General features: G+C 56.0%; 101 protein-coding genes and 1 tRNA gene. 62 read left to right on the top strand and 40 right to left on the bottom strand.

Translation table 11 applies throughout. From position 1 onward, the window contains the following. Window positions 1-278, top strand: a 278-nt coding sequence (locus Pla100_RS31760) for a hypothetical protein (protein ID WP_231603264.1), incomplete at its 5' end; no start/stop codon positions are given. A gap of 139 nt (window positions 279-417) precedes the next feature. Here Pla100_RS31760 and Pla100_RS19715 read toward each other — a convergent pair. Then, a complete protein-coding gene (locus Pla100_RS19715) occupies window positions 418-1,095 on the bottom strand; it encodes a zinc ribbon domain-containing protein (protein ID WP_146579410.1) in 678 nt (225 codons plus the stop codon). Between the two features lie 311 nt (window positions 1,096-1,406). Between Pla100_RS19715 and Pla100_RS19710 the strand changes: the two genes are divergently transcribed. The 6 genes from Pla100_RS19710 (at window position 1,407) to Pla100_RS19685 (ending at window position 8,252) form a co-directional block, all read left to right on the top strand. Next, the gene (locus tag Pla100_RS19710) at window positions 1,407-2,975 is read left to right on the top strand and encodes a hypothetical protein (protein ID WP_146579409.1); all 1,569 of its coding nucleotides are present in this window, start codon (window positions 1,407-1,409) and stop codon (window positions 2,973-2,975) included. Continuing rightward, entirely contained in the window at window positions 2,968-3,591 is a 624-nt protein-coding gene (locus tag Pla100_RS19705) for a hypothetical protein (protein ID WP_146579408.1), read from the top strand. Before Pla100_RS19710 ends, Pla100_RS19705 begins: the two co-directional genes overlap by 8 nt. A gap of 81 nt (window positions 3,592-3,672) precedes the next feature. Continuing rightward, the gene (locus Pla100_RS19700; protein WP_146579407.1) at window positions 3,673-5,772 is read left to right on the top strand and encodes a secretin N-terminal domain-containing protein; all 2,100 of its coding nucleotides are present in this window, start codon (window positions 3,673-3,675) and stop codon (window positions 5,770-5,772) included. A gap of 13 nt (window positions 5,773-5,785) precedes the next feature. Then, complete coding sequence (locus Pla100_RS19695; RefSeq protein WP_146579406.1) at window positions 5,786-6,316, top strand: hypothetical protein; 531 nt, start codon at window positions 5,786-5,788, stop codon at window positions 6,314-6,316. Window positions 6,317-6,399: 83 nt separating this feature from the next. Continuing rightward, window positions 6,400-7,122 carry a 3-keto-disaccharide hydrolase gene (locus Pla100_RS19690; RefSeq protein WP_146579405.1) on the top strand — a complete coding sequence of 241 codons (723 nt, stop codon included), beginning with the start codon at window positions 6,400-6,402 and terminating at the stop codon, window positions 7,120-7,122. A gap of 44 nt (window positions 7,123-7,166) precedes the next feature. Further along, the gene (locus Pla100_RS19685) at window positions 7,167-8,252 is read left to right on the top strand and encodes a hypothetical protein (RefSeq protein ID WP_231603263.1); all 1,086 of its coding nucleotides are present in this window, start codon (window positions 7,167-7,169) and stop codon (window positions 8,250-8,252) included. Between the two features lie 335 nt (window positions 8,253-8,587). Here Pla100_RS19685 and Pla100_RS19680 read toward each other — a convergent pair whose 3' ends face one another. Beyond that, the gene (locus tag Pla100_RS19680) at window positions 8,588-10,282 is read right to left on the bottom strand and encodes an arylsulfatase (protein WP_146579403.1); all 1,695 of its coding nucleotides are present in this window, start codon (window positions 10,280-10,282) and stop codon (window positions 8,588-8,590) included. Between the two features lie 398 nt (window positions 10,283-10,680). Between Pla100_RS19680 and Pla100_RS19675 the strand changes: the two genes are divergently transcribed. Beyond that, complete coding sequence (locus Pla100_RS19675; RefSeq protein ID WP_197168098.1) at window positions 10,681-13,389, top strand: PSD1 and planctomycete cytochrome C domain-containing protein; 2,709 nt, start codon at window positions 10,681-10,683, stop codon at window positions 13,387-13,389. 7 nt (window positions 13,390-13,396) lie between these two features. Continuing rightward, window positions 13,397-14,839 carry a DUF1501 domain-containing protein gene (locus tag Pla100_RS19670; RefSeq protein ID WP_146579401.1) on the top strand — a complete coding sequence of 481 codons (1,443 nt, stop codon included), beginning with the start codon at window positions 13,397-13,399 and terminating at the stop codon, window positions 14,837-14,839. Between the two features lie 36 nt (window positions 14,840-14,875). Here the strand turns inward: Pla100_RS19670 and Pla100_RS19665 are convergent, their stop codons facing one another. Continuing rightward, window positions 14,876-15,841 carry a LysR family transcriptional regulator gene (locus Pla100_RS19665; RefSeq protein ID WP_146579400.1) on the bottom strand — a complete coding sequence of 322 codons (966 nt, stop codon included), beginning with the start codon at window positions 15,839-15,841 and terminating at the stop codon, window positions 14,876-14,878. Window positions 15,842-16,192: 351 nt separating this feature from the next. Here Pla100_RS19665 and Pla100_RS19655 point away from each other — a divergent pair, with 351 nt between their 5' ends. The 7 genes from Pla100_RS19655 to Pla100_RS19620 are packed head-to-tail and all read left to right on the top strand — an operon-like array spanning window position 16,193 to window position 25,255. Then, entirely contained in the window at window positions 16,193-17,482 is a 1,290-nt protein-coding gene (locus tag Pla100_RS19655; RefSeq protein WP_231603262.1) for an MFS transporter, read from the top strand. Beyond that, on the top strand, window positions 17,479-19,224 hold the full coding sequence (locus Pla100_RS31755; RefSeq protein WP_231603261.1) for a cyclase family protein: 1,746 nt from the start codon (window positions 17,479-17,481) through the stop codon (window positions 19,222-19,224). The genes Pla100_RS19655 and Pla100_RS31755 overlap by 4 nt, the downstream gene beginning before the upstream one ends. Next, complete coding sequence (gene otnK, locus Pla100_RS19640) at window positions 19,221-20,453, top strand: 3-oxo-tetronate kinase (protein ID WP_197168081.1); 1,233 nt, start codon at window positions 19,221-19,223, stop codon at window positions 20,451-20,453. Before Pla100_RS31755 ends, otnK begins: the two co-directional genes overlap by 4 nt. Continuing rightward, a complete protein-coding gene (otnC, locus tag Pla100_RS19635) occupies window positions 20,450-21,073 on the top strand; it encodes a 3-oxo-tetronate 4-phosphate decarboxylase (RefSeq protein WP_146579397.1) in 624 nt (207 codons plus the stop codon). The genes otnK and otnC overlap by 4 nt, the downstream gene beginning before the upstream one ends. A gap of 28 nt (window positions 21,074-21,101) precedes the next feature. After that, the gene (locus tag Pla100_RS19630) at window positions 21,102-21,404 is read left to right on the top strand and encodes a putative quinol monooxygenase (protein ID WP_146579396.1); all 303 of its coding nucleotides are present in this window, start codon (window positions 21,102-21,104) and stop codon (window positions 21,402-21,404) included. 3 nt (window positions 21,405-21,407) lie between these two features. Then, window positions 21,408-22,541: an isocitrate/isopropylmalate dehydrogenase family protein gene (locus tag Pla100_RS19625; protein WP_146579395.1), complete on the top strand. Its 1,134-nt coding sequence runs from the start codon at window positions 21,408-21,410 to the stop codon at window positions 22,539-22,541. Window positions 22,542-22,594: 53 nt separating this feature from the next. Then, window positions 22,595-25,255 (top strand): DUF5060 domain-containing protein, encoded by a 2,661-nt coding sequence (locus Pla100_RS19620; protein ID WP_197168080.1) that lies wholly within the window; start codon window positions 22,595-22,597, stop codon window positions 25,253-25,255. Between the two features lie 110 nt (window positions 25,256-25,365). On the opposite strand, the gene Pla100_RS19615 is transcribed toward Pla100_RS19620, so the two are convergent. From Pla100_RS19615 to Pla100_RS19605, 3 genes are all read right to left on the bottom strand, one after another. Beyond that, window positions 25,366-26,043, bottom strand: coding sequence for a hypothetical protein (locus Pla100_RS19615; RefSeq protein ID WP_231603260.1), 678 nt, complete (start codon window positions 26,041-26,043; stop codon window positions 25,366-25,368). Between the two features lie 61 nt (window positions 26,044-26,104). Continuing rightward, on the bottom strand, window positions 26,105-27,775 hold the full coding sequence (locus tag Pla100_RS19610) for an OprO/OprP family phosphate-selective porin (RefSeq protein WP_231603259.1): 1,671 nt from the start codon (window positions 27,773-27,775) through the stop codon (window positions 26,105-26,107). 244 nt (window positions 27,776-28,019) lie between these two features. After that, a complete protein-coding gene (locus tag Pla100_RS19605) occupies window positions 28,020-29,966 on the bottom strand; it encodes an arylsulfatase (protein ID WP_231603258.1) in 1,947 nt (648 codons plus the stop codon). Window positions 29,967-30,032: 66 nt separating this feature from the next. Between Pla100_RS19605 and Pla100_RS19600 the strand changes: the two genes are divergently transcribed. Further along, window positions 30,033-31,142 carry a pyridoxal phosphate-dependent aminotransferase gene (locus Pla100_RS19600; protein ID WP_146579597.1) on the top strand — a complete coding sequence of 370 codons (1,110 nt, stop codon included), beginning with the start codon at window positions 30,033-30,035 and terminating at the stop codon, window positions 31,140-31,142. 138 nt (window positions 31,143-31,280) lie between these two features. Here Pla100_RS19600 and Pla100_RS19595 read toward each other — a convergent pair whose 3' ends face one another. Beyond that, entirely contained in the window at window positions 31,281-31,973 is a 693-nt protein-coding gene (locus Pla100_RS19595; protein WP_146579393.1) for a hypothetical protein, read from the bottom strand. 44 nt (window positions 31,974-32,017) lie between these two features. Beyond that, the gene (locus Pla100_RS19590; protein WP_390620629.1) at window positions 32,018-32,494 is read right to left on the bottom strand and encodes an NINE protein; all 477 of its coding nucleotides are present in this window, start codon (window positions 32,492-32,494) and stop codon (window positions 32,018-32,020) included. A gap of 55 nt (window positions 32,495-32,549) precedes the next feature. Here Pla100_RS19590 and Pla100_RS19585 point away from each other — a divergent pair, with 55 nt between their 5' ends. Continuing rightward, window positions 32,550-35,687 carry an error-prone DNA polymerase gene (locus tag Pla100_RS19585; RefSeq protein WP_146579593.1) on the top strand — a complete coding sequence of 1,046 codons (3,138 nt, stop codon included), beginning with the start codon at window positions 32,550-32,552 and terminating at the stop codon, window positions 35,685-35,687. Between the two features lie 488 nt (window positions 35,688-36,175). Here Pla100_RS19585 and Pla100_RS19575 read toward each other — a convergent pair whose 3' ends face one another. Further along, a complete protein-coding gene (locus Pla100_RS19575) occupies window positions 36,176-37,525 on the bottom strand; it encodes a PQQ-binding-like beta-propeller repeat protein (RefSeq protein ID WP_231603257.1) in 1,350 nt (449 codons plus the stop codon). Window positions 37,526-37,657: 132 nt separating this feature from the next. Between Pla100_RS19575 and Pla100_RS19570 the strand changes: the two genes are divergently transcribed. Both Pla100_RS19570 and Pla100_RS19565 read left to right on the top strand, forming a co-directional pair. Next, window positions 37,658-38,155 (top strand): SixA phosphatase family protein, encoded by a 498-nt coding sequence (locus Pla100_RS19570; RefSeq protein WP_231603256.1) that lies wholly within the window; start codon window positions 37,658-37,660, stop codon window positions 38,153-38,155. After that, a complete protein-coding gene (locus Pla100_RS19565) occupies window positions 38,152-39,336 on the top strand; it encodes a metallophosphoesterase (RefSeq protein WP_197168100.1) in 1,185 nt (394 codons plus the stop codon). Before Pla100_RS19570 ends, Pla100_RS19565 begins: the two co-directional genes overlap by 4 nt. On the opposite strand, the gene hemG is transcribed toward Pla100_RS19565, so the two are convergent. Beyond that, window positions 39,325-40,839 (bottom strand): protoporphyrinogen oxidase, encoded by a 1,515-nt coding sequence (hemG, locus tag Pla100_RS19560; protein WP_146579389.1) that lies wholly within the window; start codon window positions 40,837-40,839, stop codon window positions 39,325-39,327. The two genes, Pla100_RS19565 and hemG, sit on opposite strands and share 12 nt — an antisense overlap. Then, window positions 40,836-42,161 carry a hypothetical protein gene (locus Pla100_RS19555; RefSeq protein ID WP_231603255.1) on the bottom strand — a complete coding sequence of 442 codons (1,326 nt, stop codon included), beginning with the start codon at window positions 42,159-42,161 and terminating at the stop codon, window positions 40,836-40,838. The genes hemG and Pla100_RS19555 overlap by 4 nt, the downstream gene beginning before the upstream one ends. Window positions 42,162-42,483: 322 nt before the next feature. Here Pla100_RS19555 and Pla100_RS19550 point away from each other — a divergent pair, with 322 nt between their 5' ends. Together Pla100_RS19550 and Pla100_RS19545 are read left to right on the top strand one after the other, a co-directional pair. Next, on the top strand, window positions 42,484-43,521 hold the full coding sequence (locus Pla100_RS19550) for a ferredoxin--NADP reductase (protein ID WP_231603254.1): 1,038 nt from the start codon (window positions 42,484-42,486) through the stop codon (window positions 43,519-43,521). Window positions 43,522-43,559: 38 nt separating this feature from the next. Further along, window positions 43,560-44,858: a glucose-1-phosphate adenylyltransferase gene (locus Pla100_RS19545; RefSeq protein ID WP_146579387.1), complete on the top strand. Its 1,299-nt coding sequence runs from the start codon at window positions 43,560-43,562 to the stop codon at window positions 44,856-44,858. A 592-nt stretch (window positions 44,859-45,450) separates the two neighbouring features. Here Pla100_RS19545 and Pla100_RS19540 read toward each other — a convergent pair. Genes Pla100_RS19540 through Pla100_RS19530 form a run of 3 tightly spaced genes read right to left on the bottom strand, consistent with a single transcriptional unit; the run spans window position 45,451 to window position 47,787 of the window. Further along, window positions 45,451-45,642, bottom strand: coding sequence for a hypothetical protein (locus tag Pla100_RS19540; RefSeq protein ID WP_146579386.1), 192 nt, complete (start codon window positions 45,640-45,642; stop codon window positions 45,451-45,453). Then, a complete protein-coding gene (locus tag Pla100_RS19535) occupies window positions 45,639-46,700 on the bottom strand; it encodes a D-2-hydroxyacid dehydrogenase (protein ID WP_146579385.1) in 1,062 nt (353 codons plus the stop codon). Before Pla100_RS19535 ends, Pla100_RS19540 begins: the two co-directional genes overlap by 4 nt. Beyond that, the gene (locus tag Pla100_RS19530) at window positions 46,687-47,787 is read right to left on the bottom strand and encodes a glucose 1-dehydrogenase (protein ID WP_146579384.1); all 1,101 of its coding nucleotides are present in this window, start codon (window positions 47,785-47,787) and stop codon (window positions 46,687-46,689) included. Before Pla100_RS19530 ends, Pla100_RS19535 begins: the two co-directional genes overlap by 14 nt. A gap of 325 nt (window positions 47,788-48,112) precedes the next feature. Here Pla100_RS19530 and Pla100_RS19525 point away from each other — a divergent pair, with 325 nt between their 5' ends. The 4 genes from Pla100_RS19525 to sufD all read left to right on the top strand — a co-directional run bounded on the left by Pla100_RS19525 (window position 48,113) and on the right by sufD (window position 52,539). Next, on the top strand, window positions 48,113-48,793 hold the full coding sequence (locus tag Pla100_RS19525) for a helix-turn-helix transcriptional regulator (RefSeq protein WP_390620630.1): 681 nt from the start codon (window positions 48,113-48,115) through the stop codon (window positions 48,791-48,793). A gap of 1 nt (window position 48,794) precedes the next feature. Next, window positions 48,795-49,610: a Fe-S cluster assembly ATPase SufC gene (gene sufC / locus Pla100_RS19520; RefSeq protein WP_146579382.1), complete on the top strand. Its 816-nt coding sequence runs from the start codon at window positions 48,795-48,797 to the stop codon at window positions 49,608-49,610. A 55-nt stretch (window positions 49,611-49,665) separates the two neighbouring features. Continuing rightward, on the top strand, window positions 49,666-51,072 hold the full coding sequence (gene sufB / locus Pla100_RS19515) for a Fe-S cluster assembly protein SufB (protein WP_146579381.1): 1,407 nt from the start codon (window positions 49,666-49,668) through the stop codon (window positions 51,070-51,072). A 153-nt stretch (window positions 51,073-51,225) separates the two neighbouring features. Then, window positions 51,226-52,539 carry a Fe-S cluster assembly protein SufD gene (gene sufD / locus Pla100_RS19510; protein WP_146579380.1) on the top strand — a complete coding sequence of 438 codons (1,314 nt, stop codon included), beginning with the start codon at window positions 51,226-51,228 and terminating at the stop codon, window positions 52,537-52,539. A gap of 37 nt (window positions 52,540-52,576) precedes the next feature. On the opposite strand, the gene Pla100_RS19505 is transcribed toward sufD, so the two are convergent. The 8 genes from Pla100_RS19505 to Pla100_RS19470 all read right to left on the bottom strand — a co-directional run bounded on the left by Pla100_RS19505 (window position 52,577) and on the right by Pla100_RS19470 (window position 57,659). Continuing rightward, window positions 52,577-53,056, bottom strand: a complete 480-nt coding sequence (locus Pla100_RS19505; protein ID WP_146579379.1) for a hypothetical protein — start codon at window positions 53,054-53,056, stop codon at window positions 52,577-52,579. Continuing rightward, window positions 53,046-54,056 (bottom strand): DUF1559 domain-containing protein, encoded by a 1,011-nt coding sequence (locus Pla100_RS19500; RefSeq protein ID WP_146579378.1) that lies wholly within the window; start codon window positions 54,054-54,056, stop codon window positions 53,046-53,048. Before Pla100_RS19500 ends, Pla100_RS19505 begins: the two co-directional genes overlap by 11 nt. A 555-nt stretch (window positions 54,057-54,611) precedes the next feature. Further along, window positions 54,612-54,908 carry a cysteine hydrolase family protein gene (locus Pla100_RS19495; RefSeq protein ID WP_231603253.1) on the bottom strand — a complete coding sequence of 99 codons (297 nt, stop codon included), beginning with the start codon at window positions 54,906-54,908 and terminating at the stop codon, window positions 54,612-54,614. After that, entirely contained in the window at window positions 54,895-55,074 is a 180-nt protein-coding gene (locus tag Pla100_RS19490) for a hypothetical protein (RefSeq protein ID WP_146579376.1), read from the bottom strand. Before Pla100_RS19490 ends, Pla100_RS19495 begins: the two co-directional genes overlap by 14 nt. A 136-nt stretch (window positions 55,075-55,210) precedes the next feature. Then, window positions 55,211-55,378 carry a DUF1328 domain-containing protein gene (locus Pla100_RS19485; RefSeq protein ID WP_146579375.1) on the bottom strand — a complete coding sequence of 56 codons (168 nt, stop codon included), beginning with the start codon at window positions 55,376-55,378 and terminating at the stop codon, window positions 55,211-55,213. Between the two features lie 121 nt (window positions 55,379-55,499). Beyond that, complete coding sequence (locus Pla100_RS19480; RefSeq protein ID WP_146579374.1) at window positions 55,500-56,678, bottom strand: diadenylate cyclase; 1,179 nt, start codon at window positions 56,676-56,678, stop codon at window positions 55,500-55,502. Between the two features lie 3 nt (window positions 56,679-56,681). After that, window positions 56,682-57,116, bottom strand: a complete 435-nt coding sequence (locus Pla100_RS19475) for an HAD family hydrolase (protein WP_146579373.1) — start codon at window positions 57,114-57,116, stop codon at window positions 56,682-56,684. Between the two features lie 165 nt (window positions 57,117-57,281). Beyond that, window positions 57,282-57,659: a hypothetical protein gene (locus Pla100_RS19470; RefSeq protein ID WP_146579372.1), complete on the bottom strand. Its 378-nt coding sequence runs from the start codon at window positions 57,657-57,659 to the stop codon at window positions 57,282-57,284. 249 nt (window positions 57,660-57,908) lie between these two features. On the opposite strand from Pla100_RS19470, the gene Pla100_RS19465 reads away from it, so the two are divergent. Beyond that, window positions 57,909-58,403, top strand: a complete 495-nt coding sequence (locus tag Pla100_RS19465) for a YciE/YciF ferroxidase family protein (RefSeq protein ID WP_146579371.1) — start codon at window positions 57,909-57,911, stop codon at window positions 58,401-58,403. 113 nt (window positions 58,404-58,516) lie between these two features. Here the strand turns inward: Pla100_RS19465 and Pla100_RS19460 are convergent, their stop codons facing one another. After that, window positions 58,517-58,840: an ArsR/SmtB family transcription factor gene (locus Pla100_RS19460; protein ID WP_146579370.1), complete on the bottom strand. Its 324-nt coding sequence runs from the start codon at window positions 58,838-58,840 to the stop codon at window positions 58,517-58,519. Between the two features lie 115 nt (window positions 58,841-58,955). Then, on the bottom strand, window positions 58,956-59,351 hold the full coding sequence (locus Pla100_RS19455; protein WP_146579369.1) for a hypothetical protein: 396 nt from the start codon (window positions 59,349-59,351) through the stop codon (window positions 58,956-58,958). Between the two features lie 350 nt (window positions 59,352-59,701). On the opposite strand from Pla100_RS19455, the gene Pla100_RS19450 reads away from it, so the two are divergent. The 4 genes from Pla100_RS19450 to Pla100_RS19435 are packed head-to-tail and all read left to right on the top strand — an operon-like array spanning window position 59,702 to window position 63,041. Then, window positions 59,702-60,562, top strand: coding sequence for a phosphate ABC transporter substrate-binding protein (locus Pla100_RS19450; RefSeq protein ID WP_146579368.1), 861 nt, complete (start codon window positions 59,702-59,704; stop codon window positions 60,560-60,562). Further along, a complete protein-coding gene (pstC, locus tag Pla100_RS19445; RefSeq protein ID WP_146579367.1) occupies window positions 60,540-61,400 on the top strand; it encodes a phosphate ABC transporter permease subunit PstC in 861 nt (286 codons plus the stop codon). Before Pla100_RS19450 ends, pstC begins: the two co-directional genes overlap by 23 nt. Next, window positions 61,387-62,286 carry a phosphate ABC transporter permease PstA gene (pstA, locus tag Pla100_RS19440; protein ID WP_146579366.1) on the top strand — a complete coding sequence of 300 codons (900 nt, stop codon included), beginning with the start codon at window positions 61,387-61,389 and terminating at the stop codon, window positions 62,284-62,286. The genes pstC and pstA overlap by 14 nt, the downstream gene beginning before the upstream one ends. Continuing rightward, window positions 62,283-63,041 carry a phosphate ABC transporter ATP-binding protein gene (locus Pla100_RS19435; RefSeq protein ID WP_146579365.1) on the top strand — a complete coding sequence of 253 codons (759 nt, stop codon included), beginning with the start codon at window positions 62,283-62,285 and terminating at the stop codon, window positions 63,039-63,041. The genes pstA and Pla100_RS19435 overlap by 4 nt, the downstream gene beginning before the upstream one ends. Window positions 63,042-63,082: 41 nt before the next feature. On the opposite strand, the gene Pla100_RS19430 is transcribed toward Pla100_RS19435, so the two are convergent. The 7 genes from Pla100_RS19430 to Pla100_RS19400 all read right to left on the bottom strand — a co-directional run bounded on the left by Pla100_RS19430 (window position 63,083) and on the right by Pla100_RS19400 (window position 71,200). Further along, window positions 63,083-63,502 (bottom strand): carboxypeptidase regulatory-like domain-containing protein, encoded by a 420-nt coding sequence (locus Pla100_RS19430; protein ID WP_231603252.1) that lies wholly within the window; start codon window positions 63,500-63,502, stop codon window positions 63,083-63,085. Then, on the bottom strand, window positions 63,499-64,521 hold the full coding sequence (locus Pla100_RS19425; protein WP_146579364.1) for a DUF1559 domain-containing protein: 1,023 nt from the start codon (window positions 64,519-64,521) through the stop codon (window positions 63,499-63,501). Before Pla100_RS19425 ends, Pla100_RS19430 begins: the two co-directional genes overlap by 4 nt. 189 nt (window positions 64,522-64,710) lie before the next feature. After that, a complete protein-coding gene (locus Pla100_RS19420; protein WP_146579363.1) occupies window positions 64,711-66,273 on the bottom strand; it encodes a permease in 1,563 nt (520 codons plus the stop codon). Next, window positions 66,270-66,728, bottom strand: a complete 459-nt coding sequence (locus Pla100_RS19415) for a hypothetical protein (protein WP_146579362.1) — start codon at window positions 66,726-66,728, stop codon at window positions 66,270-66,272. Before Pla100_RS19415 ends, Pla100_RS19420 begins: the two co-directional genes overlap by 4 nt. Next, the gene (locus Pla100_RS19410; RefSeq protein WP_146579361.1) at window positions 66,725-67,708 is read right to left on the bottom strand and encodes an AAA family ATPase; all 984 of its coding nucleotides are present in this window, start codon (window positions 67,706-67,708) and stop codon (window positions 66,725-66,727) included. The genes Pla100_RS19415 and Pla100_RS19410 overlap by 4 nt, the downstream gene beginning before the upstream one ends. Continuing rightward, window positions 67,705-70,002 carry a transglutaminase-like domain-containing protein gene (locus Pla100_RS19405; RefSeq protein WP_231603251.1) on the bottom strand — a complete coding sequence of 766 codons (2,298 nt, stop codon included), beginning with the start codon at window positions 70,000-70,002 and terminating at the stop codon, window positions 67,705-67,707. The genes Pla100_RS19410 and Pla100_RS19405 overlap by 4 nt, the downstream gene beginning before the upstream one ends. Further along, on the bottom strand, window positions 69,983-71,200 hold the full coding sequence (locus tag Pla100_RS19400; RefSeq protein ID WP_231603250.1) for a DUF58 domain-containing protein: 1,218 nt from the start codon (window positions 71,198-71,200) through the stop codon (window positions 69,983-69,985). Before Pla100_RS19400 ends, Pla100_RS19405 begins: the two co-directional genes overlap by 20 nt. Before the next feature lie 999 nt (window positions 71,201-72,199). Here Pla100_RS19400 and Pla100_RS19395 point away from each other — a divergent pair. From Pla100_RS19395 to Pla100_RS19325, 15 genes are all read left to right on the top strand, one after another. Then, the gene (locus Pla100_RS19395) at window positions 72,200-72,634 is read left to right on the top strand and encodes a DUF2946 domain-containing protein (protein WP_146579360.1); all 435 of its coding nucleotides are present in this window, start codon (window positions 72,200-72,202) and stop codon (window positions 72,632-72,634) included. Between the two features lie 350 nt (window positions 72,635-72,984). Next, window positions 72,985-73,293, top strand: coding sequence for a Flp family type IVb pilin (locus tag Pla100_RS19390; protein WP_231603249.1), 309 nt, complete (start codon window positions 72,985-72,987; stop codon window positions 73,291-73,293). Between the two features lie 132 nt (window positions 73,294-73,425). After that, the gene (locus Pla100_RS19385) at window positions 73,426-73,872 is read left to right on the top strand and encodes a prepilin peptidase (protein WP_146579359.1); all 447 of its coding nucleotides are present in this window, start codon (window positions 73,426-73,428) and stop codon (window positions 73,870-73,872) included. 64 nt (window positions 73,873-73,936) lie between these two features. Then, window positions 73,937-76,579 carry an RcpC/CpaB family pilus assembly protein gene (locus Pla100_RS19380; RefSeq protein ID WP_146579358.1) on the top strand — a complete coding sequence of 881 codons (2,643 nt, stop codon included), beginning with the start codon at window positions 73,937-73,939 and terminating at the stop codon, window positions 76,577-76,579. Continuing rightward, window positions 76,572-77,756, top strand: a complete 1,185-nt coding sequence (locus Pla100_RS19375) for an AAA family ATPase (protein ID WP_146579357.1) — start codon at window positions 76,572-76,574, stop codon at window positions 77,754-77,756. Before Pla100_RS19380 ends, Pla100_RS19375 begins: the two co-directional genes overlap by 8 nt. Continuing rightward, the gene (locus Pla100_RS19370; protein WP_146579356.1) at window positions 77,756-79,174 is read left to right on the top strand and encodes a CpaF family protein; all 1,419 of its coding nucleotides are present in this window, start codon (window positions 77,756-77,758) and stop codon (window positions 79,172-79,174) included. Before Pla100_RS19375 ends, Pla100_RS19370 begins: the two co-directional genes overlap by 1 nt. Before the next feature lie 2 nt (window positions 79,175-79,176). Next, window positions 79,177-80,067 carry a type II secretion system F family protein gene (locus tag Pla100_RS19365; RefSeq protein ID WP_146579355.1) on the top strand — a complete coding sequence of 297 codons (891 nt, stop codon included), beginning with the start codon at window positions 79,177-79,179 and terminating at the stop codon, window positions 80,065-80,067. Window positions 80,068-80,071: 4 nt separating this feature from the next. Beyond that, the gene (locus Pla100_RS19360; protein WP_146579354.1) at window positions 80,072-80,998 is read left to right on the top strand and encodes a type II secretion system F family protein; all 927 of its coding nucleotides are present in this window, start codon (window positions 80,072-80,074) and stop codon (window positions 80,996-80,998) included. A gap of 2 nt (window positions 80,999-81,000) precedes the next feature. Continuing rightward, complete coding sequence (locus Pla100_RS19355; protein ID WP_146579353.1) at window positions 81,001-81,417, top strand: DUF192 domain-containing protein; 417 nt, start codon at window positions 81,001-81,003, stop codon at window positions 81,415-81,417. Window positions 81,418-81,567: 150 nt separating this feature from the next. Continuing rightward, the gene (locus Pla100_RS19350) at window positions 81,568-83,649 is read left to right on the top strand and encodes a tetratricopeptide repeat protein (protein WP_197168078.1); all 2,082 of its coding nucleotides are present in this window, start codon (window positions 81,568-81,570) and stop codon (window positions 83,647-83,649) included. Window positions 83,650-83,855: 206 nt separating this feature from the next. Then, window positions 83,856-84,602, top strand: coding sequence for a glycosyltransferase family 2 protein (locus Pla100_RS19345; RefSeq protein ID WP_146579351.1), 747 nt, complete (start codon window positions 83,856-83,858; stop codon window positions 84,600-84,602). Beyond that, window positions 84,599-85,018, top strand: coding sequence for a DUF2304 domain-containing protein (locus Pla100_RS19340; protein ID WP_146579350.1), 420 nt, complete (start codon window positions 84,599-84,601; stop codon window positions 85,016-85,018). Before Pla100_RS19345 ends, Pla100_RS19340 begins: the two co-directional genes overlap by 4 nt. After that, complete coding sequence (locus Pla100_RS19335; protein WP_146579349.1) at window positions 85,015-86,073, top strand: glycosyltransferase; 1,059 nt, start codon at window positions 85,015-85,017, stop codon at window positions 86,071-86,073. Before Pla100_RS19340 ends, Pla100_RS19335 begins: the two co-directional genes overlap by 4 nt. 173 nt (window positions 86,074-86,246) lie before the next feature. Then, window positions 86,247-86,957 (top strand): FkbM family methyltransferase, encoded by a 711-nt coding sequence (locus Pla100_RS30955; RefSeq protein WP_197168077.1) that lies wholly within the window; start codon window positions 86,247-86,249, stop codon window positions 86,955-86,957. A 38-nt stretch (window positions 86,958-86,995) separates the two neighbouring features. Then, window positions 86,996-88,303 carry an MATE family efflux transporter gene (locus tag Pla100_RS19325; RefSeq protein WP_197168076.1) on the top strand — a complete coding sequence of 436 codons (1,308 nt, stop codon included), beginning with the start codon at window positions 86,996-86,998 and terminating at the stop codon, window positions 88,301-88,303. A 343-nt stretch (window positions 88,304-88,646) separates the two neighbouring features. Here the strand turns inward: Pla100_RS19325 and Pla100_RS19320 are convergent, their stop codons facing one another. The 7 genes from Pla100_RS19320 to Pla100_RS19295 all read right to left on the bottom strand — a co-directional run bounded on the left by Pla100_RS19320 (window position 88,647) and on the right by Pla100_RS19295 (window position 95,851). Further along, window positions 88,647-89,387: a cysteine hydrolase family protein gene (locus tag Pla100_RS19320; RefSeq protein ID WP_146579346.1), complete on the bottom strand. Its 741-nt coding sequence runs from the start codon at window positions 89,385-89,387 to the stop codon at window positions 88,647-88,649. 3 nt (window positions 89,388-89,390) lie between these two features. Beyond that, on the bottom strand, window positions 89,391-90,629 hold the full coding sequence (locus tag Pla100_RS19315) for a Zn-dependent hydrolase (RefSeq protein WP_146579345.1): 1,239 nt from the start codon (window positions 90,627-90,629) through the stop codon (window positions 89,391-89,393). 2 nt (window positions 90,630-90,631) lie between these two features. After that, window positions 90,632-92,551: an asparagine synthase (glutamine-hydrolyzing) gene (gene asnB / locus Pla100_RS19310; protein WP_146579344.1), complete on the bottom strand. Its 1,920-nt coding sequence runs from the start codon at window positions 92,549-92,551 to the stop codon at window positions 90,632-90,634. Between the two features lie 110 nt (window positions 92,552-92,661). After that, complete coding sequence (locus Pla100_RS19305; protein ID WP_146579583.1) at window positions 92,662-93,738, bottom strand: aspartate/ornithine carbamoyltransferase family protein; 1,077 nt, start codon at window positions 93,736-93,738, stop codon at window positions 92,662-92,664. Between the two features lie 135 nt (window positions 93,739-93,873). Next, the gene (locus Pla100_RS31750) at window positions 93,874-94,752 is read right to left on the bottom strand and encodes a sodium:solute symporter family transporter (protein ID WP_231603247.1); all 879 of its coding nucleotides are present in this window, start codon (window positions 94,750-94,752) and stop codon (window positions 93,874-93,876) included. Continuing rightward, window positions 94,749-95,318 (bottom strand): sodium:solute symporter family transporter, encoded by a 570-nt coding sequence (locus Pla100_RS31745; RefSeq protein WP_231603285.1) that lies wholly within the window; start codon window positions 95,316-95,318, stop codon window positions 94,749-94,751. The genes Pla100_RS31750 and Pla100_RS31745 overlap by 4 nt, the downstream gene beginning before the upstream one ends. A gap of 5 nt (window positions 95,319-95,323) precedes the next feature. Then, window positions 95,324-95,851, bottom strand: a complete 528-nt coding sequence (locus Pla100_RS19295) for a hypothetical protein (RefSeq protein ID WP_146579343.1) — start codon at window positions 95,849-95,851, stop codon at window positions 95,324-95,326. A 353-nt stretch (window positions 95,852-96,204) separates the two neighbouring features. On the opposite strand from Pla100_RS19295, the gene hemP reads away from it, so the two are divergent. The 4 genes from hemP to hisI all read left to right on the top strand — a co-directional run bounded on the left by hemP (window position 96,205) and on the right by hisI (window position 99,458). Next, on the top strand, window positions 96,205-96,477 hold the full coding sequence (hemP, locus tag Pla100_RS31740) for a hemin uptake protein HemP (protein ID WP_231603246.1): 273 nt from the start codon (window positions 96,205-96,207) through the stop codon (window positions 96,475-96,477). Continuing rightward, the gene (locus Pla100_RS19285; RefSeq protein ID WP_146579342.1) at window positions 96,474-96,965 is read left to right on the top strand and encodes a hypothetical protein; all 492 of its coding nucleotides are present in this window, start codon (window positions 96,474-96,476) and stop codon (window positions 96,963-96,965) included. The genes hemP and Pla100_RS19285 overlap by 4 nt, the downstream gene beginning before the upstream one ends. 484 nt (window positions 96,966-97,449) lie before the next feature. Further along, window positions 97,450-98,448, top strand: a complete 999-nt coding sequence (locus Pla100_RS19280; RefSeq protein WP_146579341.1) for an NADPH:quinone reductase — start codon at window positions 97,450-97,452, stop codon at window positions 98,446-98,448. 581 nt (window positions 98,449-99,029) lie between these two features. Beyond that, window positions 99,030-99,458: a phosphoribosyl-AMP cyclohydrolase gene (hisI, locus tag Pla100_RS19275; protein ID WP_146579340.1), complete on the top strand. Its 429-nt coding sequence runs from the start codon at window positions 99,030-99,032 to the stop codon at window positions 99,456-99,458. A 171-nt stretch (window positions 99,459-99,629) separates the two neighbouring features. Here the strand turns inward: hisI and Pla100_RS19270 are convergent, their stop codons facing one another. Next, window positions 99,630-101,867 carry an NADP-dependent isocitrate dehydrogenase gene (locus tag Pla100_RS19270; protein ID WP_146579339.1) on the bottom strand — a complete coding sequence of 746 codons (2,238 nt, stop codon included), beginning with the start codon at window positions 101,865-101,867 and terminating at the stop codon, window positions 99,630-99,632. A gap of 224 nt (window positions 101,868-102,091) precedes the next feature. Between Pla100_RS19270 and Pla100_RS19265 the strand changes: the two genes are divergently transcribed. From Pla100_RS19265 to Pla100_RS19240, 6 genes are all read left to right on the top strand, one after another. After that, window positions 102,092-102,715, top strand: coding sequence for a 50S ribosomal protein L25 (locus tag Pla100_RS19265; protein WP_146579338.1), 624 nt, complete (start codon window positions 102,092-102,094; stop codon window positions 102,713-102,715). Then, window positions 102,712-103,281, top strand: coding sequence for an aminoacyl-tRNA hydrolase (pth, locus tag Pla100_RS19260; RefSeq protein WP_146579337.1), 570 nt, complete (start codon window positions 102,712-102,714; stop codon window positions 103,279-103,281). Before Pla100_RS19265 ends, pth begins: the two co-directional genes overlap by 4 nt. A 92-nt stretch (window positions 103,282-103,373) precedes the next feature. After that, complete coding sequence (gene rpsF, locus Pla100_RS19255; protein WP_146579336.1) at window positions 103,374-103,802, top strand: 30S ribosomal protein S6; 429 nt, start codon at window positions 103,374-103,376, stop codon at window positions 103,800-103,802. Window positions 103,803-103,859: 57 nt separating this feature from the next. Next, window positions 103,860-104,372 (top strand): single-stranded DNA-binding protein, encoded by a 513-nt coding sequence (locus Pla100_RS19250; protein ID WP_146579335.1) that lies wholly within the window; start codon window positions 103,860-103,862, stop codon window positions 104,370-104,372. Window positions 104,373-104,447: 75 nt separating this feature from the next. Beyond that, window positions 104,448-104,990 carry a 50S ribosomal protein L9 gene (gene rplI / locus Pla100_RS19245; RefSeq protein WP_146579334.1) on the top strand — a complete coding sequence of 181 codons (543 nt, stop codon included), beginning with the start codon at window positions 104,448-104,450 and terminating at the stop codon, window positions 104,988-104,990. Between the two features lie 60 nt (window positions 104,991-105,050). After that, window positions 105,051-105,134 (top strand) — tRNA-Leu (locus tag Pla100_RS19240). A gap of 510 nt (window positions 105,135-105,644) precedes the next feature. Here the strand turns inward: Pla100_RS19240 and Pla100_RS32300 are convergent. Continuing rightward, a complete protein-coding gene (locus tag Pla100_RS32300) occupies window positions 105,645-107,204 on the bottom strand; it encodes an integron integrase (RefSeq protein ID WP_146579333.1) in 1,560 nt (519 codons plus the stop codon). A 470-nt stretch (window positions 107,205-107,674) separates the two neighbouring features. Between Pla100_RS32300 and Pla100_RS19230 the strand changes: the two genes are divergently transcribed. The 6 genes from Pla100_RS19230 to Pla100_RS19205 all read left to right on the top strand — a co-directional run bounded on the left by Pla100_RS19230 (window position 107,675) and on the right by Pla100_RS19205 (window position 113,304). Next, window positions 107,675-108,043, top strand: a complete 369-nt coding sequence (locus Pla100_RS19230; protein ID WP_146579332.1) for a hypothetical protein — start codon at window positions 107,675-107,677, stop codon at window positions 108,041-108,043. Between the two features lie 382 nt (window positions 108,044-108,425). Further along, complete coding sequence (locus tag Pla100_RS19225) at window positions 108,426-109,766, top strand: IS91 family transposase (protein ID WP_146579331.1); 1,341 nt, start codon at window positions 108,426-108,428, stop codon at window positions 109,764-109,766. A gap of 374 nt (window positions 109,767-110,140) precedes the next feature. Further along, complete coding sequence (locus tag Pla100_RS19220; RefSeq protein ID WP_146579330.1) at window positions 110,141-110,779, top strand: protein phosphatase 2C domain-containing protein; 639 nt, start codon at window positions 110,141-110,143, stop codon at window positions 110,777-110,779. Window positions 110,780-110,894: 115 nt separating this feature from the next. Next, complete coding sequence (locus Pla100_RS19215) at window positions 110,895-111,341, top strand: hypothetical protein (protein WP_146579329.1); 447 nt, start codon at window positions 110,895-110,897, stop codon at window positions 111,339-111,341. 109 nt (window positions 111,342-111,450) lie between these two features. Next, window positions 111,451-111,951 carry a hypothetical protein gene (locus Pla100_RS19210; RefSeq protein ID WP_146579328.1) on the top strand — a complete coding sequence of 167 codons (501 nt, stop codon included), beginning with the start codon at window positions 111,451-111,453 and terminating at the stop codon, window positions 111,949-111,951. An 873-nt stretch (window positions 111,952-112,824) separates the two neighbouring features. After that, window positions 112,825-113,304 (top strand): hypothetical protein, encoded by a 480-nt coding sequence (locus Pla100_RS19205; RefSeq protein WP_146579327.1) that lies wholly within the window; start codon window positions 112,825-112,827, stop codon window positions 113,302-113,304. Window positions 113,305-113,923 lie beyond the last annotated feature (619 nt).

Raw genomic sequence — 113,923 nt, 5'->3', positions numbered from 1 at the left:
CAAATTTGGCGTTGCATCATTCGACGCTGACCGACAAAAGAAAAGCCTCCCCCAAGCGATTCTCCACTAAAACTTCAAGCTGCTCTCACCGACTTGTGTGGTACAGTGAGCTGCGTAAGCGAGGGATAATTGATATTGACTCATCCCTCGCTTACGCTTCGGGTTACGATAAACCAATGCCACAGGCAAAAACGCAACTTCAAAACGCGCAAGCGAGGGAATTCGTTCCAAACTTTTTGATACCAGCAATTCCACTCGCTTGCCGGTCTGTTGACTGAATCGTTTAACGGCAAGCCGCAGGCGACAGAATTTGAAAACGCAGGCGCCTGCGGCTTGCCGTTAAACGAAAACGCCCAAACGCGTCCTAAATCAACACGCCGTTGCGAGTCGGGCTTGTGCGTTTGCGGCTTAGCCGCCTTAAGGTGATGGGGTACCGTCAATTCGTTTGCCATTTCGGTAGGCTCGGCTGCGGCCGGACGGGTCCCAATTCTTGAGGTCACCTTCGGTAACGATGTCGCGGACATCTTGTTCGGACACGTCGTGCAGCGCAGCGAGTTGTTTGATCGAATATTCGGAGGTGTCTTCGAGCATGCCTTCGACGCTGGTTCGCACGCGACCGTCGGGAAGCATCAAAGGTTTTTCAGTCGTGATTTTGGCGGTTGCCCGCATTTCGTCGTAGATCCGTCGGCGTCGGTCTTCGGGAATTTTAACGATCGTGAGCGAAGCCAACTCTTCTTCGGTTGGCTCCCGCAGCACCGGTTGCGTCGCTTCGGCTGTCGATTCCGTTTCCACTGGTGACCGAGTCGGAGCGAACAAAAGCACGCCCGCCACGCCCGCGATCATCAACAACAGTAACGCTCCGCCGACCGATGCATAAATCATGATCGGATCGCTGGACTTGCCCCCGGCTTGATTTTCTTGGGAATCGTTAGCCTGTTTGAGTGCGTCCGAATGAGAACCGGAAGGTGTAGGATTTGAACCGCCCGCACTCGTTGCGAAGACCTTGCCGCATGCCGGACAACGTGCGGTTTGCATCGCAGCGGGGATGTTGATCGATGTTTTGCACTGAGGGCAGCTAAGAGAACGAACGGTCATAACGGGATTTCCAAATAGGAACACGGATTCATCGGTAAAATCGTCGCATCAGGTTTCAGGCGATCCAATCCATCAAGAAGGGCCATGTATTGGATTCCGAACAATCGTTTAAACGCGCTGACAATGCGTTCATAGTATGCGGTCTGCCGAAATGAAAGATAGACGGTTCCGTGTCGGACGACTTAGCGGTTCGGCGTCATTGTAGGCAATTTTCCTCGATCTCAAACCTTTGGTTTGCTTTCTGAATGTTTGTTCCGCTTTCTTCCTCCCTAGCTGTGGTCAAGTCGTCAGCGGCGGCGAGGGATGAGGATATGGTAGCCTGTCTGGTACCGAGAGTATCGGCGGACGGGCTGGTCACGAAAAAATTTGCTTTTCGGGTCGAACACGATCGCATTGTGCTGGCGGTCGCAGAGATTGCCACGGGGGTTCCCGCTCGCATCGTGATTGATCACGAATCGTTGGTTGCGACTGAAGAACACGGCGAAGTACCGGCAGATTGGCTTGAAGGAGAGGGAAACGAGCGACTGCGGCAAGCGATTAAATCGCTCGCTATGCGTCATCAGCTCAATTCGGACCCGGTCGCCGTTTCTCTTAGCGGTGACTTTTGTGTCACGAGAATTTCGACCGGTACGATCGAACACGTCGACCAAGAACTCAGTGCTTTGGCGAGTCGTATTCCTCGCTACTTGCAATTGGGACCCGGTGAGAAATTGACCGGTCAGGTTCGCGAATCACTGCAACCGGGAATCGAACATGCGTTGACTTCGGTGGGTAACCATACCCGTTTGCAATCGCTATATCGAGCGTTCGCCGACAACGATGTGAACGTCGCGTGGATCGAACCATCCTTGGTCAGTCTCGCGCGACTGGTCGGGATGTTGGGAATCGATCAAGACAAACCGATCTTGATTGCCGACTCGTTCGGACGTTCTTGGGAAGTGGGGATCGCTCACCAAGGACGTTTGCTGTTGGACTATCGCCCTGCCGCAGCTCACGATTCAGAAACATTTGCCAAGGCGATCGACCATCACTTGGCGAGATTGCGACGTTTCTGCTTGCGCCACCGCAGGATGGTGCAGAGCGAACTCAGTGATTTGTACCTGGGCGGTCCACCGCAAAAGATCACGCCCGTGCTGGAACACTTTGCTGTTCAAGATGAACACAACCCTCAAAAACTCCGTGCCGTTGAGCTGAAGTTACCCGCTGCTTTTATGATCGTGGAAGTGGCCCCCGAAATCGAATCGGACAGCATTGTGGGCGTCGCGGCGATTTTGCCCTTGCTTCACACGGCAATTCAGCAAGAACCTCCGGACCTTCTGCAGTCGATCCGTCGTGACGTCAAAATATCCAAATGGCGATCGTTGGCATTGACATGGTGGCCGGCGGTCACAGCAGCAATTGTCCTGGTTGGGCTTTCATTGTGGGTCGGCGGATTGCAACGACAAGCTCAACAGAAGCGGGAACAACGAGGACTTGTCGAAACGCAAATGCGGCAAACTCGTGTCCGGATGGCGTCTTTGCAAAGCGATCAGCGATGGGTCGAACACCTTCAAACGATCCAAGGCAAAACTCGCCCAGTCCCGATGGCGATCTTGGTCAAACAAATCACACAGTGTTTACCGCCGCGTTCGTCGTTGCAGTCGATCCGGCTGGAGGGGGAACGGTCGATTCAGTTGACCGGAAAGACTCCGCACGAGTCCGAAATCTACGAAATCGTGAATTACTTGCGTCGCATTCCCGGCGTCACCCAGGTCGCCTTGCTGGGAACCATGCTCGGGTCGGAAGAAAACGAGTCTCAGTTCAACATTCGTCTGTCGTGGACCGCTTTAAGCACCAGCGAACAAACCACTCAACCGGACCAGGAGTTTCAAGATGATTAAGCCGAACGATCGGGTAATCCGAGCGACTGTTGCTGGCGTCAGTTTGATCGCATTGGTGGTGATCGGCTACCCAAAGGTCGATGAAGGTTTTCGTTTGAGGGACGAGAATCGAGAACTGAGGGAACTCGAGCAAGAATTTACCGACACTCAACAGCGAAGTGAAAGGTTGCAACGGATCGAGAACGCATTAGAGAAGCAGAAACGAGAATTGATCGGTCAAAACGTCACCCCAACCAAGATCGGTTCGGTACGTGATGAAGTCATTCGCATCGTTCGCGATCACGCCGGCAGTCTACGTTCGTTGGAAATTCAAGACGGACAGCGACGAGCATGGGCCGAACAAGACGACGATCCTCGCAACCGAGATATCTATGAACTAGGAGCCGAATCCGAATTCGAACTACACTCTCATGCGTTGACATTATCCGTGACGGGAAAATTCGACAACGTTCTTTCGATGGTTGAATCGCTGACTGATCACCATTGGTTGATGAGCCTGGAAACGATGGACCTGAAACCCTACGGAGGCACCGGCGACGATGTCATCCTTGAAGTCAACCTGACGCTTTACGGACTCGAACTCGCCCCTGAACCTATTGAAGAGACATTCACTTAGAGCCAATCCAAAGAGTGGTCTTCTCCTCATTGGATAGGCCATCAACTTAATGAGAATCGACTCGCTTTTACCGGAACACTCATGGCCACGGACGGCAAACGGGACTTTCAAGTCCCCCACGATCGAAAGCGACGAAGTCCCAACTGGGTTCGTTTGCGGACGCTCGTTTGGGGCGCGTCCATCTGCTGGTTGATAGTTGGCGGATCCGACATCATGGGTCAAGATCCGACTCCCCAAGCGTCTTTCATCCAGCCCAACGCTCGTCCCGACGAGGAGACATCGCTGCGTTCGTCGCTCGTCACGATCGATGAGGCCTTGAACCAACGTGGCAGCATCACGTTTCGCAAGACCTCGCTGCAAGAGGTGGTTTTCTTGTTGTCGGATCTGTGGCGGATCAACATCGTCGCTGGTGAGAAAGTCGAAGGCACCGTATCGGGCGTATTCAACGACGCTCCCCTGCGTGATGTCTTGTCGGCAATCTTGACTTCGTCTGGATACGGATATACCGCAGCGGGCAACAGTTTAATCGTCATGCCGATCGAAGAAGTCGGCACGAGCAGTCCGGAGTTTCGTTCTCGTACTCTGCCACTGATGATTGCCGATGATACCCAGCGGTCCTCGACGATCGATGCCGCCAAAATGTTGCTCAGCGATCGAGGGCGGATCCAATCGTTCGGTCGCGACCGTGTGCTGGTGATCGACACCCCCGATCGGATCGATCAGGTCGAGCAAATGTTCGCGAGTATCGGAGCGAGCGGACGCGTGTCACCGATGGCGACCTCGAGCTCTGACTCACAGGGCACGATTGACACCAACGTGTCCGCGCTGGCGGGCAACGGAGGTGTTTGGGCACCACTGCGAATCGCGTATTTCACACCACAGTACACCGAAGCCTCCGAGATGGCGGTGGCGCTGACTCAAGCTCTCGGCAACGGACAACTTGCCGGCGCTCCTGCGGACGGCGGTGCATCGGCGGGCGGCGGTAGCTCGCCGATCGAAGGCCCGATCGTGGCGGTTTATAAAGAAGAAAACCGGATCATGGTGAAGGGCACGCCCGAAGAACTGAGCCTTGCCGCCGAAGCGTTTCAGCAACTCGACCTGCCCCGCGCTCAGGTGCGAATCACCACCATGATCTACGACGTCGGTTTGAAAGAACTCGAGGCGTTAGGCGTGGATTGGTCACGGAATTTTCGTTTGAATACGGTCGATGGTACGCCGCTCTCAGAGTTTGCAGGCAACGTGAGCGAGGCCGTCGGGTTCTCCACCGGCGGCGCCAGCGGGGCCGCGTCGATCGGATTGCGGACGCTGAGCGATAACTTTGACGCGAGGGCTTTCTTGAACGCGCTCGATTCGACGTCCGAAGCCAAACTGTTGGCTGACCCTTCCATCACGACCGCCGACCGACGGGAAGCGTCGATCAAAATCGTTCAACGAATCCCCGTAATTGCCGCCTCGCCGGTGCAGCAATCCAACGTTGTTTTCGCCCAAGTCGAGTTCGAAGACGCCGGGATCATCCTTAAAGTCACTCCCCGGATCAGCAACGACGACACGATCGAGATGAAGGTTCAACCGGAATACAGCGTCGTGACTGACTTTATCAACGACAATCCCGTCATCGATAGTCGAACGGCGGAAACAACGGTTCGGGTTCGCAACGGTCACATGTTCGTCCTCGGTGGATTGAGGCAAAAAACGATCAACGAAACCGTCGGTGGCGTGCCTTGGCTGCGAGACATCAAGTATGTCGGCAAGTTGTTTCAAAACCATACGACGGAGGTTCGTGAAAGCGAGTTGATCGTGTTCCTCAAGCCGGAACTGATTTGCCCCACCTACCATGGCACACCACGGGAACAGATTGCGTATCGGGTCGCCGGCAATCAACTCGATTCGATTCCATACGCGAGTTGCTGTCCGCAATCCCCGAAGTGCTGCGATCCCAAGTGCCCCAATCACCATCCTCGCTGCCGGATCAATGAGGGCTCTCATGGAATGCAGTTAATCGGTGACGTGGGCATCACTCCGTTCGAGCTGGCGTACCCGAATGAACAACCCCAAATCTTTGCCGAGGAAGGGACGATCGAACCGTTTGAACTTTACGTCGAACCCTACGATTTAGCCGAACCGGCAACGATCGATCGGTTCGAAAACCTCCCCTCCGAATTGCCTTATCCGGCTCCATGAAAAGGTGAATTCGATGATTCCTGATACGAAGATCGACTTCTCATTCGATGCCATTATCGGCCAACGCTTGTTCATGCTTGGGGTGGGATTGGTACTCGCCACGATCGCCGGTTGCGGTATCGACGCGGATTCGCTCGCCACGCTCGAGCAAGCCGCCCGGCAACACGTTCAGATGAGTCAAGGGATCGATGGGCCAGCGACGTCGCCGGTCAGCCTCTCGCCGAGTGGGGAATTGTCTTTCCAACCGGCATTCCCCGAACGTCGTGATCCATTCCGGGTCGACCAAACCGAAGTCGAACGCGACGAAATGGTCAACGTCTCGTCGGACATTCGGGTTATCGGGTTTGCCAAACTGGGCCAACAACAAGCGATCCTGAAGATCGGCGACGAGTCCAAATTTGTGATCGTCGGCGATCGTATCGGAGATGTGGAAATCTTGGGCATTTCGCCGCCACGCGTGAGGTTGCGAAGCGGCAATCTGACCTGGGATGCGAGTATGTTCCAAAACTCCATGCCGGCCTTGAGCGGCGCTGTCGAGAATTGATTAGAATGCTGGCCCGCCTTGATCATCGATCCCAGCGGTTCCCATCTCAATTCTCAAGTCGACTCCACCTGGATTGCACACCTATGAAGAAAAACCTGACACGTTCGCTCGCGCTGCTGATTTGCCTAGCGGGCTGGACTGCCACCCACATCCAACCGTCCAACGCCTTGGATTCCGGCCAAACCGCATCGACGTCTGACGGCCAATGGATCACCCTGTTCGACGGCCAATCGCTTGATGCGTGGCGTGAATACAACCACGATTCGATCACGACAGGCTGGAAAGTGGACGACGGCGCGTTGACTTGCATTGCCAAGAAAGACCAAGGCGAAAAGGCTCGCAACGAAGACATCATCACGAAAGAAAAGTTCGACGCGTTCGAATTGGAACTCGAGTTCAAGGTCACCGAAGCGGCCAATAGCGGCGTGATGTTTCATGTTCTTGAAACCGACAAACCGCCCTATTTCACTGGCCCTGAAATTCAGATCCAGGACCACAAGGGCGGCCACGATCCACAAAAATGCGGCTGGCTGTATCAGCTCTATCCCGCCGAGACCGACGCCACCAAACCGGTCGGTCAGTGGAATAAGTTACGCGTGTTGATCACGCCCGAGAAATGCCAGATCGCCGTCAACGGTGTTCTCTACAGCGAATTCGTCAAGGGCAGCGAGGATTGGAACAAACGCGTCGCGGCATCGAAGTTCGGCAAGTGGGACGGGTTCGGTGAAGCCACTTCGGGCCATATCTGTTTGCAAGATCACAACGACGAAGTTTCCTACCGAAACATCCGCATTCGCAAACTGTAGTGCCGTCTCGGAACTGGCCATTTCTTTTTTCGCCGAAGGTCGACTTGCTCACCTTCGGCGGCAGCGCGGTCGTCGCATTGGCCTTGCTGCCCGTCGGGGCGGCATTGGGAATTCTGCACGACAAGACGCCCGGTTGGACCTGGGTGACGACGATTCTGCTGATCGACGTGGCGCACGTGTACGCGACCGGGTTTCGTGTTTATTTCGATATCGGTGAACTGAAAAAACGTCCCTGGCTGTATACGCTCACGCCCGCTTTGGCATTCGGGCTTGGCGTGGCGGTCTACAGCGAAAGCGTCGGTCGGTTTTGGACAATCCTTGCCTACTTAGCCGTCTTTCACTTCATCCGCCAACAATACGGTTGGGTGGCGTTGTACCGGGCTCGCGAACGGGAATGCTATAGCCGATCTCATGACGATCAGGCTTTCATCGATCCAGACGTGGCCGAGGACGGCCGGGCCGAACGATTGGGATGGTGGATCGACGCGTCGGCGATCTACTTGGCCACGATTTACCCGCTCGTCGTTTGGCACGCATCGTCGCCTCGCCAGTTTCACTGGTTCGTTGAGGGGGACTTCTTTCAGGTTCCGGCCGTCTGCGCGGATATACTTCGGCCCATCTATTGGTGCGCGATGGCGGCTTACGTCATCGGTTCGCTGCATCGAGGTTGGACCGACGGACACTGGAATCCGGGCAAGGACTTGGTCGTGTTGACGACGGCGGTTTGTTGGTATGTTGGTATCATCACGTTCAACTCGGACTACGCTTTCACCGTCACCAACGTGATCATCCACGGCGTGCCGTACATGGTTTTGATTTATTGGTATCGCTGGCATCGCGTGATCACGCCATCGGACAACGCGGTCCATGATGGCAACCATCTGCGGAATCGTCGGTGGACGAACGCCCGCCGTTTGACGGCGTTCCTGGGCATAGTTTGGATGCTTGCCTATGCCGAGGAATTGTTATGGGACGCGGGCACCGGCGAGCGTCATGCTTGGTTATTCGGTTGGTTCCCGATGGGCGAATCAATCGATCCATGGACAACCTGGTTAGCACCGGCGCTCGCCGTTCCCCAAATCACCCACTACATCCTCGACGGATTCATCTGGCGTCGATCCGCAAGATAAGTAGGCTGGGTCGCAGCGATAGCGAAGACCCGGCAGGTTATTGGTTATTGGTTATTGGTTATTGGTTATTGGTTGTTGGTTGTTGGTTGTTGGTTGTTGGTTGTTGGTTGTTGGTTATTGGTTGTTGGTTATTGGTTATTGGTTATTGGTTATTGGTTGGGCGATTCAAGATCGAACCGATCAGTCAGATCCTTGCCACTCTTCACTCTTCACTCTTCACTCTTCACTCGCCACTCGCCACTCGCCACTCGCCACTCGCTTCTCGCTTCCCGCCGGGTGTTCGTCGTCAAAGCCCTCCTCCACCCAGCCTACAAGATCGAGCCTACGAGACCCAGCTACTTTTTGTTGCTTGGGTTGAGCGGCAAGACGTTGGCCCGTTCGGCGTAGGCTTGCCATTTTGCGATGAGCTGTTTCTTGAGTTTGGGTTGCTCGGCACTGAGGTCGTTCTGCTCACTGCGGTCAACGGACAGGTCGTAAAGCTCCCACGGCCCCTTGGCTCCTTTGGCGACCAACTTCATGTCACCGACGCGGACGGCCCGGTTGCCTTCGTGTTCCCAGTAGATCGCATCGCGTTGCAAAGGCTCACCTCGGAACACCGGAGCCAAACTTCGGCCTTCCATCGGTTTGATTTTTTGGCCGTTGTGAAACGTGTCGGGGTAGGTCGCGCCGCTGACGTCGACGGCCGTGGCCATCAGGTCGATCAAGTGCCCTGGCGTGGTTTCCAAATCGCCGCGACGTGAAAACCCCTTGGGCCAATGAACGACGAGCGGTGTCGAGATGCCACCTTCGTGGACATAATGCTTGTATTCACGAAAAGGCGTGTTCGAGACGCTCGCCCAAGCCTCGCCGTAACCGATGGCGGTGTCCGCCGGTCCGGCCATGGAACCTTTGCCCGTTCGCATCGGGAACCCGTCGCGAGATTGCTTGGGCGTCATATGAGGTTGCAAATAATCGTCCGCAAGAGCGGGCAGACTGGGCGCGTCGGCACGAGGACCGCCCATTCCGCCGCGTCCGTATCCCTCGGCACAACCACCGTTGTCTTGCAGAAAACAAATCAACGTGTTGTCGAGTTGACCGGTCGCCTTGAGCGATTCGACGAGCCGACCGATGCCCTGATCCATGCTGTCGATCATCGCCGCGTAGACTTCCATGTTCCGCTTATCCCAATCCCAGTGCTTAGTTTCTTTGGCGTTGGACGGAATCGGGAAGTTGACCGTATTGTCACGTCGGATCAAACCGAGGTCGATCATCCGTTGATAGCGGGCGTCGCGGATCGCGTCATAACCGGCGTCATATTTTCCCTCGTGTTTAGCGATGTCCTTTTCCAAGGCATGCATCGGCCAGTGTGCGGCGGTGAAGGCGACGTACATGAAGAACGGCTGGTCACCGCTGTTTTCGTGGTGTTCTTTTACAAAACGTGACGCGTGATCGGCGATCGCATCGGTGTAGTAGTACGTGCCATTGGCCATGTCGGCGGGCGTATACAATGGGTCAGCGTAAGGCGAGACGTATTCGTTATCACGAGTCAGCGTGTTGGGATCAAAGAAACTGCCCGCGCCGTGAATCGTTCCGTAAAAACGGTCGAATCCCCGTTGCAACGGCCAGTTGGCTTTGTCGGCTTCGGTCTTCGGATCGACCGCTTTGGTGACGTGCCATTTCCCCGCCATGTAGGTGCGATATCCCGCCGGTTTGAGGGCCTCAGCAATTGTGACGCAGTGGCGGCTCAATTCACCACGATAGCCGTCGTGGCCGCGGTCATCCATCATGTGACCGATGCCTGCTTGGTGCGGATACAATCCGGTCAGCAAGCTTGCCCGAGTCGGACAGCAACGACCGGTGTTGTAAAACTGAGTGAACCTCAAACCACTCTCGGCCAACGAGTCCAAATTCGGTGTGGGAATTTCACTGCCGTAACAGCCGATGTCCGAAAAACCCATGTCATCCGAAAGGATGTAGATCACGTTCGGTTTCTCGGTCGCGACCACCGGTGAAATGACACAGAAAAGCACAAGCCAAAAACAAAGTCGCATCAAAAAGCCTTCTTCAGGGGATGGTTTGGTGGGGAAATCGCCATCATAGTCGCTCAAGAGGAAGTATTGGGGTGGCGGCGACTTTCAGTCGCCGTTTCAGGACTTGGCGACTGAAAGTCGCCACCACTTAATGTTCCCGCGATGCTGCGGCGAGCGGCAGCAATTTTTCGGCCGTAGCGAAAGTCACCAAGACTTTCGGTGATCGACGTGTGTTTTCGAAACTCTTGGCGAGTTTCGCTACCCTAAAAAGAAGCTGTATTCAGGAGACTCGCCTGAGCGACTACAATGAACCAGTGCGTTTCGGTCTCGTGGATTTTTTCGACTTCGATATTCCTCGCGACTCCCTCCCGATCGCCTCCCGCCTTCGACCTCCCTCCCCCCGTTTGTGACCTATGCGAATGTTTCGCAACGCTTGGATCCTTGGATGGTTCCTGATTGCTTTGACTGCTCTGCTTGGCCATCAAACCGCTTGGGTTCATGCCGATGCGCCGCCGGCGGAGTTGGACAAAACCGACGTTGCTTTTTTTGAAACGCACATTCGTCCGCTATTGATCCGACGATGTTACGAGTGCCATTCCACCGAATCGGGTGACTCGAGTGGCGAGTTGCGGTTGGATTCCGCACCCGCGATGCAGCGTGGGGGAACTCGCGGTGCGGTCTTGGTTCCCGGAAAACCGGAGGCGAGTCATCTGATTCGCGCCGTCGAGTACAACGATACCGACATGCAAATGCCGCCCGACGGCAAGCTACCCGACGCAGAGATCGAATTGCTCAAGGCGTGGGTCCGCGAAGGTGCGACCGACCCGCGTACCGAGGACACGGCCGAGGAGATCACGAAACCTGGTTCGCCGATGGAGCGAGACGTTGAAAGTCATTGGGCGTTCGTGGGGCCCGAGCGGATCGACGCGAACGACTGGAAAGAACTGCCGGCTGGCAACGTCGACGCAAAATCTCAAGACGCCATCGACGAGTACGCGGCCAGGCATGCGGCCGCACAAGACATCCCGATCGCCGCCCCCGCCGATCGCCACACACTGCACCGGAGACTGCGTTACGATCTACACGGGATGCCTTCCTCGTGGGAATCGCGTCAATCATTTGAACAGGATCGTCGCCCCGATGCGGCCACCCGACAAATCAATCGGATGTTGGCCGATCCGATGTACGGCGAACGCATGGGCCGTCATTGGCTTGACGTGGCACGCTATGCCGATACCCGCGGTTACGCGTTGGCGGGCAAGGACCGCAACCTTCTCGGTTCCCATCGGTTTCGGGACTGGACGATCGACGCGTTTGCCGAGGACATGCCGTACGACGAAATGATTCGGCACCAATTGGCGGGCGACGTTACCGATCCCGAGAACCAAACCGGCAACGCCGACGCGATGGGGTTCTTGACGCTGGGGAGGCACTTTCTCAGCGGTGACGATACGCTGGACGATCGCATTGACGTGATCGGTCGTGGTCTACTCGGATTGACGCTCGCTTGCGCCCGATGTCACGATCACAAGTTTGATCCGATTCCGACGGTGGACTATTACTCGTTGTACAACGTCTTGGATAACAGCGTCCCGCCGGCTGATTTGAACACGGCCGCGAGTCCCCTGATGTTGGTCGACCGGGACAAACTGCGTCAGGCCCGCATTTATATCAGAGGCAATCGCGGGAACCGCGGTGACATCGCTCCGCGACGTTACTTGACCGCCTTTCGTGCCGACGACGAGCCGGAATTTAAAACCGGCAGCGGCCGTTTTGATTTGGCCGAACGAATCGCCACGTCCACCAACCCACTGACCGCCCGAGTGATGGCCAATCGAATTTGGGGGTATTGGATGGGGCGAGGAATTGTCGATTCGGCCAGCGATTTTGGTTTTCAAACGCCGAGTCCTGAATTGCAGCCGGTACTGGATGAACTTGCCGCCGATTTCGCCGATCACTGGAGCGTGCAACGATTGGTGCGCCGTCTGGTTCAAACTCGCATCTATCAACAATCCACCCAAGCTTCCGCACTGGCCGCCGAACTCGATCCCGACAACCGGTTGTGGACTCATGCCCAACGCAAGCGCAGAGATTTCGAATCGATGCGAGATGCGATCTTGGTCGGATGCGATTTTCTGGACACGCAAATCGGTGGCGTTTCCGTGGAAATCACCGAACCTCGACTGATACCCAGGCGAACCTTGTACGCTCGCATCGATCGTCAGAATCTTCCCGGACTGTTTCGCACATTTGACTTTGCCAGCCCTGATATGCATTCGCCGGAGCGGTATTACACGACCGTTCCCCAGCAATCGCTGTTCTTGTTGAATCATCCGCAACTCAGTGACGCGGCGGATCGTGCGGCGGCCGCTGCAGTTGATTCGGCGAAATCAACGCCGACCTCCGACATTGAAACATCATCGATCAACCAACTGTTCATCTCGATCCTCGGCCGCCCGCCGGCACCTGCGGAACTGGCCGACGCCGAAGCATTTTTGCGATCGCCGGCTCAAGAATCGGTCTTGGCTTACGACCCGCGCGACCTTTGGAAGTATGGAACCGGCCCGTGGATCGAGAACCGTTTGCAGAGTTTCGAGCCGTTGCCGGTCTTCAAGGATAATCGATGGCAAGCCGAATCCGAATTCCCCAGTAAAGGACCTTTAGGTTACGCAAGTTTATCACGCGAGGATGGGCATGCCGCACGGGGAAACATCGCGTTGGTACGGCGGTGGACCAGCCCGATTGACGGCGACGTCAAGGTATCCGGGATGGTCGGCCACCGAAGCGAGCAGGGCGACGGGATCGAAGCGGTCATCCAAGTCAGCGGCGAAACCATTTTTCGTGAGCGTCAAAAATCCAGCAACCGGCCGCTCCCCTCCTTGGAACGAAAGATTCAAAAAGGAGAGTCGGTCGACCTCATTGTATTGAGCGGCGAATCGGACAGCTTTGATAGCTTCTTTTGGGGGGCCAAAGTCAGCGTCGTTGCCGCCGACGGGAGCCGCGTTGAATCCGATTCGGTGAACGACTTCAGCGGACCTTACACGAGCCAAGCAAGCGGATCGTTGGATCGGCTGGCACAACTGGCGCAGGTTTTGTACCTGTCCAACGAGTTTGCCTTCATTGATTGAAATTCCCATGAAACCCAATGCACTTTCGTTTAGTCGACGTCAAGCACTCCTGCGGACCGGTGCCGGTATCGGCGGACTCGCCTTGTCCGACCTGTTGTCGCGTCACTCATTGGCCGGTTCCAACACAACTGCGGGATCTCAAGCCGTCGCCGGATCGGGCGAGGTGGCTGTTCATTTTCCCGCCAAGGCGAAGCGGGTGATTCACCTGTTCATGAACGGCGGACCGAGCCAAGTCGACACGTTCGATTACAAGCCCGCACTGGAAGACTTCGACGGCAAGACCGCGCCGATGGAGAACTTGAAAACCGAACGGCCGACCGGCAACGTGATGCGATCGCCGTTCAAGTTTGAACCCTACGGCCAGTCCGGCAAGATGGTCAGCGAACTGTTTTCGCAAACCGCCAAACATGTCGACGACATCTGCTTCATTCATTCGATGCACGCCGACGTTCCCAATCATGAACCCTCGTTGTTGTTGATGAACACGGGCGAAGCCAGATTGATTCGACCGGCGATGGGTTCGTGGGTTACCTACGGACTGGGCAGTGAGAACGAGAACCTTCCCTCGTTCATCGCGATGTGTCCGGGAGGCTATCCGATCAAGGAATCGCAGAACTGGCAAAACGGATTCCTACCCGGCAAGTATCAAGGCACTTACATCGACAGCAGTTACGCGACGGTGGATCGGTTGATCGAAAACATTCGCGGTCGCAGTGTCACGCCGAACGATCAACGTGACCAGCTGGACCTGCTGATGAAATGGAACCAACAGCATCTTGAAGTTCGCAATCACGACCCAAGATTGGAGTCGAGAATCGAGTCGTTTGAACTCGCCTATCGAATGCAGAGCGAAGCATCGGAGGCTTTCGACGTTTCCGACGAAACTCAGGAGACGCTCGATCTCTACGGACCAGGAGATTTCGCCCGGCAGACGCTGATTGCACGTCGGTTGGTCCAGCGTGGGGTGCGGTTCGTGCAACTTTATACCGGTGCGGGACAACCTTGGGACAGTCACGACGACCTACCGACGGCGCACCGTCGCGTGGCCAAAACCGTCGACCAAGCGATCTCGGCGCTGCTAACGGATCTTAAGCGAACCGGTCTGCTCGACGAAACGCTGGTGATCTGGGGCGGCGAATTCGGCCGTACCCCCGTCGTCGAAATGCCGCGTGAAGGCGTCAATCAAGGCAAAATGAACGGCCGCGATCACAACCATTATGGCTTCACGATGTGGATGGCGGGTGGCGGTGTCGCCGCCGGAACGAGCGTCGGGGCCAGCGATGAGATTGGATTCAAAGCGGTCGAGAATCGGATTCACGTTCACGACTTGCATGCGACGATTTTACGTTTGCTCGGTTATGATCACAAACGCCTGACGTACCGCTACGCCGGTCGCGACTTCCGGCTCACCGACGTCCACGGCCGCGTGATCGACGAGATCATGGCTTGAGAAAAACGACTAAGCATCGCGTGAACAATAAGTGGCTTAGGCTCTGATTCGATCGATTAAGGTCAGCAGGGCATCTGTCAAAAGACGCCCCTTGCGATAAGCCGCAACGACGCGGACGTGCCCGACTTCATCGGCAATCGATCGAGTCTTGATCGACGTGGTCAAATGGCCGCGCGGATGACCGGCGATCATGCCAACACCCAATCCCGCTCGCACGCACGCGAGCGTGACGGCACTGTTATCAGTTTCGACGACGACATTGAGTGGCTCCGAAATGCCCAAGCGAAAATACGCCTGTTCGATCTGACGACGTCCGATCGAGTGGGAACTCCCGATGATTAAGGGTTCCTCAATCAAATCGACCAGATGAACCTTGGTTTGACGACTCAATCGATGTCGTGACGGCAAGGCGACAAGGTATTCGAGCGGATAGAGCGACTCATAATGGATCTTCGTATCGCGTGCTTGGCGAGGCGGTTCGATCATCAAGGCCAAATCAACTTGGTCTTCGAGAATCCATTGTTGGGCGATGACATTATCGGCGTTACGAATCCGTATTTTCGCCTTTGGATAGGCTTGCTGGAATCGTCGCAGCGGCGCGGCGAGTTCTTCGAGCATCATGCGCACGCCGGTGACGATCCGCAGTTCGGTATCCAGACGATCGTTCCTTTCCGCCATCCGGTCGAACGTCGATGCCACGCCGGTGAGCAGCGGACGTAGCATTTCGTACAACTCGTTTCCGTTGGACGTGGGAACGATGTTCCGACCGGCACGATCAAATAACTTGGTTTGATAAAGTCGTTCGAGCGTTTTGACGTGTTCCCAAATCGTCGGCCCGGCCATACCCAACGCCTCGGCGGCTCCGGCGTATCCGCCGTGCTCGTAAACGTGGCAGAACGTGCTGATCTGTTGAAACGTCAGCGATTCGATAGAAATATGCTTAGAAATCGACAACGAGTTGACTCGGCTATTATTAGGAATTCCCGAATGAATGATCGACATTATACAATGGATTCGAGGATTGATGACGCTACCTTGGACAACCAATCTGAGATCTGGATTAGCCGACGGGCGTTAGCCCCGGTTTGGGTGGTGAGAACCGCAGCTAACGCCGTGCGGCGATTGGTTTGCGGGTAGGTTCTCAGTCCAAGATCGATGAAACTCGAACCTAGCGGCCTGTTGATTTAGTCCAAATAGAAACCCGATGCGTAAGCGAGGGATACCTAAATGAGAATGAATGGCGTTCAATCCCTCGCTTACGCGTCGGATTACGATTGAATCAACAAGTGGCTAGTGCTTTTACGATTCCAAATTCTGTTCTGATGATGAGACAACCTCTTCATGCCGATTCCCATGCGATCGTTCCTCGTCGCGGCGACGTTTTTGTTGTCGGTGCTGTTGTACGTTGATCGCGTTTGCATCTCAGCGGCTAAGAACGAGGTCGCGAGTGATCTCTCTTTAAGCGACCAACAGATGGGTTGGGTGTTCGCAGCGTTTTCGCTCGGTTACGCATTGTTCCAAACACCCAGCGGGCTATTGGCGGATCGCTTGGGTCCGCGTCGTGTGCTGGCGGGGATCGTCGCGGTGTGGTCGGTGTTCACCGGGTTGACTGCGGCGGTGGGATCGTTCGCCACGATGTTATTGGTCCGGTTTTGTTTCGGCGCGGGCGAAGCGGGCGCGTTTCCGGGAATGGCGCGAGCGATGTACTCGTGGATCCCGATGCAAGAACGTGGGATCGTTCAGGGGATCAACTTCTCCGGTTCACGTATCGGTGCCGCCTTGACGCTGCCGCTGATTACCGGCTTGATCGATCAATTGGGATGGCGTCCCACGTTTGTCATCTTGATGTTGATTGGATGCGTGTGGTCGGTCGTGTGGTTGGTCTTCTTTCGTGATGATCCGATCGACACGCCGTGGATCGGCGAGTCGGAAAAGGAATACATCTTGGCTAATCGCCAGACACAGACGAGTGATCGCACGTCGGACGAAAATCATTCTCTGCTTTCGTTGATCGTGCGTTCGGGCAATGTTCGGGCCTTGAGTGCTCAGTACTTCGCGTCCAACTTCATCTTCTTTTTTGGTTTGACGTGGTTCTTTCCTCAGTTGATGACGCGTTACGGATTAACCGGCATGCAAGCGAGCCTTTTCACAGCCATGCCGATGGTTTGTGGGGCGATCGGCAACTGGGTCGCCGGGTGGTGGGTCGATCGTCTGTATTCAAGACAACGGCGATCAAGCGGCCGGTGGGGATGGTCACGTCGGGTTCCGGCCATCACCGGGTTCTTGTTGGCGGCGGTCGGGATCGTCGGCAGTGCCTACGCCGACACGCCGCTCGCGTCATCGCTCTGGTTTTGTTTGTGTATCTTCGGAGCCGACATGACGTTATCGCCTTCATGGAGCACGTGCGTTGATATCGGTCGCACGCACGCGGGCGTGGTCTCGGGCACGATGAACATGGCCGGAAACATCGGATCGTTCACGACATCATTGGCGTTTCCTTATCTTCTGGATTGGACGGGGTCGTCGATCGCGTTTTTCTATATCGCGGCGGCCCTGAACATCGCGGCGATCGGGTTGTGGTTTCGCATCGACCCTATGCAGCCTTTGCAGCCCGACGAATCCCTGCAAGGGGCGAAATCATGAATCGTTCAGGACAGCGCAACGGCTTACTAATCGGTGCGGGATATTTTAGCGAGTTTCATCTCGACGCTTGGCGGCGACTCGAAGGTGCGAACATCATCGCCGTTTGCGATCTCGATCGCGAGAAAGCCGAAAAGATGGCGGTGAAATTCGGGATCGATCGGGTTCATGACGACGTTGCCGAGGCGTTGCGATCGAGCGATCTGGACTTTGTCGATATCGCGACCGGACCAGGTGGCCGGGCGGAACTTGTGCTGGAGGTGCTCGAGCGAGGCCTACCGATCATTTGCCAAAAACCGCTGGCGAACGAATACGCTACCGCCGAGCGGATCATGAAAGCGGCCGAAGCCCACGACCAAGTTTTCATGGTCCACGAGAACTTTCGTTTTCAACCATGGCATCGAGAGATTAAACGTTTGCTGACCGAAGGCGTGATCGGCCGTCGGTTGCACAGCCTCACGATGCGGACGCGGATGGGCGACGGTTGGAGTGAAGACGCTTACTCGGCGCGGCAGCCTTACTTTCGCACAATGCCGAGGCTCTTGGTCCATGAAACCGGCGTTCATTTCATTGACACGTTTCGGTATCTCGGCGGCGAAGTGACGCAGTGCTTCGCACAATTGAAACGACTCAATCCCGCCATCGTTGGGGAAGACGCCGGAGTCATTCAATTGACCCTGCAATCCGGAGCGACCGCGATTTGGGACGCGAACCGTTACAACGAATCGGGCAGCGACGATCCCCGATACACGTTCGGTGAAATGTGGGTGGAAGCCGACGGCGGAACCATCTCGCTCGCCGGGGACGGGACGATCACGGTTGATCCGATCGGCAAGCCCGTCTACGTCCACGATTATGTTCACTCTCGCGATGGGTTTGCGGGTGATTGTGTCGCCGCCTGCCAGCAGCATTTTCTTGATGTGCTCGATGGCAAATCCAAATGCGAGACGGCTCCGCAAGAGTATCGCAAGACATTGCAAGCGGTCGAAGCGGTTTATGAATCGGCACGTCGCAATCACCCCGTAATTTTACGATCACTTGAAAGTCGATTGCAGATTTCAACCTCCCTCCGGGAGGGTCGAGCGAAGCGAGGGGAGGGCCGGCGGGTCATTGACTTAAGTTTGCCGATGACCGATTCGATGCCGGGGTTCGGCATTGCGATTGCCAAGTCGATAGAAAACGAAGGCTGGAACGCGACAACGCTCACGATGTATTCGCACACCGGGACTCACATGGATGCTCCCCGGCATTTTGTGCCCGACGGCGACACGCTCGATCAACAAGTCCTCTCGGCGTGTTGTGGGCCCGCTCGATTGGTCAATCTCGCCGATTCGGCTCCCCGCCGATCGATCGGGATCGAAGATGTCACCGCCGCCATCGGGCAAGTCTATCCCGGTGACCGGTTGTTGTTTCGAACCGATTGGCATCGGCGATTCGGGACGCCCGCCTACCGCAATGAGTTGCCACGCATTTCACTGGAACTGGCCCGATGGTTGGTCCAGCACGAAGTGGCCCTGATCGGTGTCGAACCGCCTTCGGTAGCCGACGTCAACAACCTTGCCGAATTGACCGACGTGCATCAAACCTTGTTCGTAGGTGGCGTAGTGATCGTTGAGGGGCTGGCACATTTAGATTCGATCGATGTGGATGAATTCGAATTCGTTGCCCTGCCGTTGAACGTGGTGGGCGGCGACGGATGCCCGGTTCGCGCGATCGCCATCGTGGATTCAAGGAGGCACTCATGAACGAGTTGCGACTCGGGTGCATCGCCGACGACTACACTGGCGCGACGGATCTGTCGGCGATGTTGGTTCGGGAAGGCTTTCGCGTGATTCAATGTTTTGGAATCCCGACTGCGGACGAATGCGACGCGTTGCTTGATGCCGATGCGATCGTGATCGCGTTGAAGTCGCGATCGATTGCCGCGAACGAGGCGGTCGAGCAATCACTCGCCGCGTTAAGGTTGCTTCGATCGCAGGGAGTCACACGTTTTTTCTTCAAGTATTGTTCGACGTTCGATTCCACCCGACACGGTAACATTGGTCCGGTTGCTGACGCGTTGGCCGATGAATTGAACCAGGAAATCGTCTTCTTTTGTCCCGCGTTTCCGGAGAATGGGCGAACGGTCTATTGCGGTCATTTGTTCGTCGATGGCGTACCACTGCATGAAAGCGGAATGCGACATCACCCGCTCAATCCGATGAACGACAGCAATCTCGTTCGCGTTTTGCAGTGGCAATCCTATCGCCGGGTTCTTTCGCTCCCGCTATCCGATGAGCTGCCCCCGAGCTCTCCGGTTCACTACGTGGTGGACGCCATCAATGACGAAGATCTGAAGCGCGTGGCAGAGCGGGCGAAATCACACACGATGATGACGGGCGGTTCGGCCATCGCGGGGCGTTGGGCAAGCGAGATCGGAGTACGGCGGTCGGGTGCTTATCCGATCACCAGCTTACCAGGACAAACAAATCCCCCTCGCGTCGATCGCCCCGGCGTCATCTTGGCGGGGAGTTGTTCGGATGCCACGGCACGGCAAATGACTGAGTTCGAGAGCCGGTATCCGGTCTTGCGAATTGAAATCGAAGAAGGATTCGACGTTCCCGACATGATCGAGTCGACCGTGGATTGGTGCCAACAAAATTGGCAACACGCCGGACAACCGATTGCCGTCAGTTCCGGGACCAAGACTGCGATTCGAACGAATGAAACGGCGACCAAAATCGAATCTTTCTTTGCCGGTTTGGCCGTCGCGTTGCGTGACGAAGGTGTCACCCAATTCATCGTCGCTGGTGGAGAGACTTCCGGTGCCGTCGTCAATGCTCTGGCCATTCGCGCGGTGCGGATCGGTCCCGAGATTTCGCCGGGGGTTCCTTGGGTGACCTCGGTCGGTCCGAATCCCATGTTGCTGGCGTTGAAGTCGGGCAACTTTGGCGGAGATCGATTTTTTCTTGACGCATTGGAGAGTCGATCATGAGCGAACGCGAACTACGCGAGCAGATCGTCGAGCATGGCCGATCGCTTTACGCACGTGGATTGACGGCGGGCAGTTCGGGAAACATCAGCGTTCGTTTACCAGACGGCATGTTGGTCACGCCGACCAATTCTTGTTTAGGTCGTTTGGAACCGGATGAAATTACCAAGCTCGATTCGATCGGGAATGTGATCTCGGGCCGACCGCCGTCCAAGGAAGCGTTCTTGCACCAGGCCTACTATCAATCACGGCAGTCTGAACGAGCCGTCGTGCATTTGCATTCGACTTGGTCGGTCGCCGTCAGTTGTCTCACCGACATCAACCCGAACGACGTGTTGCCGCCGATCACCGCGTATTTTGTGATGCGTGTCGGGAGATTGCCGTTGATTCCGTACTTCCCGCCCGGGGACGAACAACTCGCCGACGCCGTCGCGCGGGTCGCCCGCGTGTCGCGTGGTGCCCTGCTCGCCAATCACGGTCCCGTGATCGGGGCGGTCGATTTGGATCAAGCGGTCTATGCGATCGAGGAACTCGAAGAGACGGCGAAACTGTTTATGATCCTGCGTGGCCTGCCGACACGTTTTTTAACCGCGTCCCAAGCCGAGAAACTGAACCCATCATGAAACTCAATCAAAACAAGGTCGAAACCAAATGATTCAACCCACCTTCGCCGTTGCCGTGACGTTCCGCATCCATTCTCAATGGATCGATGCGTTCACGAAACGAGTCATTCAACAAGCCCAAGATTCGGTCGAACGAGAACCGGGATGTTGCCAGTTCGATGTGCTCGTCGATGAATCCGATCCGAACGTCATCTTTCTGTACGAAACTTACTTGGACGCCGACGCTTTCGCGGAACATCGCGAGACCGATCATTTCCATGACTTTGATCAACAGGTCACGCCTTGGATCGAGTTAAAGTCGGTCCGACGACTCAATCTGATGAAAGGATAATCCGTGAAAACTTATGAAATCGCTGCTTTACCGGGTGACGGAATCGGCCCGGAATGCATGGACGCCACCCGCATCGTGCTCGATCGTCTGTGCGAGCTGACAGCCGGGTTGAACTTAAGGTTGACGTCCTATCGGGCTGGTGCGGAACTGTATCGCGAAACCGGGCAGACTCTGCCCGACGGCGTGATGTCGGCTTGCCTGGAGGCGGACGCGGTTTTGCTAACGGCGATCGGATTACCCGACGTGCGATATCCTGACGGCACGGAGGTTCAACCCACGATGATGGTGGGGTTGCGCCGCGCGTTGGACGTGTATGCTGCTGTTCGACCGGTGAAGTTGTATCCGGGTGCCCCGTGTGCGTTGAGGGACACCGGCCCGGGAATCGATTTCATTGTGATTCGTGAAAACCTCGAAGGTCTGTTCGCTTCATTCGGTGGCGGAGCGAAGGTCGGCAACGAAGTCGCGACCGACACGCTCGTGGTGACGCGAAAGGGAACGTCCAAAGTCAGTGATTATGCGTTTCGATTAGCCCAACGTCGTGGCGGCCGCCCTCGCGACGGTCGCAGGATGGTGACCTGTGTCGACAAGGCCAACGTATTTCGCAGCATGGCGTTCTTTCGAGAGGTGTTCATGGATGTTGCGGAGTTTTATCCGGAAATCGAACACAATGCCGTGTATGTCGACGCGATGAGTCTATACATGGTGCAAAACCCGTGGGACTTTGACGTGCTCGTCATGGAAAACCAGTTCGGTGACATCTTGTCCGACTTGGGTGCCGGATTGGTCGGCGGACTCGGCTTGGGGCCGTCAGCGGAAATCGGCGATGAGCACGGATTGTTTCAACCGTCGCACGGAACCGCTCCTCAACTCGCCGGGCGGAACGTCGCCAATCCGATGGCCACGATCCTGTCCGCCGCCATGATGCTGGATTGGCTCGGCGATCGGCATCAGGATGAAATCTGCATCCGTGCCGGTCGAACGATCGAGAACGCGGTCGCTGCGGTCTTGAAAGAAGGGCACGTTCGAACCCCTGATCTGGGCGGCTCGTCGTCGACCCTTGATGTTGCCGGTGCCGTGGCAACCGCTCTTGAGTCTGTGCCCGATGGTTCTCACACCGATACCGTCGGCGTGACGTGAAGTCTTTGCAAATGAAACTCCCCAGTCTCCCCACTCCTTTGTCTGGAAGCATTATGTTCCGTCCCGTTCTCCTTGCGTTATCGGTGATACTAGGCTCGTCCTCGTTCATCGTCGCACAAAGTCCCGTTGCCGAGGAATCACTCGTGTTCGCGGAACAAGATGGTATCGTCGCCGTTGAAGCCGAACACTTCGTCCGCCAAACCGCCACGGATACCCGCGCGTTCTACTTGACACATCAAGACAGGACCCCTGACGTGGGTGCCGATGGCGATCCGAATCACGTGGGCGGTGCGAGTTGTGGAGCCTATCTTGAAGTATTGCCCGATACTCGGCGGACTCACGGTGACAAACTCATTAAAGGAACGAACTTCTCGCCCGAGCCCGGCAAGATGGCGATCGTCTCCTACAGGGTCCATTTTCAAACACCCGGTCGTTACTACGTTTGGGTGCGTGCTTACTCCAGCGGACCGGAAGACAACGGCCTGCACGTCGGTATCGACGGCCAGTGGCCCGAAAGCGGCCAGCGGTTGCAGTGGTGTGAAGGCAAGAACCAATGGCGATGGGAAAGTAAGCAACGCACCGAATCGGAACACTGCGGTGAGCCACATAAGATCTATCTGGACATTCCATCAACCGGCTTGCACACGATCGAGTTCTCGATGCGTGAAGATGGTTTCGAGTTTGACAAGTGGCTGATGACCACCGATCGGGATTTCAAAAGGCCGACCGACGAGGGCCCCGATTCGGTCATTCACGCGGGGGAGCAACCACCGACCTTCACCGCCGTTGCAGCACCGACAATGGACGGCAACACGAAAGCCAACCCGACGACGGGTAGCCCAACGAAACCGGTCAGCGACGCACCGTTACAGACCCCACGTCAAAGCGACGGGGACGGTAACGTTACGGTGCATGGTGAAACCAAAGTATGGCACAAGGTCACCTTGGATCTGCACGGGCCGTACGCGCATGAAAAGGACAACGCACCCAATCCCTTCACGGACTACCGCATGAACGCCACGTTCACCCACGCGGGCGATTCGATCGAGTACACCGTGCCCGGCTACTTCGCCGCCGATGGCAACGCCGTCAACACTTCGGCCGAATCGGGGATGGTATGGCGGGTTCATTTCGTCCCCGACCGACCGGGACGTTGGGATTACAAGATCTCGTTCGCGAAAGGCCAACATGTGGCTCTCGATGCCGATGCGTCGGCCGAGCCCTTACCCGACTTCGATGGTCGTTCGGGGACGATCGAGATCGCCGCGTCGGATAAGACCGGTCGAGACCTGCGAGCGCATGGCCGATTGCGATATGTCGGAAAGCACTACCTGCAGTTCGCCGGATCGGGAAAGTATTTCTTGAAGGCGGGCGCCGACGCCCCCGAAACGTTGCTCGGTTATGTCGACTTTGACAACACGATCGCGGGCAACCCCAAGAAGGCACCGCTGAAAACCTGGGCATCTCACGTGCAAGACTGGAACCCCGGCGATCCGACTTGGAAAGACGGACAAGGCAAGGGTTTGATCGGTGCGATCAACTATCTATCCGGCAAAGGCTGCAACGCCTTTTCATTCCTGACCTACAACGCCGGCGGCGACGGGGACAACGTGTGGCCGTTCATCCACCGCGATGACAAGCTGCACTATGATTGCAGCAAACTGGATCAATGGGGCACCGTATTTGATCACGGCACGGCACGCGGCATGTACCTGCATTTCAAGATGCAAGAGACCGAAAACGATGACCACGACAAAGGCACCAAGCGAGGCGGCGGTCGTGTGAACGAAAGCCTCGACGGCGGCGATCTCGGTGTTCAACGAAAGTTGTATTGTCGGGAACTGATCGCGCGGTTCGGTCACAACTTGGCGTTGAACTGGAACCTCGGTGAAGAGAACACCCAAACGACCGAGCAGGTCAAAGCGATGATCGATTACATCGCGCAGTTGGATGCTTACGATCATAATATCGTGATCCACACGTTCCCAAATCAACAAGACCAAGTCTACGACCCCTTGTTGGGTGACCGATCCGGATTGACCGGCGTGTCGTTGCAAAACAGCAGCTTGGAAACGACTCACTCCGACACGGTCCGCTGGGTTGAAAAGTCGGCTCGGGCGGGCAAGCCATGGATCGTGGCGTTTGATGAATCGGGATCGGCCGCCCACGCCCAATGCCCGGACCTTGGGTACAACGGCTTCGACGGTCACGACCGCACCGGCAAGATGGTTTACACCGAACACAAAGTCCGCAAGCAAACCTTGTGGGCGACGTTGATGGGCGGTGGTGCCGGATGCGAATATTACTTCGGCTATCAATTCGACCAAAACGATATCGTGTGCGAAGATTGGCGCAGTCGCGATCGCAGTTGGGACTATTGCCGGATCGCGATCGGATTCTTTCACGATCATTCGATCCCGTTCTGGGAGATGACCAACGCGGACGCCTTGGTGGGCAACCCGGATCACGAACCGGCGACGTTCTGTTTCGCAAAACCGGATGAACTCTACTTGGTTTACATTCCCGATGGCGACGAAACGAAGCTTGATTTAACCGGGGTTGCGGGAACGCTGAACGTTCGTTGGTTCAACCCACGCGTCGGTGGCAATTTGCAATCCGGTTCGGTGGATCAAGTCTCCGGCGGTGGCCGGGTTTCCCTCGGATCCCCGCCCGAAGACGCGGGCGAGGATTGGCTGGCTGTCATTCGGAAGTAAGTAGTGCACAAAGAATCGGTGGTGGCGACTTTCAGTCGCCAATCCCAGGTACATCGACTGAAAGTCGACGCCACCTAGGGGATGGAGAGCTACATGCGGCTTGGCGAGTTCTACTCGATCAACTCGCCTGCCGCCGAAAGGGAACCGGACGCGAGGTTGGTCACTCGGACCCAACCGTCCGCGTCCGGGGTGGCTTGGCCGATTGCGTGAACCAACGCCACGGTCACCTCGGGTGCGGCAACGTCCGCGATCTCGGCAATGATGACTTCGGTGACTTCCGAAGACTCGAGACCATTTCCGGAAGGACGTTGAGCCAACGACGCGGTCGCCGGTGTTGAATCATCAGCACAGCATCCGACTGAATCACAGATCGGCATACTGGGCGAATCGCATCCTTGGTTGTCGCAACAGGTTCCGTTATCGCAAGACGAACCACACTGATGCAATTTCGATCGGCACTCGGGGCAGCAGACAACGGCTTCCCAGTCGTACGTGCAAATCTTCGCCGTCCGCTTATCACTAACGAGTTTCTTCACGCAGCGAATCTTGCCGCATTTTTTCAGTGGCCCGCACTCCCAAGGGTATCGCAGCGGTGGGATGCAGATGGCTTCGCATTCGACGTCAAAGCCTTTGATCTCGACCTCTTCGACGTCGACGTCGACGTTGCAACGTCCTTTCTGGCAAAACAGGCAACACGGGCCGGCGGCCGATGCCGTGACGGTCGCAATCATCAGTCCGACCAGCATGCCGATCGCCGGCGCGATCGGGATTAGTTGATATCGTTTCATGACTCAATCCTTCAGTTATGAATTTCGCTTTTGGTAATGATAAAAAGGTTTTGTTGATTGATCAGAAATCGATCATGAAGCGACTTCCGAAGATCAGGAAGTCCCCCGCATCGACGGCGGTACCACCGGTCAAGTTAGCGAGCCCGGAATCATCAATGCTGCCATAGACCAAGTTGTTTTGTACTTTCGAGTACGGTGTCCAGTGCCAGTTGAGGCCGGCGGTGAACATGTGCCCGACGCCACCATTGACGCCGCCATCGGTTAGATCAAGGAAGTCATAACGGGCGGCCACTTGCCAGGCTCCCCAGCCCAAACCACGTCCACCTCGCATCCGATCGACCAAGAAAAAGTTCTCATGCGGTTTCACACGATCGAGCGTTCCCGAGGATCGTTGGTAAGGCATGTGCTCACCTGTCAAGAAGTACGAGGCATAGATATAGCCGCCGTGAAAGAACATGTTTCGCGACAAGTTCGCATCGAAGGCGTATCCAGGTAGATCATCTGGGTCCGCTGGAATGGCTGCCCCCGGTGTGGCTTCGCGTTGCAACGGCGTCATGATGTATTCGCCGGTGATCTGCAACGAACCCAAGTTCAAGATCGATTCAAACGCGATGTGCTGGTACCAATCGGCACCGGGAATCCGGGTCGTATTGAGCCAACGCTGATCGCTGCGGGCGAGCGGGCGTGTTCGGAATCGGCCTTCGTTGCTGTTGGTTTCGTCGTCACCCACATCGCCGTCAGGTTTGGCAACCGCTCCCGCGATGGCCAAGTGCAGGTAGCCGCGTCCGCCACTGGTTTCGTCGTACCATGGCGATGACCACAGTCGCGAGTAACCGCCCATTTGATATGAGTCGCCGATGAAGCGACCGTCGGTGCTAATGTTCTCGAGATTGTAAATGCCATACGCCCAACCGACGGACTCATCGTCGTTGTGTCCATACATGCATAAACCAAAACGACGGGCGTCTTCATTGAACGCTTCGACCGCCAGTGGACGTTCAGTGAACACGTTGTAGCGGCTACTGTTGAGATGGTCCAAACCGAGCGGTCGCTTTTGGTGACCAAGTATCAACGTTTGGTTATTGGGAAGGTTGGTCCAACCTAGATAAGCATCCTTGATTTCCGCGCTCGCCGGATTGTTGAAGTCGACTTGGATGCGATACAGCATGTTTTGCGGCACTTCGCCGGCAAGTTCCAACCGGATACGACGGAACAACCAACGATTCTCCGGGCTGAAATCCGGGTCCTCGTTCTCAATGACATTGATGCCTTCGTCGCTTTCGGAGAAGGTCCATTGATCGATGTGAACTCGGCCACCGAGTTTGTAATTGGATTTTTTCTTTTTCGCGGCCGCTTCGGCTTTGAGTTCGCCTTGGTACTCGTCCCAATCTTCTTGCAGTGCGGCGAGTTTCTCGCTGAGTTTTTCGATATCGGTGGCTTCGTCTGCGTCAGCGTCTTCTTCAGCGTTCTCGATCATTCCCGCAGGAACCGATTCCACGGCGTCAGGCACGAACCCATCAACGTTCGGAGTTTCGTTCACGTTCGGGACCGCCGAACCGGTGCCGATCCCTGTGGGGGCTTCCGCCTGAAACGCGCTCGCGGCGGTGAGAAACCCGTCGAAGTCACCGGTGTCGGCGAATGAGACGTTTCCGAAAATAGCCGAGCCGACCAGCGTGACGCCGATCCAACGATGAAGCATCCGCCTACGGATACATCTTTGATCCAAACTCATGGGATCCATCCCTTCGATTAGTCATGATTGCGGGGTTCTTGCAAACCTGGAAGAATCCGTTCTTCCCGCAACTCTCATCGGTTCGTCGGTGTCCCGAAGCGCAGCACGCGATCTTAATAATCTTCATAATTGCCCCACCTCGCTCGGCGAACTGGAATAATCGTTTAGCTTGCGATGTTTTTCATGTGGCTTTTATGAAGATTGGTTCACTTGCGAAAAATTAATCGAGTTGAAGGCGTCGCGTTTAACCGCCAACCCGTTCCACGGTGCAATAAAATGTTCCGATTGTACCGATCTTGCCAGAGAAAACCGGCGATAGTTGGTGCGAGCCAGCGGTGACTTTGGCAGTGAACGAAACCGAATCGGTTGCCTCAGAGATTGGTTTTTGACCCACGGTTTGACCATCAATGATCAGTTCCGCGTGATCGACGTCCAATGCCACGCCGGGACGGGCACGGAAAGCCAAGTCGGCACCGGGAACATTCGGTTCGGCGGGTAACGAATCGGTGATGCCGGTGGCGGCAACTTCGGGCCAACGTCGCAACGTGAACTGATAGCGCCCATCGCGTTCAAACTTAACCGCCCAGTGCCCTTGGTGAGTCGATGCGGCAACGGGTTGTTTGCCGCGCCGGCGAGGTAGACCGCCTTCTCGAATCTGGCCTTGGTTCCATGGCGGTAACGCTTCTTGAATCCAATCGTGTGCGGTGAGTTCCACGCGGGGATGATCGGGATGTCCGATGACGATCTCAGTCGTTCGCGCAAAGGTCGGCTCGAGTTCCGCCCACCAGTCTTCGTAGAACGCTCGTAGCTCGGCGACCTTTTCGGGATGTTCACCATGGATCGAGGTTTGCTGGCCGGGATCGGATTGTATGTCGTATAGCTCCGTTCCGTTGATCAATCGCCACTTCGATTGCATGACCGACGATTGACGCCATTTGATCGGATCGCGAACACGCTGCGAATCGGTGACGAGTATCCGTTCGTTCCAGCTAGTTGTCGCGGCAACCGATTCGTCACGTGATGCGGTCAGTAAGTCACGAATCGAAACGCCGTCAAACTTCACTGCGTCGGGCGACGCGACGCCGCACAAATCGATCAACGTGGGCACAACGTCCACGGCGTGGCACAACGTGTCGGACACGTGAGCTTGATCCATTCCGCCGGCGGGCCAGTGCATCATGAACGGCACCCGGTGGCCGCCTTCGTAAGGACTGCCTTTCTTGCCACGCATCGACGCGTTGAACACGTCGTCGCCACTGGCAGTTCCGTTGTCGGTTGTAAAGACAAAGATCGTGTTGTCGGCGATCCCGAGTTCGTCGAGCATCTCGCGAGTCCGGCCGACGTTCTCGTCGATGTTGGTGATCATGCCAAAGAACGCCGCGATTCGGTCCGGCTGGCCGGCGTACTTTTGCATGTCCTCAGGTTTACAGTGCAGCGGTCCGTGCGGCGCGTTGGTGGAAATGTAAGCCAGGAACGGAACCTGCCGTGCGGCCGAATCGCGAATGAAGTCGTTGGCTTTCTCGAAAAACACGTCCGTGCAGAAACCCTCGGCCGGTTCCACGTTGCCGTTGTGAAAGTACGAGCCGTCGAAATACGAGTTGTTCCAATAGTCCGGCGTCTGTCCGACGCCGCCGCCGCCGTGACGATAGACTTCATCAAAACCGCGGTCCTCGGCGCGGTAAGGATAGTTGTCACCCAAATGCCACTTGCCGAACATGCCGGTGCGGTAACCGTCGTCATGAAAGATTTGGCCGATGGTGACTTCGTCGGCCCGCAGCATCGAACGCCCGTTGATCGTATGCCAAACGCCCGTGCGGTTGGTCCAGTGCCCCGTCAACAGGGCCGATCGGGTCGGCGAGCAGGTCGGTGCGACGTGATAATCGCTCAGCGTCGAAGATTCCCGGGCCAACGTGTCGATGTTCGGGGTTTGAATGATCGGATTGCCCGTGCAACCGAGATCGCCATAACCTTGATCGTCGGCGATCACAATGACCACATTAGGTCTCTCGGCCGCCACAATGATTCCGGTCGGGATCACCGTGATGGCAACTGCGAAGAAAAGCAAAACCGCACAGCGGCCGTATGGAGGAAGTACAGACATTGCCAACACGTCAAACAATAAGGTGGGAATGACGACGGTCGATGACCGCCATCGCGAGAGATCGGATTGGAGATTATAGTCGACATCCATCGTTCATGGTTCTTCAGCGTGAAGAACTCGACCACGCCATCGTTTCCCTGCAACCCGTCTTTTCTCATGCACCCTTGGATCGCTGATCGGACCGCTTCGTTTGACAGCAGCGGCATTCGCCGGGTATTCGACCTGGCCGCGAAAATGAAGGATCCGATCAATTTGTCGATCGGACAGCCCGATTTTGATGTCCCCGATGAAATCAAAGAAGCCACCATCGAGGCGATCCGCGCGGGTAAGAACGCGTACTCACCGACCCAGGGCATTGCACCGCTGAGGGAGGCTATCTTGGCCGACGTGCGGTCGAAGTATCCCGGGCAAGATCGCGACGTGTTCATCAGCAGCGGTACGAGCGGCGGATTGATGCTGTCGATGTTGTCGATGGTCAATCCCGGCGACGAAGTGATTTTTACCGATCCTTACTTCGTCATGTATCCCGCTTTGGTCCGGTTGTGCGGCGGTGTCCCCGTGATGGTCGATACCTACCCCGACTTCCGGCTCGATCCCGCCAAGATCGAAGCGGCCATCACGCCCAGAACCAAGATGATCTTGATCAACAGTCCCGGCAATCCGACCGGCGTCGTCGCCAGCGAAGAGGATCAACGGGCGGTCGCGCAGATCGCGGCGGACAAGAAAATCGCCTTGCTGTCCGACGAGATCTACAGTCGATTCTTTTACGACGGCACGTTTTATTCACCCGCCGCCGACAACCCGGATACGATCGTGATCGACGGATTCAGTAAATCGCATGCGATGACGGGGTGGCGAGTGGGTTACGTTCACGGACCGCCGGCGATCATCGCGACGATGTTGAAGATCCAACAATACTCGTTCGTCTGTTCCCCTCAACCGGCCCAGTGGGGCGCGCTGCGGGCGATGGACGTGTCGCTGCAAGCCAACTTCGACGATTACCGACGTAAACGCGATTACCTCGTCAACGAACTGTCCCCGCACTACGAACTCACCTCACCCGGTGGTGCGTTCTATCTGTTCCCGAAAGCGCCCGGGCAAGCCGGCGGGGAGGCGTTCGTCGAACGAGCCATCTCACAAGGTTTGCTGATCATCCCAGGGAAAATCTTCAGCCAGCGTGACTCACATTTCCGGATCAGTTTCGCCGCGAGCGATGCCATGCTCCAACGTGGTGTGGAGAAACTCATCCAATTGGCGAAAAGTTGAGTTTGGGCAGGTAATTGAATCGAAGGAGGTAATTCAAAAGTGAGCCGAAGGCCGTCAGACCTCGGGCAACGGAGCAACGCCCGGCCGCTCACGCGACTCGGCTCACTCGGTCCACACGAGTTAACGGTCTACCGCTGGTCACCAGTTGTTGGCTTGAACGCGTTTGAGAATCTCAACGCGAAGTTCGCCTTCGGCAACCCTTAACGCGTTTTGATAGTTCGCGCGAGCCATTCGCAGGTTGCCGTCTTGTTCCGCTTTCAAACCACGTTGAAAAGATTGGTAAGCGGTTTTTTGTCGAGCGTCGTGATTGGCCTGTTGACGCTGTTGAACTTCCGCGAGTTGTTGCTGGGCAACGCTGGCGAGATTTTGTTGGCCGGTGGACGTAACCGGTGGGATGTCTTGGATGAAACCAACCGGCGCCCCTCCGACGATCGGCACCACTCCGGTCACAAACGGACGCACCGTTTGACTGGTGATGCTGCCCGGGTAACCGTCGGTCGTCGTCAATGACGCGGTCGTCGATTGGTTCGACCGACTGCTGCCTTGGTTGAGTGTTAAGCCCAAGTGACCGGACCAGGGTCCGTTGCGAAATCCGACCCCGGTGCGTAGGCCCGCGTTGGGATCGAAATTGCCAAACGGAGCAACGGCACCGTTACCGTTGAAATTGGCAAAAAAACCAGGACCGTTGACACCCCAGGTCAGCCCGGTGGCGTCGTAGTACGAGTTTCCGGCCGACTGGAACGGGACCTGTTGTACCACAAGCTGCGCTTGGGAGGAATTCAAACCGGTTAACGATGCGACGGCAAGGCAAGCGAACAGGCGAAACAACATGGTGGCCTCGATCGAGAGTGGTTCGTGACGAAAGTCCGCCCTGATTAGAACCCGCCGCCCTCGGTCTCGTCAATTTGTTCGTTGAGCGTGCAGATATCGTAGACGTAACCGATCCCCAGCAAGCCGCCGGTCAACAGGTATATTAAACCGGTGACGAACTTGCCCATGTAGAACCGGTGGACGCCGAACACCCCCAAGAAGACCAGCAGAATCCACGCGACGCTGTAGTCGATCGAATTGGGGCGATAACGCCGCTCGGCCTGTTCCGCCATCGCCGGAATCAGGAACAAGTCGACGATCCACCCGATCAAAAGAAGCCCACCGGTGAAGAACCACAGGGCTCCCGTGAGTGGCTTGCCAAAGTAAAAACGATGGGCGCCAGTGAACCCGATCACCCAAAACAGGTATCCAATCAGAACCGGGTGAGTCGGCTGGACCGCATCGAAATGATCTTGAGCGGAAAAACCCGCGTTCGGGTGGTCCATTTGGGCGTCGCTGCGGTAGGCTTGGTAAGTATTCATGACTGGTTCATTCGTGGCGGACGGGGAATTCTTGGCAATCGTGCGGCAAAAAAAGATGCGTTATGTGGAACTTCAATGCCGGAGCAATTTCACGTTCCTCGAAGGGGCGTCGCACGCTGACGAATTGGTGCAACGAGCGGCGGAATTGGGATACGAAGGTCTGGCCATCACTGACCGTGAGTCCATCGCCGGGGTCGTGCGGGGGCACGGACCGGCCAAGGAACTCGGATTGAAATACATCGTCGGTGCGGAGGTTCACTGCACCGATGCACCTCCGATGGTCCTGTGGCCGACCGATCGGGCGGCTTACGGTCGGTTGTGTCGGCTACTCTCGTTGGGCCGGATGCGATGCGAAAAAGGGCGCTGCGAACTCTCGTTTTCTGACGTCGCCGACTTTTCCGAAGGCATCCTCGCCGGTGCCGTTTTGACCGACGACGGCTCCGGCCGGGCAAACGATGCAAACCAAGGGCCAAAGGATCGGACTCGGTCGTTTCTTCGTGGCCGATTCCGGGATGTCTTTGGCGACGGCCGTTACTTGCTCGTTTCGTTCCATCGCGGCGTCGATGATGCCGGACGGGCGGAATGGTTTCGCGACACGTCGATCGCGTGCGACGTGCCGATGTTGGCCTGTGGCGACGTCCGCTATCACCATCCCGAGCGGATGTTGCTGCACGATTGCATCACGGCGATCAAGCATGGAACGACGATCGACCAAGTGCCCGGCCAACGAATGCGCAATAGCCAACATCATTTGCGGACCCTTGACGAGATCGCGGCGCTGTACCGGGACGTCCCCGACGCGGTCGCGCGAACGGTGGAGGTCGCCGATCGGTGTCGATTCAGCCTCGATGATCTTCGCTACGAATATCCCGTCGAACTGGCACCCGAAGGCATGACGCCGATCGAGCATCTCAAACGATTGACTTGGGAAGGCGCCAAACAACGTTGGCCCGAAGGCGTTTCCGAACGCGTGATCGAAATGCTGCGTCATGAGACGACGTTAATCGCGGACTTGAATTACGAAGCCTATTTCTTAACGGTGTGGGATTTGGTTCGATTCGCCCGGTCGCGTGGGATCTTGTGCCAAGGTCGCGGTTCGGCGGCGAACTCGGCGGTTTGTTATTGCCTCGGAATCACGGCCGTCGACCCGACCCAGACGGATTTGTTGTTCGAACGATTCATCAGCCGCGAACGCAACGAGGCTCCCGACATCGACGTGGATTTTGAACACCAACGTCGTGAAGAGGTGTTGCAGTACTTATACGACAAGTACGGCCGCGATCGAGCCGGGATGACGGCAACGGTGACGTGTTACCGCGCCAAGAGTGCGATCCGCGAGGTCGGCAAGTCGTTGGGGATCTCGCCGGATTTGATCGATTCGATCGCCAAGCTTGCCGGAAGTTACCAGAACAACCCTGATCTCCCCGAACGATGCCGAGACGTCGGCTTGGATCCGGAAACACCACTGGGCAAACGATTCATCTATTTTACCGAAACGTTGATCGGCTTTCCGCGGCACCTTTCGCAACACGTCGGCGGGATGGTGATGACGGCGGGCAATCTGTGCGAGTTGTGCGTGACCGAAAACGCGGCCATGCCTGGTCGCAGCGTGATCCAGTGGAACAAAGACGACTTGGACGAGCTGGGCATTTTGAAAGTCGACGTATTGGCCCTTGGGATGTTGTCGGCAATCCGGCGTTGTTTTGAATTGGTGCGTGAACATCATGACCGCGAATTGACCCTGTCGACGATCCCGCCGGACGACGTGCCGACATACGAAATGATCTGCCAAGCCGACACGATGGGTGTTTTTCAGATCGAAAGCCGGGCTCAAATGAGCATGTTGCCTCGATTGAAGCCGCGTTGTTTTTACGATCTCGTGATTGAAGTGGCGATCGTTCGGCCAGGCCCGATCCAAGGCAACATGGTGCATCCGTTCTTGGCGGCCCGAGAGAATCCGGAGGCGGCCGTTTATCCCAACGAAGCGGTCAAGCGAGTGCTCGAGAAAACGCTCGGCGTGCCGATCTTTCAAGAGCAAGCGATGCGTTTAGCCGTCGTCGCGGCGGGCTTCACACCAGGCGAAGCGGACCAACTCCGCCGCGCGATGGCGGCGTGGCGGCGTCCGGGCGTGATCGACCAATTTCGCATCAAACTCCTCGAAGGAATGCGTGCGAACGGTTTAACCGGCGAGTTCGCCGAACAGGTCTTTCACCAAATTCGCGGTTTCGGTGAGTATGGGTTCCCTGAATCTCACGCGGCCAGTTTTGCGTTGTTGGTGTACGCGTCGTGTTATTTAAAACGCCACTATCCGTCCGCGTTCTGCGCGGCATTGTTGGACAGCCAACCGATGGGGTTCTACGCACCGGCTCAGTTGGTCGCTGACGCTCGGGCCCACGGCGTCCGCGTTCATCCGGCGGACGTCAATCACAGCGACTACCAAACAAGATTGATCGACGATCCAAACCGTCCCCAACCGGCGATCCGCTTGGGGTTGCAGATGATTCGGGGTTTGCCGATGTCGGTGGCTTACCGGATCGCCGAATGCCGCCAAAGCGACGGACCGTTTGCCGATTTGACCGACCTGACGCAGCGAGCGGGTTTGACTCGCGGTTGCATCGCGACGCTTGCCGATGCCGATGCGTTGGCGTCGATGGCCAACGATCGACGGGCCGCCGTGTGGCAATCGCTCGCCACCGAAGACGCGTCGATCGACATGCCGTTGTTGTCGTCGCTGGAACCGGACCGTAGCGTGCCGGACGAGTTGATCGCGATGTCCCCGATGGAAGAGGTTCACCGCGACTACCAAACGACCGGCTTAAGCCTCAAGGCACACCCGGTTTCTTTCATGCGACGTCAACTGGATCAGCTTCGTTGCCGACGGGCAAACGAATTGCCGGAACTTCGCGACGGGCAACACGTCCGCGTAGCAGGTTTGGTGTTGATGCGTCAACGACCCTCGACGGCCAAAGGCATCACGTTCGTAACCATCGAAGACGAAACCGGCAGCATGAACTTGGTCCTGTTCGCGGCGGTCTGGAAACGATTCTTCAAGATCGCCCGAGCGAGCAATGCGTGGATCGTCGACGGCAAACTAGAAAACCGCAAAGGGATCATTCACGTGATCGTCGGCCGGGTCGATGACATGACCGAAATGACCGAAGGTCTGGTGATGAAGACCAGGGATTTTCGCTGAGCGGCTCGTAACGACACAGTGCACAAGTCAATCCATCAAACACGCAGGCGGCTACGCCGCAAACATACAAGCCCGACGCGTAACGGCGTGTTGATTTAATTAGCCGTACCGCGTTAGCGGCGGTTTCCACGGCCGTTAACCGGGGCTAACGCCCATCGGCTAATGGTTGTCATTCGGTGTACAACTAAATCAACAGCCCGGCAAGCGAGTGGAGTCGCTGTTATTGCGAGGTTTGGAGTTGATTCTCTCGCTCGCCGGGCTGTTGATTGAGTGCACGATTGGGCGTTTTCGTTTAACGGCAAGCCGCAGGCGTCTGCGTTCTCAAGCTCTGTCGCCTGCGGCTTGCCGTTAAACGACTAAATCAACAGACCGTCGCGCGACGGGCTTGTATCAATTGCCTTTAAAAAAACCGAATGCTACGAGCGTTGAGCCCAAAAACCTATGTTCGAGCGCTTGCCATTTGTCGAAGCTTTCATAATCGGAACTCTTTATTTCGCCAGACTCACCGCGACGACTTCTTGATCGTTTCGAATGTACGCGGTTCGATTTGCGTACGCGGGATGGCTCCAAACGACCTCTCGCCCGAACGCTTCGCCGGTCGGTTCGATCACGTGCATTCGGCCTAATTCCTGGTAACCCGAACGGGTCAACTCGGCCATCACAAGGTCACCGATTTCACTGAACAGAAAATAGCGGTCGGTGTCACCGATACGAGTGATGAATGCGGTGCCGTGTTTGACGAATCGTTCTTCCTCGGGCCGTGTGGCGGCGAATGTGCTCCATAGTCGCTCGCCGTTACTCGAATCGACCGCGATCAAACTTCCTTCGTTGCAGTCGGTTCCATAGATCACGCCGTCGACAAACAATGGTGTGCTGTTGGAACAGAAAACCGAATGATCTCGTTCACCACGCCAGACGTCGGTAGCTGAGGGCGAATCGGTTCCCAACTTCATCAACACCGATTCGGTTCGGATTCCGCTGACGTACAACAAGTTGCCGTCTTTCATCGGACGCGTGATCGACATCTCGTACAACGGTTCGATATCGATGTGCCAAAGCGGTGTTCCGATTTGTGGGTCGAGGGCGTCGACTCCCGAAGGACTGTAGACGATTAACTGACGCACGCCAGCCGCTTCGATGATCGAGGGCGGACAATAGCCGGCCACGGTGTCGAGTTGTTTCCAACGAACTTGTCCCGTTTTTTTGTCAAACGCGACGATGCCTTGCCCTCGACCGCCGACCATCGTGTAAAGCAGGTCGCCGTCAACCAATGGATGCGCCGCGAACCCCCAAATCGGCACGTCGGCGTTGAGGTCTTTTTTCAATGAAAGGTGCCAAACAACCCGCCCGTTCGCGGCTTCCAAACAATGCAAATCGCCTTCACTGCCGAGCGTGTAGACGTGGTCGCCGTCGATCGTCGGCGTGCAACGAGGGCCCGCCGGATAGGAGATGCTGTAAGGGCATTCGTAGTCGTGGACCCAAATCGGTGCTCCTGTTTTCTCGTCCAAACAGGTCACCCTTTCTTGTCCAGTTAAATTGGCACGTTGGTCGGGAGAGTTGAAGGCGTCACCGGCTTGTCGAACGTAGTCGAAAACATAAACGCGACCATCTGCGACCGAGGGACCTGCATAACCGCCTCCGATCGGTGTTCGCCACAAAATCGGCAAACCCGAATCATCAATGCGATCGACGATGCCCGATTCGCGGTACACGCCGTCGCGTGCGTTGCCCATCCAACCGGTCCAGTCGTCGGCGTGAAGCAAGACACCGAACGACCCCGTGCTCATCATGATGACGGCGACAATTCCACCCGAGGCAATCTTTAACGAGGTCAACATTCCAAGTTCCATTCATACGTGCGAGATGACGAGAAAAGTATGGTAGTGTTCAGCCTACTTCAATTGTGACCACGATCCAATGAGCCAATGACGTCAACCCAAACCCCCGCTAGTGGTAGCCGATTAATCTTGATGCGACACGCCAAAAGTGATTGGAGTCGAGATGGTTTATCCGATCATGACCGACCGCTCAATGATCGAGGTCGACGCGATGCGCCGGAAATCGCCCAATGGATCGACGAAAACGGACTACGGCCTGACCTGATTCTATGCTCATCCGCCGTTCGCACCCGCCAGACGGCCGAATTGATGTTGGAACAATGGGGTGAGCAGACCCCCATTTTTGTGAGCAAACGACTGTATCTGGCCACGCCACAACAGATATTCAACGTCGTGCGGGAGGATTCGATCCTGCCTGATGAAGATTCGTTGAAAATTCCTCGGACCGTGCTCTTGTTGGCGCATAATCCGGGAATCAGCGAAGCGGTCGGATGGTTGACCCGACAGATGATCGCGATGCCGACGGCGGCGTTGGCGGTGATGAACCGCGACCTCGCGGATTGGACGATCCCGATCGAGCCCGACCAAATGAAGTGCCTCGCGATCATCAAACCGAAAGAACTTTCGTGAATGCGGTTGCCGCCGGGATCATCATCGCCGCGTTCTTGTCGCATTTCGGATTGCGGTTGGCGATCTACAATCGAGTCAATGCTCTGGGTTGGCGGCGGCGAACGATCAAACGGATCGTCAAGGCGACGTTCGCTGAAACGTGGGTAACGGCTGCATCGGTCGCGTGGATCGAATTCGATTCCTTGTCGCGAATCGTCCACGGTGAAGCGTCCTTCGGCGTGTTGCCGTGGTCGTTGCTTCTCTACGGGATCGTTTGTTTGGCGGTTGGTTCGGTATTGGGAACGCTTTGGCTTCTTTGGCGTCCTCTGTGGGGATTGCAGCAAGTTCACGTTGATCGGAAAGTTCAAGTCATTCGAGGCGATGCTCGGCGGGTGCATGCGTTTGCCCGAACTCGCCAATGCCGTTTGGCCGCTCACATACCCGGTAATCAGATTTTCGACCTCGCCGTCGAACGGATCGAACTGCCGATCGCGTCATTGCCGAATTCACTTGATGGGTATCGCATCGCTCATCTTTCCGATGTTCATTTCACCGGGCATTTTCATCCCGATTATATCGCGGACGTCTTGGATCACGCCAACGCGTTCGAACCGGACATGATGGCGTTGACAGGGGACATTGCGGATGTTCCCGAGTGCATCGATTGGTTACCGGATTTGTTTTCCGACTCGAGTTCGAAAGACGGATGTCATTTCATCCTTGGCAACCATGACACCCGGATCTCCGACCCCGATGACGTGCGACGTGCGATGCAAAAGGCCGGATGGAACGATCTGGGCGGGCGTTGCGAGAGCCGCCGGCTCCGTGGCACCCGAGTGCTGTTGATCGGCAACGAAACACCCTGGTTTGATCGCCCCAGCGATGAGGAGTTAGCGGCCGGAAAAGACGACGATGAAGAGACGGATGTGTTTCGATTGTGTTTAAGTCACAGTCCCGACCAGTTCGATTGGGGACGCCGCCATCGGATCGACTTGATGTTATGCGGACACACCCACGGCGGGCAGGGTCGCTTGCCGTTGGCCGGGCCGATCTTGAGCCCGAGTTGGCACGGCAGTCGATGGGCGTCCGGCGATTTTTATCGGGCCCCTACCACGATGCACGTCTCTCGCGGTTTAGGAGGCGTGCATCTACTGAGGTGGAATTGCCGACCGGAGTTGTCACTGATCACGTTACGCAAGTAACTTTTCGGCCATCCGTCGGGCCGCGCCGATCACGGGCGCGATGCCGACTCCGCCGATCGCGTTGGTGCGCAATTCAATGCCCGGAATCTTGGCCATCGCCGACTCGATGGCGTTGGTCTTTTCCAGATGGCCGATTTCGTATTGCGGCATCGCCCGGTTCCACCGCACGACGCGGACGAACGCGGCTTCATCGATGACACGGTCGGGCGATTGCAGTCCGATCAAGTCGCCGAGTTCCCGGGCGACGATCCGAACGATTTCATCGTCACTATTTTCAAGAATTTGTGGATTCAACACGCCGCCGACGAAAGCCCGAATGATGACGTGGTCGTCCGGTGCCCGCTGCGGAAACTTCTCGCTCGCGAAACTGCCCGCCAATACCGAGCGTTGCTCTTTGGGAGGCACCACGAACCCGAACGTCTTGGGCATCCGCGCGATGCAATTGCGGGGTACCGCCATCACCACGATCGCCGTCGATGCATAGGGAATCGCCGACAGCCCAGCAACGACTTGATCGATCGCCGATGAGACGTCGGCCGAAACGGACGACTGCATCGATTGCAATAATCGACACGAAACCGACGCCGGTGTGCTCAGGACGACGTGATCAAAGAGTTCATCGCCCTCGCTGACGCGATCCCCTTGAACGCGAATGCCCTGATCAGTTTTCGAGATCGATTCGATCGGACAATTCAAATGGATGTGGGACGAACCGATCTGTCCGGCCAATAGTTTGATGAATTCGATCATGCCGCCGGGGAAGGCGCGAAAGTTTTCGTAACGTGCACCGCTGCTGCCTTGTTCGGTGGAATCTTCACCGCTTTTGATTCGCCGCAACGTGGCCCGGGCAAGCGAACCGTCGGACGACTCCATGTCCCAGATCGGTTTCATCGTCGCCGCCATGCTGAGTCGTTCCACGTCGGCGGTGTAAATCCCGGCCACCAAGGGCGCGACAATGTTGTCCAAACATTCTTGGCCCAAGCGACGTCGAACGAACGAACCGACGCCTTCGTCGGTTAAGTCCGTCGCTCGCCGAGGAACAAACCGTTCGGCCAACAGACGAGTCTTTCCCGCAACCGACAACAAAGGTGTGGTCATCATCGACCAAACCTTCGTCGGCCGCATCAACACGAATCCTTCGGGGATGGGAATTAGCCCATCGCCGCGGGCGATCATCGCTCCACGTCCGTCGGGTTTGGGAAACAACAAGTCATCGGCCACGCCCAATCGTTGACACAAGTCCAAGGCAAAAGGTGGATTGGTGGCGAACATGTCCGCGCCGTGATCGACCGTGAACTCACCGGCCGGAGTGGAAATCCGTTCGGTATGAATCACCCCGCCGACGCGTTCGGACGATTCGAACAGCGAAAGCTCCACCTCGCGAGGCGATTCAGGCGTGTTTCTTGATTGCTCAGCCAATTCGGCCGCGCGAAGACGCAAATGGGTTCCCGTGGCGAGTCCGGAAAGCCCGCCGCCGATGATCGCGATTCGTAGTGGTTTCATGAACCAAACATATCGGCCAAAGCCGCAAGCGGCGAGACAAGTTGTTCCATCGCAGCATGAAACATCGAGGCATCGGAGGCGGATTCGAGCGGCCCGGCCATGCCACCAAGCACGCCGATCGATTGCAGGACGGTTCCGATCGTCTCGGCGTCCACCGGTGCCGGTGCGAACTCGGCTGCCTTGCCTTGAGGAACGGCGGAATAACCCGAACTGCCATCGCTCGAACTCTCTGAGCCCGACGTGCTCATTTCCATCTCCATCCGCATTTGTTCTTCGGCCATTTGTCGAGCGTAGTCGGCTTCGTCCGAACCCGAAAATTCGCCACTCATTGACGAGTCGAATGCATCACTCGTGTTATTCGAGGCACTCGCTAAAGAACTCATACCGACGGCTTGCCCACCGAGCCATGCGGATACGCTCATCGAGCCATCCTCGTATTTTTCCAAGGCAACGGTTTGTTCCTTGACCCAGTCCGAAAACCCATCGGCGAGGCTTGCCGGAATCCAGTAGCCGTCGACTTTCTTCATCTCGATCGATAGCATTCCTGCACCCTCTTTGGACGATGCCGGACCTTGCGCTTGCAAGATGACTTGGTCTTTGCCGCCTTCGCCCAACATCCAATTCGGTGCACTGGTGCCGTATTGGCTAATCAACACTGCAAGATAAGGTGCGGACGCCTGATCGCGTTGCCGCAACCAATCGCCGAATGATGAAGCACCGATTGCGACCGTCGTGGTTTGATCGGGGGCCAACGCGGCACGCAGATAACTGGCCACCGGAAGCACCATATTCTGAAAAACTTCACCAACCGCGTTGGGGTTGTTGTTTTCGCTTTCCGGTCCGGTCAAACGAGGATAGGAGCGGATCCAATTTTGGCGTGTAACAATCAATTCAGCCACACGGTGCGTTTGCGCCATCGAATCATCCCACGAGGTCGGTTCTAGCTTTCGCATCACCAACTTCACGAGCGAATCGAATTCGTTGCGATACGAAAGCGGCATTGCGTCATAGATCGCGATTAAATGTCCCGCGCGGAGCTGTTCTTGAATCTGGGCGAACGCTTGGTCGGGCGGCAGGTTGGGTTGCACTGGAGCGTAGGTGTTCGTCGCCGGAGGTTCCGGGAGCGGATCGGGTGCCGGCGCGGCTTCGGCTTGGGCGGCGGTTTGCAGTTCGCTGCTCAGCGATTGACGAGCTTGAGCGAGCCCCGCGGCCACTTGTTTGGCTTGGATACGACTTTCCGCGTTCAGGCCGTCCAATGGGACACTGACCCGACGCCCAGACGTCAATCGCAACACGACACTCCCGTCCCACATGCCGATCATTGTCGCCTCGACCGTGCTGTTGCCCCGAAGACTAGTCCATTGCTCAGCGCTGACAGACGGAAAACTCCCGATCAAAACAATAGCCAGTGAGGCCGCAATCAGGCGGGGTGAGGAAAAGATCATGAGACTAATGGGAGTGTAGGAAAACAACGACGCGAAACTTGGCGAATTCGCTGCCGGAAACGACTGAATTGATCGTCCGCGAGTCCCCCGGCGGTCAACGAACTCCAGTATAGTAGTTCCGGAGTGCTTGTGCCCGAAAAGTCGCAAAACGCTATCCCGAGCCTACCCATCTCATTGGAATTTGAAAGGATCGTCAACCGTGAGTGTCCCCAATCGTGCCGCAGATCCCTCCTCGGACATGCCCGGCCCCGCTGAAATGGTCGATGCGGGGGCGAGTGTGGAGTCTTACGAACTGCCCGACGCAGAAGAATGCCAACAACTTCGCGACCAATTTTACAACGCCACGATTATCGATCGCATCGACGCGACCGAGGATCTTGCCAAATTCCGAATCCGTCCGGATGCACCGATTCCCGCTTTTGAGCCTGGCCAATATGTCGCGATCGGATTGGGCTATTGGGAACCACGTTTGCTGGGCACGCAACCCGAAGACGTCCCGGCCAAGAAAATTCGGAAAATCGTTCGGCGGGCGTACTCGATTTCATGTCCCGTCCTCGACGAACACGGCGAGTTGGCTCCGGTCGACGAAATCGACTACCTGGAGTTTTATATCACGCTTGTTCGAAAAGGAGCCACTGCGGTCAGCAAGCCACCAGCTTTGACGCCGCGACTGTTCGGAAAACAGGTCGGCGACCGGATCGTCCTCGAACGAAAAATCACCGGCAAGTATGTTCTCGGTCAGTACGCCCCCGATGAAACGATGTTGTTCATGGGCACCGGAACCGGCGAAGCCCCGCACAACGCGATGGTCACGCGGTTGTTGCGGCAAGGCCACCGGGGGCGGATCATCGTCGCCACCAGTATCCGATACCATCACGATGCGGCGTATCATCGCGAGCACGAAATTTTAATGCGGCGGTTCCCCAATTATCTGTATCTTCCTCTGACGACGCGAGAACCAGAGAACATCCAATGCGATCATCCCAACTTCATCGGCAAACAATATCTTCAAACGATGTTCACATCCGGTAAGTTGGCCGAATTGGCCGAAGATTCGCTCTCGCCCCAAAACACTCACGTTTACCTATGCGGAAACCCCGACATGATCGGATACATCCCACCGGGATCCGACCCTCCTGAAAATCCAGGCATGTTACCACTGTTACGACAAGCCGGTTTTCGCGACGATGTGACGGACCATCAAGCCGGAACCATTCGATTCGAAAAGTATTGGTAACCCACCCCATCAAGACATCCCACAGGATCTCCCTCATCATGAACCAAAGCAACAGTGACCTGAGCAACACGATCGCCTTGATCCTCGGTGGAGGCCGCGGTACGCGTTTGTTTCCGTTGACCAAAATTCGGGCCAAACCCGCCGTGCCGCTCGCGGCCAAGTACCGCTTGATCGACATCCCGATCAGCAACTGCATCAACAGCGGGCTCAATCGTGCGTATGTGCTCACACAGTTCCTCTCGGAGAGCTTGCACCGTCACCTGCGTCAAACGTACACGTTCGATCATTTCAGTGGCGGGTTTGTCGAATTGCTGGCCGCTCAACAAACGGTCAACTCGGGCACCGACTGGTACCAAGGCACCGCCGACGCGGTCCGCAAGAACCTCGTTCACTTGCGGGAAAGTTGGATCAAGCACGTTTTGATTCTCTCGGGCGATCAGCTCTACCGGATGGACTTCCGCGACATGATGCGGACGCACATCGAATCCGGTGCCGCCGCCACGATCGCCGGCATCCCCGTCACTCGCAAAGACGCATCGTCGCTGGGCATCATGCAGGTCGATGACAACGGCCAAGTCCGCGGCTTCGTCGAAAAACCACAAACCGAAGAAGAGATCGCCAAGGTGCGGATGGAACCGAGCTGGATCGATGCTCGTGGCATCCCCAGCCAAGGACGCGATCTGCTCGCCAGCATGGGCTTATACATCTTCGACAAAGACTTGATGGTCGATCTGCTCGAAAACAGCCTCCACAGCGATTTCGGTAAAGAGGTCTTTCCCGAAGCGATCAACACACACAAGGTCCAATTGCACCTATTCGATGGTTATTGGGAAGACATCGGAACGATCCGCAGTTTCTACGAAGCCAACCTGTCGCTTGCCGGCAAGAACCCGCCCTTCGACATCCGTAACCGGCATTCGCCGATCTACAGCCGCCCGCGGTTTTTACCTCCGACGATCATGGGTGATGCGAGAATCTCGAGCAGCCTGATCGCCGACGGATGCCATATCGGAGACAATGTCACGATCGAAAACAGCGTGATCGGTTTGCGAACCGTGATCGGAGATAACGTGACGATCAAAGACAGCGTCGTGATGGGAGCCGACTTCATCGAAATGCGGCAATCACAACGCGACGGAAAATTACCCTTGGGCGTCGGAGCGAACAGCTATATCAGCGGCGCGATCTTGGATAAGAATTGCCGCATCGGAAGCAACGTTCGAATCACCAACGCCGCCGGCGTCGATCACGAAGGCGAAGACAGCGACTTGCAAATCCGTGACGGCATTTCCATCGTGATTAAAGAAGGCCAAATCAACGACGGGCATCAAAGCTAAGCATCGAGTGAACAACAAGTGGCATAGGCTTCCAGCCTTTTTATACCCCACAAGTCCTCATCTATTGCTCCCCTGCCAGCTCGTCTGGCAGGAAGCCGAGGTTGTCTAGTGCTTTGTCAAAATATAAAATTAGGGTTAGTGAAGTGAGCCGACGGCGCTAGCGGGCTGTTGATTTAGTCCTCATCGAAACCCGAAGCGTGAGCGAGGGATACATACAAAGGACTTAATGGTGATGAATCCCTCGCTCACGCTTCGGGTTACGATTAAATCAACACGCCGCTAGCCGCGGGCATTGCTCGACGCACGACGCTAGCGGTCTGTTGATTTAGTCGTTTAACGGCAAGCCGAAGGCGTCGGCGATGCCCCCAATTGACGCCTACGGCTTGCCGTTAAACGAAAAGGGGTCGCGATACCACTAAATCAACAGCCCGCTAGCGCGTTCTCACCCTAAAATTAAATCTTGACGAAGCACTAGCTTGCGAACCTTATTCACCCACGAGACGAGCTCGTGGGGGTCAAAAAAGATGTGGGGTATAAAAAGGCTGGAAACCTATGCCACTTTTATAATGCGGCAGTCAATGTTCACGCGATGCTAAGTTGAGAATTCGCGCTGCGTGAAGACTTGGCCGGTGACCGAGATTCTCAATCCGATCGAAGCGTAAGTTCGGTTGAATTCTTCGACGAAGGATTCCGAATCGACAATCGGCAACAACATCGCCCCCACCGGGCGGTCCTGTCGGACGATGACCGCGTCACAAGGCATGGTGGGGCGATGACTGCTCATGATTGCGAGGCGACGCGGTAAGAGTCGTTCGGATGCGGAAAACCAAGCCGTTTATCAACGCGATTGTACAGCCGTTGATCGGTAAAGTAACGTCGCAAGTTGATGCAAACTAAATCCGTGGTGTCGTCGACGCGTCGCGAAGACTGAGCACCCACGTGAGGCGTGATCAAAACATTCGGATCGGCCCACAACGGACTTTCCTCCGGCAGCGGTTCGATCTCGGTCACGTCGACGCCCGCGCCCGCGAGATGTCCGGACTGCAAAGCGTCGACCAAGTCCGTTTCGCGAACGACCTGGCCGCGGGCGACGTTGATCAGGTACCCGCCCGGCTTCATCTTGGAAAATTGCCGTGCCCCGACGGCGTGGTGAGTCGACGCGTTGAGCGGCATCGTCAAGATCACGATATCCGATGCGGCGAACAGCTCGTCGAGCTGGTCGGCCGGCCAAAGCGTTTCGACTTCGTCCAGTTTTTGTTCGGGATAGTAGTCCGTTGCCAAAATTCGAACATCCCAGGCAGCGAGCCGCTTGGTGATTTCCCGACCGTTGCCACCCAAACCGACGATGCCGACCGTCTTGCCACGCAAGTCATCGGTCGGGCGGCGGATGAACTCGGTCACCGCGCGAGCCCGTTCAAACAAGCCGATCCGGCGGAGCACACCGAACATCAGTGCGAACGTTTGCTCGGCGACTTGAGGAGCGAACAAGCCTGACGCGCTGCTGACCACGATCCGTGGTTCATCGATCACACCGGGAACGAGACAATGATCCAACCCCGCCGCTGATGATTGGATCCATTGCAATCGACCGGCAGCGAGAACGCGGTCCCAATCCACCGGCACCTTCGCGTGACCGATGAAAATGTCCGCGGTCGGCAACAACTCGTCGATGCGTTCTTGGCCGGCGTCGACGAGTTCAATGTCATGGTTCAACCGAACCGAAGGATCGCTCTTGAGTTCGTCGAGCGTCCGCGTCAACTGTTCGAGGTGACGCGTCTCGACCGGGTAACACAAGACGATTCGACGGATGTGTTCGAACGAGGACGTTTCACTCGGCGACATTCACGTACACCTTCAGTGCATTGTCGTCTTCGATCAACAGTCGCATCATTTCGGCATGGTTCTCCATGCCGTCGACCGGATTGGTGAGGATCTTGGACAACACGCCTGGGTACATCACATCGCCGAGTGCCAAGTCGCGGATGCCCATTTCGAAGTGCGTTCGGTTCGCATTGACGCTCCCGAGCAGCAACTTGTTACCGAGTACCCATTCGATGTTGATCTTGTCCGATGGCACCTGAGTTGTTCGATCGCCGCCGGTGATACTCGTCCAAACGACAACTCCGTTGTGTCCGACACACTCCATCGCTTCAAACGCGATCGGGCTGAAACCGGTCGCATCGATGATCAAGTCGGGCTTGCCGGTTTGTTTGACGAGCTCCTTCATCGGTGTGACCTTGGTACTGACGTAGGTCGCTTCGAGTCCCTCGACGATGCTGGCTTTCAGGTTCGGAGCCTCGCTGCGTGAGAGCGTGAAGACTTCTAAACCGCGAAGCTTCAAACTCAACGTCGCGAGCAAACCGATCTGGCCGGACCCCAAAACGTAGGCGACCTTCGGCGACCAAACCTTCATCCGTCGTTGGGCCTCGTAAGCTTGATGGATCGCTTTGGCGGCGCAGCTCATCGGTTCTTGCAAAACGTGCAGGTGCGACAATCCTTCGGGAACTCGGACGATGTACTCCTGGTCATCGACGAAGTACTCGGTCATGAACCCGTGGCGCAGGTTGATCCCGCGTTCGTAGTAAGTTTCTTCGCTCGTCATGTCGTTGGTGCCGATCAGGTCGTAGATCGACCCGCCCGGCCGCCGAACCGTAGCGGTCACGAAATCACCCGGTTTGAGCCGTTTGACGTTCGCGCCGACCTCTTCGACGACGCCGAAGCATTCATGGCCGATGATCAGATAATCATCTCCCTCGGGCGCGTTGCCGTAGAGGGCGTCGGCGATCTCGCGGTCGGTCGCATCAACGCCGACTTTAAGCACCTTGACGAGGACGCCGTTGCCGCCCTCGATTTCATTGATCGACGGACGGGGAATTTCTTGCAGGTGAACACTATTGGGCGTTCCAGGCCGGATGGCGACGGCTTTCATCAACCGAATCTCAATCTTGAAGGGTAAAACAGTTTTTTGGACGGGAGATCACCGACGGCAAAAAGGCACCAAGGAGGCAATTCGACTCACAAGTCCTTCGAAATCGCCGGTTTCCCCGACCACACGCACCAAATCGTAGCGGGACTCGCCAAAAAGAGTGAGTGGGGGGGAAATCTATTTTTCGCAGCGCAGCTTGTCAAAAATACCAAAACGTGAATACTACCGGCGTATGAGCACTTCTCTGTCGACGACCGATCCAATTCCCAAGATGACTTCTCTGCTTAACGGGACGAAGCTCGACGGAACCCATTCAGCTGAACCAGCGATGCTTGGACCCTCCAGCGTCCGCAGCGTCGACCGGGAGTTGCTGCTGTGTTTGCGTAGTGGCGAGCCGAAAACGATCGGTGAGTTGACCGAGATGCTTGGTGTGACCGCCACGGCGGTCCGTCAACGGGTCGAACGGTTGCTCGAGACCGGTTTGATCGATCGCGAAAAAGTCGTCGCCGGACGGGGACGCCCGACGTTTCGATACTTGTTGACGGTGGCGGGCTACCGACGGGCCGGAGCGGATACGACGGAACTCGCCGAGGCGATGTGGCAAGAGATTTTGAACCTTCCCGACGGCGAAGTCCGCGAAGGTTTGGTTTCGGCAATCGCCAAGCGAATGGGGCGGCAATACGCGATGGCAATGAAGACCGGCGAAACACCCGACGGTCCATTGGCGATGCGAATGCAACAGCTTTCGGCGATGTTACAACGCCGCGAAATACCCGCCGTCGTGTCCTCGTCGCATTCTCGCTCCGGTGAGGCAGACTTGCCGGTCTTGGACATTGAGGCATGCCCATATCCAAGCCTTACGGACGCATCGGGTGATCGAACGATGTGTCGTCTCGAAGAAAAAATGCTCTCCGAAGCCCTCGGAAAGCAAGTCCACCTCAGCAGTTGTCGCCTCGACGGTGATGCCTGTTGTCAATTTTCCTCCAATGAATCTGAATCCGAAACCTAACATGTCCCACGTCCTCAAAATCGAAAATCTGCACGTTTCCGTCGGCGACAAGCCGATCTTGCGAGGCGTCAACCTGACCATTAACCATGGCGAAACCCACGCTCTGATGGGACCCAACGGCAGCGGTAAGAGTACGCTCGGGTTGGCCATCATGGGTCACCCCGGATATGAAGTGACCGAAGGTTCGATCACGCTCGACGGACAAGATGTTTTGGAGATGGAACCCGACCGACGAGCCCGCGCCGGACTGTTCATGGCGTTCCAACGCCCAATGGCAATTCCCGGTGTGAAGATGGCCGACTTCCTGCGGCACGCCACCACCAACGTTCGCAACCCCGATCGCAAGGAAGGGGAAGAATTGATCCCGATGCGTGAATTCCGCAAAGAACTGAAAGAGAAAATGGCTCACCTGCGGATGGACGTTGAGTTCGCTCGCCGTTATGTCAACGACGGTTTTTCCGGTGGTGAAATGAAGCGAGCCGAGATCTTGCAACTGGCCATGTTGCAACCGAAGTTCGCGATCCTCGATGAAACCGACTCGGGCCTCGACGCCGATGCGGTGCGGTTGGCCAGCGAATCGATCGCCGACATCGGACGCGAAAAAATGGGTCTGTTGATCATCACTCACCACGACAAATTGCTCGTTCACAATCCGCCCGAATACACCCACGTGATGCTAGGTGGCAAGTTGGTTGAAACCGGCGGCAAGGAGTTGGCCGAGGAACTGCACGAGAGCGGTTACGACCGCATCCGCCAGGCCTACCCCGACGCCGAGGCGGCCAATCAGGAAATGCTCGCCGAAGAAGCGGCCGTCTAAATCAGTCGGGCCTCAAGCTTCGCTACTCGCACACATATCACACAGGAACACCATCATGGCGACCGACGTCACCGAAAAACCGCAATTCGAAGAAATCAACAAATACAACTTTCGCACCGAGACGACCGGCATCTTCAAAGCCGAAAAAGGTCTCAACGAGAAAGTCGTCAATCAGATTTCGGACATCAAGAATGAGCCCGACTGGATGCGGCAATTCCGGTTGAAGTCGCTCGCCGAGTTCGAAGCCCGACCGATGCCGAAGTGGGGCGGTGCGTTGGATCTCGATTTTCAAGACATCTACTACTACCTCAAGCCGACCAATAGCCAAGAAAAGTCTTGGGACGACGTGCCGCAAGAGATCAAGGACACGTTCGATAAGTTGGGCATTCCCGAAGCAGAAAAGAAATTTCTCGCCGGTGTGAAGGCGCAGTTCGAAAGCGAAGTCGTCTACGGATCGCTGCAAGAAGATCTGCACAACCAAGGCGTGATCTTCACCGACACCGACACCGCCGTGCGTGAGCATTCCGATCTGCTGCGTGAATACTTCGGCACGATCATCCCGCCGACGGACAATAAGTTTGCGGCCTTGAACAGCGCCGTATGGTCGGGCGGTTCGTTCATCTACGTACCCAAAGGCGTCCATATCGAATTCCCGCTGCAGGCATACTTCCGCATCAACGCCGAAAGCATGGGCCAGTTCGAACGAACCTTGATCATCGTCGATGAAGGGGCGTCGATTCATTACGTCGAAGGCTGCACGGCTCCGATGTACACGACCGAAAGTCTGCACAGCGCCGTCGTCGAAGTCGTCGTCAAACGCAACGCCCGTTGCCGTTACACGACGATCCAAAACTGGGCCAATAACATCTACAACTTGGTCACCAAACGCGCTTACGCGTACGGCGACGCGACGATGGAATGGGTCGACGGCAACCTGGGTAGCAAGTTGACGATGAAATACCCCGCCGTCCACATGATGGAACCGGGTGCCCGCGGCGAAATCCTGTCGATCGCGTTCAGCAGCGCCGGTCAACACCAAGACGCCGGTGCCAAACTCGTTCACTGCGCCCCCAACACGACCGGGCAAATCGTCAGCAAGAGCATCAGCAAGAACGGCGGACGCGGTAGCTACCGCGGACTCGTGCGTGTCGAACCCGGGGCCTACAACAGCAAGAACAGCGTTGTTTGCGACGCATTGATTCTCGACGACAAGAGCCGCAGTGACACGTACCCATACATCGAAGTGCTCGAACAAGACGTTCAAATCGGACACGAAGCGAGCGTATCGCGAATCGGCGAAGAGCAGATGTTCTATCTGTTGTCCCGAGGGCTGACCGAAGCGGAAGCCTCGACGATGATCGTCAATGGTTTTATCGAGCCGCTCGTCAAAGAGTTGCCGATGGAATACGCCGTCGAAATGAACCGCCTGATCCAATTGCAAATGGAAGGCAGCGTCGGGTAGTGGATGGCGGTTAGCGATTAGCTTTTGGCGGTTGGCTCTTGGCGGTTGGCTGCCGGGTCTACGCCGAAGCGGCTTCGACCCAGCCTACTCTTCAATCTTCAATCTTCAATCTTCAATCTTCAATCTTCAATCTTCAATCTTCAATCTTCAATCATGTCCCTGACTGCCTCCGCCACCTTCGACGCTTCGGGCTTTGAAGGATTCCTCGAAGCCCGATCCAGCGAACCGCAATGGCTGACGCTGCTCCGTCGCGAATCGTTCTCGCATGCCGAAGCGATGGATTGGCCCAGTCGCCGCAGCGAGGAGTGGATTCGCACCGACAATCGAATCTTCCAGCTCCACAAGTATGCCCCACCTCAAGTCCCCGGCGGTGAGCTTGAGATTCCCGATGTCGCGCAGCTTCGCGAAGGCATCGATCCGGGCGGCACGATGCTTACCGTCGACAGCCAACTTGCGGTTGAGACGTTGGACGAATCCTTAGCGGCCATGGGTGTGCTGTTCGGTAGTTTGGAACGGTTTTGCAACGAAGCACCCGACAAGGTTCGCCCTTTTCTGTATACCGTCGTCGACCCCGACTACGACAAGTTCGCCGCCCTGCATGCGGCGTTTTGGTCCGGTGGTCAATTTCTGTATGTGCCCAAGGGTGTCGTGATCGAAAAACCGCTCTATATCGGTTCGGTCATGAGCGACGGGGGCATCGATACCAGCCACACGTTGATCGTGCTCGAGGAAGGAGCCGAAGCGACCGTGATTCATGAATCCAACAGCGTCGATCCGGCCGCCGGTGGGTTGCACATGGGCGCGATCGAGATCATCCAAAAGCCGAACTCGCATCTGCGTTACGTCAACGTCCAAGAATGGGGCCACAAGACGTACCACTTCGCACACCAGAAAGCCACCGTCGACCGCGACGCGACGTTGCAGTGGACCGTCGCCGCGATGGGCGCGGGATTGGCCAAGGTCAACCAATCGGTCGACTTGATCGGACCGGGGGCTGATTCACAAGTCAACGGCGTGCTATTCACCGAAGGCCGCCAACACATCGCTTACCACACCCAACAACATCACAAAGCCCCAAGCTGCCACAGCGACTTCCTTTACAAGTCCGCCCAGCAGGACAAGAGCCGGACCGTTTGGCGTGGCATGATCAAGGTCGACAAGAAAGCTCAGAAGACCGACGGCTACCAACGCAATGACAACTTGGTGCTGTCAAATCATTCCCGAGCCGATTCGATTCCCGGCTTGGAAATCGAAGCCGACGACGTTCGTTGCACCCACGGCAGCACGACGGCGAAGGTCGATGAAGAGCAGATTTTCTATGCACTGTGTCGCGGCTTCACTCGCAAAGAAGCCGTGCGGATGATCGTCAGTGGTTTTTTTCAGCAGATCTTCGACCGAATCACGATCGAGAGCGTTCGCGATGCCCTCGCCCTCGCCATCGCTCGCCAAGTCCGCGAATACGAGTGACCGTCGTTTTTGGAACGGCCATCGAAAAACTTTCGTTTCAACGATTCGACTTCAATTCAATCGTTCCAGCCTGGAACGTTTGATCGGGTTCGATTTCCCATACAATCCCCGAATCTTTGGCGACCTCGTACCGTCCACCCAGCCGATCGTCGGTCATCGATCGCGATACCGGATCGAACTCGCCCCAAGTGAATGAGACTTGGTAAGTACCCGAGACCGCTCCGTCACCCAAGTCGTAAGTCGATACGACGAGATTCCCTTGGTCGTCGGTCGTGCCGTTCGCGTAAACACCTTGGTTGTCGACCGGATGCAACGTCAACGTGACCCCGGAGGCGGGAGTGTCGTCGACCAGCACGGTGCCGTTGATCGCGACCAAGCCCGATCGAGTCGGTTCACGATGGCACGCCGTCACAGTGACGAGTGAAAGGATCAATCCCAGCGTCAAGAGAGTTGGCACGCCCCTGCTCGCTTGGAATCTGTACGGTGAACTGACCGGTTCTTCTGATTCAGTACGCATCGTGATCAACTCGTTCTCCGCCACGACGTGTGATCATCGATGCGAACGCCGTCGCATTCACGCTAGCGGTCACGAAACGGACCGATCCATCGCCGAGAATGAACTGGGATCCGCCTTCATGAAAACTGTGAAAACCAAACCCGCGAGCGTTGGTGCAGTTGATCGCGCAGGGGCCGCCCAACGGTGGCCACGACAAACCACTACGGAGCGAACCTTGCAACCAATGGTCACCTCCGAGCAAGTCTCCCCAACCGCCGCCTTCGAGCCCGATTAGATTGGCCGTTGCCACCGGATCCTCGCGACCGGCACTATAAACGACCGGCCCGCCGGTCCGCTCGCCGATGAAGATCGTGTTGGACAAACCGTCGAGCACCCCGGCGAAGTTTCCATCCTCGCTCCCGCCGAACAATTCGCTGACGACTTGCATCGCGCCTTCGCGGTTGGAAAGCAAGTTCGGTCCGAACGCGTGGACCGCGTACGTTCCACGGACGCCTGCGGCGGGGGTGAAATCACACGCGGCGATGTCCGTGGCCGTGAACGGCAACCCCGCGGGCGTCGAGTTGAACGTGTAGCGTCGTTGATCGGGACCGCCCGGGGATGAAGGACATAGGTAGCTAGTGATCGATTGCTGAATCACGGCCACGTTCGTCGGGCTGAGTTGGTCAACCGAGAGTGTATTGTGATTGAGTTGTTCGTAGGTCGCTTGCTCTTCCAAGAACGGCAAAATATCAACCGTCCAAACGCGCCCGTTGAACGCTTTGGGTTGCGTGTCCAACGGAGTTTCCAACCACCAAGCCCGTGGCAAACGTTTGTAGGCCGAATGGTAGTTGTGAATCGCGAGTCCGATCTGCTTCATTCGGTTCGAACAATCCATCCGCCGCGCCGCCGCCCGAGCCGCTTGAACCGCCGGAAGCAACAATCCGACCAAGACGCCGATGATGGCGATCACGACAAGCAATTCGATCAGGGTAAAAGCAGACCGCTTCTTAGGTTTCATCATGGCTTTTCGATGGGGGATTGAATTCTCAATCTTTTCATTCGTCGTCAGTGTCGCTGTTTCTCGGCACATGAATCATCATGCAACGGCAATGGTCCACCTTTTTGTGAATTCGGTCGGCACGTTGATGAATCAGCAGAACCTCATGCCTCAGACCCTCATGCCTCGGCGAAGACACTCCGTGAACGCCACGAACGACCGATCATCCGGGGAAAGGACCTCGGAGTTGGTAATGCCCGAGATCACCGATTTCGAAGGTGTGGGCGAAATCGACGAATCGAGCCGTTAATTTGAAAGCGTCCAACCCGTTTGTAACCCAGGCCACCACATTGTCGGTTCTCAGCACCCCCTGACAACCGCTTTGTCTATCCAGCAAACAAAACTTAATATTTGTGACGGATTCACTTCGCTCAGCCACTTTATCAGTCCGAACTGATGATCGGCTCTCGTTTTGGCATAGTGTAACCGAGGGCGGCGTTGATGACGATTAAGGGTGGACGAGTCCTTGGTAGCGTTGCATGGCGCCAACGGAAGTTCCGTCCTGGTTGACGTCGTTTGCTAGGATGCGACTGATGTCTTTGAACCTTGTCGCATCAGGTGAGTCCAAGCCCGGATGTCCGCCCTGAGCACTCTTTGCATTAGGTACAGGGCTGCGTCGGATTGCTCTTTCGTGTTCGCCGCGACGCAGTCGGACGGGATCGCGATCTGGTAGTCTCGCATGTAGGCGTCGTTGCAGGTAAAGAGCACGCAAATGTCCGTTGCCACCCCCGTGACGATGGGTCGTTTTACCAGCAAGTGCTTTAGCAAAACGTCTAATGTGGTGGCATAGAATGCCGAATGCTTATTCATCGACATCAACGGAGATACTTCCATCATCAATATCACGCTCGACCGAGACGCCACCATCGGGCGTGTCGACGTCCAGTACCGTCTCCTTGCGATCGCATCCAAACAACATTAGCCCGACCGCAAAGGCAGCCGAGAGCAGAAAGGCGTTAACCAAGTCTTTGGCAAAATACATTTCGATGGGCTTTCAATTGATTGTAGGGGTTGCTCTGTTTACTTAGCCGAAAAGGGGCTGGCCCTCTCCGGGGATGCTAAAAAGACGAGACGGATTGACTCAACTCGAAAAGGTTAGAGCCATTCCCTAATAGGTTTTAGACCGTCGGTCCACGACGACCCATGATCAATCCGATCACGAACAAAACCAAGAACACGACGAAGAGTATCTTCGCGATCGAGGCAGCGGTGCCGGCGATGAAGCCGAAACCGAGTACGCCAGCAATCAACGCGATGACTAGAAAAGTTAAAGCCCAGCCCAACATGGCAATCTCACAAGGTGAAAGGTGTTTCCGCCGCGTGGGGTGAACGTCACTTTCACGCAGATCAAACTGGTTAAAGCGATTGCCGTGCCAAAATGAGTTGCTTTGCTGTCAATCGAGAAAGTTACGGGGCAATCTCACCAGACGGCTGAAGCGAGATCAGGATTGTTTCAGGAACGACCGCCTCGGTCGTCAGCTCACGCGGGATGTTCGTCAAGTGGTTCGCGGTATGCCAAGTGGTGACCGATGGTCGATCAGTGCCTCGCAGGTCCAAGGAGACCGTCATTTCGACAGGGTCGAGCAAAGTGAACGCATTCTCAGGCCCCGACAATGTCAATTCCGCATAAGTGGGTTTGGGATCGGCAACTTGAAACCCTTCAGGCAGATTTCGAAACTCGATCGGCACGACGAACGTCCGCTGCACGGTATCGGTTTGAAAAGCAAAGAGCCACCAAGAGAGCGTAGCCAAAGCGATCGCGACCAGCTTCAATCCCCAGTTGGGATCGCGTCTGGTTCGATTGCTTTGATCGACGTCGTTCTGGTCGTGATAGTACTTTCCTAAACGCGATGCGAGCTCGGCGGGCTCGATCACTTTCAACTGTCCATCTTGGGCCAACGTAATCGTTCCGCGCTCTTCCGAAACGGCGACGACCAAGGCGTCGCTGCATTCGGCGAGGCCCGCTGCGGCGGCGTGCCTCGTCCCGCCATCGGGCACTTGGTCGAATCGTGTGGTCAGTGGTAAATGCAGCCCCAAGCTGACAATCCGGTGTCCTTGAATGAGCACCGCGCCGTCATGGCCGGGGGATTTCGGGTGAAAGATGCTCTTTAACAATGGCTCGCTTATCTGGGCATCGACCTCGACACCGCCTTGCAGATGAAGATCGAGAGGTTGCCGGTTCGGAAACACCAACAATGCTCCGATTCGGTCTTTGGCCAAGTCGGTCACCGTCTGAGTGATCGTGTCAACAGTACGGTGTGATGGCCGTGCATCCGAAACACCGCGAAACCATCTCGTCGACGTCAAGCGTTCGAATCCGTGGCGAATGTCTTGTTGAAACACCACGACCATCGCCAACAGCAAGCCAACGATGCCGTAGCGAAACGCCATGATTGTTAAGAAGAGATCGAGCCAACGAGCGATTAGGAATAGCACGCCGAGCGACACCACGATAACCGCAAGTGATCGAGACGCACGGTCCCGCAACCACACGAGCAGGATGTAAATCAGTACGGCTACCACCGCAATGTCCAGCCCGTCGGCAAGCCGTACATGGTCAATCAACGGTCTCGCGAATGAGTCCATTGGTCACCACCGTGGCAACAACATCACGGCGTCTTTGTTGAAAATGATATGCAAGTCGATTGCAAACTCACGAATCACTTCGAGCGAAATCGTCTCGAACGGCTGCCACGTCGCCACGATGCACCGCCCCGTCTCCAATCGATTCACACCACGCCGTTGCAGCTCTGCAGCGAACTCCGGCGGCGGAGGTTCAGCGAGCAAGGTTTCTTCGCCGGTGGTCGGGTCAAAGAGCAAAGCCCCATTCTCGGCCACGATGCGATCAAACAACGACACGTCGGGAAACAGATCCAAGATCGGTTCGAGCCGTCGGCCGGTCACCATTAATAGTTTGCGGCCTGAGTCTCGCAATCGACGCAGCGCGTCGACCGTCGAGGTTTCGACATGACCGTCCTTCGCCAGGGTGCCGTCGTAGTCGGCGGCAAGCACGTGATAACGCATACCCTAAAGGTTCCGTCCTGAGTGAAAAATAGACACGAGCACTTCATTCAAATCCGAATGATGCGTAAGTCCGTAGCGAAAGCCAACTAACATTACATGAGAAATGCTTGACAGCGAATGAACTGCCAAGCACACAGAGTGATCTTCTCGTCTCGAGCCGAACGCTTATTCGACTTCAATCTCTTCTACCGCATCGGCTTTCTCTTCGCCCGCTTCTTCAAGGGCGTCCGCTTTTTGTTCACCAACCTCTTCCTTACGATCGGCTTTCATTTCACCGCGTTCTTCCAACATATCGGCCTTGTCTTCCGCAGTATCCTGGACGGGCTCGGACGACTCATCGGTACGATTCCTTAGAGATTCAGCCGCGTTTTGTGACTGGTCGCGGATGGCTTCAGCGGCCGACTTAGATTGGTCGCGAATCTCTTCGGCAGTTTGCTGAGTCGTATCACGGATCGCATCGGCTTCGCGATCCATTGCGGACTCGTCGCAGCCGACCGTGGCGAATGTAGCAAGGGCCAAAGCACAGGTGGCTAACGTCTTCATCGTGTTGTTCCTTCAGAGGGGAGTAGTGGTCACCCGCGAACTTGCGGGGACTGATCTCCGTTACGGAAGCATTCCGTGTGCCAATCCAGAAAGCGTCTATACAGTATCGAGTCCCCGAAACAAGAGGTGCATCAACGATTCGATTTCGCGAGGCGGTTGGTCCGCCAGTTGCTTTCTCGACGGCGACAAGTCCGATTGGCTGTTTCAGCGTCGACTCCAAATCCTTCCCCTTCAATAGGAAACCATAAGATGTCCATGAAAACACTCGCCGATGCCTTCTACGACGAACTGCGTGACGCGTTGAGTGCTGAGAAACAATTGGTTAAAGCCCTTCCAAAGATGATCAAGAAAGCGTCATCTGAAAAGCTGGCGGCCGCTTTGCAAGAACACCTCGACGAGACCGAAAAACAGGTCGAGCGAGTCGAGAGCGCTTTTGAGGAAACCGGCAAGAAAGCCCGAGCCAAAACCTGCGAAGCCATGAAAGGGTTGGTCACCGAAGCGGAAGAGATGCTCAAAGAGGACGCCGAACCGGCGGTCAAGGACGCAGTCATCATCGCGTGCGCTCAAAAGGTCGAGCATTATGAAATCGCAACCTACGGGACGCTGTGTACCTGGGCCGAAGCACTCGGATACGACCAAGCATTGAAGTTGCTTAAGCAAAACATTGATGAAGAAGAAACCGCCGACAAGAAGCTCAGTGAGCTTGCCAAGACCATCAATCAAGATGCCTTAGCGGACGCCTAAATCTCGCTCCTCAAGTTCCGTCTCGCTCCAATTGCGTTGAATACCGAGGCCGGTCGTTTTGAGATCGGCTATCAAAACGCAATTGGGGCGAGTCGTTTTGTGCCACGCTTTTCTCAACTAACATCCAACCGACAGCAGCCGAAATCGAGCACGGAATCATCCTTCTTTCGCTTCGGGTGAAAGACCTCAGAGTCGAGCGAGTAATAGATGAACTTGCCCTCCCTCCGCGTTTGTACGATCCCGGCGTGGTAGAGCACTCGAAGGTGATGCGAAACCGTCCCGATTTCAAGCTCGAGAAGCTCGGCGACGTCGCCTACGCTCAGCGGCCCCATTTGCAGTGCGCGGATCACCTTCAAGCGTATCGGATCCCCGACCGCTTTGAGATAAGTGGCGCACCGTTCATCTTTTTCTTGTTCGCGATTAGCCGGTCTAGCCACTGCCGAGTTTACCTATTCGAGTTTCGCATCAGTACTTACTTGGATCCTATCCAAAACGGCTCTGCCCCTTTAGAGGCGATCGCCGGAGAGGGTCAGACCCCTTTTCAGATAGGCACTAAAGACGTTTCATCCGCACCGAGCCCTGATCGCCGACCGCTTGAAAACGACCGTTCATCCTGTGCGAACTGAACTGAGCCTGCATCTTGTAGCTACCCAGTAGCGGGCCCAATCGTTTGTCGGCGACATAGCCGGAGGAACCATCTCGGGCAGGAACCAAGTCGACGCGATACGCAAACGGGATGATCTTGAAGAACCGCCCTGCGAACAGAGCGGAGTAAGTGCCATTGCTGTTAGGCCGGATGTTAGCCCGCATCGGCCCTTGATGGCCGCTTGACGGACTCGACCACTCGCCCTTCCAACGCCCCGCCGGCGAAGCGGCTTGGCACCAACCGGCAAACATCATCCAGAACGAAAAGACAAATGCAAATTTCATCGCTCGCGGGGTATTCATAGATCATTCGCAAAAAGTAATGGATTTGGTTCGGATGAAAGGTCATCTGACGCGATTTTGTTAAACGTTCATCCTGATTGCGCGAAGCAGACCGGTCAAGAGATGGCCAAAGGTGCGTTCGGAGTTCCCGGTTTCGACGGCGAAGCCAATCGCAGAATTGAGTGAATCGAGCGAAGCGGGGCAAACGTGTCGGGTCGCGTTGCCGTGAAGCTCGCCAGACACTATGATAATCAAACAAACGTTAGATTGTTTATGGTTTTGATTTATCTCCCTTCCCGTCATTCGGAGCTGCCGAAATCGATGCGTTCATGTGGAACCGATCATGATGTGCCGGCGTGGGATTACGACCGATGAAGAATCCGCGAGCTTTATTTCCCCTTTTACTCATGTGCTGGACGCTCGTGGGTTGCAGCTCCGCTTCGTTGCCGAATCGCGACTCGGACGGATTTTCCGGGCAACTCACCATCACTGGTTCCAGCACCGTGGCTCCGCTTGTCACCGAGATCGCTAAACGGTTCGAGAAACAACATCCCAGCGTGCGGATCGATGTACAGACCGGCGGCAGCGGAAAGGGGATCGCGGACGTGCGTTTGTCAGTGGCCGATATCGGCATGGCGAGTCGAGCCCTTGGCTCCGATGAGTCCGACTTGACCGCTCATCGGCTTGCAGCCGATGGCGTCGGATTGATCGTTCACGCATCCAATCCGATTGTCGAGTTGACCCAGGAACAGATCATCGCGATCTATACCGATCAAACGAACGATTGGGGCGACGTCGGTGGTGACAACGATAAGATCATCGTCGTTCATAAAGCCGAAGGTCGAGCAACGCTGGAAGTCTTTTTAGAACATTTCGGCATCGAGAATCCGGCGGTCAAGAGCGATGTCATCGTCGGTGAGAACGAACACGCGATTAAAACGGTCGCGGGTGCCCCGGGTGCGATCGGCTATGTTTCGATCGGAACCGCGGAAGCCGATCGGGAACTCGGAGTACCGATCAAACTGCTGCGGCTCGGCGGAGTTGAGGCGAGCACCGCGACCGTGGCCAGCGGTGCGTTTCCGATGAGCCGCCCGCTCAATTTAATAACCACGGATTCGCCGATACCTCTGGCGAGCGAATTCATTCGTTTCTGCCAATCGCCGGATGTTCATGACTTAGTTCGATCGCAATATTTCGTTCCGATCGAGAATGAGCCGGACCGTGCGAAGTGATTGGATACTGACCGTTCTCACGCGGTCGCTAGCGATCGTTTCGGCGGCGATCATTCTGCTGATACTCAGCTTTTTGCTTCGCGAGTCCCTCCCGGCTCTACGGCAACTTGGGATCGTGCGGTTCGTTACCGATGTGAGTTGGCATCCGCTATCGGGACAATTCAACTTCATGCCGATGGTCGTGGCGACTCTGGTCACAAGTTTGGGTGCGATCGTGATCGCCGCACCTTTGGGAATCGCCTCGGCCGTGTTCACTCACTTTTACGCACCATCGAAACTGGCGGTATGGTATCGTCGGCTGATCGAACTGTTGGCGGGAATCCCGTCGGTCGTGTTCGGCCTTTGGGGACTCGTCGTGCTGGCACCCATCGTTGCGAACCTAGGCGGCAGCGGTCAAAACCTATTCACGGCTACCGTTGTTCTGGGATTGATGGTGTTACCAACCGTTGCGCTGTTGTCCGATTCGGCAATCGCATCGGTGCCGCGAGAGTGGATTCAAGGGGCGGCGGCATTGGGGATGCAGCGTTCGGCCATCGTGGGGCAGATCGTGTTGCCCGGCGCCAAACGCGGGATCGGCAGCGGAATCATTCTGGCGCTGACACGCGCGTTGGGAGAAACGATGGCGGTGCTGATGCTGGCCGGCAACATCGTCGAAATGCCAACGTCGCTGCTTTCGCCAGGACGAACTTTGAATGCCAACATTGCCTTGGAATTGGGCTACGCGTCGTCAGCACATCGTTCGGTGCTATTCGTTAGTGGTTTGATGTTGATGCTCGTCGTCGCAACCATCGTCATCGCGGTTTCACGTCGTCAGAGGACAACTCATGACGGAGAATAGAATCACGGCATCATCAAGAAGGTTCATCGCACGCCACGTTATTCGCGAGTTCGTCGTGACCACGATCGTGTGGGTTGCCGCCGCGATGGTGCTCGTGACTGTCGCTTGGATTTTGTTCGATGTGGCGGCACGCGGATTCGCCCACGTGACGCCTTCGTTTCTTATCGAAGACGTTCAGAATGCCGGTCGTGAGGGCGGCATCGGTCCCATCTTTCTTGCGACCGGACTGATTCTGCTGGTTTGCATGACGGTTGCGATTCCTTTGTCACTGGGAACGGCGATCGCACTGACCGAACAGGTTGGTCGAGAGAATTTTTTCTCACGCAACGTTCGCCGCTCACTCGACGTTCTGGCGGGCGTGCCGTCGATCGTGTTTGGATTGTTCGGCAACGCGTTTTTTACGATCACGTTAGGATTGGGCTATTCGATTCTCTCGGGAGGGTTGACGCTCGCCTGTATGGTGCTGCCGATCTTGATCCGCACTTCAGAGCAAGCGATCATGGCGGTTCCGTCGGACTACCGTTACGCCGCCGCCGCGTTGGGATTGCGACGAACCTCGATTTTGTTCCGTGTTGTTTTGCCATCGGCCGCGCCGGCGATCGTCGCGGGGGTGGTGTTGAGTATCGGTCGAGCGTTGGCGGAAACGGCGGCGTTAATCTTCACGTCGGGCTATGTCGCCCGCACGCCCCGATCGCTTTTGGATTCCGGTCGATCGATGAGCGTTCATATCTATGACTTGGCCATGAACGTGCCCGGCGGCGGATCGCGTGCTTATGCCACCGCATGTGCGCTGGTCTTGATGTTGCTGTTGATCAACGTTGCGACCGGTTGGTTGTTGCGTGTTGCCGGGTTATCCGACCGGCCCAAATCGATAGGTTTCCGATGATCGTCACCGAAGAACTTTCCGTGGCCTATCATGGTCGTACCGTCTTGCGAGACGTCAGTATCAACGCCGTGCCCGGGACCATCCTGGCATTGGTCGGCCCGTCGGGATGCGGCAAGAGCAGTTTTCTGGCCGCGTTGAATCGCTTAACCGATATGATCCCTGGTGCGAGTGTCGGCGGTCGCATTCGATTCGGTGGTATTGATCTTGACGAAGCCTTTTCGTCGTCGGCGGAATTGCGTCGCCATGTCGGGATGATCTTTCAAAAGCCCAATCCGTTCGCGATGTCCATTGCCCGCAATATCGAGCTGCCGCTGAGGGAACACGGTTGCCGGGACCGCAGTGAACTGCAACGCGTTACGGAGAACGTCCTGCGAGATGTCGGACTGTGGGACGAGGTCCGCGATCGGCTCGATCAATCGGCCTTGGAACTTTCCGGTGGTCAACAGCAGCGGCTTTGCATCGCCCGAGCGTTCGCGCTGAAGCCACAGGTTTTGTTAATGGACGAGCCTTGCAGTTCGCTCGACCCGGTTTCGGCCGAGCGGGTTGAACGTTTGATTGCGTCGATGCGAGGCCGGTACACGGTATTGATCGTCACCCACAACCTTGCCCAAGCAAGGCGCCTGGCAGATCAAGTGGCGGTCTTTTGGACTCACGACGGCGTCGGCGAGATCATCGAACAAGGTCAGACAGAAACGGTGTTCACTGAACCAAGCAACAGCATCGTTGCGTCGTATCTTTCAGGCCGGCAGGGGTAGTCATCGTTAGGCACTGACCCAGACGGTTCGTTTGGATATGTCTACGGCTCGAGAACGATCATCACGGGATCGGTTCGATCGTCCGCGATCTCGACGGTCAGACCGCTGGTGTAATAGTCGGCGTATCGACGCGGTACCGTGTTTCCGTGTGCATGGGCTTCCTTGGCCAAGTCTTCGGTTAGAACGATTTGGACCACGACGACTTCATAAGCCCCCGACGGCAAACCGACGTTGCCGTCTTGATCGGCGGGATGGAAGGTGCCTTCGGAACTGATGCGACTGGCGAAACGTGCTTTGTCGCTGGTCCGTCGAAACTCGATGCTTCCGGACATGACCGGCGTTCCGTCCACGAACCGGACGGTGCCCGAAGTCGGGCCGACGACGTTACTGCAGCCACCCAAAGAAACGACCAAGACAATGCCCGCCCCGAATGAAATTGCTCTCAACGTATTGCGAATCACGGGACCAACTCGACCACCCGAGCGTCACGTCGATTCGCCAACGCCCCGAGCACTTTCGTATCGGTGTCGGGGTTGAAGAATCGAACGCTGCCGTCAACGAGTGCGAAGTGTACGCCACCGGGGTGCCAGCTGCCGAACGAAAACATATCCGCCAAAACGTCGTCGGGACCATTGGCCAGTCGCAGTCCTGGTCCAGCCAACCGGCACGACGCGGGCAAGTGGTCGCCGTCGTAAGCGGGCGAGTCAAACGGGAATTGTTCAAGTTGTGAGATCGGCACGAACTTTTCGCCGAACAGAAACGTGTTGGAAGTTCCGTCGCTGACCGACGCCATCCGAATACGATCGGACGGGCTAACCGCTATGCCGTTTTGACAATTAGGCCGAACGCTAATGATCACCCCCGTGCCGTTGCCGCCGAAGTAGAAATCCGTCGGGTCGCCCGTCGCACCGGGAGTCAAGTCGCCATGATTTCCGGCGTAGTCGCACAGAGCCCCCGGCACGTCGAGAGAGACACTCGTCGGACGTGGCGGAATGGGACATCCACACGGCAGTCGACCACCTCCTCCCATAACCGTCGTGCGCAATTCACGGGTGCCGATCGGACGCGTGCCGCTACGCCGTGACGGACATAGAAAAATATCGGGGACGACGGTACGAACGTTTTCTTCGTGCTCGTGCCAAGGCTTTGAGAAATCCCATTGATCCCCAAGCGAAGCCTGCTCGATGAAGGGCATGATCCGGGCAAGCCAAGTCGGCGTCTCGAGTCCGCACTGATCCGAGGGATCGGCGTCGGGGCGGGATTCATAACGGGCCGGCGGAAAATAACCAACAGCATCGTGATGCATGTGGGTCGCCAGAGCCAACTGCCGCACCCGATTGGCGCAATCGGTGCGTCGGGCCGCCTCGCGTGCAGCCTGCACCCCAGGCAACAACAAGGCAACCAAAATCCCAATGATTCCGATGACGACCAGCAGCTCGATGAGCGTAAAGGCACGCTGCGGATAGTTCTTTGTATTCAACTGAATGGATCATCCGCTTGAAAAGGTGAAGGCAACTCAGTCCGACCGCCGTTTATCTTAATTTAACTAGGTAAGAGTTGCCACTATGACCGTGAGCCACCTGTCAAATTCGCCCACACGTTACCCAAACCTTTCAGTTTATGGTCAAAAACACACGTCTTTCTTGATATGTGCGACAATCAAGCTGATTCATTCATTTTGAAACGATCGTACCCAGCGTGAGTTGGTCGCAAAAATATCCTGCACGACCGCGCGGACTTCTTCCGGCTCGTACGGATCGTGTTCCAATTCGTGCTCGAGCAATTCCAGCTTCTTGCGGATCAAGTATCCCTGCATGCTCTGGTAACGCCGCAGTTCTCCGCGTCGCAGAAACGCCCCCACTTCCAAACGACGGCTCCATTCTTCCCAGACCGGCAACCAAAACAACGCATGGTCTTTGTCGCCGCTCAATGCCGCCGACAAGCATTCACCGCGAGCTAAGGCGATCTCGTCCAAACATTCCTTTGGCGACGGATAGTAGGCGTAACAGGCGACGACACTCAATGCGACCAATCCAGCCAACATCGTCGCCCCGATGACACCGCGTGGGACGATGACATCGAATCCCCGTCGCCCGGTCGCATCGGTCGACTGCGGCGCCGCCACTGCCAAGCGTGACTCGTCGATCGCCAAGGCGCGCAGTATCAAACCGATCACCACGAAGAACGCCAAGGCGGCCAAGGAAATCAATCCTGCGATGTCGGCCTGTTTCAACACCGCCTCACGCGCCGTCAACCAGAAGTTCTGATGCAGCGACGAAAGCGGATTGGCATAGATGTCAAACGCGTGCGTATGCCCGGCCGGATGCACCCCCGGTGGCACGAGTGGTTTGTTGATCGCATATGAAATCGCCATCACGATCACCAACAATCCGGCCAACCAAGTCGCCGCCGCTTTCCAACCAAAATGCCTGCCGAACCAAAACGGTGTGGCGAGGTTCATCCCGGTTCCAAGAATCAACAACGTGAACGCGGCACCGGGCGAGTTGGCATGTTGGAACATCATGCCCAGTTGGCTCATCGCCAACATCGGCGTCGCGTAAACCGGAACGGCAACCGTCAACATCGTCAACGGTGCCATCGGATCGTCACGTTCAACACTGTGTTGCATCGCACCGTAAGGCAACGCGGAGGCCAGGACGGCGAGACCCGAAAGTGCCAGCAGCGTCAACGCCAACGGAACCCCGGTCGCATCGCGGGCCATTTGGATCATCGTCGCGACCAATCGACGCATGCCGATCAAACCCGATTTATCGGCGACGTCATCGTTTGATTCATCGAGCGGTTTGCGACGGTCCAGCGCATCCCACAACAATCCAAGCGCCGTCACGATGATCAATGAACCGAACGCGAACAACAAGATGACCACCGGACGACTGAGCGTCAGCCCGTACAACAGCGACAACGGATTGAACAGCGGAGCCGATAACGCGAACGCCGACATCGCCCCCGGCTTCACCCCCGAACGACGCATTTGAATCAGAATCGGCAATACGCCGATCGAACAAACCGGCAATAGCATTCCGACCAACCAAGATTGCGGCAGCGCCCGCAACGAATCGCCGCCGAACAACCGACGCGTGCCATCGCGTCCGAGGTAATACCGCAAAATCGCGGCGATCAACAAACCGACCAACAACGTCGGCGCGGCCGCGATCAAACCTTGAGCGATACGGATCAATCCGCCGACGAGCATGATCAGAGGCGAATTCATGGCGTGGAGCCTTTCCATTTCGGAAGTTGATCGGGAATCTTAGGCAGCGACTGCTCAATCAATTCGCACAACGCGGTCGTTTGTAGGCGGTTCGCATCGGTTAGTTCATGGTTCGCCGCACGCAGGTTTGCCGACAACGATTCAGCGGCGTTGTCCAGCGGAATCCAATCAGGTTCGGGTAAGTTGGTGTCGGCGGCAATTTCGGGCACCCAACTGACCAGATCGACGATCTCGTCGGCCTGCTGCTTGGCTTCGGCGGGCGACGACTTCGACGCATCGAGCCGTTGACGAATCTTCGCGGCCGCGTCTTCCAAACCATCAGGCCAGTGCGGTGCGACTTCGTGATCGTCTTCGAACAACGACGTCTTGGCCGAATCTTCAGTAACGCAACCGGCAAACAGCGTCATCGCAAGGGACACCGTCACAACGTAACGAATGAAAGGTGAACGCATCATTTGTACTCCGGTGTCGCTACGGAATTCATGATCCGATCGATCACCTTCTCGACACTTTCTCCACGAGTCAGCAAACGCACCGACAACACCGGACCGGCCACCTCGGCGACGTCGGTCGGAGTTACAAAATCTCTGCCCTTGAGCATCGCCCACGCCTGTGCGATCGCTTGCCAGCACATCATCCCGCGAGGGCTGACTCCGAGTTCGACCGATTCGTCGGACCGACTCGCTTCGACCAGATCGATCAAGTAGTCGGTCACCCGCGGATGAACACTGACGCGTTGAGCTTTCTGCTGAAGCGATTGCAAATCGCTCAACGACAGCGGCGAGGTCGCCGTGGCATCTTTGAATTTGTCGCTCTCGATCGAATCGTGAACCTCGCGTTGTAAAATTCGTCGTTGGGCTTCGCGATCGGGATAACCGATCTTCAGTTTGATCGTGAATCGATCGAGTTGGGCTTCGGGCAAAGGATACGCGCCATGAGAATCGATGGGGTTTTGGGTCGCGATGACAAAGAACGTCGGCGACAGCGGTTGAGGCTTCCCATCGATCGTGACTTGTCGTTCGGCCATCGCTTCCAACAACGCGCTTTGCGTCCGCGGCGTCGTCCGGTTCAACTCGTCGGCCAGCAACACGTCGGCGAAAACCGGCCCGGAATGAAATTCAAATTCACGTGTCTTCTGGTTGAACATACTGAAACCCGTGATGTCGGCCGGCATCAAATCGGGAGTGCACTGCACCCGCGCTAAACGACCGTGAATGCCTTCGGCGATCGCTTTGGCCAGCGTTGTTTTGCCCGTCCCCGGCAAATCATCCAACAGCAAGTGCCCACGCGAAAGCAAGCACGCGATGACCAAGTCGATCTGATCTTCTTTGCCGAGCAGAACGCTGCGCAAGAACTCACGCAAGCGAGCAACATCGGGCGACGATGGAACTGAATCTTGATTGAATGGTGTTTCGGTATCGGCGGTCATGCTCATGACATCGCCTCCTTGGTCAGTGCGTTGATGGTGCGAACGTGAAGCAAGTCGACCAGTGCGGTCGCATCACGATTCGATGGTTCTTTGCCGTGACCGAAGAACAATTCATCGGCGGCATCGGAAAAACGGCGAGCCGCACGTGCGATTTCTGCGTCGGCGCGGGTGAGTTGTTCGAGCCAAGCCCGTTGGGACTTGCCAGTCGGTCGACGTTGACCGGCCAAGCGGGCTCGGGCTTCAATGATTCGGATCGCCAATCGGACGCGTTGACGAGGTCGCAGCCAACGGGCCAACGCCCAGACCGCCGACAGCAACCAATCGATCCAGAAACATCGCGTCAGGTAAACGCAAATCGAGACCACCACGCCGGCGGTCATGACGGGCCAATACGCCGCCGCAAATCGAACGGCAAGCAATCGCCACGAGGGCCGATAAACAGGTGGCATGAATCCTGGAGTTGGTTCGATCTCAAACCATCGTCCGTCGTCCAATCGCACTTCCGCCCAAACGTGGACGTCTTGCGGGAGCACCGACGCGTGGCCCGCCGCCATGTCGAACGAATCCGGTCGCACATAAAACCCTGTGACCAGCCGCGACGACAATCCGATCTGACGGGCCATCAAAGCCGCCGTGGTGGCAAACAGATGATCGCCACCGCGACGTGACCGCCAAAAATCCTCAAGCGAACTCGCACTCGATTCGCCGTCGCGATCGTATGTGAAGTCGGTGCGAAGCTTTTCGATGCAAGCGTTCAGCTGATCGACGGGGTTGGTGTGACCAATGATCGCTGATTCAACCAATTCTCCGATCGTTTCTCGTGAGCCGACGGCGCTAGCCGCGGGTTCTCCGGTCGCTTCTCGTGAACCGACGGCGCTACCGGCGGGCTCCGTTTGCAAATTCGTGCCCCGGAGTCCCTCACGAATCTCGTCTTCCATCAATCCGACGCTGGCCACATGCACTACCGTCAGCGGCGGCACCTTGTCGCGTCCGGGCATGAAGAAACTGCCATCGCCGGTGATCCCGTAAAAATCTTGACGGTCGACTTCTTTGATGTGAACGCCCGCCGTCATCATCGGCACCGGCAGACGCTGCGAATCGAGCCGGATGATCTTCAATAAACCCACCGACACGGCCTCGCCATCACGCGACAACACATCACGCATCGCCGGATCAAAGAACCAAGGGGCGTCGTTAATGTCCACACGCGTCAGCTTTTCAACGTTCAGGTCTGCCGATTGCGACCATTGATCGCCGTCGAACGTATCGTAACGCTGCATCGCCAATCGGATGCCCGTCGGGCCGTCCCACTGCACGACGCTCGCGTCATTCTTGTCTTGAAAATGGCGGTGCTTCTTCGGCGGCATGCGTTGTGTAGAAAACGACCCGCCGCCCTGCTCGCTTTTGGCCGCCCGCTCGTGCATGGGAATCACGTTTTCGTTGTTCATCCCTTGTCGTTTTTCCCATTTGTTCTTTTGCTTCTTCGGTTCGCCGATCATGTCGTTGAACATGTCGAACAGTGTCGACTCGGTCGACTCCAAAAAGATGTCTGAGTCCACCGCCCCGAACGACTCGGCATGATCCTTGGCCGCGATCGCCGCGTCGCCGGTTCCGACGCCGCTTCGCGCGGCCGGGTCGGACCACTCGCTGCCTCCGCTCGTCGGCATCCAACCGAACTTCAAGTGTGTGGGGTCTTTCATGCGGTCTTGGATGGCGTAGCCGCCGACGGCGAGCACGACGAGCGTCATGATCATCACGCTCGGACGCAGCGACCACGATCGCTGGACCGACGCGGGCATCGCCAAATCGAGTCGTTCCCAATGGTTCGCGATCAAATGCCAGACGCAACCGAGCATCCACACCAACGGCACCGCCGCAGCGTATGGGCTGTCCGAAATTGAAGCGCAAAACAGCACCAAGAATCCGCTGACGACGAGCGATAACGATCTCGTTCGATTCGTTGTTGCTCCGACGGCCATGGCCAACGATGCGGCCCCGAACAGCGTCAAGGCGGACATCTCATAAGCGATCGGCGAACCGAATGCGCGGGCGGCGAACGCGAACGCGATCGGCGAGATGGCAAGCACCGATGTCGCCAAACTGGCGACCCGTTTCGGTAGGCGAGTTCGATCACCGAAAGTCTTGGCGACTTCCGCTACTAGCAGTGCCGCGACGATCGTTCCCATCTCCGCCAAGAACCAGAAACGAGACTCGACGAAAAACCGTAGCGGAATCACCGAAGCGATTGCCAACGCGGCTAATGCGATCGTTTCGATTCGTCTACGCGACCAGGTTGGCATCACGCACCTCCGTCCAAAACTCCATCAACCCTTGCGCGAGGCCTTGGTCACGGCGGATCATTCGATGAGAGTGGCCGCCGGCCAATCGGTGGTTCACCGCCGGATCGGAAATGCAAACCGCGACGTCACCACCGTGAGCCGAAGCGATCGTGATCGAGGCTCGCTGTCCCGATTGCTTGGAGAGTTGTCGAGCCTCGAAACCGTCGGCGGGAACTTCGGCGAGTGCGTCCATCATTTGCACAAAACCGTCCCAACCTCGTCGAACGTGAAAACAACGTTGTCCGACATAAACCCGCAATGGCACGGACGCTTGATGCAAGTTTGCCAAGACGCTCGCGGCGACGCGGATGCGATCGGCGAGTTGATCGCGATCACGGGTCCGGGCCGCATCGACGATCACCTCGACGCTCGGACATTGTGGGCCGCTTCGCTGCGTCACCACCAGATCACCCGATCGTGCCGTGGCAATCCAATTGACCTGCCGCATGCAATCGCCGCGTCGGTACTCACGCACGCCCAAGAAATCACCCGCCCGACCGGTCCGATTGCCTTCGCCGGTTTCCGCCGCCCGGCGTCCGGTCATCGCCGTTTGGCCGGCGATCGGATACACCTTCGGCCACACCGTGACTGGGGAAATGTCTCGTAACTTTCGCTTGGCCGTCCAAATTCCGAACGGAAACGAACACGTCAAGATCGCATCGCCGTCGGGATATCGGCCACGCAACTCCGGGCGGATCGTGAAGTGATAGGTCGATGTCGCCAACGCACGAACGAACGCGAGCGCCACCGTCGGCACCGCCGCCGCGTCGTCGCTGGCGATTCTGCGGTCCAAGAATCCCTCGACCGCCAAACCCCACACCGGCATCGGCAATCGGTTTCGCACCGCCAACCGCAATTCACAAGGATCGCCCTCGTGAACGTGGGATTGACCCGGGCTCAAGCGACAACTCACCGCGCGAACGGCGATCGCCGGCCAAACCATCCCGACTGCGATCACCGACCCGAGCGACGCCGCAAGCGTCCAGCCGATCGGTGCAAGATAGACTCCAACGATCACGCTGATCGCGGTCGCCAAGACGAACCAACCAACGGGTTCTTTCAACCAATAAACAAAACGATTGGCCCAGGGGCAAAAGTCCGTGGTCAGCAAACGCGCTGCCAAACTTCCGCCCATGGGCACGTCATGGGCCATTGCCATGAGACGCACCTCGGGTACAGAAACAAGAAAGGGGAAACGAAAACGTCACGAGTTCGTCAAACTCGTGGCGGTCCCCTTACCGAGATGCTGTTGCCCAAGACACCGCGTGAAACCACGCGATCGGCAACTCGCAAAATGAACTCCGCAGGCGAGTCACACTCCGCCCGCGCCGGTTCAACCAAAATCGCCCCATCTCGTGAGGCGAAGAAGTTTTGGCAAATGCTGCAATGATCCGAATCATGCTCACCCGGGCAACCATGATCCGATGGTGAACGATCCGCGAGGCAAGATCCCGACGATTCCACCGGCTCGGTTTGGGCGGAAGCGGCCTGATGTTCGGCGTGAGAATGCGTGCAAGAACACGAATGCTCCGGTACGGACGCGGTAACCACGTTCACGCATTCAACGTCACCGTCGTGCCGGACGCAACAAGAACTGGCCGAATCAACACACCCGACGTGCATCCAGCCCGCAACGTTGCCAAACAGCAACGATGCGATGCAAAGGTAAGCACGGAGATGGTGAGAAACGTACAAAGGTCAGGCCAGCTAATCGAACCGTGTGGTTTCGGAACTCGACAACAAATCAACTCAATCAGCCGCTACGCGATAGCGTGCGGTTAACTCCTCGTTGGGCGACAGTGCTGGCGGCCGGGTTACTACCTGGCAACCAATTCATCTCAGGCTTCCGCCTGACGAGTAAGTTGGGAATTCGGGGATCGGGAGGCGGGAGCCTCCAAGGCAGTGCGTTCCCAGGCGGGAGCCTGGGAACGAGTGTCAATCTTCGATTCGGTCCGACCAAGGAACACATTTTGATTCTCGTTGGTGCCCTACGTGTGGTCAATGCTGAAAGTTCAACGAAGCCGCCACCTACACGAAAACTTCATCGCAAACATTTTTTTGCCTCTTGACGAACCGAATGATCGCACGCATCGTATGTCGGTCTTCTGTCCTTGGTCGGACCAAATCCCAATCTGAATTCTCGCATCCAAAGTCTTCGATGACTTCGTTCGTCCGACCTCTCTTCATCAGTCTGCTATGTGGGATGGCCGCCATCGGCCATGCCCCGGTGTGGCTGCATGTTGCCGGTTGCGACCACGAGAGTCACTTGCGAGTCGCTGTTCATTCGTCATTGAACGAGCAGGCTCCATCAACCGAAAAAGGCGACTGCCACCACGGTTGTTGCCATCACAACACCGTCGAAGCAGAAGGCGTCGCGGACGAAAGCTCCGACCACTCCCACGACGGTCATCACTCGGACTCATGTTTTCTCTGCCAGTCGTTGGGTGTGCCCAACGGCGTCGGTTGGCAACTGACCTCGCCGTCGGTTGTCCTCGCCGGCGTTGAAATCACCAAGATTCCTAGCTTGATTGCTCCTGAATCGAGCTTCCGATCGATTCCCCATCCCCGAGGCCCGCCTACGCCGCTCGCGTAGTGTCTCTCCGCCTCCAAGTGATGTTTGCCTGCCGCTAGCGGTGCGCGTCATCACTGCCCGGACTTCACCAACCCATACGTCCCGTCGCGTACGGTGCAGTTGGTCAACGGTCCGACCAAACCCGATCGGCTGCGCCGGCGCGGCGGGGCTCCACTTAAAACGTTCGGTTCTCCGCACGTTCCAGCCAAGCGGCACCGCCGCTAACCATACAAGCTGCACGGAAGCAACACACGATTCACCGTGTGCGGACTGTTCGTCGCCGCCGCACACGCCTGCATTGGTCATGCGGAACCTTTGGTCAGGCGGCAAAAGTTTTTTCAGTAACTCGTTTTCTAAAAAGGAAAACACACATGCGTAAGTTGTTTAAGAACAAGAAAGGCCAAGGCTTGGTCGAGTACGGCATCCTGGTCGGTGGTATCGCTTTGGTTGCACTTGCTGCCACCGCGATCCTCGGTCACAAGACGACCGACTTGATCGGTACTGTTGCGGCCTCACTTCCCGGTGCTCATGACGAAGACAATGGTGCTATCGTCAGCGGTCAATTAGTTAACACGACCACAACCGGTCAAAGCGGCTTTGTACTCGATGGCCAAAACCCAGGGAGCTTCTCTAGCAACCTTGGAATTGATGTCGATGGTTTGATCGTGGAACCAAACTAGTTTCTGAGCGAGTTTGATGCTCTTTGCGAATTGCAAGGCGCTATGCGATACGGACTGCCTGGCGGGTGTGAATCCGCCGGGCAGTCTTTTTAAAGTGAAACAGATTTGCAACTACAAGGCCGTTGAAATCCGATGCCGATTGGTGAAATTTTTTTGTGGTGGCTTCCTACGGTTGTTTGTGCAATCGCGGTGATTCACGACTTGCGGAAACGAGAGATTCCAGATTGGCTGCCGGTCCTTTTGGCAATCCTGCTTCCCGTTCGACTTCTGCTTGATCAGGAAGCATTTCCCTGGTGGCATTATGTCGTCGGGGGCGTTGTGGCACTGCTCATCGGAATGATTGTTGGACGCGGGGATCGTTTTGGCGGTGGTGACATTAAGCTGTTTGCAGCGCTTGGCCTGTGGTTTGGAGTTTATGCCGTTGTTCCGTTGGCGTTGTGGATTGCAATCGCTGGCTTACCGTTGGCAATCGTTGCGGCGCTGCGAACTCAACAAGATTTTGCGTATGCTCCAGCGATCTTCATTGGCGTTTGTGTTCATTGTTTGTCACCAGAATTGATTCAAAGAATGATGCTGTAGGTGAGCGGCAACACAAGAACGTATCAACCCGCCACGGAAGGCATGAACGAATTAAGAACTTTCCATGGCTAAACAACGACGCTCCGCAGCTCGCGGCTCTTACCTTCCAATCGTCCTGATGGGTGTCACCGTCATCGGGATGCTTGGACTATCTGGCATGGCAGTCGCCTGGACACTGGGTTTTTTCGATAAGGAAGCGAAGGCAGCGGCCAAGCCGATCGATCGAACCGGGCAACTTGCTTTCCCAGCGATCGTTCGTCCCATGAACGCCTATGACGCGCTGACGAAAAATGACTTCATCAATCCGCAAACGCAACAGCTCAATGTCATTTGGCTTCCCGAAGCGACGGCGCAAGTCGCTTCACGGAATATGGCTGACCTCATCGGACGTGTGCTGCGCCGCGATAAACAAGCGGGCATGGTGCTGAGCGAAGCGGACTTTCTTGAAAAAGGAACGCGACCCGGACTTGTTGCTGGGATTCCGGCAGGCAAGTTTGCAATGTCGATTCCTGCCAGCGGAATTGCGGGACTGGAGCAACTGCGCGGCGGTGATCACTTTGACTTGCTCGTGTCGTTACCGATGCGAGATGGCGAGGACCAGCTTACCAACAGCGAACCGGCCGCATTGTTCGGCGGCATCAAACCACCGTCGCTGCGCGTCGGTCAACTCTCACGACGCCACGGGGTGAAGCATCTGGTCACCGATGGCATGCTGGTCACTTTGTTTAGCGGTTCGAAACGATCAACCAACGGTCCCACGGGACTGACCGTGACGCCAAGCAGCAGTAAATCGAAATCAACAGCGACGCCAGCCGCAGTCTTTGCCGAATTGGCCGTTAACCCCGACGAAATCGGACCACTGACCGAAGCGATTTCGCTTGGCACAAAGATGACGTGTGTTCTTCGCAGCGGATTGCCGGGCGGCGATGTCGGCGATGCCATGTCAACCGAAGGAATGGTTCCGGTGATCACGACCGCTTCGCCGGTGAGTGCGTTTTCAGCATTGACCGATGAGAACCTAATGGACGAGTCGACCGGGCAACTGCACTTGTATTACTTTGCTCCCGATAAAATCTCGAAGGAGTGGATTTCAGATCCTGCGAAATTGTATGGCCGCGTCGTCGCGCGACCGCTGCGGCGCGGATCGCTGGTCACCGAAAGCGATCTGTTGCCTCCCGGAACTCGGCCCGGTATCTCGGCAGGTTTGCCTGCGGGAATGGCAGGCATGTCTTTGTCCAAAGAGAATGTTCAAGGCTTCGAGAAGCTTGCTGTTGGCGACACCTTTTCGATCTTGACGAAAGTGCCTGGTGAAGTCACCGCCGCAGCTCCGAGTACTTCTTGGGCAACACTTCAAGGTGGACAGCTCTCTGATGAAGACGCTCGCATCGCCGCGATGGTACGAACCGGGATTCGTGAAGTGGTTCGCGATGCTGTGTACTTGTCGGAGTCAGCGGGTGACACGGTGATCATTGGCATTCCTGAATTGGAAGTTGCCAAGTTGGCTCAGCTCATTCGCGATGAAGTGGAAGTGTTCGCCGTGGCGAGATCGAGCCAGCAGGAACTCGATTCAGCAACCCGTTCCCCCTTGTTCCCAGGCTCCGCCTGGGAACACACTGCCTTGGAGGCTCTGCCTCCTGCACCAGGATTAGCAGGCGGAGCCTGCGGTGCAGTGCGTTCCCAGGCAGGAGCCTGGGAACTAGTGAATTTCCCCAGCCCCTCACTCCCTGCCCCTCTCCCCGAAGCGGGGCGAGGGGAGCCAGAGACGAGACTGGTAACTCAAAACCAACCCGGCAACCCGTTCGAAAACGCTCAGCGTCAAGGCGGCAAAATCCCAGTTCCCATCCTGGTCCAAGAAATTCCCGCTTACGAAGAACTCACGATTGATGACTTCATCGACCCAACCACTGGAAACGTGCAAACGCTCTATTTTGATTCGGCCAATGTCGACCAGGACTGGGAACTCGATATTCGCAAACTGATCGACCGCATCGCTGTCCGGCCGCTGCGAGCAGGACGCCCCGTGCGAACGATCGACTTGGCCCCAGCCGGATCCATCGCGGGGCCATCACTTGGTTTGGAACCGGGGATGCGCGGCGTAACAGTAAACGCAACTCAAATCGTGGGCCTCGATTCATTGTCAGTCGGAACGGTGTTCGACTTGGTGTCTGCGCGTGGTATCGAAGTCAGCTCGCTAGCGGACAAAGTCAGTCAATCGATCGCCAGTTCGGACGCCGTTAAAGAAGCCACGAAGTTGCCCGGCGGTCGAGTCGCAGCGTCGCGTACCGTCGCAACGCAAGTCAGGCTGCTCACCAATTCGGGTACGGTGCAGATAATTGTTCCGAAGCTGGGTGGCGTCTCAGAAAAACAAACTCAAACACAGTTGACGGCGGACGGGTCCACGGTGACGGAAACGGTTAAATCGGATCCAGTGACCTTTGAAGAACGCACCGTTCCACAATTCGTGCTGGCGGTTCCCGATGAGTTCGTAGGTTCTGTCTTAGGCGTCCTTGATACTCAAAATCCCTTGCATGTTTCTTTGCGTCCCGTCAATGAATCAAGTATTCAGAACGCAGATTTCTCGCGGCAAGGCGAGTCAGATCCAGCCGTGCGCGCCGTTCTGCAAGAGCATGTTCGCGGGACCAGAATCGAGAAAGAAGTCTTCCTGACTGATCGGCCTGAACCGTTGGTGGCAACCCTAGATGAATGAATCTGCGTTCGCCCCCAAGCTATTGATCTTCGCAAAAGATGAAGCGGTTGGTCGTGAAATTCGCGATGCAGTTCGTAACGGGGCCAGCGAAGGACCCGTCAACGTCTACATCACTACGGACCTGACTCAAGCCGTCAACACCGTCCGTGATCGCGAACCCAACGCGGTAATGATCGAGCTATCCGGAGAACTTTCGCACGACCGATCTCGAATCGGCGAACTGCGGTCGGTCAATCCCGAATTGACTTTAGTCGGTGTCTACAGCGGGGAATCCAATACCGCAAGCATTTCATCCGGCTATATGGTTGAACTGGTGCGTTTAGGAGTCAGCGATTTTCTGCGCCGTCCGATCGCTGAAGGGGAATTGAACGGATTCATGACCCGTTTGATCCCTAACCAAAATGTCAACGAGCCATCGCGATACGGTACTTGCGTTGCCTTCATCAGCAACAAGGGAGGCGTCGGAAAATCAAGCTTAGCCGTCAACACGGCGACTGCTCTGGCGATGCGGTATCCCGACGAAGTGTTGTTGATCGACGCGTCACTGCAAATGGGCGTGTGCGCACCGATGTTGAATTTGTCACCAGAAACATCGCTGTACGATGCGTTCGAACAACGACAACGTTTGGACAGCACACTCATTCGACAACTCGCTACACCACACGAGTCCGGTCTACTGTTGCTCGCCGCACCGCCCGATCCATTGGCCGCAGCCGACATCGACGACCAATCGATCGTGCGTGTTTTGAACTTAGCCAGACGCACGTTTCGCTTTGTTGTTGTCGATACGTTTCCGCTGTTCGACCAAGTCGTGATGAGTGTTTTAGACATCGCGACGCGAGCGTATGTGGTGCTGGATAACGTTGTGCCAACGGTGCTAAGCGTGGTTCACCTGCTGCGATTGCTCGAAAACCTTCAATACCCCTCAACGCGTTTGCGAATTGTTGTCAATCGTTACCAACAATTGGCGGGCAACCCGCTGATCGATGATATTGCTCGTTCGCTGCGAATGAATGTTGATCATGTTCTGCCGTACGACAAACGGATGATCACCGCAGCAAACGTTGGTCGTCCTTGCACAATGGATTGGGTGCGATGGTCGAAACTGCATCGCGAGCTGAAGCAACTCGCCAGCGAGATCGCGGCACTTCAGCCGGTCCAAGAGGAGGACGATTGATGTTCGACGAAACACATGAAGATGCCGGGAAACTCGCACGACAACGATTGTCCAAATTTCGCTTTCAAGTTCCTAAGGATCGAGCACTCGAACGAGAAACGTCAAAGAATGCCTTCAGCGTTTCAACTGAGGTGGCGACCCGATCGAAGGCAGCCGACTATGTGACGGTGAAAACGGGCCTTCATCAACGCTTGCTCGATCTGCTTAACGAAACCCGTTTTGTTGGCGCATCGGACGACGTTCTCGAGAGCGCAGTCAAAGACTTTGTCGAGCAAATTCTTGAGAACGAAGACCTGCCGCTCAACGCTGCCGAACAACGACAACTTGCCGATGACCTGACGGAAGAAACACTCGGTGTCGGTCCGCTCGCGCCGTTGCTGGGCGATCCTGCGGTGACGGATATCTTGGTCAATCGATTTGACCAGATTTACATCGAGCGATTTGGAAAGCTCGAAACGACTGAGGTTCGCTTTCGTGACAACGAGCATTTGGTTCGCATCATCCAGCGGATTGCCGCTCGCGTCGGACGGCGAATCGATGAAAGTTCACCGATGGTCGATGCTCGCTTGGCCGATGGCAGCCGCGTCAATGCAACCCTGCCGCCGGTGACGATCGATGGACCGACCCTCTCGATTCGGCGATTTGGCAAGCGACGATTGCGACAAGACGATCTGTTGCGGCTGGCGATGTTTTCAGCCGCGATGCGCGAGTTCATGTACTGGATGGTGCTATCTCGCAGCAATATTCTCGTCGCCGGAGGAACCGGCGCGGGAAAATCGACGTTCCTCGGCGCTCTATGCGAATCGATCCCCGAATCGGAACGAATCGTCACGATCGAAGACGCAGCGGAGTTGCTCTTGGACCAAGTCCATGTGGTTCGAATGGAAACGAGACCAGCGAATTTAGAAGGCACCGGTCGAATCGCCGCAAGAGAACTGGTGATCAATGCGCTTCGCATGCGTCCGGATCGCATCATCGTCGGCGAAGTTCGCGGTGGCGAAGCGCTCGATATGTTGCAAGCGATGAACACCGGACACGACGGCAGTTTGACGACGGTTCACGCCAATAGCCCACGTGATGCCGTCTCGCGTTTGGAGACGATGGTTTTGATGGCTGGGATCGATTTGCCTTCGCGAGCGATCCGCGAACAGATCGCTTCCGCAGTGGACCTGATCATTTCCGTACGGCGCTATGATGATGGTGTCCGACGCGTCGAGTCGATTTCCGAACTGACCGGCATGGAAGAGTTGACACCTCAGTTGCAGGACATTTTTGTATTCAAACAACGTGCGCGAAAAGATCGCCAGATCATCGGTGAGTATCAGCCAACGGGAATCGTTCCACGACGAGTACACACGCTTCGCGAACGAGGCTTTGATATTCCACTGGAGATTTTTCGCAGCGGGAGCGAAGGCTAATCGTGGCAATCGTTCTGTTCGTTCTGTTTGGTGTGATGTTGCTTGGTGGACTGTTCGCCGTTGCCATCGCGCTGTATCGAAGCCAACTGGCGACGGTCGCGCGAGGCCGACTGTTTGAACAAGTCAAGTTGGTCGATGGAGCGGCGGTCGCTGACGATACGCAAGAGTTCTCGGTTCGACATCGGCGCAGCCGAGTGCTGGCGCGGTATTGGTGGATCGGGATTCCGATTGCGATTCTGATCGTCGGACTGGCTGGGTTCGGGCTGTCGATTCCGTGGCCGTACTTGCTCGCGTTTTTCGTAATGATCTTGTTGTGCGCCGGACAAGTCGATGCGATTTTCGTGCAAATGCGAATTCAAAAACTGGAACAGCAGCTCGCCGATTCGATCGACATGATGGTCGCTGCGGTGAAGTCAGGTGCCGGATTGCAATCGGCTTTGGAATCGAGTGTGAAGCAAGCTCGACGCCCCTGGTTAACCGAGGCCGAGCAATTGACGCGAGCGGTTCGTTATGGCGAAGACCCCGTCGCCGCACTTGGCGATCTTTCGGAGCGGCTTCCTTTAGAAAGCGTGACGCTGTTTTCGCAAACACTGGCCGTGAATTGGCGTGTCGGCGGACGTTTGGCATTGACTTTGGCGAACGTCGGCCGCACGGTGCGCGATCGCATCGAACTGTCGCGAAGAATGAATGCGATGACAACGCAAGCGAGACTGTCGGTGGTGAGTGTCATCGTGGTGACGTACTTCATCGGTGCCTTGATCTGGCGGAATGATCCCGAACGCATGACGGGATTTTTGACCAGCATGGTGGGGCAAATCATGGTGTCGGTCGGCATGTTGTTGCAAGCTGTCGGCACAGTTTGGATCTCGTGGATGAGTAAACCGAGGTTCTAAAGCAATGACGCAACTACAAATACTCGTGCTGCTTCTGCTCGCAATTGGGATGCCGATCGGATTGTGGTTGCTGCGCTGGCTGTGGCTGCTCGCTCAAAGCGAACAACGTCTCGCCGCTGGAGCGTCTGCAATCGACGATCGTGGCGTTGAAGCTCTTCCAACACAACGGTCATGGTTGGGTTGGTGGCTGTTTCAAGCGGGCTTTCGCAAGAACAATGCGGTGACGATGTTTCTGTTGGCTACCACAGCATCGACACTTTTGTCTGTGCTGGTTGCTTACGCTTTATATCAAAGTCAAGTGATCACGTTGCTTGAAACAGTCCTTCGCGCGATTCCAGGAAACGTCGGCGAAGTGTTTTTGCCGTTGGTTTGGCTCAGCCCTTTTGCAGCAATTTTTGTCCTTGCAGCATTGCCAGCGGTGATCGTGCGTGGTCGTCGGCGCAAACGCGTGACGGAGATCGAACAGGATTTGCCGCTGACGCTGGACCTATTGGCAACGCTCGCCGAAGCAGGATTAAGTTTCGACGCGGCGCTTGACCGAGTACTCGAAACCCAGCGACGACAACGACCGTTGGCGCAAGACTTTCGTTTGTTCCGTTTGGAGATTCTGACCGGTCGCGGTCGCGTCGATGCGCTACAGCGATTGAACCAGCATGTGAACGTTCCATGGTTCGGCATTTTTGTTTCCGCATTGATTCACGCCGAGCAAGTCGGTGCAGGCTTGGCTGCAACGCTGCGAGCCCAAGCAGACGATTTGCGCAGTCGCCGTCGTGAGCGAGCGCTAGCGATGGCGATGGCTGTTCCGGTGAAGTTGCTCTTCCCGCTGATCACCTGTTTTTTGCCAGGAATCATGATTGCGTCATTGGGTCCGATCATTTTCCAGATCGTACAAGTGCTCGATCAATTCACTCGTTCGGCTTTCGGAGGTTAGCGATGCGATTTCCGATGCTGGGACGATGGGAGGATGCCGAGACGGGAGCGGTTCTGCTCGAACGCTTGTTCGTTGCGGAAACATTCTGGCAGCGATTTCGTGGGCTGCAGTTCGCAAAGCCGCTGGAAGATAATTGCGGGTTGCTGCTTCGCAATTGCCGATCCGTTCACACGATGTGGATGCGGTTTGCGATTGATTTGATTTTTCTCAGCGAAGATTTGCAAATCTTGGAAACTCGCCTCGGTGTGAATCCATGGCGAATGGTGATACCGAAGACGAAAGGGGTCGCGCATGTGATTGAAGTGACTGCGGGCCAGAAAGGAAACCTGCAAGAAGGAACCAAAACTCGAATCATTCAAGACACTGGCTCCCCTCGCCCCGTTTCGGGGAGAGGGGCTGGGGGTGAGGTGCTTTCATGAGCAATCGCAATGCTTATCGATCACAGCGACGAGTATCGCAACTGCCCCCTCATCCCCAACCCTTCTCCCCCGCAAAGCCGGGGGAGAAGGGAGTCTGAAAAAATAAACACGAATATAAATACGAGCCACGCACAAACCTTTTCGAAAAAGATGATCGCAGAAACTAACAACACCACTGAAACACGCGAAGGCCCAGGTCCTGCACTGGTGGTCGGAGTGGCGTTGATGCTGTGTGCATGTTGGATGCTGGTTTGGAGAGGCTCGCTCGATGGTGTGTTCCATTTTGATGACTACGGCAACATTGTTGACAAGGAACAGATTCGTGAACTGTGGCCTCTAGACGACTACTTTCGCAACAATCGTCCGGTCGGATTGTATTCGTTTGCAATCAACTACCATTTCTCCCAACTCGATCCGAAAGCCTATTTAGTTACCAATCTTGTGATTCATGTTGTCAATGGTTTGTTGCTCTTCGCTGGCTGTTGGCTTGCTGGTCGCTTGTGGTTGCGAGCGAAACATCATGGACATGATTCCGAAAGTACGTCGCAATATCGGCTACTTCTTACGGCGGCGATCATCGCCACACTTTGGACTCTTCACCCCCTTACGACGCAGGCCGTTACCTATATCGTCCAGCGCTACGAATCGTTGGCGTCACTGGGGTACCTCGCAGCCTGGGTTGGGTTATCGGCTTACTTAAGCACGTTCCGCATAACCGGTTGCCTCCTCATTTTAATCGGCTCTTGGATTGGGCTGCTCTCTAAGGAAGTGTTTGCAACTGCACCGCTTGCAATCTTGTTGTTCGATCGGATCATCACGAGTCAGCGTTGGCTTGACATTATTCGGCATCGATGGTTGCCGTACTCCCTAATGCTCACGCCTTACGCATGGTTCATCCCCAGCGTGACACGTTTCTTTGATCCGGTACGAACGAGTAGCAGATCGATGGGGATTGGCATCGATAAGCTGAACTCATGGGAATATCTCCGAACGCAACCGGAAGTCATTTGGCATTACCTATCGCTCGTGATTTGGCCAAAGGACTTGTGCATCGATTATGACTGGAAGATTCAAACCAATCCGCTGGTTTATCTGCCCTTGGGTGCGACGATTGTCGCGATACTGCTGCTCGGCGGATATTGCTATTGGCGTGGTTCTTCCGTACGTCCGTCGGAAGGATCGAAATGTTCAAAATGTGGAATTGCGGGTTGGTTAACGCTCACATTCTTTTTGATTCTTTCCCCGACTTCCAGCGTAATGCCGATCGCCGACTTGGCCTTTGAGCATCGAATGTACTTACCGTCGGCAGTCGTCTTGGCTGGGATTGTCCTGGGTGCAAGCGTTCTGGCAGCTAGGCTGCTTGCAAGTAGTGAGCGTCCCTTGATACTCAAGTACGCTTTCGGTTGTATTCTATTGTCTTGCGTAATCCTACTTGCCTGGCGCACCCATCTTCGCAACCTTGACTATCGTGATGAATTGACCTTATGGCATGGTGCCACTCAGCTCGCTCCCAACAATGCGAGAGCCTGGCATACGGTAGGACTTGCCTACTACAAACGGGGCAACAAGGATGCTGCTTTACAACCGCTGATCAACGCGGTCGGGCTGTCCAATGAAAGCATTCCGCTATTCGATGCTAGCTTGGCCGAGTGTCTTCAGTACCTCAAGCATCATGACAAAGCCATCACGCTCTACCAACGCGCGCTTTCCAAGAAGAAACACTATCCAGAAGTTTATAACGATCTTGGTGCCGTGTTCTTCGCTCAAGGTCGCCTGGATGATGCGCAGCAGTCCTTTGAAACGGCGATCGAACAGAAACATTCCGAAGCAAAATACAACTTGGCTCTCGTCCATCTGCAACAGCAGCGCCTCGATCAGGCGGTACCCCTGCTCGAGGAAACGCTCATCGAGCAGCCCGAGTTGCATGTAGCCGCGCGGCGGTTGGCCTGGGTCTTAGCGACGGCAGAAGATAAGCAAATCAGAGACGTTGCCCGAGCCGAGCAGCTATTGCAGCAGCATTATGATGTTGCCGCCTCGGAGAACGCGTATGTACTGGATACTTGGGCCGCGATTCAAGCCGCACAAAACAATTTTGACGCGGCGATCGATTCGGTTCAGCAGGCCCTTCGATTGGCTAGGTCAAAGTCGGACGAATCGCTGGTGGAAGATTTAACTGAACGTCTTGCGAGTTTCGAACGCCGTGAACCCTGGATCGAAGGAAGTAAACCATGAGTGCTGTCGGCAAAAATCGTTTAACGGCAAGCCGTAGGCGTCAGTGTTTTATTGACTCGCCGACGCCTACGGTATTGCAGTCGAACGAAGAACGAGTTCGGTGCGACAATGCTCTAATGCAAACGTATTGCATGTACGTCGGTATCGTCTATGCTATGGTTTCGAACATCACATGATCCAACGAAGGAAAATTGAGCTCAACAGTAATGTCAACGACTTTCCGACGACTGATCGTGATCCCTGCTTATAACGAAGAGCGCTCGCTGGCATGTACCATCGAAAAGCTGGCGAGTTTGCCAGAGTCATTCGATGTCGTCGTGGTCAATGATGGTTCGTCCGACGGCACCTCATCGATTGCCCACGATCTCGCTGCGTCGTGGAATGGCCGGCTGCATATCATCGACCTGCCCCTGAATGGCGGAATCGGGGTAGCGGTTCAAACAGGATACCGCTTTGCCGAAAGCAAAGGGATTTACGACTACGTGGTCCAGCATGACGCCGACGGGCAACATGAGTCTGCGGATATCGTCTCTTTGGTAGATTATTGTCAGACGCATCAACTTGATTTAGGTATTGGCTCGCGCTTCTTGCCGACAGAGCACAATGGATTTCGCTCGACCCGTTTGCGACGCATGGGGATACGGTTTTTGTCAGGGCTGATCGGCACACTAGCGGGTCAATCCGCTAGCGACCCGACCAGTGGCTTCCGTTGTGCAGGCCCGCGTGCATGGCAACGCTTCGCCGAACACTATCCCGACGACTATCCCGAGCCCGAGTCGCTGTACTGGTTGCTGCGCAACGGGCTGCGTGTCGGCGAGACTTCAGTCCGAATGCACGCGAGGCAGGGTGGCGAGTCGTCGATCGGTGCAACGCGAGCAGTCTACTACATGGCGAAAGTCACCTTAGCGATTTGTGTCGACATGCTGCGACCCAAGGAGCAAACGTTAACATGAACGCCGAGCGACTGATGATGGTTGCGGGGGTGATCGCTTTTTTGCTCACCCTCTACTGGGTTCGCAGTCGCGAATTAAAGGAACGCTATGCGCTTGGCTGGCTGGGCCTAGCGACTGCGTTATTGTTATTCGGTTTATTTCCCGATGTGATCAAGAATTTCGCCAAAGCATGGCACTTGAGCTACGCATCGGCAGTGTTGTTCTTTGCGTTGGCGGTGATTTATGTGTATTCGTTTTTCGTCTCGGTATCGCTATCACGCCAACACCGCAAGACGGTGAGATTGATCCAGGAAATAGGTATATTGAAAGAGCAAGTGCGAGCCTTGCAAGCACGGCAAGATGTCAGCGAGTTGAGTCAAGACGCAGCAACGTCGCCTGAACTGAACGACGAAACTATCCGGCAGGCACCAAAGTGAATCCTGGCGAAGCGAACCCACTCATCAGCGTCATCGTTCCCACTCGTGACCGAAGCGATAAAATCGTTCGCTGCTTGCAGTCACTAACTTGCCAGAGTTTTCATGACTTTGAGGTGATTGTTGTCAATGATGGATCTAACGATGACACGGAAGATCAACTGGTGCAATTCGCCAGCGAACATCCAGATTTCAACCTGCATTTGATTCACCACCCAACGCCTCGGGGAGCGAACCCCAGTCGCAATGAAGCGATTCGCAGCAGCCAAGGATCACTCATCGCGTTCATTGATGACGACTGCATTGCCAATTCGCATTGGCTAGATAAGCTTCAAACACCGTTTGTGCATCCCAATGTTGCTGCTGCTGGTGGGCATATCGAGAACGTGGCGGTATCAAATCTCTGGGAACGGTTCTTCATTGGTCAGCAACGCGTTTCCTCCCGATTGGTCAACGGGATAAGAATCGCGAATCGTCTTGTTGCAGCGAACATGCTCGTGCTTCGCCAATACGCGGTGGATACGCTTGACGAAGACCGAGCGGAAATACCCAAAGATGTTGCCACGTCCGCGAGGTGCGACGAAGAAGGGTTACGAATCAAGATTCTGCGCGATGGAAAGTTAACCGTGCACGTCCCTGAAGCGATTTGCCTGCATGATCACCCGTACCGCTTTCGTAGCTTTTGTCGGCAAGCGTACAAGAGCGGTCGCTCAACAGCCCGACTCGCTTTCAAGTACCAATTGGCGCCGCGATGGGAACTATTGGCCCTCATCGGTGCCGGACTGTTTCTCTTGTTGAGTGCATGGCTAACCGAGATCGTTTTTGTTTCGGCAGCCTCATTCTCTCTGTTCCTAATGGCCGCGATCTACAACGAGTTAGCTCTGAAACGAAAAACCGTTTTACGATCGATCGAGACGTTTCCAGCGTTGTTTATTTACTTTGGCTTGAGATCCGCTGGCTACTTGAACGAAGTTGTCTCGCAACTACGGCGTATTGTCTCGTTACGGAAATCCGAAGCAATGCCGGTTGTTTCGGCAACAAGGTCAAGCAACGAGTGAGATTCATGTTGAATACCGAATCACTCGCTGCACTTACGCGACGACTCGCACGGTACCCCTACGCGTGTGGCTTCCGTCCATGGATCAAGCGGCTCCAAAGAACCGACCTTCGGCGACGCAAGCTGAGCGGAAGTTGCGAGACTCTGATTAGATTGCCTGGTACACGACAACAGATGGTTGTTGACAGATCAGACCGAATTGGGAGTCTGTTTTTTTGGTTTGGCGCGCATCATCGTCACCAAATCCACCTCGCCGAAACGCAGCTTACGGATGACGGCGTTTTTTTGGATGTGGGGGCCAACATTGGTGAATTCACTGTAGCGATGGCAATGGCGAAGCCCGCAGCCCGTGTCATCGCATTCGAACCCAATGCTGCCGTACGATCTATTCTCCTTCAAAACATAGGGGCCAACTCGATACGAAACGTCAGGTGCATCCCGTCCGCTCTCGGAGAGGAGTCTACCATGCGAACGCTCTATGCATGTGATGATTCTGCGCTTACGAGTTTGCTCTCATTTACACCTAAGCATATCGCCTCCGCGCAGGTCGATGTGCTCACACTTGACGACTTCGTGAGGTCGCAAGCTGTAGATCGGATCGATCTCATTAAAATTGATGTCGAGGGTTACGAGCTAAATGTGCTTCGAGGAGCGAAGGAAAGCCTCGAACGGTTTCGACCGAGCATTATCCTGGAGGTGAACTCGATTACATCGCGGGCAGCTGGCTTTGAACTATCGCAATTGTTCGATTTACTACGTTCGCATCGCTACCAATTCTTCGTTTACCGAAGACGAAGCTGGACGCCTGTTGGCAGCGAGCTTCCCACGCAAGAAGACATCTGGGCACAACCCGAAGAACGTGTCGGTCGGGTCGATAAACCATGACTACGCAGGTAATCCATCCGGATCGAGAATCTCCCGCAATGGCGATGAAGCTCTCGCTGCTTCGAAGTATCGGTGTCGCAGCAATAGGAGTCGCTTCAGCATCAGTGCTCGGTCGTGGATTGGGTGTTGGCGGTTATGGGCGATACCAGTTGGTCGCTAATCTTGCTGCGCAGATTGGGCAGGTCTGCGAAGCGGGCGTGGGTACCGCGATTGTCGCACTAAGAAAGCATGGAATCACTGATTTCAATACCGCATTGAGCGTGGTGGGAAGATTTTTTCTAGCGATGACTGTGCCAACCCTTTTTGTTTCCTGCGGACTCGTTTACTTACTTGTTGACAACGCCCCCTGGTCATTGATGGCCGTCGGTTGCGTGATTTCCATTTCGACGCTTGCGCAGGGTCTGGCCATCGGAGTGTTTCGAACGATCGGCAAGACGCGGACCGCCAATGCGTTGATGGTGCTTCCACCAATGTTCAACTTGCCCCTGGCCGCCACTTTATGGTGGACTGGTTCCTTAACGCCCGTGGCTGCGCTAGAGGTTCTCGCTTGCGCGTACGCACTCATGGTGGTTTTTGCAGTGTCGTGGCTGATTCAGCTGCTTCGCCACGCCCCCCCTTCAATGGAAGTTGCTTTATCGGAGCGAGTTAGTCTTGGCGAGTTGTTCAAAGTAAGTTGGAAATCGAGCGCATCCCGAATTTCTCAACTGCTCATCTACCGTTTCGACCTCTTTCTGCTTGCGTTTTTTGTTGGCGAAGAGTCGCTTGGTATCTATGTTCCTGCCGTTTTTCTCGCATCGCAACTCAATCATTTTGGAGACTCAGTGGGATTTGTTCTCTATCCATCACTTGCACGTCAAGAAATGAACTCAACCCATGCTGGCGAAGTTTGTCGAGGGTTAATGCTGGTCGCCTGTGTTACTTCGACAGTAATTGCGATCGCAAGTCCTTGGGTACTTTGGCTGGTATGGGGATCTGGCTACTCGTCCTCTGTGGTTCCTCTCATGCTACTTTTACCCGGCTACGTTTTCCTCACTCCGGCGAAAGCGCTGTCGGCATACTTGGCCGTTGCAACACAATTTGAAGCGAACTTAAAAGCGTCCTTATCGGGTTTGGCTGTCAACACGATTCTCAATCGATTGCTGATCCCCGGCTTCGGCGTCGTTGGCGCGGCGATCGCCACTTCCGTTGCCTTGGTTTGCGTTAGCGCGATCTTGAGTTTTCAGTTTCAACGGAGGACGGGGCTTCGAATTCGAGATTTTTGGATTCCTCGCGCAACCGATGTACAACGTGGCCTAGCAATGTTTACGTCAAGGCGAAAGCCGATTTCGCTCATTGATGCTCAATGAACCGCACAAATTTTCTCCCTTGCATATCTCATCCCGCATTATTCACCAAGGACGAAATCGGTTCTGCGTTTTGAGGTTTGGCCATTGCGAAACGCAGCGAAGCGGATTGCGAGTCTGATTTTGACCGACCGCGCACAACGCCCCCCTCCCCCAGAATCGTTGGACTGCAACGAGTCAACGACCTGTCCCACGCATGGGACGCTTTCGGCCCCGATTCTCGAGAAAAATCAGACAACCAATCCGACCACACTTGTGTGGTACAGTGAGCTTACGCAGCGGGTTACGAAAAAAGCGCAACTTCAAAACTTGCGCATCCGGCTTGTATGGTTTCGGCATAGCCGGATTAGACCGAACTGCGGACCAGCGGGATTGCGGCATCGACGATCCCTAATGTTTCTTTCAGTGTCAAAACACGAGCATAGCGATCGCGGAGCGTCGCCAGCGAGGCTTCATGCAGTTCCGGCGTGACCGTCGCGCAGCAATCTTCCACAACCGTGACCAAGTAACCCAAATCGCAGGCATCGCGGACCGTCGTCTCCACACACTCGTTGGTGTAAACACCGACAACAAACAACGATTCGACTCCTAGATTGTTGAGCACGTAGTGCAGGTTCGTCGATGAAAAAACGCCGCTGGCGGTTTTATTGAAGACGATCTCGTCGTACTTCGGATCCGGAGCGACCTGCTCCAGAAAATCCGCTTCGCGTGATCCTGGCGCAGCGAGCAGTTTCAGACGCTTGTGTCCCTTGCCTCGATCACGTCCGTCTTGCGTCAGCGATTGAATCCGCGTGTGAATGACCTCGAGCCCGTGGTGGCGAAACGCGTCTTGCAAACGACGCACGCCGGGCAAAACCAATCGTTCGAGCCGATCGAAATAATACTCTTGAGCTTCCGGCGACACACCGCTCGCGTCGGCGTCGGCGAATACGCCACAACCGCGCGCCGCGTCGAGGTATTGCAAATCGATGCACAGCAACGCCGTGTTTCGCTGCGCGAGCAACTCCACGTGCTTGGGATTATCAATGAACGATTCGTGATAAGCATCGCGCAGCGGATCGATGTGTTCGTTCGGATCGAGGATCATGATCTAGTTGGCCAGTTCGATAAGAGTATGCAGCATCAAGTTCGCTCCCGCAGCGATATCCGACCACGCCGTCCATTCGGCGGGCGAGTGACTTTGTCCACCTTTGCTCGGTACAAAGATCATGCCAACAGGCACCATTCGTCCCATGATTTGGGCGTCGTGGGCCGCCCCGCTGGGCATCGCGTGAGCGTCTAAGTTCAATCGCGTGGACTGTGTTTTGAGCGCATCGACCATCGTTGCGGAGCACTGGACCGGTGCGAGGTAGCTTTTCAATTCGAACTCGAACATTAAGTTGCGGCGACGCGCGATCGCCGACAACGCCTTGCGAAACGCGACCGACAATTCTTCCAAGATCGTTTCGGAGGTGTCGCGGACGTCGAGTGAAAACTCGACCAAACCCGGTACGGTATTGGTCGCGCCGGGCAGGATCTGCGCTTTCCCGATCGTCGCCCGGCTGCGGTCGCTGCCGTTTTCTTCGAGAATGCGAGGGATCTCATGGGCGAAGTCGGCCAGACCCATGAAGGCGTCGTTGCGCATGTCCATCGGTGTCGTGCCCGCATGGTTGGCTTCCCCTTTCAATCGCACCGCCCACGTGAACAGTCCCGTGATTTCGTCTACGATCCCGACGGGTTTCTTTAAACGATCGAGCACGGGTCCCTGTTCGATGTGAAGTTCGAGATAACCGTGAATCGACTCGGGATCGCGGGCGGCGTCCAAGGCCGCCATCGGATCAAGGCCGTGACGACGCAATTCGTCTTGCAGCTTCACACCATTCATATCAGTCAACGTGGCGAGTTTTTCAGGATTGATTTGCCCACAAACCGACTGGGAACCGAACATCCCGCCGAACCGTCCTTCCTCGTCACTGAAGGCAACTAATTCAATGGTGCGCCGGACGGACACGCCCGCTTCCTGAAGACATCGCAAACATTCCAATCCGACAATCACGCCCAAGGTACCATCAAGTGCACCGGCACAAGGAACCGTGTCGATATGCGATCCGACCAAGATCCGCGGTAAGTCGCTCGAACCGTCGATTTGTGTCGAAACATTGGCGGCGCCATCGCGTTGGTGCGACAAACCGGCGTCGTGAAAGCGATCCTCCAGCCAACGCTTGCCTTCCATATCCGCGTCGGTAAACGCCATCCGATAAATGCCGTGATCGTCGGTGTGGCGACCGATCGAGGCGAGAGTGAGGATATCGGATTTGATCCGTTCGAGATTCACTTCAAACGTTTTCATGATCAATCCACCGCCGGCAGCGGCAACCCCTCGACGTATTGGCCGTGCAGCATGTGCAATTGCAAAGTGTGGTTGATCATAATGTCGTTGCGGCGGGCCAGCGTGCCGTCGGTTTCGTGCCACGCGTCGCTCAGGAATTTTGAGAGTTTTGCCGGGTTGAACAAACCGACCGCGGCGACTCGCTCGGGGGTCAACCAATGATGGATCATTTCCTCGACGGCGGCCCGCTTCACCGGATCGGTGTGAGCGGGCGGTGCCATGAAAGCAAACTTCTTGCGTTCATATAATTCACGTGGCAACACGTTGACCATCGCTTCACGCAGCACCCACTTTTCGACACCGTCGCGAATGCGGACGTCCGGTGGGATCGTGGTCGCGTACTCGGCGACGTGATGGTCTAAGAATGCGGGGCGGGCTTCCATCGAATTGGCCATGTCCATGCGGTCGCCGCCCCAGGTCAGGATTTGACCCTCGAGCATCGTTTTGCTCCACGTGTACTGCGAGATATCCAAACGGTGGCGGCCGCGAACCATGTCTGGATCGATCGCACCGGCGACCTCGGCGATCGGGTCATAAGTTTGCAACATGTCCTGGATCGATGAGTGTAACAACGGCTTGACGCGATCGAGCACCAACATCCACGGCTGGATCCACGAGGGCGTGAACCCGCACAAGGACTCCCACGCGGCGTGCGTTTGGTCCGCTTCGGCCAAGATCGCTCCGGCGAAGATGCCGCCCTCGTCGTCACGGCCGAGCCAATCGCGTTGAAAGAACGGATAGCCGCCGAACAGTTCGTCGGAACCTTCCCCCGTGATGACGGCTTTGTAGTTGCAAGCTCGTACCCGGCGACTCATGTGCCATTTGGCCACCGCGAGTGTGTTGTAAAACGTCCGCTCGGCGTGCCAAGTCGCTCGTTCGAACGCCGGCCCGTAAAGCTCTTTTTCGGTCAAACGCAACAGTTCCTGTTCCGCACCGGTTCGCTCGGCCATTCGTTTGGCGATGTTTGATTCGTCGTATTCGTCGCTATCGAACGCGATCGTGAACGCCTTGATCGGCGATTGTTGCAAATTCGTGGCGAGCCCCAAGATCGAACAGCTATCGATCCCGCCGGACAAATAACAACCCACCGGCACGTCCGCTTCGAGGCGGGTCGCCACCGCGTCGATCAAACGACCCTGAACCCCTTGCACGTATTCGCCCGGGTCGACGCCGGTTTCATGGGACGTAGGAAATTCAAAATCCCACCATCGTTTGGTTTCGATTTCTAATCGATCCCCACGTCGAGTCGCGATCAACATGTGGCCGGGTTTGACCGCGTGCACGTCCTCGAACGCGGTCGATCCAGGCACCATCACCTGCATCATTTGATGCACGGCGGCCTTGGGGCACAGACGCGGCGTGACGTCGGGATGCTTTAAGATCGATTTGACTTCCGATCCCCAAACCAAGCTGTTGTCGCCGGCGTGATAGTACAGCGGTTTGATGCCGAACCGGTCGCGAATCAAGATCAATCGTTGCTCGCGGGCATCGAACAACACGATCGCGAACTCGCCGCGAAGTTGTTCGACGAAACCGATGCCGTCACGGAGATACAGCGGCAACGTGATCGCGCTGTCGCTCTTGCCGCTGCATTCGTATTGTTGGCAAGCGAGTTGCGTTCGGACGCGTTTGTATCCATACAGTTCACCGTTCACGGTGACCGCGTAGTCGCCGTCATCGGTTTCGATCGGTTGGTGCCCGCACGCCAAACCGATGATCGACAGCCGCGTATGCCCCATCGCAACGCCTTGCTCGCGAAAGAACCGACTACCGCGTTCGTCGGGGCCGCGATGGTCGAGAACATCGAGCATCGGATCGAGTGCGAACCGCAAGTCGCGTTCGTTCGTTCGAGAAGGATTCCAAAAACCGGTTATGCCGCACATGGTGGAGATTGAAGATTGAAGATTGAAGATTGAAAAGTAGGCTGGGTCGCAGCCGCTTCGGCGGAGACCCGGCATCGAGCCGCTAACCGCCAACAGCTAACCGCCACCAGCTACCCCAGCCCCAACGCCGACATACGATCCAGCACCGCGACCAACACGGCTTGGCGGACGAAAACGGCTCCGGCAGCCTGAGCGAAATACAGGTTGTGGTCCGTCTCGTCGAGGTCTTCGCTGAGTTCGTCGTTGCGAGCGAGCGGGTGCAAGATCACCGCGTCCGGTTTCAAGTTGCTGCTTGCATCCAATTTGTAGCGAGCGTCCAAGTTGCGATAACTATCACCCAAGAACGCGATCGAATTGACGTACACAACGTCTAGCTGTGACAACACTTCTTGCGCGTCGTTGGTGATTTCGATCGGGATCGGAGATTCCTCGATCGGCTCGGTCAAATCCAACCCGACCGGATCGGCCAACTCGGAGATCAGCGTGATTTTCTTGACCGCTCCGGTGAACATCAGCGCTAACCGCACAAAACTCTTGACCGCTCGCATCGAACCCGGTGTTCCGATGATGCCCAGATGAACTTTCTTTTCCTCCGGACAAATCGGGCTGCACAGTTCCGGACGCCATTTCAGAAGTGCGTACCAATCGATCAATGCTTGTGTCGGATGATGCCCCGAACCATTACCTGCGTTGATCAACGGACGTTCGAGGTTCTTGCTGATCTCATCAAGGCAATCCGTGTCGGGATGTCGCATGATGACCACGTCGCCGTAGGTATTGAACATCTCGCCGATATCGGCCAGCGATTCCCCCTTTGCGATTCCCGTGACTTGACCGTCGGGAACCGACAGAACTTTGCCATCGAGTCGCAAGACGGCGCTTTCAAACGACAACCGCGTCCGCGTGCTCGCTTCGAAGAACGCGGTGATCGCGATCTTGCCGTCGAGTGGTTTGTCCATTTCGACATTGCGGGACTCTAACAATGCGGCCAGTTGGGCGATCGCCACGACGGTGCGACGGTCGAACTGACGCGGGTTCAAGATCGATTGACCCGCTAGTGCCGCGAGAGCTTCTTCATCGATCTTGCCGTGGGTGTAGTCGAGCAATCGAATCGGGCTGAGTCGTTGCCCCTTGGAATTCGTCGCATGTGCGGTCAACGCATTGTTCTTTTGTTTGGTTGATAGCATGTCGGTGTCACTCACCAGATTTGTTGATCTCGAGAATCGATAAAAAGGAAAATGACCAGAGCCACCACGCCGACGCACGCGAGCACCAACGCACCGATCACCAAAAATTGAAGTAACCACAATGGAAACATGAGATTAAGGCGTCTCCTCGGCCAGCGATGCGAAAATAAAATCGTCCGGTGCGAGCCACGTCAACAATCCGAAAACGATGCCGGACACACTCGCCCCGATCAACGAAGCGACGAACCACCCGATCGCGAAGTAAGACCACAAACCCACCGCCGTACCGATCACCATCGATGCGCCCGCCGCTGAAGGGCTCGGACGTCGGAAGTACAGTCCGCCGACGATCGGCCAAATGCAACTGCCCACCATCGGCCCGGCAAAGAACAGCACCGTGGCGAGCGACCCGATGTTCGGATACGCGACCGCCCAAGAAAGCACGCCTAAGCAGACGATCGCGATGGAGGACGCTCGCCGCTTCGTCGCATCGGTCATACGCGAACGGTTCCCAGATGAGACTTGTCGGTGAATCGGCTCGATGATGTCATTGACGATTAAGTCCGAAGTCGCCGCCAATAAACTGTCGATGCTCGACGCCAACGAACAAAACACGACCACAAACACCAGCAACGCCCCACCGGTCCCCAACAACGTTGCCGCCACGAGCGGCCCGACCGTGTCCGGTTGGCTGATCCCAATCCCGAGGGCCGGCGCGGCCAAACCCAAGAACCCGGCAACGATCGGCACCGGCAACCACAGCAACCCGCCCAACGCATAAGCCTTGGGGCCGACACCTTCACGCATCGCGAACGCGCGGCTCCACCACACGTTGCTGTGAAAGATCTCACCGAAACCGAACAACATTTTGTTGAACAACGCCATCAAGGCGGCCGGAAAGAAGACCGACAACAGCATCGGTCGGTTCGTTGATAACTTGCTATGCACGTCGGCGATATCGATTTGAATCAAGACCGCGATCGCAACGACGACCAATCCGACCAAGATGATCAAATCTGAATGAAGTCCGTGCCGATCACCGCGTACATGCCACCGAACAACGTGTACAACACGCAAACCGAGACGACCACGGTCATCCCGACCGGATACGGGATTCCCGACAAAACTTCCAACAGCTTACCGCCCGCCATCGACATCGAGATCAACCAAGTGATCGCGTAGAAAACCGAGATCAACAAAAACGGAATCGACCCCAAGCTTCCGTAACGACGTCGCACGAATTCGACCGCCGTGTAACCCTTGGGCATCAGTTGTCGGATCCGACCACTCATCGGTGCAAACGCGAACAAGCCGAAACTCGCCGTCGAGTACGCGACCGCTCCCCAAATGCCCAGTTGCAACGCGAACTGCGGCGCGAGCATGGTCGTGTTCGACGTGATCCAGGTTGCCACCGCCGTGGCCGTGCCGAGAGCCAAGCCGACGTTACGACCGGCGACCGCAAATCCGTCGTACGATTGGGCTCGTCGACCCCACCAGATACCCAGCCCGATCCACAGGACACTGAAACAGGCCAACATCACGTAACCCGCCGCCGGCGATAGCACCGCCGTGGCCAACATCGAATTCACGATACCGTCTCCGCGCGAACCATTCGGTCACCGATCACGATCAAACCGATCAAGATCCCAAAGACGATCGCCCCCACGCCGAGCAAGATCCAAGCTTGAGACATCGGCCAATGATCGACCAACACGACCGCCGGTGTGTCGCTGGCGGCGATCAAGACTACATCGCCGTAAGCGTTGGTCGTCCAAGCTCGGACCTCAAACGTGTGCTCCCCATCGGGCAGCCCCGAGATGAACGCTTCGGGTAGCCCGCCGCGGTAGAAAACATTGTCGGACTCGTCGACGACCTCGTAGGTGACGTCAGCTTCAATCGGCAACGGTTCCCACGTCAGTGATTGATAGCCTTCGCGGACGTTTTCGAAGCGAGATCGGGTCCAAACAATGGGCGGAATCGGTTGGGACCCTGCGGGTTCATCGCCCCCAGGCGGCCCAGACGCATCCTCAGCGGAACCTGGCGTCAGGAGACTCAAGAAAGTCACCGCCAAGCAAACAAGCACCATCGTTAAACGAGGGTTGAAACAACGCATCCGAACGTGGTCAGTATTTCACTCGCCAGGGCCGATTCGCCTACGTGGCCGGGCAAGAAAAACAAAGGTCTCCTGTACGTAAAATCGTTCGCGGGACGAGCCTCCGTCGCCTCAAACAGGCAAACCGCAGACCCCGGAAGCCCCCGGGAGCGACTCGCGGGGGGTCAAAACCCTAGCAGCTTTTCCGTAACGATGAAACCTCTTTTGCCGGAAAAAGGGCCTCCCACAAACGCCTCTTTTTAATGAAAATCATTCGCAATAAGGCTTGATCGGTGATCGGGCGGTGCTTAGATTGTTACCGAAGACTTTCAATTTGCCGAATCATTCGCGGACAGATCGACGTTCTGATGGACATGACCGAACGACCCAATCACGTCGCCGAAGCCATGGAAACGGCTGCCTCGGCGGACGCCCAATCGGTCGCTCCCGATGCCGTCGTCCCCGATGCCGTCGGTTCGCTCGCCGCCGAGGCTTCCCAATCGGTCAAGCCGGATTCGTCGCATACATTGAAAGTCGTTCGATTCGAGTCGCTCGCTCGTTGTGGCGACGAGATTTGGATCGAAAACGAAGGGCAAATTTATCGTCTTCGTCGGACCCGCCAAGGAAAGTTGATCCTCACCAAATGACCACCAACGAAACCATCCTTTCGGTCATTCCCGGCAATACCGAGCACGAACGCCTGATCGTCGTATTGCGATCGATGCCATCGGCAACCATGCCAACGAACCGCTCTTTGGGACTCTTCGATCCGCATACCGAGCAAACTCCCGAGGCATCATCCTCGCCTTCATTACCTTCGGCGCGAACTTTTTGCGAAGAGTTGATCTCGGTTCGCGAGCGGCCTGTCGTTCTCCGCCAACAATCGTTCAGCCCGGCGGTGGGTTGGTTCACGCAGAGCGAACTGGAGATGACCCAAGACCAATGGTCGATGATGCGATGCACGGTCATGCCGCAGCAGAGGATGCCGCAGCACAGGGCTATGCAATCTAATCAGCGTGCGTCAGCAATCTCCGCCGACTCGAGCCCGCTAACCCGTCGCCGATTCGATCGATTCGCCGGCGACGGTGATGCGTCGGTCGTCCCGTTTGCTCGCGAACAAGCCGCGTCGGCTTAGAACGATCCCATCGAAACGGAGATTCGCATCCGTTATGATAAGCAGTATCGCGCAGCCGGTTTTGGCTTTATGCATCTGTTATCGTCGAGTTCGGTTCTTTAAGAACGCAACGGCTACAAGCCCGACGCGAGACGGCGTGTTGATTTAATCGTAACCCGAAGCGTGAGCGAGGGATGAAACGCCATTCAATCCTCTGTATGTATCCCTCGCTCACGCTTCGGGTTACGATGCGAATTAAATCAACACGTTCGTGAGCGAGGGATCATTAATATTGCCCCATCCCTCGCTTGCGCTTTTTGAAGTTGCGCTTTTGCCTGTGGCATTGGTTTATCGTAACCCGAAGCGTAAGCGAGGGATGAGTCAATATCAATTATCCCTCGCTTACGCAGCGGGTTACGAAAAAAGCGCAACGTCAAAACTGCGTTTCGCGCTTGTATATTGGCGGCTAAACCGCTTTACCGTCTCTTCTCCAACGCGACTCCCCATGAAAGCCGCCTTCATTCCCCAACCCGGCCCGGCTGACCAAATTCAAATCGGTGAACTGGCGATTCCGGAGCCAGGCCCGGACCAAGTCCGCATCCGCGTTCACGCCGCCAGCGTCAACCCGATCGACACGTATGTTCGATCAGGGGTCGTCGCAATGGACTTGCCGTCCCCGTTCATCATCGGTTGCGATGCGGCCGGAATCGTCGACGCGGTCGGAGCGAACGTCAAACGTCTCGCCGTCGGTGATCGCGTTTGGACGACCAACCAAGGTTTGCTCGGACGTCAGGGTACGTTTGCCGAGCAGATCGCCGTGGACGATAAATGGGTTTTCTCACTACCCGATTCGGTCTCGTTCGAAGACGCCGCCGCGTGTGCCCTCGTCGGCGTGACGGCCCATTTGGGTTTGTTCCGCGAAGCCCAACTGCAGCCCGGCGAAACGATCCTCGTGATCGGCGGTTCCGGGGGCGTCGGGTCGATGGTCGTGCAGATGGCCGTCGCCGCCGGAGCCCGCGTGATCGCGACCGCGGGCAGCGACGCCAAAGCCGGCTTGCTCAAGGAACTCGGGGCGGACGAAGTGATTCTTTACAAGAGCGAGTCGATCGGCGAACGGACCAAGCAACTCGCCCCCGGCGGCGTGAACGTGTTTTGGGAAACCCGTCGGGAACCCGACTTTGCGATGGCGGTCGATGTCATGGCGCCTCGTGGTCGGATGGTCTTGATGGCCGGACGGGACGCCACGCCAATGTTCCCGGTCGGCCCGTTCTACGTCAAAGAATGTTCGGTGCACGGGTTTGTAATGTTCAAAGCCACACCGATCGAGATGCGAACGGCGGCCGAAGATCTTTCCCGCTGGATGGCCGACGAAAAAATTTCCGCGAACATCAGCGCCCGCTTCCCGCTCGAAGACGCGTCCCAGGCTCACGTACTGCAAGAGTCCGCCACGCTCGACGACAGCGACCGACTCAGCGGCAAGATCGTAATCAATATGCCGATGTAAGCAATTTTCGTTCGACTGCCCCGATACCCGTTATCGCCACGCATCGCGTTATTCGAACACCGAATGACAACAATCAGGCGATGGGCGATAGCGGGCTGTTGATTTAATCGTAACCCGACGCGTCAGCGAGGGATTGAAAGCCATTCAATCCTCTGTAAGTATCCCTCGCTGACGCTTCGGGTTGCGATGCAGACCAAGTCAACAGCCTGCTAGCGGGCTGTTGATTTAATCGTAACCCGATGCGTCAGCGAGGGATTGAACACCATTAAATCTTTTGTATGTATCCCTCGCTCACGCTTTTTGAAGTTGCGCTTTTTTCGTAACCCGATGCGTAAGCGAGGGATAATTGATATTGACTCATCCCTCGCTTACGCTTCGGGTTACGATAAACCAATGTCACAGGCAAAAGCGCAACCTCAAAACTCACGCTTTGGGTTTCGATGAGGACTAAATCAACAGCCTGCTAGCCCCGGTTGGCGTTCGGTTAACCGCCGCCAACTCGCTACGGCGAATTGAATCAACATACTGATACGCGTCGGGCTTGCATGGTTGCGACGTAACCGCACTTAGAACGCCACCCAATGAACCACTCCTCCGAAACTCCCCGCGAAACTTCGCTACCCAACTTCGACGCCGGCGTCCCCTGTGCAGACAGTGGTGATCGCTTGTTGCCTGCAATCGCGCAAGACGCCAAGTCGGGCCGGGTGTTGATGGTCGCATGGATGAATCAAACCGCGTTCGACGAAACGGTGCAGACCGGAAGGGCGGTTTATTTCAGCCGTTCGCGTGGAAAGCTATGGCGAAAGGGCGAAACCAGCGGTCATCAGCAAATCGTTCACCGAATCCAAATCGATTGTGACGGCGATTGCATCCTCTTGCACGTCGATCAAACCGGAGCCGCCTGCCACGAAGGCTACGAAAGCTGCTTCTTCCGAACGATCGACACCGACGGCAAATGGACGGTTCAAGAACCCAGACTAGTCGACCCCGCCAAAGTCTACGCCCCCTAGCCGTAGTACCGTATGCTGGGTGACCGTAGGCTGGGTGGAGGAGGCTCTGCGACGAACACCCGGCAATCGCCCGTAAACTTAAACTTAAACTTAAACTTAAACTTAAACTTAAACTTTTGGGATCAACCGCGATTCGATGCCGGGTCTTTGCCGAAGCGGCTTCGACCCAGCCTACTTGGAGGCGATCGTTTCGATGATCGCGTTGAGCGTGGCGCTCGGACGCATCGCCGCGTCGGCCGCTTGAGGGTCGGGGAAGTAGTAACCACCGATGTCGACCGGCGAGCCTTGGACTTCGTTGAGTTCGCCGACGATCTTGGCTTCGGACGATGTCATCGCCTGAGCAATCGGCTGAAACTGCGATCGCAGGTCGGGACTTTGCGTTTGCGCCGCGAGTGCCTCGGCCCAGTACATCGCCAGGTAAAAATGGCTGCCCCGATTGTCCAACTCACCCGCCTTGCGTGACGGCGATTTGTCTTCGTCCAAGAAACGGCCCGTCGCGTCGTTGAGGGTCGAGGCCAGCACGGCGAACGATTCATTGCCCGTCTTTGCCGCGAGGTCTTCGAGCGAAACGGCGATCGCCAAGAACTCGCCCAGCGAATCCCATCGCAAATGATTCTCGGCTTCGAACTGTTGAACATGTTTCGGAGCCGATCCGCCCGCGCCGGTTTCAAACATACCTCCACCGGCCAACAGCGGTACGATCGAGAGCATCTTGGCACTCGTGCCCAATTCCAAGATCGGAAAAAGATCCGTCAGGTAATCACGCAGAACGTTCCCGGTTACTGAAATCGAATCGAGCCCTTGACGGGCACGGCCGCACGCGTGAAGAGTGGCTTCCACCGGGGCGAGGATTTGAATGTCCAAACCTTGCGTGTCGTGCTCGGCAAGTTCGGTTTCTACCTTTTTGATGACGTTTCGATCGTGAGCGCGATTTGAATCCAGCCAAAAAACCGTCGCCGCCCCGGTCGCGCGGCATCGGTTGACGGCCAACTTCACCCAATCGACGATCGCAACCTCTTTCGTTTGACAGGCCCGCCAAATGTCGCCCGCCTCGACTTCGTGCTTCAGCAGCGTTTCGCCATCGCCGTTGACGACCTGTACGTGACCGGCGGCGGGAATCTCGAACGTCTTGTCGTGCGATCCGTACTCCTCGGCTTTCTTGGCCATCAAACCCACGTTGGCGACACTGCCCATCTTGGTCACGTCGTACGCGCCGTTGGCTTTGCAATCATCAATGACCGCTTGATAAACCCCCGCGTAGGATCGGTCGGGGATCATCGCGATCGTGTCTTGCGGTTGCCCATTGCGGTCCCACATCTTGCCGCCCAATCGAATCGCGGCGGGCATCGACGCGTCGATGATCACGTCACTTGGGACGTGCAGGTTGGTGATACCGCGATCGGAATCGACCATCGCGATCGACGGAAGTTCCGATTCGACTTTGGCCATCGTCGCTTCGACCAAGGCTCGCTCGTCGGCGGGCAATTCGGCGATCTTGTCGAATACTTGGCCCAGGCCTTGATTGGCGTCGATGCCAACTCGTTGAAAAATCTCCGCATGCTTCTCGAACGCTTCGGCGTACAAAACACGCACGACATGACCGAACAAAATCGGGTCAGATACTTTCATCATCGTCGCCTTCAAATGCAGCGACAACAGCACACCTTCGGACTTCGCCTTCGCGGCCGCCTCGGCGATGAATGGCTTGAGCAACCCGACTCGCATGACGGCGGCGTCAAAAATCTCACCTTCCTCGACCGCGATCGCCTCTTTCAAGACGGTAACTTCCCCAGAGTCGGAAACGTGTTCGACCCGCAGTTTGTCCGCCCGGCTTAGTACGATCGACTGCTCACTGCCGTAGAAATCGCCCTCGCTCATTTGCGCGACCGCGGTTTTGGACTCGGCGGTCCACGCACCCATCGAATGTGGGTTCTTTTGAGCGTAGGCCTTCACCGGGGCGGCAACCCGGCGGTCCGAATTGCCTTCGCGAAGGACCGGGTTGACGGCGCTGCCGAGGACCTTCGCGTAGCGGCTGCGGATGTCTTTTTCATCATCTGTTTTCGGCTCGCTCGGGAAATCCGGAACGTCATAGCCTTTGGCCTGCAATTCCGAGATCGCGGCGGTCAGTTGCGGGATCGACGCGCTGACGTTGGGCAGCTTGATCACGTTGGCTTCGGGCTGTTTCACCAATTCGCCTAGCTCGGCCAGCGCATCGGGCGTCTTTTGGTCGTCGCGGAGTCGTTCGGGGAAACTGGCCAGCACCCGGCCGGCCAGCGAAATGTCTTTGAGCTCAAACCCCAAGCCCGAAGAAGCCGTGAACGCCCGCAGGATCGGCAACAACGACCGGGTCGCGAGCGCCGGGGCTTCGTCGGTGTACGTGTAAACGATGGTTCTCGCGTCAGAGGGCATGATGGGACTTTCGGAAGTACAGACGACGGAATCGGTGGAGTTTGAAACAGAAGGACGCACGCGAAAAGCGTGTGGATTGCATCTTCATCTGTCAATGCCGCCAAAACCGTCAAGGGGGGCCTCACTTTGGGCTTGCGAACAATTCGAAAATCGCCATACTGCCGTGCTTCAAAAAAAATCCATCTCCACCCAACGCCACCACTTTTTGTTAAACCGGTCCCGCCATGACGGACGTCATTCAAGCCACTAAACGAGATTCCACCGGAACGGCTGCCACCCGTCGATTGCGTCGCGACGGTCACGTTCCCGCCGTCCTGTATGGTCACGGCGAAGCCAACGAACACCTTGCCATCCCGCACGCCCAAGTCAAAGGTTTGCTGCGACACCACAGCCGCATGGTGAAATTGACCGGCGACGTCAATGAGACCGCCTTGGTCAGCGAAATGCAGTGGGATGCACTCGGCATCGAAGTCCTGCACATGGACTTGATCCGCGTGAACCTCAAAGAAAAGATCGAAGTCACCGTTTCGGTCGAGTTGCACGGCGAAGCGATCGGCACCCGAGAAGGCGGCATCTTGCTCGAAAATGTCCGCGAAGTTGAAATCCGCTGTGCCGCCGATTCGATCCCCGAAAGCCTCGTCCTCGACATCAATGACTTGCACCTCGGCCAAAACGCCACCGCGAACCAATTGAAATTGCCCGAGGGCGTCGAACTGATCACCGACGGCGAAACCGTTTTGGCCCACGTCGAAGCCCCGCGTGGCGAAGGCGATTCGGGCGAAGCTCAAGTCGGCTCCGAACCTGAAGTAATCAGCAAGGGCGGCGCCGGAGAAGACGAAGACGCGTGAAATTGATCGTGGGACTGGGTAACCCCGGTCGCGAATACGAGAAAACACGTCACAATGTTGGTTTCATGGTCGCCGCCGAATTGGTCCGGCGACACATGGGCACCCCGCCGAACAAAAAATTCGGGGGCGAAATCAGCGAAATGCGTATCGGCTCGGGCAAAGGGCTGGTACTTTGTCCCCATACATATATGAACGCCAGTGGACAAAGCGTCCGCAAGGCGATTGATTTTTACAAACTTGAAACCGAGGACTTGATCCTCATCTGCGACGATCTGAACCTCGCCCTCGGGCGGATTCGGATCCGGAGCGGTGGATCGGCCGGCGGCCAAAAAGGCCTCGCCGACACGATTCGACATCTGGGTACGGACCAGTACCCCAGACTAAGAATCGGAATCGATCGACCGCCCGCCAAATGGCAGGTGACCGATTACGTTCTCGGACAGTTTACCGAAGAAGAACAACCCGCCATTGATTCAGCGATCCGACGCGCCTGCGACGCGATCGAATGCTGGGTCCGTGACGGAATGACCGAGGCGATGACCCGATACAACGCTCCGGCCACTTAATTCACCATCGTCTACGAGTCGCCTCGTCATTGGCAACTCTTAGATTTAACCCATTTAATCACCCCCCTCCGATCTCCCCGCGATTCTTAGCCGTGGCCAAAGTCAACACCTACGAAACCCTGTTCATCCTCGACAGCAATCACTACGCCCGCGATCCCGGTGGCGTCAGCAAGCAGCTCGATGACATCATCGCCAATCTCGGCGGTGAAGTTCACGTCAGTCGGATGTGGATGGAACAGAAACTTGCCTATCCGATCAACAAGCATCAAAAAGGCACCTATTACCTAATCTATTTCAGCATGGAAGGCCCCACGCTGCCGAAGATCGATCGCGCCTTCAAACTTTATGAGCCGGTCATTCGCCAACTGACAATCCGCTTGGACCCACGCTTGGTCGAACCGATCCTCGCCAACGCACGTGGCGAACACTTCGCCGGACCGCAAATCGATACCATCGGTGTTGATGACGACGTCGACGAAGACGACGTTACCGATGACGTCGAAGACGCTGTCGAGGCTTAAGCTCGCCGGTCTTCTCCGATCATTGCGACAATCACCGATAGCTAGGGAGCGTCCACTATGGCCAATTTCAATCGCGTTATCCTGCTGGGCAACCTGACTCGGGACATCGAGTTACGCTACCTTCCCAGCGGAATGGCCGTTGCCGATTTTTCGATCGCCGTCAATGATCGACGAAAAACCAACGAAGGGAATTGGGTCGACGACCCCTCGTTCTTCAATATCGTTTTCTTCGGAAGAAACGCCGAAGTCGCCAGCGAATACCTTTCCAAAGGTTCGCCGGTTTTGATCGAAGGCAAACTCAAACAAGATACGTGGGAAAAAGACGGCCAGAAACAATCTCGCGTGAAAGTCATCGGCGAACGAATGCAACTGATCGGCCCCAAGCCCGGTGGCGGCTCCGGTTCCGAAGGCAGCGTCCGCGAAAACCACTTCGAACAATCCAATTACGTTAACTCGAGTCGGCCCTCACAAGCCGTCGCCAGCCAGCCCGCCCGAGAATCACAACCCGCACGCGATGCCCAACCGACGGGCGACGGACCGGGATACGAAGAACACGAGATTCCGTTTTAATCGACCACCATCGCTTCTTCCGTAACCCGTTCCACCATTCCATTTTTCCATCACACTCAGCCCTCACTCCCAGCCATGACCACAGCTGTTACCCGGCGTTCCACCAGCCACTTCAAACGTCTGCCCAAGGGTGCCAACGGCGGCATCCAGTTGCTGCTCATCCACAATGTCGAGCACCTCGGTCGCCAAGGCGATTTGGTGGAAGTCAAAAGCGGCTACGCGATGAACTACCTCCTGCCGCAAGGCCTCGCCACGATCGCCACCGACCACCACCAACGGATGGTCGAAAAGCACCGTGAAAAACTTCGCGCGATCGAACTCGAGAAACTCCGCAGCTACCAAGAGCAAGCCGACGAATTGGCCAAGCAGTCGATCACGATCGAAGCCAACGCCAACGACGAAGGCCACCTCTACGGCAGCGTCGGACCACACGAAATCGTCGATGCCCTTAAGAGCGTTGGCATCCACTTGGCTCAAGACCAAATCCGCCTCGACGGACCGCTCAAAGAACTCGGCCTCTACACGGTCAAGATTCACCTGCACAGCGAAGTCGAAGCGAGCCTGAAGGTTTGGGTCGTGCCCACCGCCACCGAAGCAGGCGAAGCGGGCAACGCATAAGAAACTCACCATGAGTCTGAAACGATCGGCGAGCCAAAACAATCGCCGGTCGTTCAACATGGGGCTGTGGCGGAACTGGCAGACGCGCTGGATTTAGGATCCAGTTCCTTTACTGGAGTGCAGGTTCGATTCCTGTCAGCCCTATTGATTCTCGAAAAGGACTTGCGGTGAAACACCGCAAGTCCTTCGGGAACCCGTTCCCAGGCTCCCGCCCTCTTTATACCCCACATCTTTTTTGCACCCTCACGATCTCGTCTCGTGGGTGAATTCTTGACCCCCACGAGCTTGTCTCGTGGGTGAATAAGGTTCGCAAGCTAGAACACCGACGCCCTACCCGTCCACAGATTTTCACTTGTGCTCGCCGCTTGAAGCGGCGAGCACAAGTGAAAACCTGCAGTTTCCGCAAATCGCGGTTTATGTCTAGCCTGCCAACCTCGGCTTCCTGCCAGACGAGCTGGCAGGGGAGCAATACAAGATAACTTGTGTAGGATAAAGAGGGCTCTCGCCTGGGAACGCACTGCCTCGGAGGCTCTGCCCCCGCTCCCAAGATCTTTCTCACCAGCCCGCACCTCAAAGGCACGAAAGGTCAAAAGAAGCCCAGCAACCAACAACGTCGCCCCAACCAGGAGTGCATGAGATAAACAGCGGGCTCTCTCATCGCGGCTTCTTCAGCCGCATCTGATCCAGCGGACTCTTGACCGAGAGGCCCGGCCGGTTCATCACGTGCAAGTAAATCATCGTCGTCTTCACGTCCTTGTGACCGAGCAACTCCTGAACCGTCCGGATGTCCGCGCCATCTTCAAGCAAATGCGTTGCAAAACAATGGCGCAGCGTGTGAGGCACCGCGTTCTTATCACACGAAGATCTCGCCAGCGCCGCCGAGAACGCCTCTTGCAGCACTGATTCACTCACATGGTGCCGCCAATGCTTTCCACTGCGCGGGTCCCTGCGAATCCGCGGCGATGCAAAGACAAACTGCCAGCAAAACTTGCGAGAATCGCTGGGGTACTTTTTGGCAAGCGAATAGGGCAAATGCACTTCGCCAAAACCATCTTCCAAATCACGCTGATGCTGCCCACGACGCATTTCAATGTGTTTCTGCAACTGTTCCACCAAACAGTCGGGCAAGACAGTGACACGGTCTTTGTCGCCCTTGCCATTTCGGACCACGATGTGACGCTGAGAAAAGTTGAGGTCCTTGATGCGAAGACGACGGCATTCCTTATGCCGAAGCCCCGAGCCGTAGACGCAGTCAAACATCAAGGAAGGCAAATACCCTTTCACATATTGCCGGACATCAATCACTTCGTCCCGATCCAGAACGACGGGCAAGCGAGGCGGAGCCGAGGCGTGTGCCGCATCGATAAAACCCAACTCGCGTCCAAGATGAGTTTGAAAAAAATACAACAAAGCCGACTTCGCTTGGTTCTGAGTACTGGCCGCACATCCGGAGCCGAAATGCTTAGGCAACTCGTCATCGGGAATATCCCACTCGACGTCATAATCTTGGCTGCCTTTCCCAACGGCAACCTCCATTGTCCCCGACTCGGCCGCCCGCTTGTTTCCGTCACTTCCTCCAGCGGATCGGCTGACGCGACGCCCCGTCGGTCGATCACCATGATTCAGCGATCCGGGCGAATTACCAAGCGCCACCTCGGTGAGAAACTCACGAATCGCTGCTTCGCCCAGGCTTACCGGGTCGTCCACCTTGGCCCAACGACAAAACCGAACGAGCCAAGACGTATACGCCTTTTCGGTATCGTACTTGTTGCGGTGTCGCCTCAGCGTGCGGCGAAATTCCGTCAAATACTCCGGCTCCCCTTCGATCACCCGGCCATCCTCGATCGGTGGCTCGGCAAGCTCCGCGCCACCGAGAGTCGGATGCCCGGATCGCTCTCTGGCCTTGGCAGCCTCGATCGCGGCCAGCTCGGTCAGCTTTTGCCGCACATCGAGAAGCTCATCGTCCGACACTTCTAAAATCAGCGTGCGGTACGCGATCAAAGCCCTCACCGCCTGCAGTCGCTGCCAAGCGTCCGTCTCATTGCGGCGCAGCGCGCGACAAAAATCGATCGTCTTCCCGCGGTCCACTTCGAACTTGACATCCGGAGCAAACCCACCGAATTCCCGATAACGTCTGATCCAAATCGGAAACCATTGCCGGTCCGCCTCACCCACCGGATACGACCCCATCCGACGAATAAACTCATCAATCATCTCAGCAACCCCATGGCGAAGACAAAACTCCTTAACCGCCCAGTCAACCCAGACCCACAGATCGCCTTCGCAGCCTAGTGGTTTCTGGCTAGCTCTCCAGGCATCAGCGGGATATATTAGCAAGATAAAGCCCGGTATATGAGCATATACCGGTTCAAACCTGTATAATTATGTTGTTGAACTGGCCTAGCGGGGTTGTGCTTCGAGCTTTTGGATAGACTGAGAGCGTTTAGATGGTGGAAAAGTCTCAAAAAGATCGTCCAGCGGCGTTGCCCCGGCTTCAAATTGACCGGGAAAAGGGCACTCAAAGTGGTAATGCCCTAAGGGAATGGCCTCAACATCGGTGAGCCGGTAAACTAGAACCCGGCCAGTTCAACGATACGTTGCACCCCATTTCGGCCCCAAGTCGGTTAGTAGGTCAAACTCTCTACGCCGAAAGGGGTGAACTTAATCGTTCTGCATTCACAGCCATGACAAGCCTGCGGCCAAAGAACGATGCTGAAAACCTTGGCGCCGAAGAAGTGGTGCGCAGAGCAACGGCTGAATTCGGATTCGTACAATGCGACAATGACCGCGGAGTACGTTACGCAGCTAAAGATCTCGCCCAACGCTCAGACATGACTCATGAAGCGAAGGATCAGGCGATGGTGCCGCTCATGGATGCAGTTGAGATGATTGTTGGAAATGACCGACGGTCGGATAAACATTTCCTGAAATGCGTCGTAATCCCGAACGGACCTATCCATGTCCTGTATCTCTACAATTCTCACGAGACACAAACCCGTGCGTTGCTTGAGCGACTCGCGAATGTGCTAGGATACTTCATATCGTCAGAATAAATGCAGAACAATGCGATGAACCGAAGTCGCGGAGCCGGGCGACTTCACAATGGAAAATCAATCGCCGCGACTCGGTTATCGCGGTCGTTGAACTTAATCGATCGTGATCGGAGTGCGTAATCGTGACGACGTAGGTGCGTTGCGTTTGAGCGCCGGCGGCGAGCCGCCATCGCGTTGCTCATGGCAACCCAGATAGGGCATCGGAGCGATAGCGCAGAACGGTTGTTGCAGGAGGGGCGCTCGGATATACAAATTCGTTGTCCGGATAACTAGCGAAATCGAATGCGGCGTACAGGCTTGTGAATAGCCTTGGTGGTTTTGACCACCACTTGCCGAGCAAGGCGAGGCAGTGTGTCACCGCTTGCTCACTGTTCGGTTCGCAATGATTGTCCTCCCAAGTCCGCCTTCGGCGGCAATTGCTTGTCCGGTTGCGGCCGGTATTGAGAAGCTCGACGAGACGGTTGCGTCAGCACCCGGCTTGAGTGTTGCCGGGTTACTTAAACGGTACGCTCCGCGCTACCTTCAGAAGCATGGTGTGCAGGCGGTGCCCCAGGTTCAAAGCACGTTGGCGAAACTGTCGCTGTGCCGAACACGGGCTTTAGGAGGCCATGTCTATCGCTGCCGAGGATGCCAGTCGGAGACACCGCTGTACAACTCCTGCGGTGACCGACACTGCCCTCAGTGCAGCGGTGCCAAGCGAGCCGATTGGCTGGACTCCACTAGCGAATTGCTGGTTCCCGGTGTCACCTATTTCCAAGTCGTCTTTACGTTGCCGGAAGAACTCGCCGCGTTGTCGTTGGGCAACCGTCGAGAAATCTACAACCTATTGTTTCATTCCGCTTGGCAAGCTCTGCGTGACCAGATTGCGTTGGAACAAGGATTCGAGGCTGCCGCAGCGATGGTCCTGCATACTTGGAATCAAAAGCTCGAAGCGCATCCGCATGTCCATGCGTTAGTTCCTGGCGGTGGCCCGTCACTTGATCGATCGCGTCCGGGGTGGATCAGCAGTCGTAAGCGGAGCGGGAAGCCATCGTCGACGCCGTACTTGGTGGATGCCAAGGAACTTCGCAAACGCTATCGGGAGTTCGTCTTAAAGGGTCTTGTGCAACTGCGTGAGCGGGAAAAGCTCAAGCTGGAAGGTGACTGGAGTCGCTTGAAAGACCAGGCGAATTGGGACGAGTGGCTGGGGCGTTTTGAGAACAAGACATGGGTATCGTTCATCCAGGCTCCGCCGAACGAAGACTGCCGCCCGGAACACGTCGCGAAGTACCTGGCACGTTACATGACCGGTGGTCCGATCAGTGATCGTCGGTTGATCTCGCATGAAGACGGAAAGGTTCAGTTTTGGGCACGCGTCGGCGATCAGACTGGCGGCGGCGATGGCCGTAGTGCCCCGTACACACTTAGCGGGATCGAGTTCGCCCGTCGTTGGTCGATGCACATTCTTCCCAGGGGCTTTACCAAGTCACGCCGTTACGGCGGCTTCAGCAACCGTCATCGTGATCGGTATCTGAAAGAATGTGCGGCTTGGATGAACTCGCAAGACGAGCCGCCGCAAGCAGCGGACGCCAAGCCAGAACACGATGAGCCGAGTGACGAAGACACAGTGCCTACGTGTCCGCATTGTGACGAAGAGATGGAACTGATCCGGTGGTCGAGCAAACCCTCATGGAGCGATGTGATGTCCAGCCAATATCGACCGTGGTGGTATCGCGATGACTAGCAAAGGGACACGATTGATCTTAGTGGGTAGTCCGAAATGCGTTCTCTCAATGACGAGATCGCCGTTTCGGTGCTGCGCCGGAGTCAGGAATGAAGGCCAAAACCGTGCGGAAACGCTGCCAAGCAAAGTGCAACAGTCGCGACAACTTGCACTCGAGCAATCCAGGGGTGTAAAATCAGGGCTGGTTGTGATCGAGCCGCCGGATTGAATCCGCATACGTTTTTTCCAGGGTGGCGATCACGATCGACAAAGTTCAACGCACGATCTATCCGAAAGTCAGGCGGCCAGCTCAACTAGCAAGTTGAGCTTTTTTAACGCCTGACCATCGGATAGATCGCATTTCGTTCCCCGACTGAAATCCTCGATGCCCATTCATGACATCGTTTGAAACTGCTCATGTTGTCGAAGCGTATCGCGAACGATGCGACGATCGCATCGACGTCATCACCGATGGCGACCGCACACTGATCGTGGTCGCCGATGGCGCTGGTGGCACAGGCGACGGACACATTGCGGCCGAAACAGTAATTCGCGAAACGCGAGCGAACTACACTGCGATTGACAACTCCACTGACTGGTCCGAATTTCTCTCGCAACTTGACTTTCGCGTGCACACTGGTGAGACAACCGCTGTGATTGTCGACGTTCATCCCGATCGAATTCTGGGCGCGAGCGTCGGCGATAGTTGCGCTTGGGTGATTGACGGGGCTGACATTACTGACTTGACTCGCACGCAGAATCGCAAGCCGCTACTTGGCTCCCAAGCTGCCAACCCCGCTCCATTCTGGCATGGTCCACTCAATGGACTCCTTCTGGTCGGTTCAGACGGATTTTTCAACTATGCCAAACGCGAGCAAATTACACCACTCATGGGTCGTACCGACTTTTTTGCTATTCCGCGTGCATGTGTCGACATGGTTCGCCTTGCCTCCGGCGACCTTTGGGATGATACTGCCGTAGTCGTGTGTCGTGTGCGCCAGGCGAGGACATCTCGCAAACGATACTCGATTTGACGCACGACACATAACGCGGGGAACCATGCCGTGCACCGGAGTACGGCGTCGCGCGTTTACAAATGGAAAATCAACTCGCCGTACCCGGTGACGGCGGACGTTCCCCGAATGAAGAATGATGGACGATCCTATCCGCATGAAGATCGCCGAGCACCAACGGACACGGATCGCTGATTTCGAATCACCTCGTTACGACTACTTCGTACGCAGATTCGGATGTGACGTTCCGCTTCAGCTCAAACGTCTATACGACCTTCGATCAACACTATTTTGTCATGGGTTCTCGCGAGACTGCGGTGCCAACGCTCGTTTGTGGGTACAGTACTTCGTAACGATGACGCCTTCCGCAATCGACTACTGTGAAAAATATGACTTTCGGTACTTCCATTTTGCCGTCGGTGAGGATGGCGAGAGTCTGCTGATGTCGATTGAAGATCCCAGCCAAATTTTCGTAGACTGGGATTATGAAGACGACCTTCCCGAGTCATTTGGCTTGTCCTTCGACTCGTTTGTTGATTGTGTTGTTGCCGATCCGCCCGAGCGTTACTTCCCAGAGTCATGAAACGGGGAACAATCGCGTGCACCGGAGTACGCGAGTTGAGCGGATTTGAAATGGAAAATCTTTCGCGCGTACCCGGTGACGCGTGGCGTTATCCGCTTGGAATGAAGTGATGCGACGAATCCGTTTTGGGTTGAAAACCCTTCTCGTCTTGATTGCACTGCTCGCGGTCTATCTCGCCTGGCGAACGCACGATCCAGAGGCACGGGCGCTATCCGCAATCAAGGAGGCCGGTGGAAAAACCTATTACGGCTATCAACAGCCGTGGATGGGCTCCACGAAATCTATTAGCGTTGGACAGCTACCCGGCTACGAATACTACTCGCAACACGACATATCGTGTGTTGGAACACAAACGCAGCCCAAACTCACGCTTGCCGAGATTCTCTTCGGCAAAACGAAAGAACGTCGGGCCACCGCCGTGGAGTTGCCAATCGGAAAGATCACGCCAGAATTAGAAACAGCGCTCCACTCGTTAACGGAACTACAATCATTGGTAATAGAGATGCCTGCTATGATGGCAAGTTCTGAATCGGTAGAAGTAGAGCGACTTGGTGAACTCCAAGACGAGTTCGGGGACAAGGTCTGGCCAACCGTTAAGCTGGGATTGTGACGAAGCGGATAACCATCACAATCGGGATAGGGGCCCGGTTGCCCGGGACCCCTCCCACACCACCGTACATGCGGGTCCGCATACGGCGGTTGAGCACGAGTTTTAAATCGCCATGTTGCCATGACGACCCAAGCCATTGGGACCGTTGTCATGCCGCTTAGAAAACGCCGTACGGCGATGATTCTTTCGCGAATGACAACGGACACGTACTTGCTCGTTCCCTTCGGGCCTTCGACGACCGCGTGGGTCGAATACTATGCCCTCTGCTGACTTCTCTTTGCACGAGGTGCGTTGCCGCACTCGTCCCGCCTTTCGGGCAAGCCCTACTCACGGGTACGCATCGAGATCTCCCCAAATAAGGGACGTCGCGGATTGATGCGATCGCACCGAGACACGTGATCTGTCCCCGCCCAAGTGCCCGATCTACCTGCGCCCGTTCTTCCGGTTTGGTTTCGTGGTCAGCAGCCCACTCACCTCGAGTCGTCGGCCTCGTATCGGGTTTCTGTTCGTCACCTGGCGGGTCTTGGCGTGAATGTGGCTGGGACGGTTTGCGTTAAACCTCGCCTGATTCGGTCATTGTTGAACCAGAACTGTTCTCGGCGTTTTCCAGCTTCACGAGCACATTCGCAGGCTTCCTCCCCACGGTTGGTCACCCTTCCGCAGTTGCCTTCGCCTCGTACTGTCTTTCGTAAGAGTTACATTTGGTATACTGCCTCGTGTTGAAAGAAACCGGAAATAAGTACAGGGGACTTTCACCCCACAAGATCACGCCCATGTTGGGCGTACTGCACCGAAGTCGGGCTTGCGAGCTTTTTCAAATGGAACATCAACCGTCCCGACTCGGTGATGTGTAACGTTCCCCGGCTGACAAGCATGAACCCTTACCATCCGCCTGACATTCAATCGCAGCCAACATCGGCGCAACGGCTTCATTGGTTTGCGTTCGCCTCGACTGCGACTATCGCGTTCGGAGTTGTATCGTGGATTAGCCATAGTCTCCGCGCCGATTCTCGCCCGTTTATCGCTACACCAACGCAGTTTGTTGCTTCCTATGTGCCTTACTTCGCATTCTCGGGAGCGGTTGGTGCAGTCAATTTGCTTTCGCCAATGCGAGGGTACTTTGTACGTTCACCCGTTTCTGTTCGCCTGATTGCTGGCATGATTTTGGGCTTGATGCCGATTCCGTTGAACCACATCATCGTAAATTATCTTTGGTATCTAAAACCGTTTGTTCCATTTAAGGTCGCCGAGATCGCGATTGTTGTTATCGTTCCCGTGATTATTTGTACGGCTATAGAGCGGTTGTTCCTCAGGTTTCGCAAGGCGGAATCCGTTACTTCCGCAATCAGTTAGCCTTAGTCCAAAACGGCGGGGAACCATCGCGTGAACCGGAGAACGCGAGTTGAGTTTGATGGCAGTTAGAAACTTTCCCGCGCGTTCCCGGTTACGCGTAACGTTATCGGACAAGCAATCATTCGGACTCTGGCAATCATATCATGCTGAAGCGAACACAATTACCAAAGTTATCGCTTCGGTCAATCTTCATCTTTCATTTGATAATTGGTCTGTACCTAGCATCCTGGGCTGCGACTTACAAATATGAACATAGCTTGCAGCATCCGCCTTCGGACCTGTGGGATTGCAGCGAGCCGTACACAGTTCCACTGGCATTTCTTATCGTCAATTCCCACATCGACGCAAATAAATTTTCCCCTGGTCTGGAACGGAGATACTATCTATGGTCAGGTGTTCGAAAGCACTTGATTCACAGATCATGGTCACCAATACTATTGGGCAACTCGCGTCCGATTCCCATTGATGATCTCACAAAGGAGATCGTCCGATAACCAATAAGGATTTGACTTCGCGGCGAGGCGTGGTTTGAGTTCGAATCTTTTTCTTGGCTGGTCCGTAAGTCGCTGCCCGAAGCCAGTGCCACTAGCCGAAGCTCAAGTCCTCTGTTCAAGAAGCC

The organism is Neorhodopirellula pilleata, assembly GCF_007859915.1.
Lineage (GTDB): Bacteria > Planctomycetota > Planctomycetia > Pirellulales > Pirellulaceae > Rhodopirellula > Rhodopirellula pilleata.
Note: the sequence above shows the minus strand (reverse complement) of the source record. Positions and strands in the feature narration are given on the sequence as shown.

Excerpts from the sequence above, each read along its gene's own strand:
- hemG (WP_146579389.1), bottom strand. The coding sequence starts at position 40,839 with ATGAAACCACTACGAATCGCGATCATCGGCGGCGGGCTTTCCGGACTC.
- Pla100_RS19375 (WP_146579357.1), top strand. The coding sequence starts at position 76,572 with ATGAATGAATCTGCGTTCGCCCCCAAGCTATTGATCTTCGCAAAAGAT.
- Pla100_RS19295 (WP_146579343.1), bottom strand. The coding sequence starts at position 95,851 with ATGCGTTGTTTCAACCCTCGTTTAACGATGGTGCTTGTTTGCTTGGCG.
- Pla100_RS19455 (WP_146579369.1), bottom strand. The coding sequence starts at position 59,351 with ATGAATACCCCGCGAGCGATGAAATTTGCATTTGTCTTTTCGTTCTGG.
- Pla100_RS19355 (WP_146579353.1), top strand. The coding sequence starts at position 81,001 with ATGCGATTTCCGATGCTGGGACGATGGGAGGATGCCGAGACGGGAGCG.
- hisI (WP_146579340.1), top strand. The coding sequence starts at position 99,030 with ATGAACCACTCCTCCGAAACTCCCCGCGAAACTTCGCTACCCAACTTC.
- Pla100_RS19530 (WP_146579384.1), bottom strand. The coding sequence starts at position 47,787 with ATGAAAGCCGTCGCCATCCGGCCTGGAACGCCCAATAGTGTTCACCTG.
- Pla100_RS19340 (WP_146579350.1), top strand. The coding sequence starts at position 84,599 with ATGAACGCCGAGCGACTGATGATGGTTGCGGGGGTGATCGCTTTTTTG.
- Pla100_RS19380 (WP_146579358.1), top strand. The coding sequence starts at position 73,937 with ATGGCTAAACAACGACGCTCCGCAGCTCGCGGCTCTTACCTTCCAATC.
- Pla100_RS19575 (WP_231603257.1), bottom strand. The coding sequence starts at position 37,525 with ATGTTGACCTCGTTAAAGATTGCCTCGGGTGGAATTGTCGCCGTCATC.
- Pla100_RS19395 (WP_146579360.1), top strand. The coding sequence starts at position 72,200 with ATGACTTCGTTCGTCCGACCTCTCTTCATCAGTCTGCTATGTGGGATG.
- Pla100_RS19325 (WP_197168076.1), top strand. The coding sequence starts at position 86,996 with ATGGCGATGAAGCTCTCGCTGCTTCGAAGTATCGGTGTCGCAGCAATA.
- Pla100_RS19410 (WP_146579361.1), bottom strand. The coding sequence starts at position 67,708 with ATGAGCATGACCGCCGATACCGAAACACCATTCAATCAAGATTCAGTT.
- otnC (WP_146579397.1), top strand. The coding sequence starts at position 20,450 with ATGAGCGAACGCGAACTACGCGAGCAGATCGTCGAGCATGGCCGATCG.
- Pla100_RS19585 (WP_146579593.1), top strand. The coding sequence starts at position 32,550 with ATGCGTTATGTGGAACTTCAATGCCGGAGCAATTTCACGTTCCTCGAA.
- Pla100_RS19665 (WP_146579400.1), bottom strand. The coding sequence starts at position 15,841 with ATGTCGATCATTCATTCGGGAATTCCTAATAATAGCCGAGTCAACTCG.
- rplI (WP_146579334.1), top strand. The coding sequence starts at position 104,448 with ATGACCACAGCTGTTACCCGGCGTTCCACCAGCCACTTCAAACGTCTG.
- Pla100_RS19285 (WP_146579342.1), top strand. The coding sequence starts at position 96,474 with ATGACCACCAACGAAACCATCCTTTCGGTCATTCCCGGCAATACCGAG.
- hemP (WP_231603246.1), top strand. The coding sequence starts at position 96,205 with ATGACCGAACGACCCAATCACGTCGCCGAAGCCATGGAAACGGCTGCC.
- Pla100_RS19350 (WP_197168078.1), top strand. The coding sequence starts at position 81,568 with ATGATCGCAGAAACTAACAACACCACTGAAACACGCGAAGGCCCAGGT.
- Pla100_RS19655 (WP_231603262.1), top strand. The coding sequence starts at position 16,193 with ATGCGATCGTTCCTCGTCGCGGCGACGTTTTTGTTGTCGGTGCTGTTG.
- Pla100_RS19690 (WP_146579405.1), top strand. The coding sequence starts at position 6,400 with ATGAAGAAAAACCTGACACGTTCGCTCGCGCTGCTGATTTGCCTAGCG.
- Pla100_RS19320 (WP_146579346.1), bottom strand. The coding sequence starts at position 89,387 with ATGATCCTCGATCCGAACGAACACATCGATCCGCTGCGCGATGCTTAT.
- Pla100_RS19600 (WP_146579597.1), top strand. The coding sequence starts at position 30,033 with ATGCACCCTTGGATCGCTGATCGGACCGCTTCGTTTGACAGCAGCGGC.
- Pla100_RS19270 (WP_146579339.1), bottom strand. The coding sequence starts at position 101,867 with ATGCCCTCTGACGCGAGAACCATCGTTTACACGTACACCGACGAAGCC.
- Pla100_RS19595 (WP_146579393.1), bottom strand. The coding sequence starts at position 31,973 with ATGTTGTTTCGCCTGTTCGCTTGCCTTGCCGTCGCATCGTTAACCGGT.
- Pla100_RS19525 (WP_390620630.1), top strand. The coding sequence starts at position 48,113 with ATGCTTGGACCCTCCAGCGTCCGCAGCGTCGACCGGGAGTTGCTGCTG.
- Pla100_RS19280 (WP_146579341.1), top strand. The coding sequence starts at position 97,450 with ATGAAAGCCGCCTTCATTCCCCAACCCGGCCCGGCTGACCAAATTCAA.
- Pla100_RS32300 (WP_146579333.1), bottom strand. The coding sequence starts at position 107,204 with ATGATTGATGAGTTTATTCGTCGGATGGGGTCGTATCCGGTGGGTGAG.
- Pla100_RS19615 (WP_231603260.1), bottom strand. The coding sequence starts at position 26,043 with ATGAAACGATATCAACTAATCCCGATCGCGCCGGCGATCGGCATGCTG.
- Pla100_RS19495 (WP_231603253.1), bottom strand. The coding sequence starts at position 54,908 with ATGTCGATGAATAAGCATTCGGCATTCTATGCCACCACATTAGACGTT.
- Pla100_RS19715 (WP_146579410.1), bottom strand. The coding sequence starts at position 1,095 with ATGACCGTTCGTTCTCTTAGCTGCCCTCAGTGCAAAACATCGATCAAC.
- Pla100_RS19620 (WP_197168080.1), top strand. The coding sequence starts at position 22,595 with ATGTTCCGTCCCGTTCTCCTTGCGTTATCGGTGATACTAGGCTCGTCC.
- sufD (WP_146579380.1), top strand. The coding sequence starts at position 51,226 with ATGTCCCTGACTGCCTCCGCCACCTTCGACGCTTCGGGCTTTGAAGGA.
- Pla100_RS19220 (WP_146579330.1), top strand. The coding sequence starts at position 110,141 with ATGACATCGTTTGAAACTGCTCATGTTGTCGAAGCGTATCGCGAACGA.
- Pla100_RS19465 (WP_146579371.1), top strand. The coding sequence starts at position 57,909 with ATGTCCATGAAAACACTCGCCGATGCCTTCTACGACGAACTGCGTGAC.
- Pla100_RS19360 (WP_146579354.1), top strand. The coding sequence starts at position 80,072 with ATGACGCAACTACAAATACTCGTGCTGCTTCTGCTCGCAATTGGGATG.
- Pla100_RS19590 (WP_390620629.1), bottom strand. The coding sequence starts at position 32,494 with ATGAATACTTACCAAGCCTACCGCAGCGACGCCCAAATGGACCACCCG.
- Pla100_RS19450 (WP_146579368.1), top strand. The coding sequence starts at position 59,702 with ATGAAGAATCCGCGAGCTTTATTTCCCCTTTTACTCATGTGCTGGACG.
- Pla100_RS19385 (WP_146579359.1), top strand. The coding sequence starts at position 73,426 with ATGCCGATTGGTGAAATTTTTTTGTGGTGGCTTCCTACGGTTGTTTGT.
- Pla100_RS19500 (WP_146579378.1), bottom strand. The coding sequence starts at position 54,056 with ATGATGAAACCTAAGAAGCGGTCTGCTTTTACCCTGATCGAATTGCTT.
- Pla100_RS19305 (WP_146579583.1), bottom strand. The coding sequence starts at position 93,738 with ATGCTATCAACCAAACAAAAGAACAATGCGTTGACCGCACATGCGACG.
- Pla100_RS19215 (WP_146579329.1), top strand. The coding sequence starts at position 110,895 with ATGATGGACGATCCTATCCGCATGAAGATCGCCGAGCACCAACGGACA.
- Pla100_RS19610 (WP_231603259.1), bottom strand. The coding sequence starts at position 27,775 with ATGAGTTTGGATCAAAGATGTATCCGTAGGCGGATGCTTCATCGTTGG.
- Pla100_RS31745 (WP_231603285.1), bottom strand. The coding sequence starts at position 95,318 with ATGTTGGCCACGGCGGTGCTATCGCCGGCGGCGGGTTACGTGATGTTG.
- otnK (WP_197168081.1), top strand. The coding sequence starts at position 19,221 with ATGAACGAGTTGCGACTCGGGTGCATCGCCGACGACTACACTGGCGCG.
- Pla100_RS19470 (WP_146579372.1), bottom strand. The coding sequence starts at position 57,659 with ATGAAGACGTTAGCCACCTGTGCTTTGGCCCTTGCTACATTCGCCACG.
- Pla100_RS19400 (WP_231603250.1), bottom strand. The coding sequence starts at position 71,200 with ATGGCAATGGCCCATGACGTGCCCATGGGCGGAAGTTTGGCAGCGCGT.
- Pla100_RS19630 (WP_146579396.1), top strand. The coding sequence starts at position 21,102 with ATGATTCAACCCACCTTCGCCGTTGCCGTGACGTTCCGCATCCATTCT.
- Pla100_RS19390 (WP_231603249.1), top strand. The coding sequence starts at position 72,985 with ATGCGTAAGTTGTTTAAGAACAAGAAAGGCCAAGGCTTGGTCGAGTAC.
- Pla100_RS31755 (WP_231603261.1), top strand. The coding sequence starts at position 17,479 with ATGAATCGTTCAGGACAGCGCAACGGCTTACTAATCGGTGCGGGATAT.
- Pla100_RS19415 (WP_146579362.1), bottom strand. The coding sequence starts at position 66,728 with ATGATGCGTTCACCTTTCATTCGTTACGTTGTGACGGTGTCCCTTGCG.
- sufC (WP_146579382.1), top strand. The coding sequence starts at position 48,795 with ATGTCCCACGTCCTCAAAATCGAAAATCTGCACGTTTCCGTCGGCGAC.
- Pla100_RS19485 (WP_146579375.1), bottom strand. The coding sequence starts at position 55,378 with ATGTTGGGCTGGGCTTTAACTTTTCTAGTCATCGCGTTGATTGCTGGC.
- Pla100_RS19710 (WP_146579409.1), top strand. The coding sequence starts at position 1,407 with ATGGTAGCCTGTCTGGTACCGAGAGTATCGGCGGACGGGCTGGTCACG.
- Pla100_RS19555 (WP_231603255.1), bottom strand. The coding sequence starts at position 42,161 with ATGATCGGCATGTGGGACGGGAGTGTCGTGTTGCGATTGACGTCTGGG.
- Pla100_RS19505 (WP_146579379.1), bottom strand. The coding sequence starts at position 53,056 with ATGCGTACTGAATCAGAAGAACCGGTCAGTTCACCGTACAGATTCCAA.
- Pla100_RS19265 (WP_146579338.1), top strand. The coding sequence starts at position 102,092 with ATGACGGACGTCATTCAAGCCACTAAACGAGATTCCACCGGAACGGCT.
- sufB (WP_146579381.1), top strand. The coding sequence starts at position 49,666 with ATGGCGACCGACGTCACCGAAAAACCGCAATTCGAAGAAATCAACAAA.
- Pla100_RS19705 (WP_146579408.1), top strand. The coding sequence starts at position 2,968 with ATGATTAAGCCGAACGATCGGGTAATCCGAGCGACTGTTGCTGGCGTC.
- Pla100_RS19675 (WP_197168098.1), top strand. The coding sequence starts at position 10,681 with ATGTTTCGCAACGCTTGGATCCTTGGATGGTTCCTGATTGCTTTGACT.
- Pla100_RS19435 (WP_146579365.1), top strand. The coding sequence starts at position 62,283 with ATGATCGTCACCGAAGAACTTTCCGTGGCCTATCATGGTCGTACCGTC.
- asnB (WP_146579344.1), bottom strand. The coding sequence starts at position 92,551 with ATGTGCGGCATAACCGGTTTTTGGAATCCTTCTCGAACGAACGAACGC.
- Pla100_RS19250 (WP_146579335.1), top strand. The coding sequence starts at position 103,860 with ATGGCCAATTTCAATCGCGTTATCCTGCTGGGCAACCTGACTCGGGAC.
- Pla100_RS19535 (WP_146579385.1), bottom strand. The coding sequence starts at position 46,700 with ATGTCGCCGAGTGAAACGTCCTCGTTCGAACACATCCGTCGAATCGTC.
- Pla100_RS19420 (WP_146579363.1), bottom strand. The coding sequence starts at position 66,273 with ATGAATTCGCCTCTGATCATGCTCGTCGGCGGATTGATCCGTATCGCT.
- Pla100_RS19670 (WP_146579401.1), top strand. The coding sequence starts at position 13,397 with ATGAAACCCAATGCACTTTCGTTTAGTCGACGTCAAGCACTCCTGCGG.
- Pla100_RS19405 (WP_231603251.1), bottom strand. The coding sequence starts at position 70,002 with ATGCCAACCTGGTCGCGTAGACGAATCGAAACGATCGCATTAGCCGCG.
- Pla100_RS19370 (WP_146579356.1), top strand. The coding sequence starts at position 77,756 with ATGTTCGACGAAACACATGAAGATGCCGGGAAACTCGCACGACAACGA.
- Pla100_RS19695 (WP_146579406.1), top strand. The coding sequence starts at position 5,786 with ATGATTCCTGATACGAAGATCGACTTCTCATTCGATGCCATTATCGGC.
- pstC (WP_146579367.1), top strand. The coding sequence starts at position 60,540 with ATGAGCCGGACCGTGCGAAGTGATTGGATACTGACCGTTCTCACGCGG.
- Pla100_RS19570 (WP_231603256.1), top strand. The coding sequence starts at position 37,658 with ATGCGACACGCCAAAAGTGATTGGAGTCGAGATGGTTTATCCGATCAT.
- Pla100_RS19475 (WP_146579373.1), bottom strand. The coding sequence starts at position 57,116 with ATGCGTTATCACGTGCTTGCCGCCGACTACGACGGCACCCTGGCGAAG.
- Pla100_RS19230 (WP_146579332.1), top strand. The coding sequence starts at position 107,675 with ATGACAAGCCTGCGGCCAAAGAACGATGCTGAAAACCTTGGCGCCGAA.
- Pla100_RS19605 (WP_231603258.1), bottom strand. The coding sequence starts at position 29,966 with ATGGATGTCGACTATAATCTCCAATCCGATCTCTCGCGATGGCGGTCA.
- Pla100_RS19205 (WP_146579327.1), top strand. The coding sequence starts at position 112,825 with ATGAACCCTTACCATCCGCCTGACATTCAATCGCAGCCAACATCGGCG.
- pstA (WP_146579366.1), top strand. The coding sequence starts at position 61,387 with ATGACGGAGAATAGAATCACGGCATCATCAAGAAGGTTCATCGCACGC.
- Pla100_RS19225 (WP_146579331.1), top strand. The coding sequence starts at position 108,426 with ATGATTGTCCTCCCAAGTCCGCCTTCGGCGGCAATTGCTTGTCCGGTT.
- Pla100_RS19545 (WP_146579387.1), top strand. The coding sequence starts at position 43,560 with ATGAACCAAAGCAACAGTGACCTGAGCAACACGATCGCCTTGATCCTC.
- Pla100_RS19490 (WP_146579376.1), bottom strand. The coding sequence starts at position 55,074 with ATGTATTTTGCCAAAGACTTGGTTAACGCCTTTCTGCTCTCGGCTGCC.
- Pla100_RS30955 (WP_197168077.1), top strand. The coding sequence starts at position 86,247 with ATGGTTGTTGACAGATCAGACCGAATTGGGAGTCTGTTTTTTTGGTTT.
- Pla100_RS19700 (WP_146579407.1), top strand. The coding sequence starts at position 3,673 with ATGGCCACGGACGGCAAACGGGACTTTCAAGTCCCCCACGATCGAAAG.
- Pla100_RS19315 (WP_146579345.1), bottom strand. The coding sequence starts at position 90,629 with ATGAAAACGTTTGAAGTGAATCTCGAACGGATCAAATCCGATATCCTC.
- Pla100_RS19345 (WP_146579351.1), top strand. The coding sequence starts at position 83,856 with ATGTCAACGACTTTCCGACGACTGATCGTGATCCCTGCTTATAACGAA.
- Pla100_RS19480 (WP_146579374.1), bottom strand. The coding sequence starts at position 56,678 with ATGGACTCATTCGCGAGACCGTTGATTGACCATGTACGGCTTGCCGAC.
- Pla100_RS19680 (WP_146579403.1), bottom strand. The coding sequence starts at position 10,282 with ATGCGACTTTGTTTTTGGCTTGTGCTTTTCTGTGTCATTTCACCGGTG.
- Pla100_RS19210 (WP_146579328.1), top strand. The coding sequence starts at position 111,451 with ATGCGACGAATCCGTTTTGGGTTGAAAACCCTTCTCGTCTTGATTGCA.
- Pla100_RS19540 (WP_146579386.1), bottom strand. The coding sequence starts at position 45,642 with ATGAGCAGTCATCGCCCCACCATGCCTTGTGACGCGGTCATCGTCCGA.